The sequence below is a fragment of the Bordetella genomosp. 7 genome, from assembly GCF_002261415.1.
Classification (GTDB): Bacteria; Pseudomonadota; Gammaproteobacteria; order Burkholderiales; family Burkholderiaceae_B; genus Bordetella_A.
On record NZ_NEVI01000014.1, the window covers coordinates 393,298 to 477,471 of the forward strand.

87 protein-coding genes and 1 tRNA gene (1 of these 88 only partly in view) are annotated in these 84,174 nt (G+C 64.3%); 33 read left to right on the forward strand and 55 right to left on the reverse strand.

Translation table 11 applies throughout. The features are described 5' to 3' along the window. From ehuA to CAL18_RS08820, 7 genes are all read right to left on the reverse strand, one after another. Positions 1-135: the 5' portion of an ectoine/hydroxyectoine ABC transporter ATP-binding protein EhuA gene (ehuA, locus tag CAL18_RS08790; RefSeq protein WP_026641179.1), read on the reverse strand. The gene continues 636 nt to the left of window position 1, outside the view; the window shows 135 of its 771 coding nt (coding positions 1-135); its start codon is at positions 133-135; its stop codon lies off the left edge, out of view. Beyond that, positions 132-803, reverse strand: coding sequence for an ectoine/hydroxyectoine ABC transporter permease subunit EhuD (ehuD, locus tag CAL18_RS08795; protein ID WP_026641180.1), 672 nt, complete (start codon positions 801-803; stop codon positions 132-134). Before ehuD ends, ehuA begins: the two co-directional genes overlap by 4 nt. Next, complete coding sequence (gene ehuC, locus CAL18_RS08800) at positions 800-1,453, reverse strand: ectoine/hydroxyectoine ABC transporter permease subunit EhuC (RefSeq protein ID WP_026641181.1); 654 nt, start codon at positions 1,451-1,453, stop codon at positions 800-802. Before ehuC ends, ehuD begins: the two co-directional genes overlap by 4 nt. A 3-nt stretch (positions 1,454-1,456) precedes the next feature. Continuing rightward, positions 1,457-2,383, reverse strand: a complete 927-nt coding sequence (gene ehuB, locus CAL18_RS08805; RefSeq protein ID WP_026641182.1) for an ectoine/hydroxyectoine ABC transporter substrate-binding protein EhuB — start codon at positions 2,381-2,383, stop codon at positions 1,457-1,459. A 189-nt stretch (positions 2,384-2,572) separates the two neighbouring features. Further along, positions 2,573-3,733: an ABC transporter substrate-binding protein gene (locus tag CAL18_RS08810; RefSeq protein WP_026641183.1), complete on the reverse strand. Its 1,161-nt coding sequence runs from the start codon at positions 3,731-3,733 to the stop codon at positions 2,573-2,575. Positions 3,734-3,786: 53 nt separating this feature from the next. After that, a complete protein-coding gene (locus tag CAL18_RS08815) occupies positions 3,787-4,749 on the reverse strand; it encodes an ornithine cyclodeaminase family protein (RefSeq protein ID WP_026641184.1) in 963 nt (320 codons plus the stop codon). 128 nt (positions 4,750-4,877) lie between these two features. After that, positions 4,878-5,063, reverse strand: coding sequence for a hypothetical protein (locus tag CAL18_RS08820; RefSeq protein WP_141217754.1), 186 nt, complete (start codon positions 5,061-5,063; stop codon positions 4,878-4,880). A 320-nt stretch (positions 5,064-5,383) separates the two neighbouring features. Here CAL18_RS08820 and CAL18_RS08825 point away from each other — a divergent pair, with 320 nt between their 5' ends. Beyond that, entirely contained in the window at positions 5,384-6,415 is a 1,032-nt protein-coding gene (locus CAL18_RS08825; RefSeq protein ID WP_094796711.1) for an NADP-dependent oxidoreductase, read from the forward strand. A gap of 30 nt (positions 6,416-6,445) precedes the next feature. Here the strand turns inward: CAL18_RS08825 and ptsP are convergent, their stop codons facing one another. From ptsP to thrS, 6 genes are all read right to left on the reverse strand, one after another. Continuing rightward, a complete protein-coding gene (gene ptsP / locus CAL18_RS08830; RefSeq protein WP_038852681.1) occupies positions 6,446-8,155 on the reverse strand; it encodes a phosphoenolpyruvate--protein phosphotransferase in 1,710 nt (569 codons plus the stop codon). A 43-nt stretch (positions 8,156-8,198) separates the two neighbouring features. Beyond that, a complete protein-coding gene (locus tag CAL18_RS08835; RefSeq protein ID WP_026641187.1) occupies positions 8,199-8,468 on the reverse strand; it encodes an HPr family phosphocarrier protein in 270 nt (89 codons plus the stop codon). Between the two features lie 106 nt (positions 8,469-8,574). Then, a complete protein-coding gene (locus CAL18_RS08840; protein ID WP_026641188.1) occupies positions 8,575-8,976 on the reverse strand; it encodes a PTS sugar transporter subunit IIA in 402 nt (133 codons plus the stop codon). A 9-nt stretch (positions 8,977-8,985) separates the two neighbouring features. Further along, positions 8,986-9,942, reverse strand: a complete 957-nt coding sequence (gene gshB / locus CAL18_RS08845) for a glutathione synthase (RefSeq protein WP_026641189.1) — start codon at positions 9,940-9,942, stop codon at positions 8,986-8,988. Between the two features lie 135 nt (positions 9,943-10,077). Continuing rightward, the gene (gene infC / locus CAL18_RS08850; RefSeq protein ID WP_231494617.1) at positions 10,078-10,647 is read right to left on the reverse strand and encodes a translation initiation factor IF-3; all 570 of its coding nucleotides are present in this window, start codon (positions 10,645-10,647) and stop codon (positions 10,078-10,080) included. After that, complete coding sequence (thrS, locus tag CAL18_RS08855) at positions 10,647-12,596, reverse strand: threonine--tRNA ligase (RefSeq protein WP_094796712.1); 1,950 nt, start codon at positions 12,594-12,596, stop codon at positions 10,647-10,649. Before thrS ends, infC begins: the two co-directional genes overlap by 1 nt. Before the next feature lie 426 nt (positions 12,597-13,022). Here thrS and CAL18_RS08860 point away from each other — a divergent pair, with 426 nt between their 5' ends. Continuing rightward, on the forward strand, positions 13,023-13,754 hold the full coding sequence (locus CAL18_RS08860) for a response regulator transcription factor (protein WP_249276285.1): 732 nt from the start codon (positions 13,023-13,025) through the stop codon (positions 13,752-13,754). Between the two features lie 4 nt (positions 13,755-13,758). Further along, the gene (locus CAL18_RS08865; protein ID WP_094796714.1) at positions 13,759-14,091 is read left to right on the forward strand and encodes a hypothetical protein; all 333 of its coding nucleotides are present in this window, start codon (positions 13,759-13,761) and stop codon (positions 14,089-14,091) included. Positions 14,092-14,154: 63 nt separating this feature from the next. Here the strand turns inward: CAL18_RS08865 and CAL18_RS08870 are convergent, their stop codons facing one another. From CAL18_RS08870 to CAL18_RS08945, 16 genes are all read right to left on the reverse strand, one after another. Beyond that, positions 14,155-14,358, reverse strand: coding sequence for a cold-shock protein (locus tag CAL18_RS08870; RefSeq protein ID WP_026641194.1), 204 nt, complete (start codon positions 14,356-14,358; stop codon positions 14,155-14,157). Positions 14,359-14,654: 296 nt separating this feature from the next. Next, a tRNA-Val gene (locus tag CAL18_RS08875) sits at positions 14,655-14,731 on the reverse strand. A 27-nt stretch (positions 14,732-14,758) separates the two neighbouring features. Further along, the gene (locus CAL18_RS08880) at positions 14,759-15,421 is read right to left on the reverse strand and encodes a phosphoribosylanthranilate isomerase (RefSeq protein WP_249276286.1); all 663 of its coding nucleotides are present in this window, start codon (positions 15,419-15,421) and stop codon (positions 14,759-14,761) included. A 10-nt stretch (positions 15,422-15,431) separates the two neighbouring features. After that, positions 15,432-17,099: a TRAP transporter large permease gene (locus CAL18_RS08885; protein ID WP_094817700.1), complete on the reverse strand. Its 1,668-nt coding sequence runs from the start codon at positions 17,097-17,099 to the stop codon at positions 15,432-15,434. Between the two features lie 2 nt (positions 17,100-17,101). Beyond that, on the reverse strand, positions 17,102-17,722 hold the full coding sequence (locus tag CAL18_RS08890; RefSeq protein ID WP_026641197.1) for a TRAP transporter small permease subunit: 621 nt from the start codon (positions 17,720-17,722) through the stop codon (positions 17,102-17,104). Positions 17,723-17,929: 207 nt separating this feature from the next. Then, the gene (locus CAL18_RS08895) at positions 17,930-19,024 is read right to left on the reverse strand and encodes a TRAP transporter substrate-binding protein (RefSeq protein WP_026641198.1); all 1,095 of its coding nucleotides are present in this window, start codon (positions 19,022-19,024) and stop codon (positions 17,930-17,932) included. 144 nt (positions 19,025-19,168) lie between these two features. Next, entirely contained in the window at positions 19,169-19,975 is an 807-nt protein-coding gene (gene truA, locus CAL18_RS08900; RefSeq protein WP_026641199.1) for a tRNA pseudouridine(38-40) synthase TruA, read from the reverse strand. A gap of 4 nt (positions 19,976-19,979) precedes the next feature. Next, positions 19,980-21,824 (reverse strand): type IV pilus assembly protein FimV, encoded by a 1,845-nt coding sequence (locus CAL18_RS08905; protein ID WP_094817701.1) that lies wholly within the window; start codon positions 21,822-21,824, stop codon positions 19,980-19,982. 175 nt (positions 21,825-21,999) lie between these two features. Next, positions 22,000-23,130, reverse strand: coding sequence for an aspartate-semialdehyde dehydrogenase (gene asd / locus CAL18_RS08910; RefSeq protein WP_094817722.1), 1,131 nt, complete (start codon positions 23,128-23,130; stop codon positions 22,000-22,002). 202 nt (positions 23,131-23,332) lie between these two features. Next, positions 23,333-24,409 (reverse strand): 3-isopropylmalate dehydrogenase, encoded by a 1,077-nt coding sequence (leuB, locus tag CAL18_RS08915; protein WP_026641201.1) that lies wholly within the window; start codon positions 24,407-24,409, stop codon positions 23,333-23,335. An 81-nt stretch (positions 24,410-24,490) separates the two neighbouring features. Then, entirely contained in the window at positions 24,491-25,141 is a 651-nt protein-coding gene (gene leuD, locus CAL18_RS08920; protein WP_026641202.1) for a 3-isopropylmalate dehydratase small subunit, read from the reverse strand. A 12-nt stretch (positions 25,142-25,153) separates the two neighbouring features. Further along, positions 25,154-26,557 carry a 3-isopropylmalate dehydratase large subunit gene (gene leuC, locus CAL18_RS08925; protein ID WP_026641203.1) on the reverse strand — a complete coding sequence of 468 codons (1,404 nt, stop codon included), beginning with the start codon at positions 26,555-26,557 and terminating at the stop codon, positions 25,154-25,156. A gap of 129 nt (positions 26,558-26,686) precedes the next feature. Further along, positions 26,687-27,529 (reverse strand): M48 family metallopeptidase, encoded by an 843-nt coding sequence (locus CAL18_RS08930; RefSeq protein ID WP_419670217.1) that lies wholly within the window; start codon positions 27,527-27,529, stop codon positions 26,687-26,689. A gap of 25 nt (positions 27,530-27,554) precedes the next feature. Then, positions 27,555-28,613, reverse strand: a complete 1,059-nt coding sequence (gene aroC, locus CAL18_RS08935; protein WP_026641205.1) for a chorismate synthase — start codon at positions 28,611-28,613, stop codon at positions 27,555-27,557. A gap of 88 nt (positions 28,614-28,701) precedes the next feature. Next, entirely contained in the window at positions 28,702-30,198 is a 1,497-nt protein-coding gene (locus CAL18_RS08940; protein WP_094796720.1) for a protein adenylyltransferase SelO, read from the reverse strand. After that, positions 30,195-30,578, reverse strand: coding sequence for a DUF2069 domain-containing protein (locus CAL18_RS08945; protein WP_026641207.1), 384 nt, complete (start codon positions 30,576-30,578; stop codon positions 30,195-30,197). The genes CAL18_RS08940 and CAL18_RS08945 overlap by 4 nt, the downstream gene beginning before the upstream one ends. 17 nt (positions 30,579-30,595) lie before the next feature. On the opposite strand from CAL18_RS08945, the gene CAL18_RS08950 reads away from it, so the two are divergent. Then, positions 30,596-31,957, forward strand: coding sequence for a YihY family inner membrane protein (locus CAL18_RS08950; protein WP_026641208.1), 1,362 nt, complete (start codon positions 30,596-30,598; stop codon positions 31,955-31,957). Beyond that, positions 31,941-32,411, forward strand: coding sequence for a CBS domain-containing protein (locus CAL18_RS08955; protein WP_026641260.1), 471 nt, complete (start codon positions 31,941-31,943; stop codon positions 32,409-32,411). The genes CAL18_RS08950 and CAL18_RS08955 overlap by 17 nt, the downstream gene beginning before the upstream one ends. A gap of 26 nt (positions 32,412-32,437) precedes the next feature. On the opposite strand, the gene dusA is transcribed toward CAL18_RS08955, so the two are convergent. Next, entirely contained in the window at positions 32,438-33,454 is a 1,017-nt protein-coding gene (gene dusA, locus CAL18_RS08960; RefSeq protein WP_081745774.1) for a tRNA dihydrouridine(20/20a) synthase DusA, read from the reverse strand. A gap of 161 nt (positions 33,455-33,615) precedes the next feature. Between dusA and CAL18_RS08965 the strand changes: the two genes are divergently transcribed. Both CAL18_RS08965 and CAL18_RS08970 read left to right on the forward strand, forming a co-directional pair. Further along, entirely contained in the window at positions 33,616-34,584 is a 969-nt protein-coding gene (locus CAL18_RS08965) for a homoserine kinase (RefSeq protein WP_026641210.1), read from the forward strand. A 55-nt stretch (positions 34,585-34,639) separates the two neighbouring features. Next, positions 34,640-35,452 carry a BPSS1780 family membrane protein gene (locus tag CAL18_RS08970; RefSeq protein WP_094817702.1) on the forward strand — a complete coding sequence of 271 codons (813 nt, stop codon included), beginning with the start codon at positions 34,640-34,642 and terminating at the stop codon, positions 35,450-35,452. A 9-nt stretch (positions 35,453-35,461) separates the two neighbouring features. Here the strand turns inward: CAL18_RS08970 and CAL18_RS08975 are convergent, their stop codons facing one another. The 11 genes from CAL18_RS08975 to CAL18_RS09025 all read right to left on the reverse strand — a co-directional run bounded on the left by CAL18_RS08975 (position 35,462) and on the right by CAL18_RS09025 (position 44,408). Next, positions 35,462-36,835: a replicative DNA helicase gene (locus CAL18_RS08975; RefSeq protein WP_026641212.1), complete on the reverse strand. Its 1,374-nt coding sequence runs from the start codon at positions 36,833-36,835 to the stop codon at positions 35,462-35,464. Positions 36,836-36,842: 7 nt separating this feature from the next. Continuing rightward, the gene (locus CAL18_RS08980; RefSeq protein ID WP_038852683.1) at positions 36,843-37,676 is read right to left on the reverse strand and encodes a hypothetical protein; all 834 of its coding nucleotides are present in this window, start codon (positions 37,674-37,676) and stop codon (positions 36,843-36,845) included. Between the two features lie 91 nt (positions 37,677-37,767). Beyond that, on the reverse strand, positions 37,768-38,223 hold the full coding sequence (gene rplI / locus CAL18_RS08985; RefSeq protein WP_094796723.1) for a 50S ribosomal protein L9: 456 nt from the start codon (positions 38,221-38,223) through the stop codon (positions 37,768-37,770). 16 nt (positions 38,224-38,239) lie between these two features. Beyond that, a complete protein-coding gene (gene rpsR / locus CAL18_RS08990; RefSeq protein ID WP_012249960.1) occupies positions 38,240-38,512 on the reverse strand; it encodes a 30S ribosomal protein S18 in 273 nt (90 codons plus the stop codon). A 75-nt stretch (positions 38,513-38,587) separates the two neighbouring features. Next, positions 38,588-38,911 carry a primosomal replication protein N gene (gene priB / locus CAL18_RS08995; protein ID WP_026641215.1) on the reverse strand — a complete coding sequence of 108 codons (324 nt, stop codon included), beginning with the start codon at positions 38,909-38,911 and terminating at the stop codon, positions 38,588-38,590. Positions 38,912-38,947: 36 nt separating this feature from the next. Continuing rightward, the gene (rpsF, locus tag CAL18_RS09000) at positions 38,948-39,325 is read right to left on the reverse strand and encodes a 30S ribosomal protein S6 (RefSeq protein ID WP_026641216.1); all 378 of its coding nucleotides are present in this window, start codon (positions 39,323-39,325) and stop codon (positions 38,948-38,950) included. A gap of 172 nt (positions 39,326-39,497) precedes the next feature. Beyond that, the gene (gene folE2, locus CAL18_RS09005) at positions 39,498-40,295 is read right to left on the reverse strand and encodes a GTP cyclohydrolase FolE2 (protein WP_026641217.1); all 798 of its coding nucleotides are present in this window, start codon (positions 40,293-40,295) and stop codon (positions 39,498-39,500) included. A 122-nt stretch (positions 40,296-40,417) separates the two neighbouring features. After that, entirely contained in the window at positions 40,418-42,304 is a 1,887-nt protein-coding gene (gene dxs / locus CAL18_RS09010; RefSeq protein ID WP_026641218.1) for a 1-deoxy-D-xylulose-5-phosphate synthase, read from the reverse strand. A gap of 8 nt (positions 42,305-42,312) precedes the next feature. Then, on the reverse strand, positions 42,313-43,224 hold the full coding sequence (locus CAL18_RS09015; RefSeq protein ID WP_094796724.1) for a polyprenyl synthetase family protein: 912 nt from the start codon (positions 43,222-43,224) through the stop codon (positions 42,313-42,315). A 4-nt stretch (positions 43,225-43,228) separates the two neighbouring features. Continuing rightward, positions 43,229-43,495 carry an exodeoxyribonuclease VII small subunit gene (locus tag CAL18_RS09020; protein WP_026641220.1) on the reverse strand — a complete coding sequence of 89 codons (267 nt, stop codon included), beginning with the start codon at positions 43,493-43,495 and terminating at the stop codon, positions 43,229-43,231. A gap of 82 nt (positions 43,496-43,577) precedes the next feature. After that, positions 43,578-44,408 (reverse strand): IclR family transcriptional regulator, encoded by an 831-nt coding sequence (locus CAL18_RS09025; RefSeq protein WP_094796725.1) that lies wholly within the window; start codon positions 44,406-44,408, stop codon positions 43,578-43,580. A gap of 108 nt (positions 44,409-44,516) precedes the next feature. Between CAL18_RS09025 and CAL18_RS09030 the strand changes: the two genes are divergently transcribed. The 3 genes from CAL18_RS09030 (at position 44,517) to CAL18_RS09040 (ending at position 47,916) form a co-directional block, all read left to right on the forward strand. After that, a complete protein-coding gene (locus tag CAL18_RS09030) occupies positions 44,517-45,482 on the forward strand; it encodes a Bug family tripartite tricarboxylate transporter substrate binding protein (RefSeq protein WP_026641222.1) in 966 nt (321 codons plus the stop codon). A gap of 149 nt (positions 45,483-45,631) precedes the next feature. After that, a complete protein-coding gene (locus tag CAL18_RS09035; protein WP_094817703.1) occupies positions 45,632-46,636 on the forward strand; it encodes an acyltransferase in 1,005 nt (334 codons plus the stop codon). A 125-nt stretch (positions 46,637-46,761) separates the two neighbouring features. Beyond that, complete coding sequence (locus CAL18_RS09040; RefSeq protein ID WP_026641224.1) at positions 46,762-47,916, forward strand: aromatic ring-hydroxylating oxygenase subunit alpha; 1,155 nt, start codon at positions 46,762-46,764, stop codon at positions 47,914-47,916. 92 nt (positions 47,917-48,008) lie between these two features. Here the strand turns inward: CAL18_RS09040 and CAL18_RS09045 are convergent, their stop codons facing one another. Both CAL18_RS09045 and CAL18_RS09050 read right to left on the reverse strand, forming a co-directional pair. Beyond that, the gene (locus tag CAL18_RS09045) at positions 48,009-48,860 is read right to left on the reverse strand and encodes a sulfurtransferase (protein WP_026641225.1); all 852 of its coding nucleotides are present in this window, start codon (positions 48,858-48,860) and stop codon (positions 48,009-48,011) included. 20 nt (positions 48,861-48,880) lie between these two features. Next, the gene (locus tag CAL18_RS09050; RefSeq protein WP_026641226.1) at positions 48,881-49,735 is read right to left on the reverse strand and encodes a DMT family transporter; all 855 of its coding nucleotides are present in this window, start codon (positions 49,733-49,735) and stop codon (positions 48,881-48,883) included. Between the two features lie 145 nt (positions 49,736-49,880). On the opposite strand from CAL18_RS09050, the gene htpX reads away from it, so the two are divergent. Beyond that, the gene (htpX, locus tag CAL18_RS09055) at positions 49,881-50,762 is read left to right on the forward strand and encodes a protease HtpX (protein WP_026641227.1); all 882 of its coding nucleotides are present in this window, start codon (positions 49,881-49,883) and stop codon (positions 50,760-50,762) included. Positions 50,763-50,855: 93 nt separating this feature from the next. On the opposite strand, the gene CAL18_RS09060 is transcribed toward htpX, so the two are convergent. Both CAL18_RS09060 and CAL18_RS09065 read right to left on the reverse strand, forming a co-directional pair. After that, positions 50,856-51,845: a quinone oxidoreductase family protein gene (locus CAL18_RS09060; RefSeq protein ID WP_026641228.1), complete on the reverse strand. Its 990-nt coding sequence runs from the start codon at positions 51,843-51,845 to the stop codon at positions 50,856-50,858. 65 nt (positions 51,846-51,910) lie between these two features. Next, positions 51,911-52,855, reverse strand: coding sequence for a DMT family transporter (locus CAL18_RS09065; RefSeq protein ID WP_094796727.1), 945 nt, complete (start codon positions 52,853-52,855; stop codon positions 51,911-51,913). Positions 52,856-52,915: 60 nt separating this feature from the next. On the opposite strand from CAL18_RS09065, the gene CAL18_RS09070 reads away from it, so the two are divergent. Beyond that, a complete protein-coding gene (locus CAL18_RS09070; protein ID WP_026641230.1) occupies positions 52,916-53,773 on the forward strand; it encodes a DMT family transporter in 858 nt (285 codons plus the stop codon). A gap of 91 nt (positions 53,774-53,864) precedes the next feature. On the opposite strand, the gene CAL18_RS09075 is transcribed toward CAL18_RS09070, so the two are convergent. Next, entirely contained in the window at positions 53,865-54,935 is a 1,071-nt protein-coding gene (locus CAL18_RS09075) for a tartrate dehydrogenase (RefSeq protein WP_026641231.1), read from the reverse strand. Between the two features lie 74 nt (positions 54,936-55,009). Further along, positions 55,010-56,560 carry a PLP-dependent aminotransferase family protein gene (locus CAL18_RS09080; RefSeq protein ID WP_026641232.1) on the reverse strand — a complete coding sequence of 517 codons (1,551 nt, stop codon included), beginning with the start codon at positions 56,558-56,560 and terminating at the stop codon, positions 55,010-55,012. Positions 56,561-56,839: 279 nt separating this feature from the next. Between CAL18_RS09080 and CAL18_RS09085 the strand changes: the two genes are divergently transcribed. The 8 genes from CAL18_RS09085 (at position 56,840) to CAL18_RS09120 (ending at position 65,587) form a co-directional block, all read left to right on the forward strand. Continuing rightward, entirely contained in the window at positions 56,840-58,420 is a 1,581-nt protein-coding gene (locus tag CAL18_RS09085; protein ID WP_026641233.1) for an ABC transporter substrate-binding protein, read from the forward strand. A gap of 105 nt (positions 58,421-58,525) precedes the next feature. Then, positions 58,526-59,530, forward strand: a complete 1,005-nt coding sequence (locus tag CAL18_RS09090; protein ID WP_038852663.1) for an ABC transporter permease — start codon at positions 58,526-58,528, stop codon at positions 59,528-59,530. After that, entirely contained in the window at positions 59,527-60,366 is an 840-nt protein-coding gene (locus tag CAL18_RS09095) for an ABC transporter permease (protein ID WP_026641235.1), read from the forward strand. The genes CAL18_RS09090 and CAL18_RS09095 overlap by 4 nt, the downstream gene beginning before the upstream one ends. Before the next feature lie 8 nt (positions 60,367-60,374). Then, positions 60,375-62,018 (forward strand): ABC transporter ATP-binding protein, encoded by a 1,644-nt coding sequence (locus CAL18_RS09100; RefSeq protein ID WP_026641236.1) that lies wholly within the window; start codon positions 60,375-60,377, stop codon positions 62,016-62,018. Then, complete coding sequence (gene gabT / locus CAL18_RS09105) at positions 62,015-63,280, forward strand: 4-aminobutyrate--2-oxoglutarate transaminase (RefSeq protein WP_026641237.1); 1,266 nt, start codon at positions 62,015-62,017, stop codon at positions 63,278-63,280. Before CAL18_RS09100 ends, gabT begins: the two co-directional genes overlap by 4 nt. 24 nt (positions 63,281-63,304) lie before the next feature. Next, complete coding sequence (locus tag CAL18_RS09110) at positions 63,305-63,595, forward strand: cupin domain-containing protein (protein ID WP_026641238.1); 291 nt, start codon at positions 63,305-63,307, stop codon at positions 63,593-63,595. 8 nt (positions 63,596-63,603) lie between these two features. Continuing rightward, positions 63,604-64,671, forward strand: a complete 1,068-nt coding sequence (locus tag CAL18_RS09115) for a histone deacetylase family protein (RefSeq protein WP_026641239.1) — start codon at positions 63,604-63,606, stop codon at positions 64,669-64,671. A gap of 34 nt (positions 64,672-64,705) precedes the next feature. Continuing rightward, positions 64,706-65,587, forward strand: coding sequence for a DMT family transporter (locus CAL18_RS09120; protein WP_051423902.1), 882 nt, complete (start codon positions 64,706-64,708; stop codon positions 65,585-65,587). Between the two features lie 45 nt (positions 65,588-65,632). Here the strand turns inward: CAL18_RS09120 and hemN are convergent, their stop codons facing one another. Beyond that, positions 65,633-67,015 (reverse strand): oxygen-independent coproporphyrinogen III oxidase, encoded by a 1,383-nt coding sequence (hemN, locus tag CAL18_RS09125; RefSeq protein ID WP_026641241.1) that lies wholly within the window; start codon positions 67,013-67,015, stop codon positions 65,633-65,635. Positions 67,016-67,189: 174 nt separating this feature from the next. Between hemN and CAL18_RS09130 the strand changes: the two genes are divergently transcribed. The 4 genes from CAL18_RS09130 (at position 67,190) to CAL18_RS09145 (ending at position 71,426) form a co-directional block, all read left to right on the forward strand. Further along, complete coding sequence (locus tag CAL18_RS09130) at positions 67,190-69,181, forward strand: ribonucleoside triphosphate reductase (protein WP_094817704.1); 1,992 nt, start codon at positions 67,190-67,192, stop codon at positions 69,179-69,181. A 64-nt stretch (positions 69,182-69,245) separates the two neighbouring features. Continuing rightward, positions 69,246-69,428, forward strand: a complete 183-nt coding sequence (nrdD, locus tag CAL18_RS09135) for an anaerobic ribonucleoside-triphosphate reductase (protein ID WP_026641243.1) — start codon at positions 69,246-69,248, stop codon at positions 69,426-69,428. Continuing rightward, positions 69,391-70,152 (forward strand): anaerobic ribonucleoside-triphosphate reductase activating protein, encoded by a 762-nt coding sequence (locus CAL18_RS09140; RefSeq protein ID WP_094817705.1) that lies wholly within the window; start codon positions 69,391-69,393, stop codon positions 70,150-70,152. Before nrdD ends, CAL18_RS09140 begins: the two co-directional genes overlap by 38 nt. A gap of 80 nt (positions 70,153-70,232) precedes the next feature. Continuing rightward, complete coding sequence (locus CAL18_RS09145) at positions 70,233-71,426, forward strand: NAD(P)H-dependent flavin oxidoreductase (RefSeq protein WP_094796735.1); 1,194 nt, start codon at positions 70,233-70,235, stop codon at positions 71,424-71,426. Between the two features lie 65 nt (positions 71,427-71,491). Here CAL18_RS09145 and CAL18_RS09150 read toward each other — a convergent pair whose 3' ends face one another. The 5 genes from CAL18_RS09150 to CAL18_RS09170 all read right to left on the reverse strand — a co-directional run bounded on the left by CAL18_RS09150 (position 71,492) and on the right by CAL18_RS09170 (position 75,223). Then, entirely contained in the window at positions 71,492-71,884 is a 393-nt protein-coding gene (locus CAL18_RS09150) for a putative zinc-binding protein (protein ID WP_081745775.1), read from the reverse strand. Positions 71,885-71,887: 3 nt separating this feature from the next. After that, positions 71,888-72,301 (reverse strand): ubiquinone anaerobic biosynthesis accessory factor UbiT, encoded by a 414-nt coding sequence (gene ubiT / locus CAL18_RS09155; RefSeq protein ID WP_094817706.1) that lies wholly within the window; start codon positions 72,299-72,301, stop codon positions 71,888-71,890. Then, positions 72,298-73,182: a U32 family peptidase gene (locus tag CAL18_RS09160; RefSeq protein WP_094796770.1), complete on the reverse strand. Its 885-nt coding sequence runs from the start codon at positions 73,180-73,182 to the stop codon at positions 72,298-72,300. The genes ubiT and CAL18_RS09160 overlap by 4 nt, the downstream gene beginning before the upstream one ends. 5 nt (positions 73,183-73,187) lie before the next feature. Beyond that, entirely contained in the window at positions 73,188-74,204 is a 1,017-nt protein-coding gene (gene ubiU / locus CAL18_RS09165) for a ubiquinone anaerobic biosynthesis protein UbiU (RefSeq protein WP_026641248.1), read from the reverse strand. Between the two features lie 86 nt (positions 74,205-74,290). Continuing rightward, positions 74,291-75,223, reverse strand: coding sequence for a 2-hydroxyacid dehydrogenase (locus CAL18_RS09170; RefSeq protein ID WP_026641249.1), 933 nt, complete (start codon positions 75,221-75,223; stop codon positions 74,291-74,293). A 135-nt stretch (positions 75,224-75,358) separates the two neighbouring features. Here CAL18_RS09170 and CAL18_RS09175 point away from each other — a divergent pair, with 135 nt between their 5' ends. Beyond that, positions 75,359-76,726 (forward strand): aspartate aminotransferase family protein, encoded by a 1,368-nt coding sequence (locus CAL18_RS09175; protein WP_094796737.1) that lies wholly within the window; start codon positions 75,359-75,361, stop codon positions 76,724-76,726. 13 nt (positions 76,727-76,739) lie between these two features. Here the strand turns inward: CAL18_RS09175 and CAL18_RS09180 are convergent, their stop codons facing one another. Then, complete coding sequence (locus tag CAL18_RS09180) at positions 76,740-78,257, reverse strand: helicase HerA-like C-terminal domain-containing protein (protein WP_094796738.1); 1,518 nt, start codon at positions 78,255-78,257, stop codon at positions 76,740-76,742. A gap of 141 nt (positions 78,258-78,398) precedes the next feature. Here CAL18_RS09180 and CAL18_RS09185 point away from each other — a divergent pair, with 141 nt between their 5' ends. The 7 genes from CAL18_RS09185 to CAL18_RS09215 all read left to right on the forward strand — a co-directional run bounded on the left by CAL18_RS09185 (position 78,399) and on the right by CAL18_RS09215 (position 83,594). Then, positions 78,399-79,130 (forward strand): YebC/PmpR family DNA-binding transcriptional regulator, encoded by a 732-nt coding sequence (locus CAL18_RS09185; protein ID WP_026641252.1) that lies wholly within the window; start codon positions 78,399-78,401, stop codon positions 79,128-79,130. 88 nt (positions 79,131-79,218) lie between these two features. Beyond that, positions 79,219-80,526 (forward strand): phosphoribosylamine--glycine ligase, encoded by a 1,308-nt coding sequence (gene purD / locus CAL18_RS09190; RefSeq protein ID WP_026641253.1) that lies wholly within the window; start codon positions 79,219-79,221, stop codon positions 80,524-80,526. A 13-nt stretch (positions 80,527-80,539) separates the two neighbouring features. After that, positions 80,540-81,451: an oxygen-dependent coproporphyrinogen oxidase gene (gene hemF, locus CAL18_RS09195; protein ID WP_026641254.1), complete on the forward strand. Its 912-nt coding sequence runs from the start codon at positions 80,540-80,542 to the stop codon at positions 81,449-81,451. Next, positions 81,448-82,035, forward strand: coding sequence for a nicotinate (nicotinamide) nucleotide adenylyltransferase (gene nadD, locus CAL18_RS09200; RefSeq protein ID WP_026641255.1), 588 nt, complete (start codon positions 81,448-81,450; stop codon positions 82,033-82,035). The genes hemF and nadD overlap by 4 nt, the downstream gene beginning before the upstream one ends. Positions 82,036-82,085: 50 nt before the next feature. Beyond that, positions 82,086-82,484, forward strand: coding sequence for a ribosome silencing factor (gene rsfS, locus CAL18_RS09205; protein ID WP_026641256.1), 399 nt, complete (start codon positions 82,086-82,088; stop codon positions 82,482-82,484). A 6-nt stretch (positions 82,485-82,490) separates the two neighbouring features. Next, on the forward strand, positions 82,491-82,961 hold the full coding sequence (gene rlmH, locus CAL18_RS09210) for a 23S rRNA (pseudouridine(1915)-N(3))-methyltransferase RlmH (RefSeq protein ID WP_026641257.1): 471 nt from the start codon (positions 82,491-82,493) through the stop codon (positions 82,959-82,961). A gap of 6 nt (positions 82,962-82,967) precedes the next feature. Then, a complete protein-coding gene (locus CAL18_RS09215; protein ID WP_094817707.1) occupies positions 82,968-83,594 on the forward strand; it encodes a Maf family protein in 627 nt (208 codons plus the stop codon). A 3-nt stretch (positions 83,595-83,597) separates the two neighbouring features. Here CAL18_RS09215 and CAL18_RS09220 read toward each other — a convergent pair whose 3' ends face one another. After that, entirely contained in the window at positions 83,598-84,092 is a 495-nt protein-coding gene (locus CAL18_RS09220) for a glycosyltransferase family 9 protein (RefSeq protein WP_283163498.1), read from the reverse strand. On the opposite strand from CAL18_RS09220, the gene CAL18_RS19585 reads away from it, so the two are divergent. Continuing rightward, on the forward strand, positions 84,092-84,174 hold an 83-nt coding region (locus CAL18_RS19585), incomplete at its 3' end, for a transposase (RefSeq protein WP_141214351.1). The genes CAL18_RS09220 and CAL18_RS19585 overlap by 1 nt on opposite strands.

Here is an 84,174-nt window from a genome sequence, read left to right on the forward strand (position 1 = left end):
CGTCGACTTTCCAGAGCCCGACGGACCGATGACCGATACCGTCTGGCCCGCCGGAATTTCCAGGTTGATGCCGCGCAGCACCTCCAGCTCGCCATAGCGTTTACACAGATTTTTCAGGCTGATGCTCGCGCTCATCGAGAACCTCCAAATTTTTTCAACCACGCCTCCAGGCGGCGCACGCCCCAGGCGGCGCCCAGGCTTAGCACCAGGAACAGTGCCCCGACCAGGGTCAGCGGCTCGGTATAGCGGAATGTGGCCGATCCGATGATCTTGCTCTGCTGCAGCAGCTCTACCACCGTAATGGCCGACAGCAGCGGCGTGTCTTTGAACATGGCCACCAGGTAATTGCCCAGCGCCGGCACCACAGGCGGAATAGCCTGGGGCAGGACGACGCCCACTGCCGTACGCCAGGGCGACATGTTCAATGCCGTAGCCGCCTCGAGCTGCCCACGAGGCACTGATTCCAAACCGGCGCGGTAGACCTCGGCGCAGTACGCGGCATAGTGCACGCCCAGCGCCAGAATGCCGGTGGCCAGCGGCGACATCCGAAACCCGCTTTGCGGCAGTACATAGAACAGGAAATACATCTGTACCAGCAGCGGCGTGCTGCGCACGAACTCGATCAACAGCGCCGTCGGCGCCGAGATCACGCGCAAGCGCGACCGGCGCAGCAAGGCCAGCACCAGTCCCAGCACGATGGCCAGCAACATCCCCAGCGCCGTGGCCTGCACGGTGATCACCAAAGCCGAGCCCAATGCGGGCAGTATTTCCCAGGCAAAAGTCCAATCAAAAATGGGCTTCATCGGACGCGGAACCTCCGCTCGAGCAGGCGTATGCCGGCAGTAATCACCAACGCCACGGCAAAATACAGCAGCAGCAGGAGCAGGAAGACTTCAGTCGTGCGCAGGGTCTCGGCCCTGAGCATCTGCCCTCGGAATGTCAGGTCGGTAATGGTGATCAGCGACACCAGCGCGGTGTTCTTCAACAGCTCGATCAGCAGATTGCCGGCGGGCGGCAACATGGCCGGAAAGGCCTGCGGCAGCACAATGCGCCGCATACTCTGCGCCGACGTCATGTTCAGCGCCACCGCCGCTTCACGTTGCCCCGGCGCCACCGCCTGGATGGCGCCACGCACCACCTCGGCGCCGTACGCGCCTGCATTGGCGGCCAGCACCACAATGCCCACTGTGACCGCGGGCAGCTTCATGCCGAACAAGGGCAGCACGTAGTAGAACCAGAACAATTGCACCAGCGCCGATGTGCCGCGGAATACTTCAACGTAGGTCGTGGCCGGCCAGCGGATCCAGCGATGCGGCGACAGGCGTGCAAGGCCCGCCAGCAGCGCGATCGGAACGGCCAGCGCAGCCGCTCCGATCGTGATGCGCAGCGTCATCGCCAGCCCATCGAGCAAGGGGGGCAGCAGCCCCGCCATGCCTTCTAGCGTAATAGCCATGCGTTACTGGCCGTTGGCCGCACACAGCTTTTCAGCCGTCACGTCGCCGGGCAGTTCGTTCTTGCCAAACCCGAAGGGCTCCACCAGCTTCGCATGCTCTTCGGAACCGATGAACTTGGCCAGCTCGGCGTTGAACGCGTCGACGAATTCCTGGTCGGCCGGGCGGAAAACGAATGCGCCATAGCCGCGCACGCTTTCGCCGTCGATCACCGGGTCGGTAAACGGCTCGGCCTTTTCCAGGTCGCCGGTGGCCGACTTCTTCATCAGGTCGTTAATGGTCAGCGCGGTGGCGCCATAGGCATCGGCCCGGCCGGCCTGCACGCCGGACAACGCGCTCACGACATCGGGAAACACCACTACCCGGTCGGTCGGAATGTCCAGCTTGCGCGCATACTCGCTCTGGATCGCACCCACGACCACGCCCAGGCGCACGTCGTCCTGCTTGGCGATGTCTTCGTAGCTGTGCAGATTCTTGGGGTTGCCTTTCTGCACCAGGAACGCTTCGCCCACCCCGTAGGTGGGGTTGGAAAAAGTCGCCTGCTGGCAACGTTCGGGCGTGATGTACATGCCCGCCGCAATAATGTCGAAGCGATTGGCCTGCAGGCCGGGGATCAGCGAGCCGAACTCTGTCAGCACGCCTTCTACTTCGTTGATGCCCATGCGCTTGAGCACCACGCGCGCGATCTCGACGGCCTCGCCAGTCAGGCGGTTTTCGGCGCTGTCCATATAGGCATAAGGCGCCTCGTTGGCGTACCCGATACGGACCTTGCCCGCCTCTTTTGCGGCCTGCAGCGTGCTTTGGGTCGCCGGCGGCGGCTCATTGGACGCAGCCTTGGCGGGTTCTTCGTCTGCCGAATCCGAGCATGCCGCCAACAACCCCAGACTGACTGCCAATACGGCCCATTTCATTTTGTCCAGAATAAGTGACATGCGCAGCTCCCATTGAAGATAGTTATATACAAAACCAATTCACGCGAAATAGTACGTCAATCAATCATTTCAACACAAACCATATGGCGACAAAAAAGCAGGCGCGCGGCCTGCTTGAAGGGCAAAGTTTTCACGATTCGCCCGTTGCAGCACGCCTGAAGCGGCGTCTGCCCCGGCGAATCAGGGTCGTTACCGAGCGTAGGAAAACTTTCCGTCTCGTATCACACCCATGACCCGGGCGCGCTCGTCAAAGCCCTGATGATCGGTTTTGGAGATGTTGAGCACCCCGTTGGGCACGACCAGATCCTGCGTACTTTCGAGCGCATCGCGCAGCGCGGCGCGAAATTCCGGCGTACCCGGCTTGGCGCCCGTCTTGAGCGCGCGCCCTACCGCCGAATCGAGCAGTATCCAGGCGCCATACGCGTCGCCGGCGAACTGGGTAAGGGTATTGGCCCCATACTGGGCCTCGTACTTGTCCGCGAATTCCACGGCCACTTTCTTGACCGGATTGTCATCGGGCAGTTCGCGCGCCACGACGCCCGGCCCCGTGGGGAACAGCGTGCCTTCGACATCCTTGCCGCCTACCTGCAGGAATTCGAGCGTGCCGATGCCGTGCGTCTGGTAAATGGGCCCTTTGTAGCCACGTTGCACCAGGGTCTTTTGAGGCAAGGCCGCAGGCGTGCCAGACCCGGCGATCAATATCGCCTCCGGCTGCGCCGCCATGGCCTTGAGCACCTGGCCCATCACGGATGCATCATTGCGCTGGAACCGCTCTTGCGCCACCAGCTTGATGTCGCTGCCGGCCGCCTTGGTGAATTCGCTGAGCCAGCTGTCGCCGTAAGAGTCCGCGAAACCGATGAAGGCCACGCTCTTGATTCCCTTGCGACGCATGTCATCCACCAGCGCCGTGGCCATCAGGGAATCGTTCTGCGGCATCTTGAACGCCCAGCGCCGCTTGGGGTCGCTCGGCGGCTCGACGATGACGGCCGACGCGGCCAGGGCCACCATGGGAGTGCCCGTCTCGGCAAGTACGTCCAGGGCGGCCAGTGCCGATGCGGTGATGTTGGGTCCGACGATCGCATCCACCTTGTCTTCGGAGGTGAGCTTGCGGATGTTCTTGACGGCGCGGCTGACATCGGTGCCGTCGTCCAGCACGATGTAGCGCGCCGGCTGGCCTGCCAGCGTCTGCGGCCACAGGCGCAGGGCATTGTTGGTCTGGATGCCGATGGCGGCGGCTGGCCCCGTGGTCGAGACGTCGATCCCGATCACGACTTCGGCGCGGGCCGACCAGGACAGCATCGGCAGGATAGTGGCGGCGGCGGCAGCCAACCGTAGTAACGAAGAGGACATGGCGGGTATCCGGCAGAAATGTTGAAAAAATCCGTCAGCAGGCGTGCAAGGCGCTATTTTGCCCCAGGCTCTGCGTTTGCGCGCCCTTGATGCGCTTCGTACACCATGGCGGCCAGCGTCAGGTCTTCCAGCGCGCTGCCCACCGCCTTGAACACGGTGATCTGGCGGTCATCGGCGCGGCCGGGAGCCTGCCCCGCAACCAGCTCGGTCAGCGTGCCGCGTATGGCGGCCGGCGTGAGCACGCCCGCGTCAAACGCCGCCAGCAGGTCGCCTGCCTTGGTCGGCGCCTCGTCGGTGTCTACATAGACTTCCGCCCCCGCGAAACACTGTGGATCCGTTTCCTTCATTTCGGGCTTGAAGCTGCCGATCAGGTCCAGGTGCGTGCCCGGGCGCAGCCACGCGCCACGCACCAGCGGCTCGGTCGACAGCGTCGAGCAACTGACAATGTCGGCCTGGCGCACCCCGTCTTCCAGTGATTCGATAGCGGCGGCGTCAAAACCCTGTTGCACCAGCGACTCGGCCAGCTTGCGTGCCCCTGCCGGGCGTATGTTCCAAACCAGCACCCGCTCGATGGGCCGTACGGCGCGCATCGCCTGCGCCACCAGCCCGGCAATGCGTCCCGACCCGACGATCAGCAATACCTTGGCATCCTGCCGCGCCAGGTACGAGGCGCCCAGTGCCGCCGCACCCGCCGTGCGATACACCGTCACGATATCGCCATCGACCTGTGCCAGGGGCACTCCGGTACGGGCGCTATAAAGCGTGTAGGTGGCATGCAGGCCGGGCAGGCCCTGCCGGGTGTTTTCGGGAAAGATATTGATGACCTTTACGCCGAAATAACCCTGCTCGTTCCACGCCGGCATGATCAGCGACGTGCCCTGCGAACCGCCCGACTCAATGGCGTGGACGTGGCGCGGCGGCACGCTGGCGCCCGCCTGGAAGGCGGTGCGCAGGGCCGAGATCACGGCGGGAAATTCCAATACGCTGCGGGTCTTTTCGGTGTCGATAACTTGCATGCAATCCTCCTGTAGGATCGCCATTATCGCTTGGGCCGGGCCCTGCGGGCAGGCCACGCCCGCGGGCGGCCGCCCAAAACAAAATGCCAGTCGGGCGACTGGCATTTGCCTGACGGGCAGCGCCCGTATCAGCGGTGCGGATCGTGATAGGCGGAAATGGTGGGATGCATCTGCCTGGCTTGATCCATGCCGTGCAGCACTTCGCCCACCGCTTCCAGAAAGCCGGTTACACGGTGCTGCATGCGGCGCCAGAAGCCTGGCATCCCGCCTGCCGGTTGGCCCGGCGTCGTGGCCCTGCGAGTGGAATCTTCCATGACCTGCTCCTTGAGAGAATGAAAGGGCACCACCTGGACCATCTTAGTCCTGCTTTTGCTGCTTCACAACATTTTTTGATGCATCAAAATTTTTGTTGTGTTTAAAGCACAAACTGGCTGCCATCAGCACCCACATGGCCTACGCGCTTTTTCATTCCACAATTTTATTGCGCACTGCACAATTCATCCATAAGCCGGCAAGACCCTGCCGGCAGCATGCCGAACTCCCTCCACCAGGCCAGACGCCCCTAGTATTTCGAAGCCGGCCCACAAAGCCGCCAACACAGTGTGTCTGCCCGAAAACCCCTCAGGGACCCGATATGCCGCAAAATGCATCCATCAACCGCCGCTTTGTCCTGGCCGCGCACCCCCGCGGCCTGCCCCAGACCACCGACTTCAGGCTGGAACACACCGAAGTTCCCGCGCCGCATCATGGGCAGGTGCTGCTGCGCACCCTTGCCCTGTCGCTGGATCCATATATGCGCAATTTGATGGACGAAGTGGGTCCGGCCTACGCGGCAGCCGTGCCGTTGGGCGAACCCATGGTGGGCGGCACTGTCAGCCGCGTGGTGGAGTCGCGCCATGCACAATTCCGGCCGGGCGACCTGGTGCTGGCCAACGCAGGCTGGCAGGACTACGCCCTGTCCGATGGAACGGATCTGCTGCCGCTTGCGGGCATGCCGCAACCCAGCTATGCGCTGGGCGCGCTGGGCATGCCCGCCTTTACGGCCTACGTGGGCCTGTTGGATATCGGCCAGCCACGGCCCGCAGAGACTGTGGTGGTGGCCGCCGCCACCGGCGCGGTGGGCGCCATGGTGGGCCAGATCGCCAAGCTCCAGGGCGCTCGCGTGGTGGGCATTGCGGGGGGCCGCGAAAAGTGCGGCTATGCAGTGCAGGAATTGGGCTACGACGCCTGCCTCGACCGCCACGACCCACGGCTGCCGGCTATGCTGGCCGCCGCCTGCCCCCAGGGCATTGATGTGTACTTCGAAAATGTGGGAGGAACCGTCTTCGATGCGGTGCTGCCACTGCTGAATATCGGGGCCCGTGTACCGATCTGCGGCGTGATCGCGCACTACAACGACGACGGGCCGCCCACAGGGCCCGACCGTCTGCCGGCCATGATGGCCGCCGCGCTGCAGAAGCGCATCCGCCTGCAGGGCTTCATCATCCTGGACCACTATGCCGATCGCTACGAGGCTTTCCGGCGCGACATGAGCGCGTGGATCGACGCTGGCCGCATCAAGGTGCGCGAACACCGCGTCAGCGGATTGGAGCAGGCGCCCGCCGCCTTCATCGACCTGCTTCAGGGACGCAACTTCGGCAAGGTGATCGTAGAGATCGCGCCATAAACCAGCGATCGGTCGGGCCGCGATCGGTCGTCAGGGCTGACCGAGCAGGTCCAGGTCGACCGGCAGGGCCCGGTTCAGGGCGGCCGCCACCTTGACCCGCAACTCGTTGCTGTGCGCGCGGCGGATTTCGCGCTTTACATCGAGCAGCTGCTGCGGGTGCATCGAAAACTCGGTAAGCCCCAGGCCCAGCAGCAGGCGCGTGAGGCGGGCATCGCCCGCCATCTCGCCGCACACGGCAACGGGCTTGCCCAGGCGGGCGCCGGCGTTGATGGTATTGGCCACCAGCCGCAACACCGCGGGATGCAGCGGATCGTAAAGGCTGGCCACGTCGTGGTCGCCACGATCGATGGCCAGCGTGTATTGAATCAGGTCGTTCGTGCCGATCGACAGGAAGTCCAGCGCCTGCGCGAACGGTTCAATGGCGATGGCCACCGCCGGCACCTCGACCATGGCGCCGACTTCCAGGCGTTCTGCATACGGCTGCCCGCGCGCGTCCAGCTCGCGCCGCGCGGCGTCGATCGCCGCCAGCGCGGCGGCGACTTCGTGCATGTGCGTCACCATCGGCAGCAACAGCCGCACGTTGCCGTGCGCCGAAGCCCGCAGGATGGCCCGCAACTGCGTGGCGAACATCTCGGGCCGGGCCAGGCAATAACGGATGGCGCGCTGCCCGAGCGCCGGGTTGGTAGCCACCGTGGCCTCGTCGTCAAGCGTCTTGTCGGCGCCGATGTCCAGCGTACGTATGGTGACGGGGCGCCCTCCCATGACGCGCGCCACCGCAGCGTAGGCCTGGTATTGCTCTTCTTCGTCGGGCAGCGACGGCCGGCCCATGAACAGGAACTCGCTGCGGAACAACCCGATGCCATGCGCCCCTGCCTGCACCGCGGCGGCCGCTTCATCGGGCAGTTCGATGTTGGCGTTGAGCACGATGGCGATGCCATCCAGGGTAACGGCGGGTTCGTCGCGCAACAGGGCGAGCTCGGCGCGCTCGGCGGCATAGGCAACCTGCCGGTCGCGGTATTCCTGCAACATGGGCGGCGCGGGATTGAGCAGCACTACGCCGGCGTCGCCGTCGATGACCACCGTGTCGCCATCGCGCGCCAGGTCGCGCACATTGCCCAGCCCCACTACGGCCGGCACGCCCATGCTGCGCGCAACGATAGCGGTATGCGAAGTCGGCCCGCCCAGGTCGGTAACGAACGCGGCAAAGCGGCCGCCCCGCAACCGCAGCATATCCGACGGAGATATATCGTGGGCCACCACCACCAGGGGATCGTTGCCATCGAGGTCGGCGCCATCGGGCAGCATGGCGCTGCTTCCGGACAGCACCTGCAACACGCGCTCGATAACCTGGCGGACATCCGCGCCGCGCTCGCGCAGGTACTCGTCTTCCATGGCGTCGAACTGCTCGCCCAGAATCTGCCCCTGCGTGGCGAGCGCCCATTCTGCGTTGTAGAGCCGCTGCGCGATGAGGTCGCAGGTTTGCTCGGCCAATAACGGGTCGGCCATCAGCAATCGGTGCACGTTCAGCATCGCGCCCAGCTCGCGCGGCGCATCGGCCGGCAGCGTATCGACAATTTGCGCCAGGTCATCCTGCGCCCGGGAAAGCGCCTGGGTCAGACGCGCGCATTCTGCCTCGACGTCTTCGGGTGCGATACGGTAATGGGCCACTTCGAGCGATGCTGCGCCCATCACCACAGCGCGGCCGATCGCATATCCGCGCGCCACGCCCTTGCCATGCAACGCCACCACGGCGCAATGCGCCGTGGCAGGATGAGAAGGCGTGCTATTCGTGCTCACCGAATTTGCTGTCGAACAGGTTCTGGATTTCGGATAGCGCCCGGTCGGCATCGGCGCCCGACGCTTCGAGCCTGACGGTGACACCCTTTCCGGCAGCCAGCATCATGACTCCCATGATGCTTTTTGCGTTGACACGCTTGGCGCCCCGGGAAATAAAAATTTCGCTGCCAAACTGGCTGGCAAGCTGGGTGAGCTTGGCTGCTGCGCGCGCATGCAGGCCCAGCTTGTTTGAAATGACGATGTCTGAAGTTGGCATAGAAATCAGATAAACAGAGCCTGGCGCTGGCGGCCGGCCCGGGGAAACGATGTGTCGCCGCCGCGCCTGCGCCGTGCATCGACATGATAGGGCAAAATCCGGCTGCTCAATCTACGCGCAGACACCCCTGCACCCCACCCGCGAGCGCTTTTTCGCGCGTTTCCGCAAGGCTGGCCTCGCGTGAGGTCAGCGCCCGCAGCAGCATCGACGTGTTCAACCCCGCCACCACACAGCACTGCGTACCGAGGGCTTGCGCCTCTTCGACGGCACGCTTGGCGATATTGGCGGGCGTGGCGCCGATAAGGTCGGTCAGCACCAGCACGCCGCCGCCGGTATCGGCCGCACGAATGTCCTGCAGCACCGCGGGCACGCGATCGTCCGGCATGTCGTCGGGCTGGATGTCGTGCACCGCCATCTGGCTGCCCACGGCGGCGCCCAGCACGTGTTCGGCGAACTCGCGCATGGCCACTCCCAGTGGCGCATGCACCACGATAACAAGGCCGGTCATGGAGTGCCTTTACGTCGCAGCGCGTTCCAGGGCCTGGGCGAAAGCACCGGCCACATCGAAACCTGTCTGCTCGGCAATTTCGACGAAACAGGTCGGGCTGGTGACATTGACTTCGGTGACGTAGTCGCCGATGACATCCAGGCCCACCACCAATAGCCCGCGCGCCGCCAGCCGCGGCGCCACCACGGCCGCGATCTCGCGATCGCGCTCGGTGAGCGGCTGCGCCACGCCTCGACCGCCGGCAGCCAGGTTGCCGCGCGTTTCGCCGGCCAGCGGAATGCGCGCCAGCGAATACGGCACGGCCTCGCCGCCTATCAGCAAAATACGCTTGTCGCCCTGGACGATTTCCGGAATATAGCGCTGCGCCATGATAGTGCGGGCGCCGTTGTCGGTAAGCGTCTCGAGGATGGCGTTCAGGTTCGGCTCGGTGGCCTGCAGGCGAAAAATGCCGGACCCGCCCATGCCATCCAGCGGCTTGACAATGACATCGCGATGAAGCGCATGAAACGCCTTGATGCGGCCCATATCTCGCGTGACCAGCGTGGGCGCGGCCAGGTCGGCGAATTCGGTGATGGCGAGCTTTTCGGGATGATTGCGGATCGCGGCTGCGTCGTTGAACACCTTGGCGCCCTGCGCCTGGGCGTATTCGAGCATATGCGTGGAGTAGACATACTCCATGTCGAAGGGGGGATCCTTGCGCATGATGATCGCGCCGAACTCCGACAGCGGCACGTCCCGGGCGGCGGCGGTTTCACGCCACCATGCATGGCCGTGCAGATCGGCGCCCTGCACCAGCTCGATGGGCGTGCTGCGGGCCTGCACCACCCCCGCGTCGATGAACAGGTCTTCCTGAAGGGCGAAGCTAAGTGTATGGCCGCGCGCCACCAGCGCGCGCATCATGGCAACCGAAGAGTCCTTGTATGCCTTCAGAAGCGGCAGCGGATCGATGATGAAGAGTACATGCATGGTAGGAACGTCCAGGCCTCACGCCGTGCCACGCCCGGCGTGTCAAAACGCCATCGTAACGTAATTGTCACCCCCGCGCCGTCCGCCTGCGCGCATGGCCGGAGACAGGATCACCGGCCATGCGGGGCGTGGCGTTCAGGAGGCCGAATCGGACTTGCCCGGAACGCTCTTTTTGCGAGGAGCCAGCACCATGACCATCTGGCGCCCTTCGAGCTTGGGCATGGCCTCGACCTGGGCCAGTTCGGTCAGGTCGTCGCGCACGCGCTCGAGCACGCGCATGCCCAGTTCCTGGTGAGCCATTTCCCGGCCACGGAAACGCAGCGTTACCTTGGCCTTGTCGCCTTCTTCCAGGAAACGGCGCAGATTGCGCAGCTTGACCTGATAGTCGCCTTCGTCGGTCGCGGGCCGGAACTTGACTTCCTTGACCTGGATGACCTTCTGCTTGGCGCGCGCTTCGGCTTGCCGCTTTTGTTCCTGGTACTTGAACTTGCCGTAGTCCATCAAACGGCAAACTGGCGGATCCGCGTTGGGCGCGATTTCGACCAGATCCACGTCGGCTTGCTCGGAAAGACGGAACGCATCGGCGATCTTGACGATACCGAGCTGTTCCCCGTCCAGACCTATCAGGCGCACCTCGGGGACGCGGATTTCACCGTTGATGCGATTGGCTTTTTCAGTGGCGATGTTGACGACTCCTAAAAGAATTAACTATCACTGCTTTGTTGTTGCACGACGCGGCGGGCGGCAACGTCTTCGGCCAGGCGGGCGGTAAAGGCCTCGAGCGGGATGACGCCCAGGTCCAGTCCGCCCAGCCCACGGACGGCAACGGTACCATTTTGCTTTTCCTTGTCGCCCACGACAAGGATGTACGGCACCTTTTGCAGGCTATGCTCGCGGATTTTACGAGTGATTTTTTCACCACGCAAATCGGACTGTACTCTAAAGCCTTGTTTTTTCAGGGTTTGTGTGATTTGCGCCGCATAATCGGCAGACGGCTCGGAAATACAGCAGACCACGGCCTGCACCGGCGCCAGCCAGGGCGGCATCGCGCCGGCGTAGTTTTCGATCAACATGCCGATGAAACGCTCGAGCGAACCCAGGATGGCCCGGTGCAACATGACCGGCGCCCGACGCTGATCCTCGGCGTCGACGTACTCGGCGCCCAGCCGCTGCGGCATGGAGAAATCCACCTGGATCGTGCCGCACTGCCAGTGCCGTCCGATCGCGTCCTTGAGCGTGTATTCGATCTTGGGGCCATAAAAGGCGCCCTCGCCCGGCGACACCTCGAATTCGCAACCGGTACGCCGCAGGCTTTCCATCAGGGCGGTTTCGGCCTTGTCCCAGATTTCGTCGCTGCCGATGCGCTTTTCGGGGCGCGTGGCCACCTTGTACAGCACTTCGTTGAACCCAAAGTCGCGATAGACCTTCTGCAGCAGTTCGGTGAAGGCCGCGCATTCGTCCTGCAACTGGTCTTCGGTACAGAAAATATGTCCGTCGTCCTGGGTGAAGCCGCGCACCCTCATCATGCCATGCAGGGAGCCCGAGGGCTCGTTGCGGTGGCATTGCCCGAATTCGCCGTAGCGCAGCGGCAGCTCGCGGTAGGAATGCAGGCCGGCGTTGAAGATCTGCACGTGGCCCGGGCAGTTCATGGGCTTGAGTCCGTACACGCGGTTCTCGGACTCGGTGGTGAACATGTTTTCGCGGTAGTTGTCCCAGTGGCCGGTTTTCTTCCACAGCGACAGGTCGAGGATCTGCGGCGCCTTGACTTCCTGGTAGCCATTGTCGCGATACACCGCGCGCATGTATTGTTCGACCTGCTGCCACAGCGTCCACCCCTTGGGGTGCCAGAAGATCAGCCCGGGGGCTTCGTCCTGGAAGTGGAAAAGGTCGAGTTCGCGGCCGATCTTGCGGTGATCGCGGCGCTCGGCTTCTTCGAGCATGTGCAGGTAGGCGTCCTGCTCTTCGCGGGTTGCCCAGGCCGTGCCGTAGATGCGCTGGAGCATCTCATTGTTGCTGTCGCCCCGCCAGTAGGCGCCCGCCACTTTCATCAGCTTGAAAACCTTGAGCTTGCCGGTGGACGGCACGTGCGGGCCGCGGCACAGATCGATGAAATTGCCTTCGCGGTACAGGCTGAGCGTTTCGTTCGCGGGGATCGAAGCGATGATCTCGGCCTTGTAGTCTTCGCCGATGCTCTTGAAGTACGCCACGGCATCGTCACGCGTCCATTCTTCGCGTGTCACGATTTCGTCCTTGCGCGCGAGTTCGGCCATTTTCTTTTCGATGGCCGCCAGGTCTTCCGGCGTGAACGGGCGCTTGTACGAGAAATCGTAATAGAAGCCGTTGTCGATAACGGGCCCTATGGTGACCTGCGCGTCGGGAAACAGTTCTTTTACGGCATAGGCCAGCAAGTGAGCGGTGGAATGGCGGATGAGCTCCAGCCCGTCAGGATCTTTGGCGGTGACGATGGCCAGTTGCGCGTCCTGCTCCAGCAGGTGGCTGGTGTCGACAAGCCGGGGGGCGTCGCCCGCCACGGTGATGCGCCCGCCCAGGGCTGCCTTGGCCAGTCCGGTGCCGATGGACTGCGCGACCTCGGCCACCGTGACCGGGCCGGGAAACTGACGCTGCGAACCATCTGGCAAAGTGATCTGTACCATCGAGAATTTCCTGGGGAAGAAACGAGAAACGCGGCTGTCCGCCGCGTTCCGTCTGGTGCTTGCTGGGACTGCCACTGCCTGACATGGGCAAACCCGACGCTGAAAAAACTAACGCGACATGGGGCGGAAGTTTCCGGTCGTAGTTCGTGTCGGGCGAGACGTCATGCCTGGCAGCCTGTAAAACCGGCACGCGAAGTGCGCGCCTGTAGTCAAAGATTGTAGCATCCCCGCCGCCGCTTTGCCCTTTCGGAACCCACGACGCTCGCCACGGTCGATATAAAAGCGGACGCCCTCCCCCTCGCGCCACACGCCCAGCTTGGACAAGTCTGATTTTGCGGGCACTTTCGCTTTGTCGCTCTACATACTGGGTACCCTCGACGCACTGCGTACCCAACTTCAGGGCGCCGCCCGCCAGTTCTTCACATCATGCCGCCCTTCCGGACCTCCGCCCCCACCCACCCGGCCTCCGTGCCCAGCACGGCTGGACGCCGCTACATGCTGCTTTCGGGCGCCGACGATCGCATACGGGTTGCCATCCTCGACGACCATCCCGTCATCACGCTGGGGGTGGCCGCCTACCTCAGGTCACAACCCGATTTCGACATCGTGCACACCGAGACTTCGTCGGAAGCCCTTCTGGACAAGCTGGCGCGCCAGCCGTGCGATATCGCCATCGTCGATTTCTACCTGCCTCGACAGGCCTGGGACGGCGTGGACTTCATACGCAGGCTCAGGCGCCACTACCCCAAGATGGCCATCATCACCTTTTCGGCCGGCGCGCCGGCCGAAACGGAATATGCCGCCTTTCGCGCGGGCGCCCACGGATACTTGCCCAAAACCGCATCCCTGCCCGTGCTGATTGACGTCTTGCGTGCCGCCTGTAACCAGCATGGCCGTGGTTTCATCACCTACCGAAATGGCGAACTGCTCACGACGGCTCCCGCGCACCCGGACACCCGCCTCACGGCGGCGGAAATCGAAGTGCTGCGCCAGATCGCGCAAGGGCTGTCCGTTACACAGATCGCCGCCCGCCTGCTGCGCAGCAAGAAAACCATCAGCACGCACAAGCGTCGCTCAATGAAAAAACTCGGGCTGGCCGACGACCTGGCCTTGGCGCTGTACCTGAAAGAAAAATTCGACCAGCAGGCAGGCCCTTGACACCATGGTGCATATCGACACGGTCTTGTCGCTGTACCCCGATGCGTCCATCAGGCGCCGGCTGCTCGAAGAAGCGCTTGCGCATCTTCATGACGATCTCGCCACGTTGCGGGTGGCCGTCACGGCGGGCGACTTCCGCCAAGCGCGGCAACAGGCTCACCGCGCGAAAGGTACGGTGAGCTTTCTCGGACATGTCCATGCCTTGCCGGCTTTCGACCGGCTTGCGGCCGCGCTCGATACGGAAAACGCCGGGGCCGTCGGCCCATCCTACGCACGCGTCGAAGCGCTATTGCTCGAGTTAGAAATCCGGCTGCGCCAACATCTGGCTGCGCTTTGAACGCGAATCGGATGCGCAAACAAAAAACCCTCGCGAACGAGGGTTTTTCGAGAGCGATGCCGATCAGAGAACGCGGATCTTGGTGGCCTGAGGCCCCTTGGCGCCCTGCGACTGAACATAGCTGACGCGCTGGTTTTCTTCCAACGACTTGTAGCCGTTACTTTCGATTTCCGAGAAATGGGCGAACAAATCTTTGCCGCCGTTCTCGGGCATGATGAAGCCAAAGCCCTTGTCTGCGTTAAACCATTTCACGATGCCGGTTTCCATAGTGCTTCCTTAAGTAAACAACACACGAGCAAATGCTCGAAAAGACGATCAAGGAAGGACTGTGGACAATGATGGCGCGTCAGACGCGCATGACCGCACTACGATCACAACACTTGAGAATCAGGCCCACTATGGGCGGCATGTGCAGTTAAGTCAACCACCGTTTCAAATGAGCCGCTCCAGGCAACAAACCAAGGGTGACAACCCCTTTATGCATCACCAGGGGCAGCCGCAATACACGGCAGGCAAACAGCAAAAAGCCGCAGCAGCAAATAGCTGCGCGGCTCAAGTAATTCTGGTAGGCGGTATTGGAATCGAACCAACGACCTCTACGATGTCAACGTAGCGCTCTAACCATCTGAGCTAACCGCCTGCAAAGAAGCGAGATTATATACACATACTATTCGCCGCGCAAGCGATCGTCGGCCCGCCGCACAGCCGCGCAGAGTTCGCGAATTTTGGCCGGCGATTTTTCGCCGGGCGCGGTTTCGACTCCGCTGCTGACATCGACCGCCCACGGCCGATTGACCGAAATGGCCTGCTCCACGTTGGCGGCATTCAGCCCGCCGGACAGGATCACCGGACGCGCCGCGGCGTCGGCCCGCACAGCGGCCAGCAAGCTGTGGTCGAAAGCCTGGCCGCTGCCGCCGTAACCGGCGCTGTAACTGTCGAACAGCCAGCCGGCCGCCCCGTCGAAGGCACGGCATGCATCGGCCAGCGTTTGTGGAGCATCCAGGCCTGGAGCGCCGGCGCGGAAGGCCCGCAGGTAGCGGGTTCCATACCGGGCACAGTCAGCGGCGGTTTCGTCGCCATGAAACTGCAACAGATCGGGCCCGACTTCATCCAGCACGGCGCGGATCTCGGCCTGGCTGGCGTTGACAAACAAGGCCACCACATCGACAAAGGCGGGAACCGTGCGGCGCAGCTGCGCCGCGCGCGCCGGCGACACATACCGCTTGCTTGGCGGGTAAAACACGAAGCCGATCGCGTCCGCCCCGGCCTGCACGGCCGAGGCGATGTCTGCTTCGCGGGTCAACCCGCAGATCTTGACGCGAGTACGCATGGATTGCTGCTTACTTGAACGCGGCTGCCGGATCGGCGGCTTCGTTGCCGTAGATACCGGTGCCATACGTGGTTTCGATTTCGATCTTCACCGTGTCGGGGTCGACGGTAGACATGCCGGATTTGTAATGCATGACCATGCCGGGGAAAATCATCACCGCCGCCACCATGATCAGCTGGATCACGATGAACGGCACAGAACCCCAGTATATCTGCCCCGTGGTCACCGGTTCGATCATCTGGCCGGTTACCTTGTCCTTGTAGCGATCCTTGGCGGCCACGGATCGCAGGTAGAACAAGGCAAAACCGAACGGCGGATGCATGAACGACGTCTGCATGTTCACGGCCAGGAGGATGCCGAACCAGATCAGGTCGATGCCCATCTTGTCGGCCACCGGCCCCAGCAGCGGCACGATGATGAACGCCAGCTCGAAGAAGTCCAGGAAGAAGGCCAGCACGAACGTCAGGACGCTGACGACGATCAGGAAGCCCCATTGGCCGCCCGGGACGCTGGTAAGCAGGTGCTCGACCCACAGGTCGCCGCTGACGCCGCGGAAGGTCAGGCCGAACACGGTCGAGCCAACCAGGATGAACACCACGAAGCACGACAGCTTGGTGGTGGTATCCATGGCCTGGCGCAACAGGTCCAGCGTCAGGCGGCGGCGGATCAAGGCCATGATGATGGCGCCCACGGCACCCATCGCTCCTCCTTCGGTGGGCGTGGCCACGCCGATGAAGATGGTGCCCAGCACCAGGAAGATAAGAAACAGCGGCGGGATCATCACGAAGGTGACGCGCTCGGCCAGGGCCGACAGCACGCGCAGCTTGAACACCCTGTTGATGATGGCGATCACAAAAGCAGTCAGGCCCCACAGCAGCAGGCTGAGCACCACCTTTTCGTCGACCGGAGCGTCGGCCTTTTCGAGCCATTGCGTCAACAGATACGCGGATACGGCCGAAATTCCCATCAATACCAGCAACGAGCGGCCGCCGCGCGAGCCGTTGGGCTCGCGGAACGCGCGTGCCTCTTCGGGCAGGGCCGGAGCCGCCGACGGCTTGATGATGGCTATCAGCACGACATACAGAATGTAGGAGCCGGCCAGCAGGAATCCCGGCACCATGGCGGCGCGATACATGTCGCCAATGGACCGGCCCAGCTGGTCGGCCAGGATGATCAGCACCAGCGAGGGCGGAATGATCTGCGACAAGGTGCCCGAGGCGGCAATGACGCCTGTGGCCAGCCGCCTGTCATAGCCGTAGCGCAGCATGATGGGCAATGAAATCAGGCCCATGGAGATCACCGAGGCCGACACCACGCCGGTGGTGGCGGCCAGCATGGCGCCCACCACCACCACCGCGATGGCCAGGCCGCCGCGCAACGGGCCGAATACCTGCCCGATGGTTTCCAGGAGGTCTTCGGCCATGCCCGATCGCTCGAGCACCAGGCCCATCAGGGTGAAGAACGGCACCGCGAGCAAGGTGTCGTTGGACACGATGCCGAACACCCGCTGCGGCAATGCCTGGAACAGCGAAGCGTTGAACAGGCCCAGCTCCATGCCGACCAGGCCATACAGGATGCCGTTGGCGGCCAGGGCAAACGCCACCGGAAAGCCCAGCAGCAGGAACAGCACCAGCGTGCCGAACATGATCGGCGCCAGATTTGCGATGAGAAACTCCATGATCAGCGGTCCCTGTTTTGTTGTTGCAGGGCCGCTTCGCGCGCCTGCGCTTCACGGGCGATTTCTTCGGCCAGCAGTTCCTCGGCTGACTTGCCTTCGGCACGGGCGAGCGGATCAGGCCCCTGGCCGCGCAGGTATGCCACGCACTTGATCAGGCGCGAGATGCCGGCCAGCACCAGCAGCGCAAACCCCACCGGTATCATCAACTTGACCGGCCAGCGCACCAGGCCGCCGGAGTTCGACGACTGCTCGTTCGAAATGTACGAATCCATGAACATGGGCCACGACAAATACATAATCAGGATGGCCATCGGCAGCAGGAAAAACAGTACGCCGAAGATTTCGATGTAGATCTGCGTCCGCCGGGACAGCCGCGACGACAGGATGTCGACGCGCACGTGTTCGTTCTTGAGCAGGGTGTAGCCAGCCGTCAGCAGGAACATGGCGCCAAACATGTACCACTGCAGTTCCAGCCAGGCGTTCGAGCTGGTCTCGAACACTTTGCGGACCACCGCGTTGCCGGCGCTGACCAGCACCACCAGCAGCGTGATCCATGTCACGGCTTGGCCAACCCGCAGATTCAGCGCGTCAATGGCGCGCGATATAGCGAGTAATGCTTTCATGATGGGAAAAATATCCGGAAAGGGAAAATACCTTGCGCCGGGTGCGGCGCAGGCGTGAGCATGCGTGGTCTACGGGGTGTCCGGGTTATGCCACGGGCATGCGGCGCCTTGGCGACGCCGGCTTGTGACAAGCGCTGCGGCAGGCGGAATCGGGCGATTTTACCCCCGGCCCGCCCCGCCGCCCCGAAACCCCAAGCCGCTGCCGACTTACTGGCCCCGGTTGATCGTGCCCATGAAGCCGTCGAAACTGCCCTCGGCCAGACGGAACCACGGGATTTCGTTATTGCGGAAGGCCACCATGTCGTCATAGACCTTCTTGAACATGGGGTCTTTCGCGGAGAACTCGTTGTACACCTTCACGGCCTCGGCATAGCAGGCATCCATGACGGCCTTGGGAAAAGCCTTGAGCTCGGCGCCCTGCGACACCAAGCGGCGCAAAGCGGCCGGGTTCTCAGCATCGTACTTGGCGATCATGTCGTTGGTGGCCGTGGCGGCCGCCTGCGCCAGCACCGACTGGTAATGCTTGGGCAGTTGGTTATACACGTCCTGGTTGACGTACAGCGACACCTGCAGCGTGCCTTCCCACCAACCCGGGAAGTAGTAGTGCTTGGCCACCTTGTGAAAGCCCAGCTTCTCATCATCGTACGGGCCGATCCATTCGGCGGCGTCGATGGTGCCCTTTTCGAGCGACGGGTAGATGTCGCCGCCGGCAATCTGCTGCGGCACGACGCCCAGGCGCGACAGGACGGCGCCGGCGAAAGCGCTGGCACGGAACTTCAGCCCCTTGAGGTCATCGACGGTCTTGATTTCGTTGCGGAACCAGCCGCCCATCTGCGTGCCGGTGTAACCGCAGGGGAAATTGACGATGTTGTACTTCTGGAAGAGCTCGCGCGTGAGCTTCAGGCCATTGCCGTGGCGCATCCACGCGTTCATCTGACGCGTGTTCAGGCCAAAAGGCACCGCACCGTCAAAGCACAGCGCGGGGTCTTTGCCGAAATAGTAGTACGAGGCAGTGTGCCCGCATTCGATCGTATTGTTCTGTACGGCATCCAGCACCTGCAGGGCGGGCACAATTTCGCCCGCCGGGAAAGCGCGGATGTTGAATTTGCCGTCCGTGGCCTCGGAGACATACTTCGCCAGGTTTTCGCCGCCCGAATAAATAGCGTCGGCGCTGCGCGGAAAGCTTGATGCCAGCCGCCAGTTCAGCGTGGGCGATTCTTGCGCCACCACCGGAGCGGCAAGCGCGGCGCCGCCAGCTGCGGCGCCCAATGTGGCCTTTTTGAGGAACGAACGACGATGCATTACAGAAGTCTCCTGGTTGGGATCAATATGCAAGCGCGTACCGTTCGTGTGAAACGGCCGCGAAACGGCGCCGGTATAGGGCGCCAATTTTTTCGCTCGCAATAATATAGCGATTCCAGGAAGTTGCCTGCCTGCTGATTACCCTTAAGAAAATGTAATTCGGGGCATCAATTGGCTGCTGCCGTCGGTGTCGTTCAAGCTGTATTCAGGCGGATATTCGATCGCGGTCAGGTATAGGCCGTCGGGCGCGAAAGTGGCCGCGCCGCAGCGCCGGTCGCGCGCGGCAAGCAAGGCCGACATCCACGCCACTGCCTGCCGCCCCTGCCCGACCTGCAACAGTGCGCCGAGCAGGTTGCGCACCATGTGATGCAGGAAAGCATTGGCGCGCAACCTGAACACAAGGAAAGGCCCGCACTCTTCGATAGCCAGCTCGTGCAGCGTGCGTACGGGATGACGCGCCTGGCACTGCGAGGATCGAAAGCTGGAAAAATCGTGCTCGCCCAGCAGAAGCGCCGCAGCCTGGCGCATGGCTTGCACATCCAGGGGCTGGAAGCACCAGCCCGCACGGCCGGCCCATAGCGGTGGGCGAACCCGTCCGCGCCACAGCAGATAGTGATAAGTTCTGGACCGCGCGGAGAACCGCGCATGGAATGTGTCGGACACGGGTTGCGCCCACAGCACCGAGATACTGGGCGGCAGGAAGGCGTTGACGCCCCGCACCCACGACTCGGCGCGCCGCTGCAAGCTTGTGTCCAGATGCACCACCTGCATGGCGGCGTGCACGCCCGTATCTGTGCGGCCCGCGCAAATCGTGGCCAAGCGGCCGTCTATGCCCGCGAACCGGCCCAGCGCCGCTTCAAGCGTGTCCTGCACAGTCTGCCTGTGCGGCTGGGTCTGCCAACCTTGCCAACCCGACCCGTCATAGGCCAGGCCCAGTGCAACGCGGGGCACGGACTCAGGCCCGTCCGCCAGGACGCGGCTCGTCGGTGGGGGGCTGGTCGAGGTCGAGGTTGATGCTATTGAGTTTGCGGTTCAGGGCTTCGGTGTCGAGCGCCTCACCGTAGGTGGCCTCGTCTTCATCGGCGCGGCGCGCGCCGGCGCGCCGCAGCACCCATGCCACGATCAGCACGATGATGGCCAGCGCCGCGGTCACCACGACAAGCAGATTGTTTGCCAACCAGCCGGGCATCGAATCCATGGCGGCTTCCTTTTCGTTGTTGCTGGCCGCATCCGCAGCGCTGCGGGCCGTAGATTGTGTACCCGGCGTGACGGCAGCGCCGTCGGCGCCCGCCACACCGGAAGTGCCTGCCGCACCGGGAGTGCCTGCTGCACCGGGAGCGCCTGCCGCACCGGGAGCGCCTGCTGCACCGGGAGCGCCTGCCGCACCGGGAGTGCCTGCCGCACCGGGTGCGCCTGCCGCACCGGGTGCGCCTGCTGCACCAGGAGTGCCTGCCGCACCAGGAGCGCCTGCTGCACCGGGAGTGCCTGCTGCACCAGGAGCGCCTGCTGCACCAGGAGTGCCTGCCGCACCGGGAGCGCCTGCTGCACCGGGAGCGCCTGCCGCACCGGGAGCGCCTGCCGCACCGGGAGCGCCTGCCGCACCGGGTGCGCCTGCTGCACCAGGAGTGCCTGCCGCACCGGGAGCGCCTGCCGCACCGGGAGCGCCTGCCGCACCGGGTGCGCCTGCTGCACCCGGGCCACCTGCTGTGCCGGCGCTGCCTGCCGCAGCCGAGGAGCCGGCATTGCCGGGTGCCTGGCCGGGCGTGCCCACGGCATTGCCGTCGGTATTGCTGCCCAGCGCCTGGTTCAGGGCATCGACGTTACCTTGCAACGTCTGCACGCGCTGCTCGGTATCCTGCATGGCGCGATCGGCCGAAACACGCGTATCCGCCTGCGCGTCGGGCGAGTCGGCAGCACTGACGCGCAGGCGGTCCTGCGGCGCCGAGGCTGTACTGGCCTGGCCCGCCCGCGCCTCGCTTACCTGCCCCGCTGCCGCGCTGCCACTGGCGGCAGCCGCCGCACTGCCGGCGGCGTCGGCCGCGGCGCGACCGCGATAGCGGTCGAAGGCTTCAAGGTGCTGGGCGTAGATGCGGCGCGCTTCGGCCGGGTCAATGGCGCGAACGGTCGCAGCGTCCGGGATGGACAGCGTTTCGCCTGCGCGCACCAGATTCATGTTGTTCTGAATAAACGCGTGTGGATTGGCACGCCACAAGGCAACCAGCATCTGGTACATGCTGGCGTCCGGCACCGCATTGCGGCGAGCAATGCGAAACAGATTGTCGCCGCGGCGTACCGATACTGAACCCGCGGCCGCCCGCTCGGCGGTCGCCGCCCCTACACGTGGCGACTGTACGCCGGGCGCGGCGCCGCGCTGCGGCACCAGAATGGTGACCTGTATTTGTCGCTGGCCCAGGCTGGACTGCAAGTCGAGCAGCAGATCGACCGCGGACGTTGCCAGCGGCTGCGATGATGTGATGCTGATGTTCCGGGCGGCTTGGCGTTGCACGTCACGAATGGTGACCTGCATGGTGTCCAGCGGCACGGGCGGTTGCAGCCCGGCCCGACGCCAGGCGTCCGCATCGGCCACCCTGACTTGCAGCGAGGCCGCCTCTTCGGGAGTCAGGCCGTCCAAGGGAATTACCACTTGCAAAGGTGCTCCCGGAGCCGACACCACCCGGGAATGCCCGACAGTGGCCGCCTGCGTCATGGGGACAACTGATGCACCCAGCGCCAAGGCCACGGCCCAGTTCAGGGCTTTGAGACGGCAAGTGTGGGAAACGCGGCGCGAACGCGAGGTCATGGTGTGGAATCCTGCAGAACGAATCGTTTTACCGGCCTATGCTGGGCGAAAGTGTAATGGATGGACTCTGATTCACAAATCGCATCCCGCTCTTGCGTAAGGATAAAAGGCAAAGGCACCCGCAGGTGCCTTTGCCAGGCCCGAAAGGCCATGAGTGCAACCGCAAGCCGGTGAATCAGGCTTCGGCCAGCGCAATGCGCAACATGCGCCGCAACGGCTCGGCGGCGCCCCACAAGAGCTGGTCGCCCACCGTGAAAGCGCCCAGGTACTGGGGCCCCATCGACAGCTTGCGCAGGCGCCCGACCGGAATATCCAGGGTGCCCGTCACGGCCACCGGCGTCAGCGCACGCATGGTGTCTTCTTTGGTGTTGGGCACGACCTTGGCCCATTGGGTACCCTGCGCGATAAGCGCTTCGATCTCGTCGAGCGGGATGTCGCGCTTGAGCTTGATGGTCAGCGCCTGGCTGTGGCAGCGCATGGCGCCGATGCGCACGCAGAATCCGTCGATAGGCGTGGCTGGCGTGCCAAAGCTCTGCCCGCGACCGAGAATCTTGTTGGTTTCAGCTTCGGCCTTCCATTCTTCGCGCGACATACCGTCGCCCAGGTCCTTGTCGATCCAGGGGATGAGGTTGCCGCCCAGGGGCACGCCAAAGTTTTCTTGCGGCAGCGCCGGGTCTTGTTGCGCCTGGAGCACGGCACGATCGATTTCCAGGATCGCCGAGGCCGGATCGTCGAGCAGAGGCTTGACCGCCTGGTTGAGCAGCCCGAACTGGGTGAGAAGTTCGCGCATGTGCTGCGCGCCGCCGCCGGAAGCCGCCTGGTAGGTCATGGATGTCATCCATTCGACCAGGTCGTTATTGAAGAGCCCTGCCAGGCCCATGAGCATGCAGCTGACCGTGCAGTTGCCCCCGACGAAATTGCGTACGCCGCGCTTGAGCGCCGCGTCGATAACCGGCCGGTTGACCGGGTCGAGGACGATGATGGCGTCGTCTTTCATGCGCAGCGTGCTGGCCGCGTCGATCCAGATGCCCGTCCAGCCCGCCGCGCGCAGCTTGGGGAATACCTCGGTGGTGTAGTCGCCGCCCTGCGCCGTGACGATGATGGGCAGTTTCTTCAGAGCATCGATGTCGTAGGCGTCTTGCAGCGGGCCGGCGCCATCGGCCCAGGCGGGCGCAGCGCCACCGGCGTTGCTGGTGGAAAAGAAAACGGGGTCGATCAGGGCGAAGTCGTTTTCGTCACGCATGCGTTGCATGAGAACGGAACCGACCATGCCGCGCCAGCCGACCAGGCCTACTGCTTGCGTCATGTTCAATGCTCTTGGAAAAATGGATAAAAAAGCCGGTTATCCCGACAATTTATCAGAATGCCGGGCAGAAATGTTGCACTGCAGGGCAAAAGGGGCCTGCGGGAGCCCCCGCCCCTGCCGTCCGAAAGCGGCTGCCGTGCAGCCGGCGCGAGCCCTGCGTCCCGGGCGGAACCGCAACGCAGGGATGCTCGCTGGCGCTGCGTCAGCGCAACGCCTTGAGCACGGCGTCGCCCATTTGCGACGTAGACACCTTGGTGGTGCCCGGCTCGTGGATGTCTGCCGTGCGCAGGCCATCGGCCAGCACGGTGCGCACGGCCGCTTCGACGCGATCGGCCTGCGAAGCCAGGTTCAGCGAGTAGCGCAGCAACATGGCCGCGGACAATATCGTGGCAAGCGGATTGGCAATGCCCTGCCCCGCGATGTCTGGCGCGGACCCGTGGCTGGGCTCGTACAGGCCCTGGCCCGACGCGTTCAGCGAAGCCGATGGCAGCATGCCGATCGATCCGGTAAGCATGGCCGCTTCGTCGGACAGGATGTCGCCGAACAGGTTGCCCGTAACGATGACGTCGAACTGGCGCGGGTTGCGAACCAGTTGCATGGCGGCGTTGTCGACATACATGTGCGACAGTTCGACATCGGGATAATCGCGCGCCACCTCGATGACGATGTCGCGCCAGAATTGCGAAGTCTCCAGCACATTGGCTTTGTCGACGCTGCACAGTTTTTTGCCGCGCTTGCGCGCCGACTCGAAGCCGATGCGGGCGATGCGCCGAACCTCTGTATCGGCGTAGCGCATCGTGTCGAAGCCTTCCCGCTCGCCCGCAAAAGGGCCGTCCGCCGCGGCGCGCACGCCGCGCGGCGTACCGAAATAGATGTCGCCGGTGAGTTCGCGGATGATCAGGATGTCCAGCCCGGCAACAATTTCGGGCTTCAGCGACGAAGCGCTGGCCAGTTCGGGATACAGAATGGCCGGGCGCAGGTTGGCAAACAGCCCCAGCGCCTTGCGCAGGCCCAGGATGGCCTGCTCGGGACGATGCTCGCGCGGCAGGCTGTCGTATTTCCAGTCGCCAACCGCGCCAAACAGCACGGCGTGCGAGTTGCGGGCCAGATCCAGCGTGGCCTGCGGCAGCGGATGACCCGCCTGGTCGTAGGCCGCGCCGCCCACCGGCGCCTGTTGTATTTCGAGCGGCAAGCCGAGCGCGCCCAGCACACGTACGGCCTGCTCCACTATTTCGGGGCCGATGCCGTCGCCGGGCAACACTGCGATGTTGTGCGTCATGAAAAGAACCTATCGATAAATAAAGAATCAGTGCAGGGCAGCAGGCGCCCCGCGCCGCTCATGCGCGGCGCGGGTACGCGCTCAGCCCAGCGGCCGGCTTTCGAGCCAGGGATGGCGCGCCAGGCGCTCGGCCTCGAAGGCGCGGATCTTGTCGGAATGGCGCAGCGTCAGCCCGATGTCGTCAAAGCCGTTCAACAGGCAATACTTGCGAAACGGCTCGATATCGAAATGCATGGCGCGGCCTTCAGGCGTGACCACGACCTGCTGGTCGAGATCGATACGCAATTTGTAGCCCGAGAACGCCCTGACTTCGTCGAACAGGCGCGCCACTTCGAGCTCGGACAACACAATGGGCAAGAGCCCGTTCTTGAAGCTGTTGTTGAAGAAAATGTCGGCGTACGACGGCGCGATGATGGCGCGAAAGCCGTACTGCGTCAGCGCCCAGGGCGCATGCTCGCGGCTGGATCCGCAGCCGAAATTCTTGCGGGCCAGCAGCACCGACGCCCCTTGGTAGCGCGGCTGGTTCAGCACGAAATCGGGGTTGAGCGGGCGCTTGCTGTTGTCCATGCCGGGCTCGCCGTGATCCAGATAGCGCAGCTCGTCGAACAAGTTGGGGCCGAAGCCGGTGCGCTTGATCGATTTCAGGAACTGTTTCGGAATGATGAGGTCGGTGTCGACGTTCTCGCGGTCGAGCGGCGCGACCAGGCCTTCGTGAGTGGTAAATGCTTGCATGAGAGTCGCTCTTTAGCGGAAGTTGCGTACGTCGACAAAATGGCCCGCCACCGCGGCGGCGGCGGCCATGGCCGGGCTGACCAGATGCGTGCGCCCGCCTTGCCCCTGACGCCCTTCGAAATTGCGGTTCGACGTCGAGGCGCAGCGTTCGCCGGGTTCGAGGCGGTCGGCGTTCATGGCCAGGCACATGGAACAGCCGGGTTCACGCCATTCGAAGCCGGCTTCGATGAAGATCTTGTCCAGCCCTTCGCGTTCGGCCTGCTGCTTGACCAGGCCAGAACCGGGCACGACCATCGCCTGGCGCACGTTGGCGGCCACGCGCTTGCCGCGCGCCACGGCGGCCGCGGCGCGCAGGTCTTCGATGCGCGAATTGGTGCACGAGCCGATGAACACGCGGTCGATGCGGATATCCGTCAGCGGCGTGTTGGGCTTGAGCCCCATGTATTGCAGCGCGCGCTCCATACCGTTGCGGCGCACGTCGTCTTTCTCGCGATCGGGATCGGGCACGCGCGCATCCACGGGCAACACCATTTCAGGCGATGTGCCCCACGAGACCTGCGGCTTGATGTCCTGGGCGTTGATTTCGACGACGCGGTCAAAGCTGGCGCCCGGGTCGGTGTGCAAGGTGCGCCAGTACGCGACGGCCTGGTCCCACAGCGCGCCGGTGGGGGCGAACGGACGGCCACGGAAATACTCGATGGTCTTGTCGTCCACTGCCACCATGCCCGAGCGCGCGCCCGCCTCGATCGCCATATTGCAGACGGTCATGCGGCCCTCGACCGACAGGCCCCGGATAGTGCTGCCGGCAAATTCGATGGCGTGGCCCGTGCCGCCCGCCGTGCCGATGACGCCGATGATGTGCAGCACCACGTCTTTGGCCGTACAGCCGAAGGGCAGCTCGCCTTCGACCTTGATGAGCATGCTCTTGGCCTTTTTCATCAGCAAGGTCTGCGTGGCCAGCACGTGCTCGACCTCGGAAGTGCCGATGCCGAAAGCCAGCGCGCCCAGCGCTCCGTGCGTGCTGGTGTGCGAATCGCCACAGACGACGGTCATGCCGGGCAGCGTGGCGCCCTGCTCGGGCCCGATGACGTGCACGATGCCCTGGCGCAGGTCGGCCATGCGGAATTCGGTGATGCCGTATTTATCGCAGTTGGCATCCAGCGTATCGACCTGCAGGCGCGACACCGGGTCGTCGATGCCGCGTGCGCGGTTCAGCGTGGGAACGTTGTGATCGGCCACCGCCAGGTTGGCACTGACGCGCCAGGGCTTGCGTCCGGCCATGCTCAGGCCTTCGAAGGCCTGCGGACTGGTGACTTCGTGCAGCAGATGGCGATCGATGTACAGCAAACAGGTGCCGTCGGATTCCTGGTGGACGACGTGGGCGTCCCAGAGTTTGTCGTAGAGAGTTTGGGCCATGAGTAGACTCGAGCAAGATCCGGACGAGCCGGACGGGGACATCGAAAATCGATGCCCTCGATTATGCCCATGCTCTCAACCTAGTACAACGGCAGCTGTTATCCTAGTATTGGTAGCACCACCCTGCTGCTACCTGGCTTTGCCGCCCGCCTGCTCATACAGCGGCATCACACGTTGCGCCGCTGCTTGCAGTTCGGAAATGCGTGTGGCGGCCGACGGGTGCGTGGACAGGAATTCCGGCGGCGCGCTGCCGCCGTCGGCCGCGCCCATCTTCTGCCACAGCGTCACCGCCGCACGGGGGTCGTAGCCCGCACGGGCGGCCAGTTCCAAGCCCATCAGGTCGGCCTCGGTTTCGTGCGTACGACTGTTGGGCAGCGTGAACATCACGTCGGTAAGCTTGCTGCCCAGGTCGGCGGACACGCCCGTTGCGATGGACAGGACCGAAAGGCCCAGGTTGGTAACCATCTGCTGTGATACGCGTTCGCGCGCATGCTCGCGCAGCGCATGGGCGATTTCGTGGCCCAGCACCGCGGCCAGTTCGGCGTCGCTGGGTTTGATCTGGTTGAGCAGACCGGTGTACACGGCAATCTTGCCGCCCGGCATGCACCAGGCATTGACTTCATTGACCGACAGGACGTGCACTTCCCATTGCCAGTTTGCAGCGTCGGGGCGGAAGGTGCCTACCTGGGCGATGAGCCGCTTGGAAATTTCGCGCACGCGGGCAACCTGCCGGGCGTCGCGATCCAGCGCCCCCTGTGCGCGAGCCTTCTGGATGATCTCGGCATACTGCTGCCCTGCTTCCTGGGTCAGGGCCTGTTCGGGCACCATGCTGGACATGTACTGGGTACGCTCGATGCCGATGGCGCCCGATTGCGTGGTATTGACACTGGCGCACCCTGCAAGGGCGATGCCGCCGGCCACTGCCGCCGCACGCAGCGGCCTGCGCAAAACTGTTCGAATTCCCGCGTTCATGCACACCTCCGGAACGTTTTTCGGCTCAGCCGCACTGCCCCCGATGACGCAGTGCGTGGTCGATAAGGACGAGCGCCAGCATGGCCTCGGCAATAGGCGTGGCGCGTATGCCCACGCACGGGTCGTGGCGGCCCAGCGTCTGCACCATGATGGGCTCGCCGGCCCGATTGACCGAGCGCCGCTCGACCCGGATGCTGGACGTGGGCTTGATGGCCAGCGACACCGTAATGGGCTGGCCGGTGCTGATGCCGCCCAGCACCCCGCCCGCATTGTTTCCCACAAAACCATCAGGCGTGATCTCGTCGCCGTGCTCGGAGCCGCGCTGCGCAACGCAATCGAACCCCGCACCGATGGACACGCCCTTGACGGCGTTCAGCCCCATCATGACATGCGCGATGTCGGCGTCCAGGCGGTCGTACAGGGGCTCGCCCCAGCCCGCAGGCAGGTTTTCGGCGATGACTTCGATGCGCGCACCCACTGAATCGCCGTCGCGGCGCAGCTGGTCCATGTAGGCTTCGAGCTCGGGCACGATGGCGGCATTGGGCGCATAGAACGGATTGGCCGGCACGTCATCCCAGGACACAAAGGGAATCGGAATGGGCCCCAGCTGGCTCATATAGCCCCGTATCCGCACCCCGTACTGTTGCGCGAGCCATTTCCGGGCGATGGCGCCGGCAGCCACCGTGGGCGCCGTAAGACGGGCCGATGACCGACCGCCTCCGCGCGGATCGCGCAGGCCGTACTTGTGTGTATAGGTGAAATCGGCGTGTCCGGGGCGGAAGGTATCGGCGATGTTCGAATAGTCTTTGCTGCGCGCGTCGGTATTGCGGATAAGCAGCGCAATAGGCGTACCGGTGGTCACCCCTTCGTAGACTCCCGAAAGGATCTCGACCTGGTCGGGTTCCTGGCGCTGCGTCACGTGTCGCGATGTGCCGGGCCGGCGACGGTCGAGCTCGGCCTGGATGTCAGCCGCTTCCAGGGGCATGCCCGGCGGGCAGCCATCGACAATGCAGCCGATGGCGGGCCCGTGCGATTCGCCAAAATTGGTGACGCAGAACAGAGTACCTAGGGTGTTGCCGGACATAAACGGTTCAGAAAGGCGTTGGAAGCAGATGCGATTATGACACTGACCGGCGCGGCGCCCGCTACCAAACGTAGCGTGCGCGTGCCGCTCAGGAAGAACAGCTGACTTCGATGCCGCCGGCCCAGTCGGGCGGCAGCCCTGCGTAGGCCTCGTATCCGGGGCGTTCGACGCAGGGGTCGCGCAACAGGCGCAGCAAAGTGTCGATCTCGCCGGCGTCACCGGCCTTGGCGGCGCGGATCGCCTGCTCGGCCAGGTGATTGCGAAGCACATAAAGCGGGTTTACGGCATCCATGCCGCGCGCGCGCTGCTCGGCGTCGGCCGGGCCGGCATCCTGCGCATGGCGCGCCGCCAGCCGTTCGTACCAGGCCAGGGCAGCGGCGCGATCGATGAACAGGTCCTGGAACCCCTGTGGCCGCCCGCGTACCGCGTCGGCCAGCCGGCGGAACGTCAAGGTGAAGTCGGCGCGCTGCTCGTGCATCAGGCGCAGCAGGTCGTCAAGCAGCGGCTCGTCGTCCGCGCGCCAGGCGTTCAGGCCGAGCTTGGCCGCCATGCGCTGGTGGAACGCCCGCGTGAAAGCGGCTTCATAACCGTCCAGCACACCGCGCAGCGCGTCCGCGTCCGGAACCAGCGCATGCAGGCTTCCCCCCAGCCGATACAGGTTCCACAACCCTACCGACGGCTGGCGGTTCCATGCGTAGCGCCCTTCGCTGTCGGAGTGGTTGCAGATATGGTCGAGCCGGAACGTATCCATGAAGCCGTAAGGGCCGTAGTCGAGCGTCAGGCCCAGTATCGACATATTGTCGGTATTCATGACACCGTGGCAGAACCCCACGGCCTGCCAGTCGGCCATCAACAGGGCGGTGCGGCGCACGACCTCTTCGAACATGCGCAGCACGGGGCCCGTGGCGCTGGCGTCGCCGCCCGCTGGCGTTTCACGGCATTGCGGATAGAACTTGTCGATGACGTAGTCGGCCAGGATGCGCAGCTCTTCGGGCTGGCGCCGGGACGACCAATGCTCGAACGACCCGAAGCGCACAAAGCTGGGCGACATGCGCAGCACGATGGCGGCCGTCTCGACGGTTTCGCGCATGACCGGGTCTGCAGAAACCACGATGGCAAGGGCCCGCGTGGTGGGAATGCCCAGCCCGTGCATGGCCTCGCTGGCCAGGTACTCGCGCACCGACGAACGCAGCACCGCCCGTCCATCGCCCATGCGCGAGTACGGCGTCATGCCCGCCCCCTTGAGCTGCAATTCCCAGTTGCCATGCGGGCCGGCGACCTCGCCAAGCAAGTGAGCACGCCCGTCGCCGAGCTGGCCGGCCCACACGCCGAACTGGTGACCGCTGTACACCGCTGCCAGGGTATCGCCGCCGGGCAACGCCTGCGCCCCCGCGCACACCCGCAGGAACTCATCGGACTGCAGCGCCTGGCTCGACAGCCCTATCAGCCTGGCCGCCTCTTCGTTGGCGTGCAACAGGCGGGGGTCCGTCAGGGGTTGCGGTTGCAGGCGGGTATAGAACGCCGGCGGCAGGGCCGCATAGCTGTTCTGCAGGCGCAGTTCGCCCAGGGTATGGACAAGGCTCATGATGTACCTGCCGTGCGCCGCGCCCGTGCCGCCCGCTTGGCCGGACGCACGTACAAAATGGCTGCGATGAAAAACACCAGCGACAATGCGACTTCGACGCCCGCAAGCGCCATCGACAGCGGCGCCGGGTCGGACATCACGCGCACTGTGCCTTCCATCAGGTACAACAGCACCAGCATCGAGGCCCACTGGAAGGTATACACGTCGCCTCGCAGGACGCCTCGCAGCGGAAACGCCAGCGGCAGCGCTTTGAGCAACAGCCAGGAACCGCCGGGACGGATGGGCGCGAGGACGGTTTCCCAGGCCACGCACAAGGCAATCAGGGCCAGCAGCGCCGCCGCCGCGACGCGTCGCAGATGGGGGTTGAGTTCAGAGTTCATACTGCTATTATCGCCTGATGAGCCACTCTGCCGAGCCCGCCCCCGCTCAGCCGGCGGCGGCCGCTGTCTCCCGTCGGCGCGCCACCTGGGTGGCGCGCACCGGCAGGGTGTTTCGTTTCGCCGCGCAGCGCGCCGACGAAGAAAAGCTCCTGCAGGTGGCCTCCAGCCTTACATTCACCACCGTGCTGGGTATCGTCCCCATGCTGGCCGTGGTGTTGTCGTTGTTCACCGCCTTCCCCGTATTCCAGGATTTCCGCCTCGCCCTGGAGGATTTCCTGGCAAACAGTCTGATGCCGCCGGCGGTATCAGACAACATCATGGATTACCTCAACCAGTTCGCCTTCCAGGCCTCGCGCCTGACGGCGATAGGCGGCGCATTCCTGGTGGTCACATCGCTGCTGCTGATCATGACCATCGACAAGTCATTCAACGATATCTGGCACGTGACGCGCCAACGCCCCCTGCCCCAGCGCGCGCTGGTGTATTGGGCGGTCATTACGCTGGGGCCGGTCGTGGCGGGGGCCAGCCTTTGGGCCACGTCGTTCCTGGCTCGCGAATCGATGGGCCTGGTGGGCGACGTTCCGGAACTGCTCAGCCTGGCCATTTCCTTTGCCCCGCTGATGCTGACCGGCCTGGGCTTCGCGGCGCTTTTCGTGGTGGTGCCCAATCGCCACGTGTATTGGCGCGACGCGCTGGTCGGCGGATTCAGTGCGGCCATCGTCCTGGAGTTGACCAAGGCGGCGTTCGCCTATTACCTGACGCGCTTTCCCACGTACACGGTCATCTATGGCGCCTTCGCCACGCTGCCCATTTTCCTGCTGTGGATTTACCTGTCGTGGCTGGCCGTGCTGTTCGGGGCCACGGTGGCTGCCAGCGGGCCGCTGATAAGGCTGGGCCGCTGGGAAATAAACCGGGCGCCCGGCGCACCCTATATCGACGCGCTGGCGGTGCTGCGCTCGCTGCAGGCCGCGCAGGGCATGCGCCCCCCCGGCCGCAGTGCCGCAAGCCTGGCCAAGCGGCTGCACCTGCACCATGATGAACTCAACGATGTGCTGGACAAGCTCGAAACCGTGGGCCTGGCCGCCCGCACGACGGAACAACGCTGGGTATTGGCGTGCGATCCGCGCGAAACTACGCTAGAAGTCGTGGTGGACAATTTTCTGCTCGACAGGCGCCAGCCGCGCCTGCGCGACGAACCCGGAATCCTGCGTGCGGCCGCAGCCATATTGGGCAGCCAGCCCTCGCCCACGCTGGAAGAACTGACCGGCGTGGCGCACAATACCACCGAAGCATTTGCGGCCGTGGTGCCGCTCGAGACGAAAATAAGCAGCAAGAGGGGGCCGCGGGCCCCGGGAGATCATCATGTTGAAAGTCAGTGAAATTCTGCGCGTCAAGGGCGACACGCTTTATACCGCCAAACCCGACACACCCGTGGCGACCGCCGTCCAGACCATGAGCGAGCAGGATATCGGCTCGCTGGTCATCATGGAATCCGGCATGCTGGTCGGCATGCTGACCTTCCGCGAAATCATCCGCCACCTGCACGATCACGACGGCCAACTCGGGCAGACCACCATACGCGCCATCATGGACGACGCGCCCGTCAGCGTATCGCCCAATACCAGCGCCGACGAAGTGCAGCGCCTGATGCTCGAAAAACACGCGCGCTATATCCCGGTAATGGATGGCCCCACGCTCCTGGGCGTGATTTCGTTCTACGACATGGCGCAGGCCATCGTGGCCGCGCAACAGTTCGAGAACAATATGCTCAAGGCCTATATCCGCGACTGGCCCATGGACAGCTCGCCCGCCAACAGCAGCAGCAAGCCCTGAAGATACAGGGGCCAGAGCCCGCCCGGTCAGGGGGCGGCGCTCAGCGCGCCTGCGGGCGCGCGCTCCAGCGGTGCGCCCTGCAGGGCACGCCAGGCCTCGAAGATCAGCGTCGGGTCATTGGCCGACAGGCGGGCGGGGTCCGACAACATCCGGCGCCAGCGCCGCGCGCCAGACTGGCCGTTCACCAGCCCCAGCAAAGGGCGCACGATGATTCGTAGCGGCACCCCGCGCGCGATCTCGCGCGCCGCATAGCGCACCATCTCGTCGACTACCTGCGCATCAGTGGGCAGCCGCACCGATGGCCACAATTGCATCGATACCTCGGACAATACCCGGGGCGTATGCCACGCGGCCCTTCCCAGCATCACGCCATCGAAGTCATCCAGCGCCTGAACCGACTGCGCCGCGTCGGCCAGCCCGCCATTGACCACGAAGACGCAGTCGGGAAAGTCGGATTTCAGTTGCCTGGCGGTGTGATAGCGCAACGGCGGAATTTCGCGGTTGTCTTTGGGCGAGAGCCCCTTGAGCACGGCGTTGCGGGCGTGCACGATGAACACGCGGCAACCCGCCTGGTGGATGGTCCCCACGAAATCGCGCACAAAATTGTATGAATCGTCGTAATCGAGGCCCAGCCGGTGTTTGATGGTGACAGGCACATCCACCGCATCCTGCATGGCCTTGAAGCAATCGGCCACCAGCAGCGGCTCGGCCATCAGGCAGGCGCCGAATGCGCCGCGTTGCACACGCTCGGAAGGGCAACCGCAGTTCAGGTTGATCTCGTCATAGCCCCACTGGCGGCCCAGGCGGGCGGCATGGGCCAGGGCGTCGGGCTCGCTGCCGCCCAGCTGCAACGCTACCGGATGCTCGGCCGCATCGAAGTCCAGATGACGATCGACATTGCCGTGCAACAGCGCGCCGGTGGTGATCATCTCGGTGTAAAGACGCGCGCGCGGCGCCAGCAGCCGGTGGAAATAGCGACAGTGGCGATCGGTTACGTCGATCATGGGAGCGACACAAAGGCGCCAGTCGGAAGCGTTAAGCATTGCGTTATTACGATGAATAATCGGTTATTTTACGGCGCGCCGCACCGGCTCCGCCGCCACGGCCCGCAAGGCCCGCGCGCCCCGTAGACTAAAATTGCGGCGCACCCCCGTGCGGCGCCGCCTGCGGCGCACGCCGGCCGTCTCACTCTAACCGCTGACCCATGGCCGTATTCACCCCCGTTTCTGACGCCGATGCCCGCGCCCTGCTCACCCGATTCGAACTGGGCGAACTCGTATCGCTGCGCGGCATTACCGCCGGCATCGAGAACACCAATTACTTTCTGGCCACGACCCGCGGCGAATATGTACTGACGCTGTTCGAGGTGCTGACCCAGGAACAACTGCCGTTTTATATCGAGTTGATGCATCACCTGGCCTCGCGTGGCGTGCCGGTACCGCAGCCCCAGACCCTGCTTGACGGCAGCCGCCTGACGACCCTGCACGGCAAGCCCTGCGCCATCGTGACGCGCCTGCCCGGCGGCTACGAACCGGCGCCCGGGCCCACGCACTGCGCGCTGGCCGGCGCGACACTGGCCCGCGCGCACCTGGCGGCGCGCGATTTTCCCTTGCAGCAGCCCAACCTGCGCGGCCTGGCGTGGTGGCGCGAAACCGCGCCCAAAGTCATGCCGTTTCTGGACGCCGGCCAGGCCCGGTTGCTTGCGCTCGAACTGGAACTGCAACAAACCGCCGCCGCCACGCCCGCCTGGCAGGCTCTGCCCGCGGGCCCGGCGCACTGCGATCTGTTCCGCGACAACGTGCTGTTCGCGGGCACGTTCGAAACCCCGCAAATGGGCGGCATCATCGACTTTTACTTCGCCGGCTGCGACACCTGGCTGTTCGACGTTGCTGTCAGCGTGAATGACTGGTGCATCGAGCGCGATAGCGGCAAGTTCGTGCCCGAACTCGTGCATGCCTGGCTGCAGGCTTATGCCGCGGTACGACCGTTCACCGACGACGAACGCCAGGCGTGGCCCACCATGTTGCGCGGGGCCGCGCTACGCTTCTGGATATCGCGCCTGTACGACTTCTTCCTGCCGCGGCCCGCCCAGACACTCAAGCCCCACGATCCGCGTCATTTTGAAAGAGTGTTGCAAGCACGCCACCAGCCAGGGCTGCCCGCCTTGCCCTAAGCGCCACCGCCCGCATAATTGAGTGTAAAGACCCCTTTAAGGCCCGACTTTTCCTATGCAAGCAGCATGTTTACCCGCATCGTATGGTTGGCAATGGGTGCGTGATGGCCTGCGGCTCTTCAAGAAGCAGCCCCTCGCAGTGTTCACCTGGGCGCTGGCAATCAGCCTGCTGGTGCTGTTTGCAACCTTCACGCCCCCCATCGGGCCGCTGATCTTCGTGGCGCTGATGCCGGTGATCACGCTGATGACGCTCGCGGCATGCAAGCACATCGACGCGGGCCGCATCATGCTGCCTTCGATGTGGCCGCAACCGCTGATGCGGCCGGGCGCCCTGAAAAAGATGCTCATCCTGGGCGTGCTGTACGCGGGGCTGTGCATTGGGGCGGGCCTGGTATCGTTCATGCCGTTCGCTTCGGCCCTGACCGAAGGCATGCGGGTGGCGTCCATCGAGCAGGATCTCACGCCGTTCATCAGCGCCATGCGCGTGCCTCTGGTGCTGTTCGGCTTCCTTTACGTCATCATCGCGGCGTTGTTCTGGCACGCCCCGGTGCTGGTGGCCTGGCACGGCTTGCGTATCGGCCAGGCCCTGTTCTTTTCGGGCGTTGCATGCTGGCGCAATAAATGGCCGTTCCTCGTATACGGCGTGGCGTGGATCCTGGTATTTCTGTTCATCGATCTGTGCGCCGGCCTGCTCGTGGCCGTCGGCTTGCCGCCTTCGCTGGCCGGCTCACTGCAGGTTCCATTGAACATCGCCGCGGGCGGCGTACTGTACTGCAGCTTCTATCCCGCCTATACGTCCGTGTTCGGCATCGAAGACACCCATGCACGGCTTGACCATGGCGATGGCCAGCCGCAGTCCGAACCCTGACGCCCGGCTTCAGTATTGTGGCGCTGCCGTGAAGTTCAGGAAGCGGGTACTGGAACCCTGGAACGTCAGCCGCACGGTGCCGATGGGACCGTTACGCTGCTTACCCACGATGATTTCCGCCGTGCCCTTGTCGGGCGAATCGGGGTTATAGACTTCGTCTCGGTAAATGAACAGGATCAAGTCGGCATCCTGTTCAATGGCGCCCGACTCGCGCAAATCGCTCATCACAGGACGCTTGTTGGGACGCTGCTCCAGGCTTCGGTTCAGCTGCGACAGGGCAATCAGCGGGCAGTTGAGCTCTTTGGCCAAGCCCTTCAGCGAGCGGCTGATTTCCGAGATTTCCGTCGCGCGGTTCTCGCCGCCGCCATTGCCCGCCATCAGTTGCAGGTAGTCGATGATAATGAGGCCAAGCTGGCCGCACTGACGGGCTAGCCGGCGCGCCCGCGCGCGCACTTCCATGGCGCTCAATGCGGGCGTTTCGTCGATGTACACCTGCGCATCCTGCATCAGTTGCACAGCATGCGTGACGCGGGGCCAGTCGTCGGCCACCAGTTTGCCGGTACGCATGCGGTGCTGGTCGAGCATGCCCACCGAGCCCAGCATACGCATTGCCAGCTGCACCGCGCCCATTTCCATGGAAAACACGGCAACCGGCAACCCCTGTTCGATGGCCACGTGCTCGCCGATGTTCATCGAGAACGAGGTCTTGCCCATGGAAGGCCGCCCGGCCACGATGACCAGGTCTCCGGGCTGCAGCCCGGAAGTCATTTTGTCGAGATCGGTGAACCCGGTGGGCACGCCGGTCACGTCGGAATCGCCCTCGCGATGATAGAGCTCGTCAATGCGCTCGACCACCTGGGTCAGCAGCGGCTGGATTTCCTGGAACCCGGCGGAACCCTTTTCGCCTTCCTGGGCGATCTTGAATACCTTGGACTCGGCTTCATCGAGCAACTGCCGCGCTTCCTTGCCTTGCGGATTGAGCGCGGCAGCGGAGATCTCGTCGGCGATCGACACGAGCTTGCGCAGCATCGCACGCTCGCGCACGATTTCCGCATAGCGCCGGATATTCGCGGCCGAAGGCGTGTTGTGCGCCAGGGCGTTCAGGTACGCCAGCCCGCCAGTGTCTTCCGCCTTGCCGGCGCTGACCAGCGATTCGTTCACGGTGATCACGTCTGCCGGCCGCGCCAGCCCTATCAGCCGCGCAATATGCTGCCAGATCAGACGATGGTCATGGCGATAGAAGTCGGACTCGTCGAGTACGTCGGCAATCCGGTCCCAGGCGGCGTTGTCCAGCAGCAGCCCTCCCAGCACCGACTGCTCGGCCTCGATGGAATGGGGAGGCACGCGCAAGTAATCTAGCTGGGAGTCGGCGGGAGTATTCATCTGTGGGCTAATAAAGAGTACGCAGGGTGTCGGCCACCCGGAAAAAACCTTGGACGTCGCGCCCCGGCAGGCGCCCCGCCACCGGGCGCAGCACGGCGGCGGCACCGCCTACGACACGGGCCAGCCGTTGCAGGCGGGCCCGGACCGCGGGAGCGGGATGGGTGACGAAATAGACATCCACCAACAGTTTACCCAGTGCGGGCAAATTGTCATCGTCGAGCTTGCGCAGCGCGAGCAGCGACGATACCAACTGGAACAGATCGTAGGCCTGCGCCAGGGGCAGCGACAGCGCGCCGCCGATGTTCTCTTCGAAGTCAATACGCCACAGCTGGCCGTCGCGCAGGGTAATGTTGCGCACCTGGGCGCCGCCATGGCAGTGCCCGGCCGCATGGAACTGCGCCAGATCTATCGCAAGCCTGCGCACCCAGTGCTCGCGCTGCCCGGGATCGCCATGCCGCAGCACGCCGGCCAGGTCGGCCCCCACATGCTCCAGCACCAGCAAGCCCGGCGCTTCCCGCCACACGTGCGGCACGCGGCAACCGGCCTGCGCCAGCGCGCGCAGGCGTTGCGCCTCGTAAGGCAGGCCATTGCGCAACAACACACTGGGGCGGGGAAACTCGCCCAGGAACAGCTTGCAGCCCACCGCCAGGAACAATGCGCGCACGTATCTCAGGGCATAGCTGATACCACGGGCCAGACCTGCCCGGCGGCGCTTGATCACGCAGGCCGTGCCATCGATGACGACCTCGCGCACGGAAGGCTCGCGGGCGCTGTCGACGCTGTCGAGCCAGGCCTGCAGGCCGGCTGGGGCTTGACTGTGCGGGGGTGGCGGCTGGCTCACGAAACCTTCCTGCAAAAAGCTGGCGTGAATGGGGCCCTCAAGCAAAAAAGCCGGCGCGGCCGCCGGCTTTTTGCAGGTACTGACAAGACGCTTAGGCGAGGTCGCCTTCGACCAGGACGTTCACATCGACAGTGACATCGGGGTGCAGCGCAACCTGGATGGGGAACTCGCCCACGGCCTTCAGGGGGCCATTGGGCAGGCGCACCTGGCCCTTTTCCACGGCGTCAAAGCCGGCAGCCCGCAGGCCTTCGGCCACGTCGGCGTTGGTAACCGAACCGAACAGACGGCCATCGACGCCGGCCTTTTGCACGACCTTGAGCTGGAAGCCGGCCAGGCGGGCGCCCAGGGCTTCGGCAGCGGCGAGTTTCTCGGCCTGGATTTTTTCCAGTTCGGCGCGGCGGGCTTCGAATTCCTTCAGGGCGGCGTCGGTAGCGCGACGAGCCTTCTTCTGGGGAATCAGGAAGTTGCGTGCGTAACCATCACGCACCCGGACGACTTCGCCCAGGTTGCCCAGGTTGACGACTTTTTCGAGCAGGATGACTTGCATTTCAGTGCCCCCGGGATCAGTTGTGGTTGTCGGTGTAAGGCAACAGAGCCAGGAAGCGCGCGCGCTTGATGGCGGTGTCCAGCTGACGCTGGTAGTGTGCCTTGGTGCCGGTCAGGCGGGCCGGGATGATCTTGCCGTTTTCCTGGACGAAATCGCGCAGGGTGTCCAGATCTTTGTAGTCGATCTCTTCGACGCCGGCGGCGGTGAAGCGGCAGAACTTGCGACGCTTGAACAGCGGGTTCTGCTGCGTGAATTTGCGTTTTTCTTTGCGTTTTCCGAAGAAAGCCATGATGTGCCTCTTAGTCTAGTCGGGCCGCGTCGTTGTGTCGCGGGCCCGGAATCTGTTTCTGGTTCCGGTATGCCGTCATCCCACCAGTGGATCGTGCCCTGCGCTGCCGCCGGTTTTACGGGCCCGCTGCAAGTGCAGCTTGACCTTTACCGAATCTTTGCGGGCAGCGGCCAGAAAGCCCTGCACCTGAAGTTCGGCCCCCAAGGGGATGCCGGTCAGCAATTGCGCCAGATCACCCAGGGCCACGGCGGTAATCGTGAGTTCGACGCGGCGCGGATGCCCCGCTTCGACGACTTCCGATTCGTGGGCCAGCAGCATTTCCAGCACTGGCACGCCGGCAGGAGTATGGCGCAAAGGCTCGCATTCAAGAACGCGGGCGCTCAGTTCCAGGGTATTCATCCGGCCGGAGCGTGGTGGTAAAGCAGCGGCGCGGGGTTACTGGGCCTGGGCCGGCGCCGACGATTCGGCGCTTGCCTTGCGGGCCTCTTCGCGCTCGACCGACTTCATCATGATCGAGGGAGCGGTCTGGGCCTTCTTGGTCTTGATGACCAGGTGGCGCAGCACGGCGTCGTTGTAGCGGAACGAATGCTCGAGCTCGTCGAGCGTGGCCTGGCCGCACTCGATGTTCATGCAGACGTAATGGGCCTTGACCAGCTTCTGGATGGGATAGGCCAATTGACGGCGACCCCAGTCTTCCAGGCGGTGCACCGTACCGCCCTGGCCGGTAACGAGCGACTGGTAGCGCTCGACCATGGCGGGCACCTGCTCGCTTTGGTCCGGATGGACAATGAACACTACTTCGTAGTGACGCATAGGTAAAACTCCTTGTGGATGTCCTGCGGGTGCAGGGCCGCGCAAAGCGCCGCCACCGGCCCGCAAGGGGCAGCCCGCCACCCTGAAATGGGGTGATCGAGCAAGAAAGCCTTTAATTATCGCCTGTTACGGCCAGACATGCAAGTAGGCGGCCCAGGCGCCGCGTGCTGCGTCAGCCCTCGACGACGGCGTAGGCCGAGTGATTGTGAATGGACTCGAAGTTTTCGGCCTCGACGCGATAGCGCGCCACGCCCGGGTGGGCGGCCAGCCGGGCAGCCACGTCACGCACCAGGTCTTCGACGAACTTCGGATTGTCGTAGGCACGCTCGGTGACGAACTTCTCGTCGGGCCGCTTGAGCAGCCCCCAGAGTTCACACGAGCCCTCGTCTTCAACCAGGCGAATAATGCGATCCATTGCAACGTCACCATTCAGGATGGCCGACACGGTGACATGCGAGCGCTGGTTATGCGCGCCGTATTCGGAGATGGCCTTGGAGCACGGGCACAGACTGGTGACCGGCACTTGCACCACCAGTTCGAATTCGACCTGGTCGCCCGCGGCGCGGGCAATCCATTGCACTTCGTAGTCGAGCAGGCTCTGCACTCCGGACACCGGAGCCGACTTGTTGACGAAATACGGAAACGCCGCGGTGATGTCGCCGCGCTCTGCATGCAGCAGCGGCAGCATCTCGCGCGCCATGTCGGCGAACAATGCCGGCGTCATGGGCACGCTGCGGAATTTCTCGAGCAGCGCCACGAACCGCGACATGTGGGTGCCCTTCTCTTCGGCCGGCAAGGCCACCGTAAGCGTCCAGGTCGCCACCGTAGGCTGGGCAGCGCCATCGGGCCCCGCCACGAGCATGGGGTGCCGCACGCCACGGATGCCGACGCGCTGAATGGGTATATGTCGCGTGTCAGCCGAACTTTGGACGTCGGGCATGACCAGGACGGGATCGATCGGAGAATTCATAAAGTTACCTGTCAGGGCGGAACGGACGAAGTGCTATGCCCTGAAATATGTTAGCGGAGCCATTATTACCGAAAAGAACTGCGCAGGGTGTGGAAAACCCTCCTACTAGTAGGTTGGCAACTCTATGGCCCCGTTTTCTGTACCTCGTCGCGGCCGGCATTTCCGAACCGATCGCGGATCGATCGCTCGATACCTGCCGCATCCAGGCCTACACCGGCCAGCAGCGCGGCCTGATCTCCGTGATCGATGAACCGATCCGGCAGGCCCAACTGCAACATCGGCACGCTGACGCCTTCCTGGTTGAGCACTTCGGCGACCGCGCTGCCTGCGCCGCCCATGATGGCGGCCTCTTCGATGGTGACCAGGGCGCGATGGCTGGCGGCCAGTTCAAGGATAAGTTCGCGGTCGATGGGCTTGACGAAACGCATGTCGGCCACCGTGGCACCCAGCGCCTCGGCCGCAGCCAGCGCGGGCTGCAACAACGTGCCGAAGGCCAGGATGGCGATGTCGCCGCCCTGCCGGCGCACCACGCCCTTGCCCAGCGGCACGGTGTCCAGGCTGGCCGATACCTCGGCGCCACAGCCGGCGCCGCGCGGATAGCGCACCGACGCGGGACCCGGATACTCGTAGCAGGTCGACAGCAACAGGCGGGCTTCGTTTTCGTCCGACGGCGTAGCCACCACCATGTTGGGCACGCACCGCAGATAGGCGATGTCATAGTTGCCCGCATGGGTGGCGCCATCGGCGCCCACCAGGCCGGCGCGGTCCAGCGCAAAGGTCACGTCCAGGTTCTGCAGCGCCACATCATGGATGAGCTGGTCGTAGCCGCGTTGCAGGAAGGTCGAATAAATCGCCACCACGGGCTTCTGGCCTTCGCAGGCCAGCCCGCCCGCGAAGGTGACGGCGTGCTGCTCGGCAATGCCCACATCGAAATAGCGGCGCGGGTATCGTTGTTCGAATTCCACCATGCCGCTGCCTTCGCGCATCGCTGGCGTGATGCCCACCAGGCGCGCATCGCGTTCGGCCATGTCGCACAGCCATTGCCCGAACACCTGCGTGAATGTCTTGCGGGCCGGCGCCTTGCCCTGCTCGATGCCGACGGCCGGATCGAATTTGCCGGGGCCGTGGTACAGCACCGGATCGTTTTCGGCCAGCTTGTAGCCCTGCCCCTTGCGGGTGACCACGTGCAGGAATTGAAGGCCCTGCAAGGCCTTCAGGTTTTGCAGCGTGGGGATCAGGGCATCGAGATCATGGCCATCGATGGGGCCCACATAATTGAAGCCGAACTCCTCGAACAGCGTGGCGGGCGTGACCATGCCCTTGGCGTGTTCTTCGAAGCGGCGCGCCAGTTCGAGCACCGGCGGCACATGCTGCAGCACGGCACGACCCACATTCTTGGCCGCGGCGTAGAACCTGCCGGACATCAGGCGCGCAAAATAGCGGTTCAATGCGCCCACTGGCGGCGAGATCGACATGTCGTTGTCGTTGAGCACCACCAGCAGGTTGATGTCGGGCGTGACCCCGGCGTTGTTCATGGCCTCGAAAGCCATGCCCGCAGACATGGCTCCGTCGCCGATCACCGCAATGTGGTTGCGCTGCACGCCCATGTTGCGCGACGCGACCGCCATGCCCAGCGCGGCCGAGATCGAGGTGGACGAATGGGCCGTGCCGAACGCGTCGTACTCGGATTCGCTGCGCTTGGGAAAGCCCGATATGCCGCCGGCCTGGCGCAGCCTGGCCATGCCGGCGCGCCGCCCCGTCAGGATCTTGTGCGGATACGACTGATGCCCGACGTCCCAGATGATGCGGTCGTGCGGGGTGTCGAAAACGCGATGCAGGGCAATGGTGAGTTCCACCGTGCCCAGGTTGGACGACAAGTGGCCGCCGGTCTTGGAGACCGACTCAAGCACAAAGCCGCGCAGCTCGTCGGCCAGGGCCTTGAGCTCGCGACGGTCTAGCTGGCGCACGTCGGCCGGCGATTGGATGCGGTCCAGAAATTCTGTCGTCATGCTCGTTATCAGCGGTCTCTGAGTACGATGTAATCGGCCAGGCGGGCCAGCATGGAGCCGGCCTCGCCCAGCGGAACCAGGGCAGTGTGCGCAGACACGCGCAGCTCTTCGGCCAACGCGCGGGCGTCATCGAGCCCCAGCAAGGATACGTAGGTTGGCTTGTTGCCGGCGGCATCCTTGCCCGGCGTCTTGCCCAGGCTGGCGCTGTCGGCGGTAACGTCGAGGATGTCGTCGACCACCTGGAACGCCAGGCCGATGGCCTGCGCGTAGTTGTCGAGGGCCAGCCGGGTGTTGGAACTTGCGCCCGCCACGATGCCGCCCAGCGCCACGCTGCAGGCCAGCATCGCGCCGGTTTTCATGCTGTGCATGGTCTGCAGTTCGTCGCGCGACAACGCACGCCCCACGCTGTGCAAGTCGATGGCCTGCCCGCCCGCCATGCCCTGGCTGCCCGCAGCCCGGGCCAGCGCCTGCGTGGCCTGGACGATCAGCGCCGGCGCAATGGGCATGTCCGCCAGAAGCTCGAAGGCAAGCGGTTGCAGCGCGTCGCCGGCAAGCATTGCGGTTGCCTCGTCGAACTGCACGTGCGTGGTCGGGCGGCCCCGCCGCAGCGTGTCGTCGTCCATGCAGGGCAAGTCGTCGTGGACGAGCGAATAGGCGTGTATCAATTCGACGGCTGCCGCGGCGCGGTCCAGCGAGGCTTCGATGGCTATCGCGCTGCCGTTGACGGGGCAGGCATGCCCGGCGGCATAGACCAGGGCCGCGCGGACACGCTTGCCGCCACCCAGCACGGCGTAGCGCATGGCTTCATGCAGGCGCGAGGGCAGCGCGTCGGCGGGCGGCAGGCATTCGTCCAGCACCGCTTCGATGTGCTGCGCGCGTTCGTGCAGCCAGTCGGCGAATGCAACGTGTTTTTGCTTCATGCGCTTATTCGTCGTCTAGCGCGCGCGGATCCAGTGGCCGCAACAGGCCGTCTTCCAGCACCTTGACCTGCTGCTCGGCCTGCGCAAGACGTTCTTGGCAGACGCGAGTCAATTCGACGCCGCGCCGATAGGCCGCCAGCGACTGTTCAAGGGGCAACGATCCATTTTCCATGGCCGCCACCAGCGATTCGAGCTCGGCCAGGGCGGTTTCGAAGTCCTGGGGCAAAGGGCGGTCGTCTTGCTGAGGATCAGTGTGCGGAGAATTGGCCAAACAGGGCTCCGTGCGCGGGGATAAATAGATTAATCCCCGAATTGTACGATGCTGGGCCCAGCGGCCTGCCGCAGGCGGCCGCTCAGGGGCGATGCCCGGACAATTGCCGCGCCACGTCTCGCAGCGCAGGGGCTACGCGTTCGCGCAGGGCATCGGCCGGGAGCAACGATGACGGGCCGCCGCAGCTTACGACAAACACCCCCTCCCCCGTTACGGACGGAAACGGAACCGCGGCCGCATTGATATCGGCGCGCCAGCCGCCAATCGCAAAGCAGCAGCCGGTAGCGGCCAGGTCGGCTGCCGCCTGACGCACAACCGCCGCATCGGGCGCGGCCTGGCCCAGGCGGCCAAGCAATTCGTCCCTTTGCGAACCGGGCAGCGCTGCGAGATAGGCGCGGCCCATGGCACTGTTGAAACTGGCGCGATACCCCACCGGCAGGCGCAGATACAGCTCGGACGACCCGTGTATCGCCTCGATATACACCATGGCGTCGCCGTCGAAGGCGCCCAAGGCAACCGCCGCTCCGGTGGCTTTCGCCAGCTGCAGCATGGAATCCCTGGCCAGCTCCCGCACCTCCAGCCCCGCCAGCACCCCGAAGCCCAGGGCCAGCACGCCATAGCCGGGCGAATATTTGCCGCTGTCGGCGTGGTATCGCAAATATCCCAGTTCGGTCAGTGTGTAGGTAATGCGGCTGATCGTGGGCTTGGGCAGCCCGGTCAACCCGGCAATGTCCTGGTTGCCCAGCCTGGCCGCTGCGGGACCGAAGCAACGCAACACGTCCAGGCCACGCGCCAGCGCCTCGATGAACTCGGGCGCTCCGCGCCCCGGGCTGTCGCCGCGACGACGTCGCGCCGGTCCGCTCAGGGATGTGCCGGCTGTGCCGGCGGCAGATCGATCGAAAGGGGCTTGCATAGGAATCCGTTCGTTTTTATAGTTTGTTTCGGTCAACAAAATTAAATTTCGATCCACGAAATTTACAAGAAGTCGACTTTCACGTCCATGACAGCTTCAGGGGAAAACATGTTTAAACGCCTCACCACTATTGCCGCTGCACTCGTTTTGTCGGTATCTGCCGCAACGGCCAGCGCCGCTTATCCCGAGCGGCCCATTACCATCGTTTCGCCGTTTCCCGCCGGCGGCGCCACCGATGTGCTGACCCGCATCCTGGCCGACCGCATGAGCAAGGCGCTGGCGCAGAGCATCATCGTCGAGAACAAGGCAGGCGCGGGCACGACCATCGGCGCCGCCTACGTCGGCCGCGCGGCGCCCGACGGATACACACTGCTCATGGCCACCAACTCCACTCTAGTGACCAACCGCTTCCTGTATAAGTCCCTGCCTTACGACCCCGACAGCTTCGCGCCGATCGGCATGGTGGGCATCGGCCCGCTGGTCTTGCTGGCCAATGACAAGCATGGCTTCAAGAGCACGGCAGATGTTGTCGCTCATGCCAAGCAGCGGCCCGGCAGCCTGACTTTCGCCACCTTCGGCCCAGGCACGTCGTCGCACCTGGCCGGTGAACTGTTCAAGCAAGAAGCCGGCATCGACCTGCTGCACGTGCCTTTCAAGGGGGCTACCCAGGCCCTGCCGGCTGTCATCAACGGTGACGTTGACCTGTTCTTCGACATGGTGGCTACCGGCATGCCCCAAGTGGACGCGGGCAAGCTGAAGGTGTACGGCATCACGAGCAAGTCGCGGCTGGCCACCCTGCCCGATCTTCCGACGATGTCGGAACAAGGCTATCCCGCGTTCGACCTGACCGCCTGGTTCAGTTTCGTGGCGCCGCACGGCACGCCGCCAGACGTGCTGGAAACGCTGCAAAAGGCGCTGGTGACCACTTTGCAAGACCCGCAAGTGCGCCAGAAAATGTTGAACATGGGCATCGAGCCGCGTTCCGGCACGGCAAGCGAGCTCACCCGGCAAATCTCCAGCGAGCAGCCCGTGATCGAAAAGCTGGTGCAACAGGCCGGGCTCGAACGCCAGTAAATTTCTTCATTTGCAACCAAATGCCCCCGCGGCCGGTGCGGGGGCGCGGTCCGATTGCGTTTGCACGCCCGGGCTAACGGTTCGAAACACGAGGGCCTGCGCGCGCAGCTAAGCTGGGTTTTCCCTGACTCCGGACCAGCCGCCCGCAGATGCCCACGCCGCATGACACCGACCGCCTCGACGCTGCGCGCTGGATTGCCGCGTTCGCGGTAGTGATGCTGCACAGCGCAGCGCAGCCGGTATCCGATGCCGGGGCCTTCGGCAGCACGGATTGGCTGGCAGCCAACCTGTACGACTCGGCCGTGCGCTGGTGTGTGCCGGTGTTCGTCATGGTCAGCGGCGCACTGCTGCTGGACAGCAGCCGCCCACAGGACGCGCGCGGCTTCTATCAGAAGCGCGCCATGCGCATCTGCGCCCCCCTCGTATTCTGGACACTGTTCTATCTGTGTTGGCGCACCCTGCTCGACTGGTGGGACGACGGCCGCATCGACGTGTCGTTCTGGCCTCGCAAGATCGCCGAAGGCGCTCCCTATTACCACCTCTGGTACCTGTATATGATCGTGGGGTTGTATCTGTTCGCGCCGGCGGTGCGCGCCTTATACCAGCGCAGCCAACCCGCGGCGCGCCGCCTGTGGGTATCGGCCGTCCTGGGCATTGCCATCCTGGATGCCCTGTATCGCCAGGCGGCGGGCGTGGGCCCGGGCTTCTTCCTGACTTGGTTCCTGCCCTACCTGGGATACTTTCTGGCCGGCCGCATGATCTACGAGGGCGAACTGCGCGTGCCCCAGCCCGCACTGATGCTGGCGCTGAGCGTGTTCGCCACGGCATGGGGCGTGTATACCCTGTCGGAAAGCGGGCAACTGAACCTGTATTTCTACGATTACTTCAGCATCACGGTGCCGTTCATGTCGCTGGCCGCGTTCCAGCTTATCCTCGACACGCCGCGGCTGCCCACGCTTTCTGCTCTGGCCCCTCTTACCTTCGGGGTGTACCTGATCCATCCGCTGTTCCTGGACCTGGCCGACCTCGCCGGCACGCCGCACGCGACAGGCGCCGCCTGGAATGTGCCGCTGCTGGCGGTGGCGGTGTTCACGCTTTCGGCGGCCAGCAGCTGGCTGCTGCGCCGCCACCCCATGACCCGGCGCCTGGTCTAGCCAAATGCCGTCCCGGGAAATAAGGGATAGGGTACAATTCACGGTTTGATCGGCCAGCCCGATTTTTCTTCGCGCCAGAACGGAAACTCTGCCGTCCTGGCTTTTTTATCCGAGCGGAGGGAATCATGACCGACATTGGTCGGATGGCGCATGTCGTGCCGGCTCGCACCCAGCTCCCCGTCAGCGCATACTTTGACGAAGCCCGCTTCCAGCGCGAGCAAGAACTCATATTCAAGCAATCCTCGTTGTACGTCGGTCACCAAAAGCTGGTTCCCGAAATCGGCGACTGGCGCACTCTGCCGCACGAAGACGGCGGACGTGTGCTGGTGCGCAATGCCCAGGGCGTCGAACTGATGTCGAACGTCTGCCGCCACCGCCAGGCCGTGATGCTGGGCGGACACGCAGGCAATGTCACCAGTCATACCGCCGGGCATGGCAACCTCAAGGAAACCGGGGGCAACATCGTTTGCCCCCTGCACCGCTGGACGTACAACAACCGTGGCGAGCTCCTGGGGGCCCCGCAGTTCGAATCGACTCCCTGCATGAACCTGCAGCGCTTCCGCCTGCGCGATTGCCACGGGCTGTTGTTCGAAGGCCCGCGCGACCCCGCAGCCGACCTGGCCCCGCTTTTTGCGCGCCCCGAGTTCGACTTCGGCGACTATGTGCTCGATCACGTTGAAGTGCACCAGTGCAACTACAACTGGAAGACCTTCATCGAGGTCTATCTCGAGGACTACCACGTCGGCCCCTTCCATCCGGGCCTGGGTCGCTTCGTCACCTGCGACGACCTGAGCTGGGAATTCTCCGACTGGTACAGCCTGCAGCGCGTGGGCGTGCACAAGGCGCTGGCGCAGCCCGGTTCCGACGTCTACAGGCAATGGCACGATCGACTGCTCGATTACCGGGCTGGCGACGCGCCGGATTTCGGCGCGGTATGGGTAACGTACTTCCCCACCCACATGATCGAGCTGTATCCGCACGTGCTGGTGCTGTCGACTCTCTATCCGAAGAGCCCGCAAGAAACCGTCAACGTGGTGGAGTTCTATTACCCCGAGGAAATCGTGGCATTCGAGCGCGAATTCGTCCAAGCGCAGCGTGCGGCCTATATGGAAACCGCCATCGAGGACGACGAGATCGCCGAACGCATGGACGCCGGCCGCAAGGCGTTGATGCTGCGCGGCGTCAACGAGTCCGGGCCCTACCAGTCGCCCATGGAAGACGGCATGCAGCATTTCCATGAATGGTATCGGCGCGTCATGCAGGAGCCCCACCAGGACTGACTCTGGTCACGCCCGACCGAAACGGCCGCCGCGGCGGCCGTTTTTTTATGCGCGCGCCCACGCCGCAGCGCGCCGCCCTGCCCGCTGGCGTGCTATGCGCCGCGCGCCACCGGTCGTGCCGGATCGCTGCACCACTCGCTCCAAGAGCCCGGATACAGGCGCGAGCCCGACAGGCCGGCGATTTCCATGGCGAGCAGGTTGTGGCACGCAGTAATGCCAGAGCCACACTGATGCACGACTGCGCGCGGATCGCGATCTCCCAGCAGCTTCGCAAATTCGGCCCGCAACTGCTCGGGCTGCTTGAAGCGGCCATCTGCCTGCAGGTTTTCGCCATTGGGCCGATTGAGCGCGCCGGGGATATGCCCGGCAACCGGATCCATGGGCTCGACTTCGCCCCGGTAGCGGTTGGCCGCCCGCGCATCAAGCACCGTGAAGGCCGGTTGCGCCAGATTGGCGAGCACCGCCTGGGCATCTACGGTTTCGACCAATGGCGCAGGCAGGGGCGCCGCCGCCGCCGGCGTACCGGGGGCCGCAGGTTCGGTGCTGATGGGCAGGCCGGCAGCGACCCATGCCTGCCAGCCGCCGTCCAGCACCGCCACGCGCTCATGGCCAAGCCAGCGCAGCATCCACCACAGGTGCGCAGCGAACATGCCCGCGCTGGCGTCATACGCCACCACGAGTGTATCGGGCTGCACGCCGTGCGCGCGCATCAGCGCGGCCAGATCATCACGGGACGGCAGCGGATGGCGGCCGTTGGTGCCGGTGCGGGGCGCGGACAGTTCGGTTTCGTGGTCGAGGTAGCGGGCGCCCGGAATGTGGCCCTGCTCGAAGGCAAGGCGGCCCGCGGCATGGTCGGCCAGATCGTGGCGCACATCGAATACGCGCAGGCCGCCCGACTGCAGGCGTTCGGCCAGGGCGGCGGCGGATATCAGCGTGTGGGTCATGCAAGCTCCTACGGAAATGCTCAAGTTTCGGGCGGCATGCGCATGGTGCGCCATACCGACAGCAGGCCGGCCGCGATGATCAGGCCCATGCCGGCCCAGGCCAGGGCATCGGGATGGTCCCCCCAGAAGCCCATGCCCAGGAGCGCGGCGAATATGATCGTGGAGTACTGCAACGCCGCCGTCAACAGGGCCGAGCCGACGCCGAAGGCGCGCGTCATGGCCAGCTGGCCGAACAGCCCCGCCATGCCGACGCCGATCAGCGCGGCATAGCCCAGCAGGTCGGCGTGGCCCCAGCCTTCGATGAGCAAGCCCACGGTGCTGCTCAGGCATACGCCCAGCGAAAAGAACAGCACTGTGCGCCATTCGGGCTCGCCTATGCGGCCCAGTTGGCGGATCTGCATCATGGCCACCGCCGACATGGCGCCGGCAGTCAGGCCCAGGGCCGCAGCCAGCCATTCGTCGGGGTTGATGCTGGGGCGCAGCACGGCGATTACCCCCAGAAAGCCCAGGGCGACGGCCGCAATGCGCACCGGGTCGCGTTGCGCCCCGCCCCACCCCAGCATCCAGCAGGCGATAAACAGCGGCGCGGTGTAGTTCAGGCTGGTGGCCGTGGCCAGGGGCAGGTGCGATATGGCGAAAAACCCCAGCCACATGGACGTGACGCCCGACAGGTTGCGCCACAGGTGCAACCGCCAGCTGGTCGGCACAATGGACTGGCGCGCCGCGCGGGCCCATATCAGCAGCAGCACAACCGACGGGAAGCCGCGAAACAGTACGATCTGGGGAAGCGAAGCGCCGTGCTCTGTGGCAAGCTTCACAAACGACCCCATCATGGCGAACATGGCGGACGCCACCAACATCCAAAGAGCCTGCATCGAGGGGCCAGGTAACGAAAGAAGAACTGAAATAGGGGAAAGCGATACTATACTCCCGCTCCGGAACGCCTGCGGGCGCGAGGGAACCGCTGTGCCCCGCGCCGGTCAAAAAAGGCGCCATTGCTCGCAAAGGACCCCGAAAAGCATGAAACGCGTTTTCCTGTTCGTCATTACCAACCTGGCCGTACTGGTCGTGCTGTCGGCCACCCTGCGCATCCTGGGTGTCGACCGCTACATCACCGCGCAGGGCATCGATATCCAGGCGCTGCTGATCCTGTCGGCCGTCATCGGCTTTACCGGCGCGATCATTTCGTTGCTGCTCAGCAAGCCCATGGCAAAATGGTCCACCGGCGCGCGCGTCATCGACCCGGCCGCGCCGCAAGGCCATCGCGAGGCCTGGCTGGTCGATACCGTGCACCAGCTGGCCGACCGCGCCGGCATCGGCCGCCCCGAAGTGGCCATCTACGACGGCCCTCCCAATGCGTTTGCCACGGGCGCATTCAAGAACGACTCGCTGGTCGCCGTATCCACCGGGCTGCTCGACAGCATGACCGAAGAAGAAGTGGCCGCGGTGCTGGGCCACGAGGTCGCGCACATCGCCAATGGCGACATGGTCACGCTGACGCTGATCCAGGGCGTGGTCAACACGTTCGTGGTGTTCCTGGCGCGGCTGGTCGGCTACTTTATCGACCGCACGGTGTTCCGCAACGAGCGCGGCGTGGGCGCGGGGTACTTCATCACCGTGGTGGTCTGTGAAATCATCTTCGGCATGCTGGCCTCCATCATCGTGGCGTGGTTCTCGCGGCAGCGCGAATACCGTGCCGACGCCGGCTCGGCCCAGCTGATGGGCTCGCGCGAACCCATGATTCGGGCGTTGGCGCGCCTGGGCGGCCTGGAAGCGGGAGAACTGCCCAAATCGTTCGAGGCCTCGGGTATCGCCGGCAAGGGCGGGCTGGCCGCGATCTTTGCCTCGCACCCGCCCATTCCCTCGCGCATCGCCGCCTTGCAGCAAATGCGCGTGGCGTAAGCACACCGGCACGGCCGATACCAATAAGTACGGGCATGCAGCGCGCTGCATGCCCGTATTCATTTCCCGGGCGGGCTGGCCGCCCCGGCCACTTCAATCCACCGTCAGGATCGTGGCGCCGGTCGTCTTGCGCGCAGCCAGCGCAGTCTGGGCTTCGCCTGCCTGCGCCAGGCTGTAGCGCTGGTCGATACGCACCTTGATCTTTTTCTTCTGCACCAGGCCGAACATCTCGGCCGCGGCCGCGTTCAGTTTTTCGGGCGTGTTCACATGCAGCCCCAGCGACGGGCGCGTGACATAAAGGCAGCCCTTCTGGTTCAGGGTGGCCAGATTGACGCCAGTCACGGACCCGGAAGCGTTGCCGAAGCTCACCATCAAGCCGCGCGGCTCGATGCAGTCCAGGGAAACTTCCCAGGTGTCCTTGCCCACCCCGTCGTACACCACGGGCACCTTCTTGCCCCCTGTCAGTTCAAGCACGCGCTCGACCACGTTTTCACGCGAGTAGTCGATGGTTTGCCACGCTCCGTGGGCGCGGGCAATTTCGGCCTTTTCGGGGCTGGAGACGGTACCGATCAACTTCACGCCCAGGGCCTTGGCCCATTGGCAGGCGATCAGGCCCACGCCGCCCGCGGCTGCGTGGAACAGAATCGTTTCGCCCCCCTGCAGCCGGTAGGTCTGGCGGAACAGGTACTGCACGGTCAGCCCCTTGAGCATCAGCGCGGCGGCGTCTTCGAAGCTGACCCCCTTGGGCAGCTTGACAACCTGTGCGGCAGGCACGTTGCGCGCCTGGGCATACGCGCCTATCGGGCTCTGGCCGTAAGCGACCCGGTCGCCCTTCTTCAGGCTGGTTACGTCGGCCCCCACGGCTTCTACCACCCCCGCCGCCTCGAAACCCAACCCATGCGGCAGGGCATGCGGATACAAACCGGTGCGATAGTAAATATCGATGAAATTGAGGCCGACGGCATGCTGCCGGATGGTGACTTCATTTGACGCTGGTGGAGGAACCTCGACGTCGACAAGCTTCAGGACTTCAGGACCGCCATGTTGTTCGATGCGGATAGCTTTGACGAGATTGCTGGCCATGCGGCCTCCTTATGTGTTGAACCTCAAGACAACCATGCTTGACGCAGGTGCGGCCCGTGCCCGGCTCAGCCTTTGCCGGCGCCGCGCCCCATCAGCACAAAAACTCCAAACAGAACCAGGGCGGTGCCGGCGAGCTGCCACACGGTAATGGGCTCGTCGAGCAGCCACGCCGCCAGGAACAGCACCGACACCGGCCCCACCATGCCCAGCAGCGACGCCGTGGGCGCGCCGACCAGGGCCACCGCCCACATCAGCATGAACACAGGCAGCACGGTGTTGAGCGTGGCATGAATCAGGGAATAGCCATACACCCCCGCCGGCTGAACCAGCGTGGCGGGCGGATGAACCAGGAAGAACTGCAGGATGCAGGCCAGGCACGACACCAGCATGGCGTACGCCACCAGGCGTGTCGCCCCTACCCGCTTGACCAGCTCACCCGTGCAGATCAGGTACACAGCATAGCTGAGCGCCGATCCGAAAATAAAGAAAGCCCCAAGCGCCACGTGGGAACCGGCGCCGTGCCTCAGGTCCTGGGCGAATACCAGCACCACGCCCAGATACGACGCCAGCATGGCCACCCATTGCCGCGACGATACCGGGCGCTTCAGCCACCAGGCCGAAAGCAGCACCACCAGCGTAGGCGACAGAAACAGGATAAGCCGCTCGAGGCTCGCGGTTACATAGCGCAGCCCGAGGAAATCCAGAAAGCTGGACAGGTAATACCCGAGCAGGCCCAGCAGGCAAAGCTGGGCACGTTCACGCCGCGTCAGCACCGGCAGTTCGCCCCTTGCCGCCCGACGCGATTCGCGCCAGGCCACGGCAGCAAAAAAGGGCATCGCGAAGAGCATGCGGAACGCGATCAGGGTGACGGCATCGATGTTGTACCGGTACGTGAGCTTGACCACAATCGCCTTGGCCGCGAACAGCACGGCGCCCAGCGTGGCCAGGATGAAACCCAATATACGGGGCGAGACGACGGTCGTGGGCCAATACCTGGCGGGGCGATTCATGCGATGATTTTATATTTTCCGCCGCCCGTCCGGGGCGCGGCACGCCGCCTTCCTGCTTCCATGACACGCCAACGCGCCCTTGTTTACATCCATTTTGCCGCCGTGCTCTTCGGGCTTACCGGCGTGTTCGGCGAATTGATCCAGGCCAGCGCCGCGGTAATCACCCTGGGCCGCGCCGCCTTCGCGGTGGCGGCCCTGGCCGGCTTTGCGCGCATGCAGCGCCGCCCGTTGTTCGGCGCCCTGACGCCAGCGCAGCTGTTCATGCTGATCGTCGCCGGCGGCCTGCTGGCCGCGCACTGGGTCACGTTCTTCATTTCGGTAAAAACCGGCGGCATCGCCATCGCCACGCTGGGCTTCGCCAGCTTCCCGGCTTTCATCACCTTGTTCGAGGCGCTGCTGTTTCGCGAGCGCGTGCGCATGGCAGAATGGCTGCTGCTGGCGCTGGTCACCTCCGGCCTGGTACTGGTGACGCCTTCGTTCGACTTCGCCGATCAAGGCACCGTCGGGCTGGCATGGGGACTTCTGTCGGGCCTGTCGTTCGCGCTGCTAGCGCTGACCAACCGGCGCTCCACGGTGGGGCTCGACCCCATGCAAGTGGCCTGCGGGCAAAATATCGTAGTGGTGCTGGCAATGCTGCCCTTCGCGGCCAGTCAGTTGCCCATGCTGCCCGCGCTCGACTGGCTATGGCTTGCCCTGCTGGGCATCTTCTGCACGGGGCTGTCCCATTTCTTTTTCGTGTCCAGCCTTACCCGCCTGAATGCGCGAAGCGCCGGCTTGGTAATAGCGCTGGAGCCCGTCTATGCCATCGCCTTCGCGTGGATGCTGTTTGCGCAGCAGCCCACACTGCGCATGGCGGCCGGGGCTGCCCTTATCGTGGCGGCCATCGTGTGGTCGGGGCTGCGCAAGGCGCCGCACTGATCTGTTTGCGGCGCCCCGCGCCTCGCCGGCCGCACCTCGCCGGCCGCACCTGGCCGGCCGCACCTGGCCGGCCGCACCTAGCCGGCCGCACCTAGCCGGCTGCCACCACCTCGGCGATGGCCTTGCCTACGTCGGCCGTAGACGCGGTGCCCTTCATGTCGCGGGTGCGCGGGCCCTCGGCCAACACGGTTTCGATGGCCGCCACGACGGCCTGCGAGGCCTGCGGGTAGCCCAGGAAATCGAGCATCAGCGCACCGCTCCAGATCTGGCCGATAGGATTGGCAATCCCCTTGCCATAGATGTCGGGCGCCGAACCGTGCACCGGCTCGAACAGCGACGGGAACTTGCGCTCGGGGTTCAGGTTGGCCGAAGGCGCGATGCCGATGGTGCCGGTGCAGGCCGGGCCAAGGTCGGAAAGAATATCGCCAAACAGGTTCGACGCCACCACCACGTCGAACCAGTCGGGATGCTGCACAAAGTGGGCGCACAGAATGTCGATGTGGTATTTGTCCCAGCGCACATCCGGATACTGGCCGGCCACGTCCGCCACGCGCTCGTCCCACCACGGCATCGAAATCGAAATACCGTTTGACTTGGTGGCGGCGGTCAGGTGCTTGCCGCGTTTTTGCGCCAGTTCAAACGCGAACTTCAGCACCCGGTCGGCGCCCACCCGGGTGAACACGCTTTCCTGGATGACGACCTCGCGCTCGGTGCCCGCAAACAGCTTTCCGCCGCTGTTGGAATATTCGCCCTCGGTATTCTCGCGCACGATGAAAAAGTCGATGTCGCCGGGCTTGCGGTCGGCCAGCGGGGATGGCACACCGGGCATCAGGCGCACGGGGCGCAGGTTGATGTACTGGTCGAAATCGCGCCGGAAGCGAAACAGCGACCCCCACAGCGCCTCGTGGTCGGGCACCGTGTCCGGCCAGCCGATGGCACCGAAGAAGATGGCTTCATGGCCGCCGATCTGCGCGGCCCAGTCGTCGGGCATCATCTTGCCGTGCTTGGCGTAGTAATCGCAGCTCCAGTCGAAGTGGTCCCACTGAAAATTGATGCCGAAGCGCCGCGCCGCGGCGTCCAGCACGCGCAAGCCTTCGGGCACCACTTCCTTGCCGATGCCATCGCCGGGAATGACTGCGATCTTGTGTTGGTTTCCTGCCACCGATGTTCTCCAGTAAAGGTCAGCCCTGCCCGGCCCTGCCGGCAAGGACGTAGGGAATATGTATCACGCCTTCATCACGCGCCGCTCCATGCCTCGGCGTTCAGTTTATCGCTGTACACCGGCCGCCGCTGCGAGCGCTGCACGTGTTCAAGCGCCGGTGTGATCACCTGTACCAGCCGGTCGAACGACGGCCGGATTTCCTCGTCAGGCACGCACGCATACCCCAGCAGCACGCCCGGCCGGGCGTCGCGTTCGCTGGCATAGTAACGGGACAGCGGTCGCGCGTGCAGGCCCAGCGTACGCGCCGCAATGGAAATCCCCAGGTCGTCGGTGCCATCGGGCAAATGCATCACCAGGTGCAGGCCGGCTTCATGCGTCGATATCGGCCAGTCGGCTCCGAAGCGCGCCGTGATGGCTTCACGCAGCAGCGCCTGCCGCGCCGCGTAACGCTGCTTCATGCGGCGGATATGGCTCGCATAGTGGCCGCCTTCGATAAAATCGGCCAACACCGCCTGGTCCATCAGCCGCCCTTCCCGGTACAGCTCCGACAATCCCGTCGCCATGTGACTGGCCAGGGGCTTGGGCAAAAGCATGTACCCCAGCCGGAACCCGGGAAACAGGGTTTTCGAGAACGTACCCAGGTACAGGACCCGATCGTGCTGGTCCAGCCCCTGCAATGAGGCAATCGGCCGGCCGTCGAAGCGGAATTCGCTGTCGTAGTCGTCTTCTATGATCCACGCGCCGCGCGTATGGGCATATTCGAGCAGCATGCGGCGGCGGGCCAGGCTCATCACCATGCCCAACGGATACTGGTGCGATGGCGTCACGAAAATAAACCGCGGTGGATCGCGCATCTGCTCGGCGCTGGGCGCCATGCCTTCGTCGTCGACATCAACCGGCACGGGCGTGATGCCGCATGCCATCAACGTCGAGCGCGCGCCCCAGTAGCCCGGGTTTTCCATCCAGGCGGTGTTTCCGTAGTCGCCCAGCAGACGGGCCAGCAGGCTCAGCGACTGATGAATGCCACTGGTCAGGACGATCTGGTCGGCTTCGCACTTTACCGACCGCGACAGCCGCAGGTGCTCGGCCAGCGCACGGCGCAGTGGCAGGTATCCCGCCCCGTGTGCATAGGTCAGGAGTTCGGGCGTCGACTGGCGCCAGCGCCGCCCTTGCAGCCGGGCCCACACCGCGCGCGGGAACAGCGCCACGTCGGGCACGCCTGGCACGAACGCCCCCCATTGCCGGTCCGAGGCAGAGGCTTCGTGCACCAGCTGCGAGCCGCGCCGCGACAGCGCAAAATGCGGGGCCGGCGCGGCCCCGGCCGGCCGCTCGGCTTCGGGTGGCTGCGGCACCACGGGCACAGTATCCGAAACAAAGGTGCCACTTCCGAATACCGACACAAGGTACCCCTCGGCGGTCAGCTGGTCGTACGCATGCAGCACCGTATTACGGGATAACCCTGTGTCGACAGCCAGCGCCCGCGTGGCCGGCAGCTTCGTGCCCGCGGGCACATCGCCATTCAGGATCAATCCACGCAGAATGTCGTAGATTTGCCTGGACAAGGGCACCGTTGCGCGACGCTCCAATCGCTGTAGCAAGCACTCGGACAGAATCAGTTCTTTCAAAGTGGCACCAGAAACTAAAAACGATTTGGACCTATTGAGAGTACCAAATATTCGATACGCTGCTTCAGCGCAAGCAGAAAATGTCCAAAAAATGCCAAGGGGAAAACCATGCAACCGGACTTACCGTCACTTGCCACTGTTGTGCCCAGGCCGGCCCCGTGCCGCGCCACGCTGTACCTGTTCCACCCGTAGCACCTGAGTCGCGGGAAGGCATGGTTGCCAGAGCACAGGAGCCCTGCGCTGCCCTCCCGTATTTCTTACTATGCCCGGAGGTCCACAGTGAAACTAACAACACGCCTCAAATTGTCCTTGGGCGCGCTCGCCCTGATCGCCGCCGTACCCACGGCCCTGGTACAAGCACAGGCACAGACGCGCGGCGGCACGTTGCGCATGATCGTGCAGCCCGAACCACCCATCCTGGTGCCGGCGCTGAACCAGCAGGCGCCCACGCAGTTTGTGGCAGGCAAAATGTATGAAAGCCTGCTGACGTACTCGTTCGACCTCAAGCCGCAACCTGGCCTGGCCAAGTCGTGGGAAGTCGCGCCCGATGGGCTGTCCTATACCTTCAAGCTCGAAGAAGGCGTCAAGTGGCACGACGGCAAGCCCTTTACCGCGGACGACGTCGTCTTTTCGCTGAGCGAGCTGCTGCCCAAGACGCACGCCCGGGCCCGCGTGATTCTGGGCCGATACCTGGACAAGGTAGAAAAGATCGACGACCACACGGTCAAGATCAGCCTGAAGACGCCCTTTCCCGCCTTCATGCTGATGTTCGAACCAGGGTTCGCTCCGATGATGCCCAAGCACATCTACGAGGGTACCGACTACATGAAGAATCCGGCCAACCAGAAACCGGTAGGCACTGGCCCGTTCATGTTCGACGACTGGAAGCGCGGCGAATACATCAAGCTGGTGCGCAACCCCAACTACTGGAAGGAAGGCCAGCCGTACCTCGATGAGCTGGTGTTCAACATTATTCCCGATTCGGCCTCGCGCGCGGTCGCCTTCGAACGCGGCACCGTCGACGCGCTGCGTGGCGGCGACGTCGACAACGTGGACGTCAAGCGCCTGCGTTCCCTGCCCAATGTCGAATACACCACGCAGGGCTGGGAAATGTTCTCACCGCAGGCCTACCTGATGTTCAACATGCGCACGCCGCCGCTGGACAACGTCAAGGTGCGGCAGGCCGTCATGGCGGCGCTCAACCGCAAGCTGATCGTCAACAACATCTTCTTCGGATTGGGGCAAGTGGCCACCAGCCCGTTTGTCACCACCGAGATGTTCTACGACAAGAACATGCCGCCCATCGACTTCGACATGAAGAAGGCGCGCGCGCTGATCAAGGAATCCGGCATCGACCCCGGCGCGTACAACCTGCGCTTCCTGGGCTTTCCGTACGGACCCACCTGGGACCGGCTGGGCGAGTACATCAAGCAGTCAATGGAACAGCTGGGCTTCAAGATCACGATGGAAGCCACCGATGCAGGCGGCTGGGCCAGCCGTACCGGCAACTGGGACTTCGACTTGACGCTGAACTACACCTACCAGTACGGCGACCCGGCACTGGGCGTGCAGCGCCTGTACGCCGCGGCCAACATGGTCAAGGGCTCGCCCTTTGCCAACGTGCAGGGCTACAACAACCCCGAGGCCGACAAGCTCTGGACCGCCGCCGCCTCGGAAGTCGATCCCGCCAAACGGCAAGAGCTGTATTCCAAGATCCAGACCATCCTGGTCAACGACGTTGCCAATGGATTCCTGGTTGATATGGAATTCCCCACGCTGTACCGCAGCAACGTCAAGAACCTGGTCCAGACCGCCATCGGGCTGAACGAAACGTTCGCCGACGTCTATATCCAGAAGTAAAAGCAGGCGCGCCTGGCGCGCCCGGTCCGCCGCGGGTTTCCGCCCCGGCGGACCGCCGCAACCCGCGGTCCGCCGGCCCGCGGTGTTCCGACGGAGATGCTTTGCATGAAATTCCTGTCCTTTTTCATATCGCGCCTGGGCAAGGCCCTCACGGTCGTGCTGGGCGTGGTCATCCTGAACTTCTTCATGATACGGCTGGCCCCGGGCGATCCGGCGGCCGTGCTGGCCGGCCAGGCGGGCGCGGGCGATCCGGCCTACCTCGCCGCCCTGCGCGCCGAATTCGGCCTGGACAAGCCGCTGCTGACGCAACTGGGCCTGTACTTGAAGGGAGTGCTGCAGCTCGACCTCGGCTACTCCTATCGCAATCACGTGCCGGTGCTGGATCTGATACTCGAGCGCCTGCCGGCCACCTTCCTGCTGATGTTCTGCGCTTTCGTGTTTTCGATTGTGTTCGGCGTGCTGCTGGGGGTCATCGCTGCCAAAGCGCGCTACAACAACAAGCGCCGCTGGATAGACAGCAGCGTCATGACGGGTGCGCTGCTGCTTTACGCAACGCCGCTGTTCTGGCTGTCACTGATGGGTATCCTGCTGTTCTCGGTATTGCTGGGCTGGCTGCCGGCGTTCGGCATGGAAACCGTGGGTGCGGGCTACACCGGTTGGGCGCGAGTGCAGGACATCTCCCTGCACCTTATCCTGCCCACCGTCACGCTGGGTTGCTTCTTCATGGCCGTCTACGTGCGGCTGACGCGGGCCTCGATGCTGGAAGTTATCGGCATGGACTTCGTCAAGACCGCCCGCGCAAAAGGGGTGAGCCCCAATCGCGTCATTCGCACCCATGTGCTGCGCAATGCCCTGCTTCCGGTGGTGACGTTCGCCGGCATCCAGCTGGGCCAGATGGCAGGGGGCGCCGTGCTCACCGAAACTGTGTTTGCCTGGCCCGGCATCGGCCGGCTGATGTTCGACGCACTGCTGCAACGCGACTATCAGTTGCTGCTGGGCATTTTCCTGGTGACATCCGTCATGGTGGTGGCCTTCAACCTGCTTACCGACATGCTCTACCGCCTGATCGATCCGCGTATCTCGGCCGATTCACAGGGGGCCGCAGCATGAAGCCATTCCTGAAGCGCTATATGCGCAACTATGGCGCGGTGGGCGGCCTGGCTGTCATGCTGCTGGTCGTGGCGATTGCGCTGGCCGCGCCGCTGCTCTATCCCGAATCGCCCTGGATGATGGTGGCCGAGCCGCTCATCAAGCCGTTCACCGACCCGGCCTATCCGTTCGGCACCGACATGCTGGGGCGCGACATCACGGCGGGCCTGGTATGGGGAGCCCGGGTTTCTTTGCTGGTGGGGCTGCTGTCCACAGGCGTGGCGCTGGCGTTCGGCATTGTCATCGGCGCGATCGCCGGCTACTGCGGCGGCCGCATCGACGACGCGCTGATGCGGTTCACCGAATTCTTCCAGACCATTCCGCAGCTGGCCATGGCCGTGGTGCTGGTCGCGGTGCTGAGCCCGTCTGTGTATTCGATCATGGGGGCCATCGCACTCGTGTCGTGGCCTCCGGCGGCGCGCCTGGTGCGCTCCGAGTTCATGACGCTCAAGCAGCGCGAGTTTGTGCAGGCTGCCATCGTCATAGGCCAGACGCCTTCGCGCATCGTCTGCACCCAGATCCTGCCCAACGCCATGTCGCCCATCATCGTGTCGGCGTCGTTCATGGTGGCCACGGCGATTCTTACCGAATCGGCGTTGTCGTTCCTGGGGCTGGGCGACCGCAACCTGATGAGCTGGGGCTTCATGATCGGCGCGGCCCGCACGATGATACGCGAAGCCTGGTGGATGAGCGTGTGGCCGGGGGTGGCCATTCTGCTCACCGTGCTGGCCATCAACCTGATCGGCGAAGGCTTGAACGACGCCCTCAATCCCCAGCTGCGCAAGCGCGGCGAATAGGAGGCCGCATGAGCGACAAGACACCGCTGCTGTCAGTGCGCAACCTGACCATTCCCCTGCCCTCCGGTGGGGATCGCCGCTACGCCGTACATAACGTTTCCTACGACGTGCACGAAGGCGAGATCCTGTGCATCGTGGGCGAATCGGGCTCGGGCAAGTCGATGAGCGCGAACGCCATCATGGGCCTGCTGCCCGATTACCTGACCCCGCAAAGCGGACAGATCCTGCTGCGCGGATCCGACCTGCTTGCCCAGGACGAAGCCACGCTGCAGGCCATGCGCGGCAAAGACATGGCCATGATCTTCCAGGAGCCGCTGTCGGCGCTGAATCCGCTGATGACGGTCGGCGAACAGATCGCAGAAGTCATGCGCGTGCATCAGGCCTATCCTGGCGACGCGCGTCGACAGCGCGTGCTCGAGCTGCTGGAATTCGTCGGCCTGCCCGACCCCGCCACGCTCTACCACGTTTATCCGTTCCGGCTGTCCGGCGGCCAGCGCCAACGCGTCATGATTGCCATGGCCCTGGCGCTGGAACCCGCGCTGCTCATTGCCGACGAGCCCACCACCGCGCTGGATGTCACCACGCAGGCGCAGATCCTGGACCTGATTGCGCGCATCCAGAAAGAAAAGGGCATGGGCGTGATGTTCGTCACCCATGACTTCGGCGTCGTTGCCGAAATTGCGCATCGCGTCGCAGTCATGGAAAGCGGCGAACTGGTCGAACAAGGGCCGGCCGACCAGATTCTCAACTCGCCCAGGCACCCTTACACCCAGCGCCTGATCAGCGCAGTGCCACGCCGCCGCGCCCATGCGCAAGAATCGCGCGACACCGATAAGCCGGTGCTCGAAGTGCGCAACCTCTACAAGACCTACGTCACCGGCCGGGGCTGGCTGGGGCGCAAGCGCACCGTGCGCGCAGTCGACGGCGTCAGCTTCGCTGTCCGGCGCGGCCAGACACTGGGCATCGTGGGCGAGTCCGGATCGGGCAAGTCCACGATAGGAAAATGCCTGCTCAAGCTGGTCGGCATCGATGGCGGCGAGATGATCTTCAACGGGCGCGACATCGCGGGGCTGACCGAAAGCCAGTTCCGTCCGTTGCGCAAAGAGATCCAGATGATCTTTCAGGATCCGTTCGCATCGCTCAATCCGCGGCACACGGTCGGCCGCATCATCAGCGACGGCCCTGTCGCCAGCGGGCAGCCGCGCGCGCAGGCCGAAGCCCGCGCGCGCGAACTGCTCGAGCTCGTGGGCCTGGACGCTTCCGCATTCGACCGCTATCCCAACCAGTTCTCCGGCGGGCAGCGTCAACGCATAGGCATCGCCCGCGCGCTGGCGCTCGAGCCGAAAATCCTGGTTGCCGACGAATCCGTGTCGGCGCTGGATGTCTCGGTGCAGGCCCAGGTGTTGCAGTTGCTGCACGGGCTGCAGCAGCGCCTGCAGATCGCCCTGATCTTCATCACTCATGATCTGCGCGTGGCGGCGCAGGTCTGCGACGAAGTGCTGGTCATGCACCAGGGCAAGGTCGTCGAGTACGGCAGCCCGAGCCAGATCTTCGACCAGCCCCGCCATGCCTATACCCAGAAACTGATAGCCGCCATTCCGGGCCAGCACTGGAACCCGCCGGGCGGTCCGCAACTGGAACCCGCGCTATGACCAATGCCGACCTGACGCGCCGAAAAGATGCCGCCACGCCCCGGGGCGTGGGCGTCATGTGCAACTTCTATGCAGACCGCGCCGACAATGCCGAGCTCTGGGACATCGAAGGCCGGCGCTATATCGACTTTGCCAGCGGCATCGCGGTGCTCAATACGGGCCACCGCCACCCGGACGTCGTGCAGGCCATCGAGGCCCAGGTCAGGCGCTTCACGCATACCGCCTACCAGATCGTGCCGTATGGCAGCTACATCGAACTGGCCGAGCAGCTCAACCGGTTGGTCCCGGGCGACTTTCCCAAGAAAACCGCGCTTTTCACCACCGGCGCGGAGGCGGTCGAAAATGCCGTCAAGATCGCCCGCTGCGCAACCGGCCGCCCTGCACTGATCGCGTTCAGTGCAGCCTTCCACGGACGCACCCTGATGGGCATGGCGCTCACCGGCAAGGTCATCCCCTACAAGGCCGGCTTCGGCCCCTTTCCGGCCGATGTCTATCACGCCCCGTATCCCAATCCGATGCATGGCGTTTCCGTCGCCGACGCGCTTGCCGGGCTGCAGGCGCTGTTCGACAGCGATGTCGACCCGCGGCGGGTTGCAGCCATCGTCATCGAGCCCGTGCAGGGCGAAGGCGGGTTCAACATCTGCCCGCCAGAGTTCATGCGCGCGTTGCGGGCGCTGTGCAACCAGCATGGCATTCTGCTCATTGCAGACGAAGTGCAGACCGGCTTCGGGCGTACCGGCAAAATGTTCGCCATGGAGCACTACGGCGTGGCCGCCGATCTTACCGCCATCGCCAAGGGGCTTGCCGGCGGCATGCCCCTGTCAGCCGTATGCGGGCGCGCCGAGGTCATGGACGCACCACCGCCGGGCGGACTGGGCGGGACATACGCCGGCAACCCGCTGTCGGTCGCGGCGGCGCTCGAAGTGGTGCGGGTGATGCAGACAGACCAGCTGCCCGCCCGCGGCGCCGCCCATGGCGAACGGCTGCGCCGCCATCTCGAAGCGCTGCGCCCCCGCGTGCCGGAACTGGCGGACGTACGGGCGCTGGGCGCCATGGTGGCCGCCGAGTTCCGCCATCCCGCCGACGGCACTCCCCTGCCCGACTACACCCGGCAACTACAGGCGCGGGCGCTCGAAAAGAACCTGCTCTTGCTCAGCTGCGGCGTGCACGGCAATGTCATCCGCTTCCTGTTTCCGCTGACCATCCCCGATAAAACCATGAGCGAAGCGATGGACATCCTTGCGCAAGTCATGCCCGCCTGATGCGGCCATCAACAGGAGACAACCATGAAGCGCCCTGAAGCGGCACCCACGGTGCAGATCGACAACGAACATGTACGGGTTACCGAGTGGCGGTTCCCGCCCGGCGGCGAAACCGGCTGGCATCGCCATGGCCTGGCCTATGTCATCGTTCCCCAGAGCACCGGTGCGCTGCTGCTCGAAACACCCGATGGCGAGGTCACCAGCGAACTGCGCACCGGCATTTCGTACTTCCGGCCCGCCGGCGTGGAACATAACGTCATCAACCCGAACGAGACCGAATTTGTCTTCGTGGAAATCGAACTCAAGCAAGCCTAGGAGTCGTTATGAAGGCTTTTTTCTGCGAAGAACAGCTGCTGCACGAACCGCGCCAGTTCATGCGGCTGGGGCGGCTGTGCGCGCCGACTGACACTCCGGCCCGCGCCCGGGCCTTGCAAGCGGCGCTGGCGGCCCGCGGCGTGTCCCTGGAACAGCCGCCGGACTACGGGCGCGCACCGTTGCATGGCGTGCATAGCCCCGACTACCTGGACTTTCTCGAGCACGCTTACACGCGCTGGCTCGCCCTGAAAGCGCAAGGCATGGACCCGGGCGTCGAGGTGCTGCCAAACCTCGCGCCTTACCACAGCGGCCACCCCGAGCAGGCCGAGCGCGGGCCCTGCCCGTCCAGCTCCATCGTGGCGCAGGCGGGATACTACCTGGGCGACCTGTCCTGCCCGGTCGGCCCACACACCTGGCGTTCCGCGCTGCGATCGACACACAGCGCCGTGGCGGCTGCCGATCAGGTGGCCCGGCACCAGGGCATTGCCTACGCGCTGTGCCGGCCGTCAGGACACCACGCCCATCGCGACCGGGCTAGCGGCTTCTGCTACCTGAACAGCGGCGCCGTCGCCGCGCAACGCTTGCTGCAGACCTATGGCAAGATCGCCATCCTGGATGTAGACGCGCACCACGGCGACGGCACGCAGCAAATCTTCTACCAACGTCCCGAAGTCATGACCCTGTCGCTGCACGCCGACCCGGCCGGGTACTATCCCTTCTATACGGGACACGTCCACGAACGCGGCTATGGCAGCGGCCACGGCTACAACCTGAACTTCCCCCTTCCCCACGGCACAGACACAGAGGCGTTCCTGGCCGCCCTCGACAATGCCCTGGTGGCTTTGCGTGACTATCGCCCCCGCGCCCTGGTGCTATCGTTGGGTTTCGACACCTACATCGACGACCCCATCAGCGTGCTGGCTCTGGATATCGACGCATACCGCCACATCGGCGAACGGATCAACGGGCTAGGCCTGCCCACCGTAATCGTGCAGGAAGGGGGCTACCTGGTCGAAGCCATCGGTCCGGCGCTGGACGCATTCCTCCAGGGCATGGCGCAAACCGTACCCGACTGACTCCGTATCCGCCCCTACCCGGCCCATTCCAACCATGTCGGCTCCTACACCCCGTTCGGGGATCGCGTTATACCTCGCGGCACTGGTCACCTTCGCCAGCTTCGACGCCGCCATGAAGCATCTGCTGAACTTCTATCCGGCGCCCTTTCTCAACGTAATGCGTTATCTCTCGGTGACCACCATCGGGGTGGGCCTGCTTATACGCCATGGCTGGCCGCGCTGGGAGAGTACCGCCGACAAAGGCCTGTTGCTGGCTCGCGGACTGGCATTGGGCAGCGTGGGCACCTGCTTCATGACAGCCCTGATCTGGATGCCCCTGTCCGAGGCCACAGCCATTTATTTCACCTCGCCGCTCATAGTGGTGGCGCTGTCGCCATGGCTGCTGGGCGAACGCGTGGGCCTGCGGCAGTGGGCGGCCGTGGCTTTGGGCTGCACGGGCATGCTGCTGATCGTGCGTCCGGGAGGCGATCTTCCGTGGCTGGGTTCGTCGTTGATGGCCATTGCGGCGGTCAGCTACGCCATTTTCCAGGTATTGACTCGCCGACTGTCGGGGCGCGTGCCGAGCCACATTCAGTATGCATCCACGGCGGTGATCTGCCTGATTGTCACGGCCCTGCCGGCACCGTTCTTCTTGCCCCAGCCCTGGCCGGACGCTGCCGACTGGGCCTTCATCATATTCATGGGCGTCGTCAATGGCGTGGGCCAGATCTTGCTGATTGCGGCGTTCAACCGGGTGCCCGCCTCGACCCTGGCGCCGTTCAACTATTGCCACCTGCTGATGGCGGTGGCGTTCAGCACTTTCTTGTTCAACCGCCCGCCGGACCTGCTGGCAATGGCAGGCATGACACTGATCGTGGTGGCCGGCATGTCGTTGCTGACACGCTCGCCCGGCAGCGGGCCGGCCCCGACGCGATAGTGCCGCAACGCGGCACTCGCGACAGACCAAGCCGCGCTGCAGGCGTCATACGATGCGCGAGTATTGTGCCTGCGTGCTGCGCTCGCGCAGGTACCGGTCGAATGTCATGGCTACCGCACGCACGAAATACCACCCCATGTCGGTAACCCGCAATGCGCCCGGCTCATTGCGCACCAGCCCCATGTCTACTAGGCGCTGCAAGGCCTGGAGCTCGGCGGCAAAGTAGGTGTCGAACGCGATGTCGTGAACCTGCTCGATGGCGCCGAACTCGACGCCGCCCTGGCACATGATCGCCATGATCACGTCGCGGCGCAGCAGGTCGTCGTGGCTCATTTCCAGGCCGCGCTCCACGGCGAAAGTACCCTGCTCGATGCGCGCATAGTAGTCATCCAGTGATTTTGCGTTCTGGCTGTAGGTGCCACCCACCTTGCCGATGGCCGACACGCCCAGCGCAACCAGGTCGCAGTCCGGCTGCGTGCTGTAGCCCTGGAAATTGCGGTGCAGCAGGCCGGCGCGCTTGGCCCGGGCCAGCGTGTCGTCGTGCAGGGCGAAGTGGTCCATGCCGATGTAGTCATAGCCCGCGTCCAGAAAGCGCGAGATGGCGCTGCCCAGGAGTTCGATCCGGGTTTCACCGGTAGGCAGTTCGGCCGGCACGATGCGGCGCTGGGGCTTGAAGCGTTCGGGCAGGTGCGCGTACCCGTAAAGCGCGATGCGATCCGGCCGCAGCGCACAGACCTGTTCCAGCGTATGCGCGAACGATTCGGCGGTCTGCAGCGGCAGGCCGTAGATCAGGTCCATGTTGATCGATGCGTAGCCCAGGCGCCGGGCGCTGTGCACCAGATCGCGCACGCATTCATAAGGCTGAATGCGATGCACGGCCCGCTGCACGGCCGGGTCGAAATCCTGTACGCCCAGGCTCAGGCGGTTAAAGCCCAGGCTGGCCAGGTGCTCCAGCCGCTCGGGCGTGGCCGTACGCGGATCGACCTCGATGGAAAGCTCGGCGTCGGGCAGCAGGCGGAAATGATCGCGTATGCCGCCCATCAGGCCGCTGAGTTCTTCGTCGGACAGGAACGTTGGCGTGCCGCCCCCGAAATGCAATTGCGACACCGGCCGGCCCCGTCCGAATATTTGCGAATGCAGGGCCATCTCGGACTGCAGCGCATCCAGATAACGGGCCGCCCGCTCGTGATGCCGGGTGATGACCTTGTTACAGGCGCAGTAGTAGCACAACGACTCGCAGAAAGGGATATGCACGTACAGCGAAAGCGGCGCGTCGGCGCGCGCGCTCAGCTCCGCCAGCGCCTGGCTGTACTCCGGAGGCCCGAACCCGCCATGGTAGCGGTCGGCAGTGGGATAGGAGGTGTAACGCGGGCCGTTTTTATCGAGACGGGCCAGAACGTCGCGCGAGAACGTGGGAGACGAAGGCATGCTGCGATTATGCAAACTGAGGCCGCGCAGCAACTTGATTCAACGCAAATAAACCGCAAACGAGCGATTCGCTTGCGCCACATCAAGCCCGGGGCTATTGGCCACGACTTTGACTTTCGGACCACAGGATGTGGTAGTAGGCTACCCGCAACCCTACTACATGAAGTGCTCGCAATGACGCCACAACATATCCTCAAACGCGATGGCCGCGTGGTTCCCTTCGACGGCGCAAACATCGTCCGCGCCATCGCCGCCGCCGGTCGCGCCACCGGCGAAGTCCAGCCTTCCGAGGCCGACATCCTGGGCACGCGCGTGGCGGCACGGCTGTCCAGCCACCCCTGCCCGGGCATAGAAACCATCCAGAACATCGTCGAAGAAGTACTGGTCGAGGCGGGGCACTGGAAAACGGCCCGCGCCTACATCGTGTACCGCGAACGTCACGCGCGGCTGCGCACATTGCGGCACACGCTGGTCGACGTCGAAAGCTCCATGGAAGAATATCTCGACCAGCGCGACTGGCGTGTCAACGCCAACGCCAACCAGGGATACAGCCTCGGCGGGCTGATCCTGAACGTGGCGGGCAAGGTCACCGCCAACTACTGGCTGTCGCATGTGTACGACCCGGCCGCCGGACAGGCCCACCGCGACGGCGACATCCATATCCACGACCTCGACATGCTCAGCGGCTACTGCGCCGGCTGGTCATTGCGGCAATTGCTTACCGAGGGCTTCAACGGCGTGCCGGGCAAGGTCGAGGCCACGCCGCCCCGCCATATGTCGGCAGCCATCGGGCAGATCGTCAACTTCCTGGGAACCCTGCAGAACGAATGGGCGGGCGCCCAGGCATTCAGCTCCTTCGACACCTACATGGCGCCTTTCGTACGCCGCGACAATATGTCGTATGCCGAAGTCAAGCAGGCCATGCAGGAACTCATCTACAACCTCAATGTGCCCAGCCGCTGGGGAACGCAGACGCCGTTCACCAACCTGACGTTCGACCTCACCTGCCCTGTCGACCTGCGCGAGCAGATTCCCTATATCGGCGGCGCCGAGATGCCTTTCAGCTACGGCGAGCTGCAGGCCGAAATGGACATGATCAACCGCGCCTACATCGAAGTCATGATGGCCGGCGACGCCAAGGGCCGGGTGTTCACTTTCCCGATTCCTACCTACAACATCACGGCCGACTTCGATTGGGACCACCCCAATACCGAACTGCTGTTCGACATGACAGCCAAGTACGGCCTGCCGTACTTCCAGAACTTCCTCAACTCCGACCTCGAGCCCCACATGGTGCGCTCCATGTGCTGCCGGCTCCAGCTCGACCTGCGCGAACTCCTGAAGCGCGGCAATGGGCTGTTCGGGTCGGCGGAGCAAACCGGCTCCGTGGGCGTCGTTACCATTAACTGCGCACGCCTGGGCTACCTGCATGCCGGCGACGAACCAGCGCTTCTGCGGCGCCTGGACACACTGCTCGACCTCAGCCGCGATGTCCTGGAAGTCAAGCGCAAGGTGGTTCAACGCTATATCGACCAAGGGCTGTATCCGTACACCCGGCGCTACCTGGGCACGCTGCGCAACCATTTCAGTACGCTGGGGGTCAATGGCATCAATGAAATGGTGCGCAATTTCAGCAGCGACACCGATGACATCACCACCCCACGCGGCCACGCGCTGGCGGTTCGCCTGCTCGACCATATCCGGGCCCGCATCACCGAATTCCAGGAATCCACCGGGCACCTCTACAACCTTGAAGCCACGCCTGCCGAAGGCACCACGTACCGCTTCGCACGCGAGGACCGCAAGCGCTGGCCGGACATCCTGCAGGCCGGCACCGACGCGCAGCCTTACTACACGAACTCCAGCCAACTTCCCGTGGGGCACACCGACGATCCCTTCCTGGCGCTGGCCATGCAGGAAGCGCTGCAAAGCAAGTACACCGGCGGCACTGTGCTGCACCTTTACATGAACGAAGCCGTGTCGTCCGCAAACGCCTGCCGCGCCCTGGTACGGCGCGCCCTCGAGAACTTCCGCCTGCCCTACATCACCGTGACGCCCACGTTCTCCATCTGCCCCAATCATGGCTACCTGTCGGGCCGGCACGAGTTCTGCCCGAAATGCGACGCCGAACTGCTATCGCGGACCCAGACATGCAGTCATGACTAGACGCTTCGGCGCCTGGTATTGCCCGCCCGGTCAGCCGGGCCTGTTTTCTCCCACAGGAGCTTCCATGCAAACCTTGAATTCCCCCACCGTCGGCAACGGCCCCGCACCGATCAGCGACGACCAGCGCGTACGCTGCGAAATCTGGACGCGCGTCATGGGTTATCACCGGCCGGTTACCTCATTCAATATCGGCAAGCAAGGCGAGTTCAATGAGCGACAGTTCTTCTGCGAACAACGTGCCGCCTGATCCAGCCTGCCAACCGGTCTCGTGGATCGCGGCGCCGCCCGCGGCTGCCACGGTACCCCGGGGCGAGCCGTGCATCGGCGGCCTCGTCCCGTTCTCAAGTGTCGACTGGCCCGGGGCACTTGCCTGCGTGGTGTTCATCGCCGGCTGCCCCTGGCGCTGCGGGTACTGCCATAACCCGCACCTGCAGACACGCGCCGGCCATTACAACTGGCATGCCGTGCTCGAGTTCCTGCAAGCCCGCCGCGGGCTTCTCGATGCCGTCGTATTCTCGGGAGGAGAACCGCTCAGTGAGCCGCAGCTTGCACAAATGATACGCAGCGTCCGGGCGCTCGGCTTCCGGGTGGCGTTGCACACGGCTGGCATCTACCCTTCACGTCTGCAGGCTTTGCTTCCGCGCCTTGACTGGATAGGGTTCGACGTCAAGAGCAATGCCCAGGGCTATGACGCACTTACAGGTCGGCCGGGTACATCGGCCACAACCGAGGCCTGCCTGGACGCATTGCTGGCCAGCGGTGTCGCGTTCGAATGCCGAACCACCTGGAGCCCGCGCTGGCTGCCCGAACCCGAACTGCTTGCCCTTGCCGACCACCTCGCGCACCGCGGCGTATCTCATTACGCAGTGCAAAACTATCGCCGTTCCCCCGACGCGGCGCCCGACGCCGTGCTCAGCGATAACGCCCAGTCCGAGCTGGCCGCGCTGTTCCCGCATTTTGCCTATCGCTAGGCAGATTGATTCCGCGCAATACGTAACGGCATCTGATCGCCTACCGTTTTGCCATTGCCCAAACTAGGGATTCTGTATCCATGTGGTTTAAAACACTGTCTCTCGCCGGACGCGAGTTGTTGCCCATTGTCCAAGGCGGCATGGGCGTAGGAATATCGGCGCACCGCCTGGCCGGCGCCGTCGCAAGCGAAAACGCCGTAGGCACCATCGCCAGCGTCGACCTTCGCCATCACCATCCAGACCTGCTTGAGCAAACCATCAAGTGCCGCGACCGCGCCGCCATCGACCAAGCCAACTGCGTGGCGCTCGACCGCGAAATCCGCGCTGCCCGCGAGCGCTCCGGCGGGCGGGGGCTCATCGCCGTCAACGTCATGAAAGCGGTACGTGACCATGCCGCCCTGGTAAAACAGGCTTGCGAAAGCGGCGCGGACGCCATTGTCATGGGCGCGGGCCTGCCTATCGACCTGCCCGACATGACAGCCGACCACCAGAAAATCGCGCTCATCCCCATTCTGTCCGAAGCGCGCGGCGTGGGCATCGTGCTGAAAAAATGGCTTAAAAAGGGCCGCCTGGCCCCCGCCGTGGTCATCGAGCATCCTGGCCATGCGGGCGGACATCTGGGCGCAACCAAGCTTTCCGACCTGCACGACGAGCGATTCAGCTTCGGCCGCGTACTGGCGGAATGCCGCGCGCTGTTCGACGAGCTGGGGCTGAATCGCGACGCTCCCAAGCTCATCGTGGCCGGCGGGGTGGGCTCGCACGACAAGGTCAAATACTGGCTGAACAACGGCGCCGACGCCGTCCAGGTGGGCACGGCCTTTGCCGTTACCACCGAAGGCGACGCCCACCCCAACTTCAAGCAGGTGCTCATCGATGCCGACCCTGCCAGGCTCAAAGAATTCATCAGCGTGGCCGGCCTGCCGGCCCGTGCGGTCGCGACCCCCTGGCTGACACGCTACCTGCGCCAGGAACAACGCCTGCAGCAAAATGCCCGTCCCGACCCGCGGCGGTGCACGCAACGCATGGACTGCCTGACCCAATGCGGCCTGCGTGATGGTCTGGCCCGCTTCGGGCAGTTCTGCATCGACCTGAAGCTGGCCGCCGCCATGCGCGGAGAAGTCGACAAAGGGCTGTTCTTCCGCGGCGCCTCGAAGCTGCCATTCGGAGAAGCCATACGGTCGGTGCGCGAGCTAATCAACTACCTGCTGCACGGCGACATGCCGGATGCGATGCCACACGCCGCCCCGCAACGTGACGCCGCCGTACTCACCTGATCATTGCCTTGAAGGCGGGGGGCTCGCGCCAGCCCCGCCGATCTTATCCCGGCGCAGCGCTATTTCTATTTGCTCGGGCCGCCAGCCCCGGCCAATTGCTGGGCTGCCTCGCTAGCCAGATTCCAGGCGGCTGCCCGCTCGGCGTCGGTGCAGTTGCTGTGATATCGCTTGGTCGCGCCATGCTCGCTCAGTACCAGATGGCATGAAGCCTGCACGCCGGCACTGGCCAGACAAGCCCGCACGCAAGCCAGTACGCATCCGTCCAGGGCCAAGATGGGCCGGCCGCTGCGAGCGCGCTTTACGAGCATGGGAACCCCACCGCCCACGCCGCTGATGCAAGACATTTCAGCCAGGCCTGCGTGGTCCAACCGAACCGCCAGATCGTTGGCCAACTGTGCCACGCTAGAGCACCCGGAGCACGAGTACACCAGCGGCAGATCGGATCGCCCGGACTTCATCGTTCAGACCTGGCCCGAGTGACGCAACCAGGCCGGGCGCTCGGTCGCATCCAGCCAGTTTTTCACGATCAAGCCCAGTTCGGTGTCGCCCTCTACGCGCAACCGTCGTTGAAAGAACAGCGTATCGGCGTCGCACGTACCGCGCATCATCGCGATGAAATCGCCCAGACTGGCGCTCAGTTCAAGATCGGCCTCGCGCTTCCATAGCGGCCTGAAACGTCCCTGGCGGCAGGTGAAGCAACTGCGCAGGCCCAGATCATCGATTTTGATGGCAAAGCGCTTGCCCTCAATTTCGGTCGGCGGCTGCAGCCACTTCATCAGGCGGGCAATTTCTAGGCCCGCGGCAAAATGCGCCGATACCAACGGAGCCGGCACCACGCGATCCATGCGTGCCATGATGGCGGTAAAACGTGTCATGAGAGAGACTCCACGTAATCGATACCGGGCCGGCCATGCCAGTATCCATTGCATCGATTGATGCCGGCTGGCGGCCGGACTTCGCCGGGCGCCTGGCCCTGCCGGATATCATCCAGTGCGCGAACCGCCGCCAGCGTGTTCTGCGAGTGCGGGCTCACCCTCAGTACGTCTACCCCCATGCCCACAAGCTCGCCGGCCCGGTCGATAAGGTCAAGGCAGGCCGCCGACTGGGTCTGAATCCCGTTGATGGCAAGAAAGGGTTGGCCTTCGCGCGTATTCACGGGCAAGCCATCGGGATATTCGATGCAGCGGAATTCGCACGCGTCCTTCTTCAGACGGAAGTGCCGCGCGGTAAAGCAGCGTGCCGAGAATGCCAGAGGCAATCTGCCCCACACCATCAGCTCGACTTGTATGCCGCGCGGACGTTCCTGCAACAGGCGCTGCATGTCATCGCGACCCATCTCGACGGGCGCCACCATGCGTATGGCGCCTTGCGCGGCCAGCCAGGCCAGCGTATCGCCGTGATACACATTCAGATGCGGTCCGGCCACAAAATGCCGTCCGTTCACATGACGCAAGGCGCCCACCTCGCCGACCTCGATCAGGAAGTCATCATGTTCGCACCAGCGCCGAAGCGCGTTTGCATCGGCGCTGGTCTCGATAAGCGTCTGGGTCGACAGGACGACGCTCTTGCCGGCATCACGCAAGGCACATGCAAGCTCCAGCCAGTCGGCCGCGCGTAGTTCGTGGCGTCTGCTGCACACCGTTTCGCCCAGATAGATGATATCCACCGGGCTGTCGAGCATGGTGGCGTAAAAATCCAATACAGTGCGGCGGGGCCAGTAATAGAGCAGCGGCCCCAGGGAAATCTGGTATGGCATGAGCATTATTTCCAGGGGCGGTCGAAGGCGCCCTGTGTAACTTGAGACCCTTCGGCGTGGCTAGCCAACGTGGACAGCCATTCGGGCTTGACGGAATATCGAGCCACGTCGGCGTGCACGGCGTCCAGCGCAGCGCGCAACGTCGCAACCACTTGCTGCACGTAGGCGGGGCTGCGCTGCCGGCCCTCGATCTTGATAGCCGCCACCCCCATGTTGTAGATGGCCGGCAGCAGCCCCAGCGCGTTGAGACTGGCTGGCTCTTCGATTGCGTAATCGGCCTGGCCTTCAACCTCGAAGCGCCCCTTGCACAGTGTCGGGTAGGCTGCGTGTTCGCCTTGCGCGTAGCGGTCGATCAGGATGCCATTAAGGCGGGCGTCCAGGCCGCTTTCGGTTTCGTACCAGCGCACGGCATGCGCGGGCGAGCACACGCCCTTGTTGTTGGGAGAATCGCCCGTGGCGTATGACGAAAGCAGGCAACGGCCTTCGGCCATGACGCACAGGCTGCCGAATCCGAAGACCTCGATTTCCACCGAGGTCTGCGCGCATATCTTGCCTATTTCGGCCATCGTGAGCACGCGCGGCAACACCACGCGGCTGATGCCGAACTGCTCGCGCATCAGTTCTATGGCGTCGACATGAGTAGCCGAGCCTTGCACGGACATATGCAGGCGCAGGTCGGGATAGCGATCGCGTGTGTACGCCATGAGGCCTGGGTCGGCCATGATGACGGCGTCGGCCTGCAAGGCGTGCGCCGCATCGACCGCGGCCCGCCATTCGTGGGCGCGCCCCGCCTGCGGGAAGGTATTGATGGCGAAAAGCACCTTCTGCCCCATGGAATGGGCCAGGTCGATGCCTGCGCGAACGTCGGTTTCGGTGAAGTTCAGGCCGGCGAAGTTGCGTGCGTTGGTGGCGTTCTTCAGCCCCAGGTAAACCGCATTTGCGCCAGCTTTGAGCGCCGCTTTCAAGGCAGCCAGGCTGCCTGCGGGCGCGACCAGTTCTAGATTGGAGGTACGCGTTTGCATGCGGCAGTGTAGGAGTCAGTCCTACACTGCCGCATTGTCAGAGATCAAACGTGCCGGCCCGCGAACCGACGCCCGCGCGCTTGCACTTAATACCCCCGGTCGCGCGCCACCACGCCGGTAAGCGGCTCGCCGCGCATGAAGCGCCCGATCTTGTCGGCGACCTGCGCAATAGTTTCGCGCCGGAGGCTGAGCGCGGCCACATGCGGGGTGATGGTCACGCGTGGGTGGCTCCAGAACGGATGATCCGAAGGCAACGGTTCCTGGCGGAATACATCCAGCGTGGCGCCCTGCATCCGGCCGTTTTCCAGCAGGGCCAGCAAGTCTTCTTCGACCAGGTGCTCGCCGCGGCCCATGTTGATAAGGCAGGCGTTGGGCTGCAATTGCTCCAGCGTGTCGCGACGCAGGATATTGCGCGTGTCGTCGGTCAGGGGCAACGTATTGATCAGTACGCGGGTTCGAGCCAGGAAAGCCGGCAATTGCGCCGTGCCGGCAAAACCCTGTACCCCCGGCGGAACGGCGCCACTGCGCGACCAGCCCGCAACGGGATAATCCAGTGACGCAAGGGTCTGGGCCACGCGAGTGCCCATGACGCCGGTGCCCAGCACGCCTATGGGCCATTGAGCGCGGTCGAGTTCGGGCAAGGGATTCCATAGACCCTGGCCTTGCTGGCGGACATAGTCGTCAAACTGCCGGCTGGCCCTTACCACGGCCCAAACGGCGTATTCGGCCATTTGTACCGCCATTCCGGCGTCTTCGAGCCTGACAATGGGCAGATCGGCCGGCAAAGTGGGCAGTTTGAACAAGGCGTCGACCCCTGCTCCCAGATTGAATACTGCCCGCAGCTTGCGCTCGCGCTCGAACAACGCCGCCGGAGGGCCCCAGACGACGGCAATTTCGGCATCCTGCGCCGGCAGGTCCGGCTGCCACATCACGACCCGGGAGCCCGGCAATGCTGCTTCCAGCGGGTCTATCCAATCGGCGGGCGAGATTTCATGGGTAGAAGCGAAGACAATTTTCATGGTCGCGGGAGACGTCAGAGTGAAAGAACCGGCAGCGCCGCAGTTCGGCCGGCGCCCCGCATGTATCTGATGATGATATAACAAGCGCATTGGCGGCCGGCGCATCGCCGGGCCCCTTCTCCAGGCCTGACAACCATGACAACACTGAACGACACTCAGTTGCGCGACGTGCGCTTCCAATTGCATCCGTATACCAATGCCGTCGTGCATCAACGCACCGGGCCGGTCGTGATCGACCGGGGTGAAGGCATTTATGTATATGACGACCAGGGCCGCCAGTATCTGGAAGCCATGGCCGGGCTATGGAGCGTGGCGGTGGGCTTCGGCGAGCAGCGGCTGGTCGACGCCGCGACCCGCCAGATGCAGAAATTGCCGTACTACCATACCTTCACCCACAAATCGCATACGCCCGCCATCGAGCTCGCCGAGCGCCTGATCGGTTACACCGATGGACGCATGGCCAAGGCTTTCTTCACCAACTCCGGGTCCGAAGCCAACGACACCGTGATCAAGCTGGTGTGGTATTACAACAATGCCCTGGGCCGCCCCGACAAGAAGAAGATCATCGCGCGCCAGCGCGGCTATCACGGCGTCACCGTGGCATCCGCGAGCCTGACGGGGCTTGCGGGCAACCATAACGGTTTTGACCTTCCATTGCCCCGCATGCTGCATACCGACTGCCCGCACCATTATCGCAATGCGCTGCCTGGCGAATCGGAAGAAGACTACGCCACCCGGCTCGCGGCGCAGCTGGAAGCCCTGATCACGCGCGAAGGTCCGGACACGATCGCTGCCTTCATCGGCGAGCCCGTGATGGGCGCCGGCGGCGTCATCGTTCCTCCGCGTACCTATTGGCCGAAGATCCAGGCCGTGTGCCGCAAGTACGACATCCTGGTGGTGGCCGACGAGGTCATCACCGGCTTCGGCCGCCTGGGGCAGCGGTTCGGGTCCGATGTGCTGGGAATCGAGCCGGACATCATGGTGCTGTCCAAGCAGATCACATCGTCATATCAGCCGCTGGGCGCGGTGCTGCTCAATGCGAAGGTCGCAGACGCCGTGACGTCGCATAGCGGGCGGCTGGGTACATTCGGCCATGGTTACACCGCCAGCGGCCACCCGGTGGCCACCGCCGTGGCGCTCGAAAACCTGAACATCATCGACGAGCGGGGGCTTATCGAGCATGCCGCCGAAGTGGGAGAACTCATGCAGCAGGAGTTGCGCGCGTTGGCCGGCCACCCGCTGGTGGGCGAAGTGCGCGGCCTGGGCCTGATCGCGGGCGTCGAACTGGTGGCCGACAAGGCCAGCCGGCGCCCATTCGACCCGCTGGGCAAGGCCGGCGCTTATGCCTACGAACGGGCCCATGCGCACGGCCTGATCGTGCGCGGCATCCAGGACACCGTGGCATTCTGCCCGCCGCTGATCATCCAGGCCACGCAGGTGCGCGACATGGTGCAACGCTTTGTGGCCACCTTGGACGACACCAGCGCGTTTGTGGGCGCCTGATCGGCGCCCGCGCCTAGCGCCGCCGCGAGCCAAGCAGCGAACCGAGCATGCCCCGTACCAACTGGCGCGCCAGGGTGCGGGCGGTGCTCTTGACCACGGACTGCACGACGCCATCGCGGCGGCCTCCACGCGGCCCCGTGGACCCGAACAACACATCGCTAAGGCCATCCATCAGACCGCCCGACTCTTGCCGAGCCTGCGCGTCAGGAACCTTGGCGGAAGCGCCATCACCGGCCGTCGCAGGCGCCTCGGCCGCAGCCCTTGTTGTCAGTACCTCATAGGCCGATTCACGATCGATGGTCTGCGCATACTTCGCCGCCATGGTCGGATCCTGCCGCAACGCCTGGCGCTCTGCGTCGGTGGCAGGGCCGATACGGCTTCCCGGCGGCATGACCCATGCGCGTTCGGTAGGCGCGGGCCTGCCCTTTTCGTCGAGCAGTGACACCAATGCTTCGCCCACCCCGAGTTCGGTGATGGCGGCCTCGATGTCCAGGCCCGGATTCGGGCGCATGGTCTGTGCGGCCGTCTTCACCGCTTTCTGGTCACGGGGGGTAAACGCGCGCAGCGCATGCTGGATCCGGTTGCCCAGTTGACCGAGCACCGCGTCAGGAATATCCAGAGGGTTCTGGGTGACAAAATACACACCCACGCCCTTGGAGCGCACCAGCCGCACTACCTGTTCGATCTTGTCCAGCAGGGCCTTGGGCGCATCGTCGAACAGCAGATGCGCCTCATCGAAAAAGAACACCAGTTTGGGCTGCTCGCGATCGCCGACTTCGGGAAGCTTTTCGTACAGGTCGGCCAGAAGCCACAACAAGAAGACGCCGTACAGGCGCGGCGACTGCATCAGCTTGTCAGCGGCCAGTATGCTGACAATGCCCCGCCCTTGCGCATCGGTGCGCATCAGGTCGTGTACATCGAGCATGGGTTCGCCGAAAAACCGGTCCGCGCCCTGGGATTCCAGCCTGAGCAGGCTGCGCTGGATCGCGCCCACCGATGCCGAGGACACGTTGCCGTACTGCGTTTTCAGTTCGGCGGCACGGTCGGCGACGTTCTGCAGCATGGCGCGCAGGTCTTTCAAGTCAAGCAGCAGCTGGCCCTCGTCATCAGCCACGCGGAACACCAGTGTCAAGACGCCTTCCTGGGTGTCGTTGAGCTCGAGCATGCGGGCAAGCAGCAGCGGCCCCATGTCGGAAACGGTAGCGCGAACCGGCACGCCCTGTTCGCCAAATACATCCCACAGCACCGCCGGGCTGGCCCCCCATACGGGTTCGGGCACCCCTATCGTTTTCAGGCGTTCCTGCAGCTTGGGCGATGATGCGCCCGCCTGGGATATCCCGGTAAGGTCGCCCTTGATGTCGGCCATGAATACCGGGGTGCCTATGCGGGAAAAGGCTTCGGCCAGCACCTGTAACGTAACCGTCTTGCCTGTCCCGGTGGCGCCGGTGATGCAGCCGTGGCGGTTGGCCAGCGCCGGCAGCAGGGTAAGCTTGGCCTGGGCGTTCTGTGCAACGACAATGGGATCTGGCATGGCTCGCTCTCCGGGGCGCAAAAATAGTGGCACAAGTGTATTGCGTGCGGCGCATGTTGTGTGCGGCCCCTCGTTGCCCGGCCCGAGTACCCGCAAGCACGGTAAAATGCCTGTTTTGCGTACATCACCTTCTGGAACATTATGGCGGGACACAGTAAGTGGGCCAACATCCAGCACCGCAAGGGGCGCCAGGACGCCAAGCGGGGCAAGCTCTGGACCAAGATCATCCGTGAGATCACCGTCGCGGCGCGGGCAGGCGGCTCCGACCCCGACAGCAATCCGCGGCTGCGCGTGGCCTGGGACAAGGCCACCGACGCCAATATGCCCAAAGACAACATCCAGCGGGCCATCCAGCGCGGGATCGGCGGCGCCGATGGCGCCAATTATGAAGAAGTCCGCTACGAAGGCTATGGCGTAGGCGGTGCGGCGGTCATCGTCGACTGCATGACCGACAATCGCACCCGCACGGTGGCCGAAGTCCGGCACGCCTTTTCCAAGAATGGCGGCAACCTCGGACAGGAAGGCTCGGTAGCCTTCATGTTCAAGCATTGCGGCCAGTTCGTATTCGCGCCGGGCACGGCCGAAGACGCCGTCATGGAAGCCGCCCTCGAAGCGGGCGCCGAGGATATCGCCACCGACGATGAAGGCGTCATCGAGGTCATCTGTGCGCCCGCCGACTATGCGGCGGTACGCAAAGCTTTCGAGACGGCCGGACTCAAGGCCGAGGTCGAAGGCATCGTCATGAAGCCCTTGAACGAAACCGAGCTCACCGGCGACGACGCGGCCAAGATGCAAAAGCTGCTCGACGCCCTGGAAAGCCTGGACGACGTCCAGGAGGTCTATACCAACGTCGTGTTCGACGAAGCACAATAAACCCGCACCGCGGCGAACCCGCCGCGACGGTCCCGCCAGGCGTGCCGTGCCGCGACGCCATGGCTACTTTATGAAGCATCAACCACACATGAAACTCCTGGTAATCGGCTCCGGCGGCCGCGAACATGCCCTGGCCTGGCGCCTGGCCCGCTCCCCTCGCGTTCACAAGGTATATGTGGCGCCGGGCAACGGCGGAACCGAACATGGCGACCTGCTGCAGAACGTGGCGCTTACCGGCCCGGAAGAACTCGCCGATTTCGTCCAGCGCGAAGGCGTTTCGCTTACCGTGGTGGGCCCCGAAGCTCCTCTGGCGGCTGGCGTTGTCGATGTGTTTCGCGCCCGCGGGCTGAAGATATTCGGGCCTACCAAGGCAGCCGCCCAGCTCGAAGCGTCCAAAGACTATGCCAAGGCTTTCATGGTGCGTCACGGCATCCCCACGGCCCGCTATGAAACTTTCACGGATCCGGCCCTGGCGCACGCTTACATCGACCAACAGGGCGCGCCCATCGTCATCAAGGCCGACGGTCTGGCCGCCGGCAAGGGCGTCGTGGTGGCGGCCGACCTCGAAGAGGCCCACGCGGCTGTCGACGCCATGCTCGGCGACGGCAGCCTGGGCCAGGCCGGCGCGCGCGTCGTCATCGAAGAATGCCTGGTGGGCGAAGAAGCCAGCTTCATCGTCATGGTCGACGGGCGTAACGTACTGGCGCTGGCCACCAGCCAGGACCACAAACGTCTGCGCGATGGCGATGCCGGCCCCAACACGGGCGGCATGGGCGCGTACTCGCCCGCGCCCATCATCACACCCGAACTGCACCATCGCATCATGCGGGAGATCATCCTGCCCACCGTACAGGGCATGGCTCGCGACGGTATTCCTTATACGGGTTTCCTGTACGCCGGACTGATGATCGCGCCCGGCGACGATCCAGACCGTTCCATCAAGACACTCGAGTTCAACTGCCGCATGGGCGATCCGGAAACGCAGCCCATCATGATGCGGGTCAAGAGCGATCTGCTCGACGCGCTGGAGCACGCCGTCGACGGCACACTGGACCAGGCCGACATCATCTGGGATCGCCGTACGGCGCTCGGTGTGGTACTTGCGGCGCACAACTATCCCGGCACTCCGCGAACCGGTGACGTCATTGCCCCCCTGCCCGCCGAAACCGAGGACTGCGTGGTTTTCCATGCCGGCACGCGCGCCGAAGGCGATCAACTGCTTACTTCAGGCGGCCGCGTGCTGTGCGTCACGGCCCTGGGCGACTCGGTGCGCATGGCGCGCGAGCGCGCATATGCCATGGTCGACTCCGTACAGTTCGCCGGACGCCAGTACCGCGCCGACATAGGCTGGCGCGCCCTGCGTCCCTCGCAGCAGAAATCCAAGCCGCAAGCCTGAGGCCTTTTCTGCCATGAACGCCGTTCCCATTTCCGACGTCCGCGCCTACCTCACCGGCCTGCAGGCACGCATCGTCCAGGCCCTGGAAGACGCCGGCCAAGAAACGTTTCGTACCGACTCATGGCAGCGGCCCGAAGGCGGAGGCGGCGTATCGCGCCTGATCGAGGGCGGCCAATTGTTCGAGCGGGCCGGCGTACTGTTCAGCCATGTGCACGGCAGCCAACTGCCTCCGTCGGCAAGCGCACACCGGCCCGAGCTTGCGGGCCGGTCGTGGCAGGCCATGGGCGTGTCGCTGGTATTGCATCCGCGCAACCCCTACGTGCCCATTACGCACATGAATGTGCGCATGTTCCTGGCGGCGGCGCGTGCGGGCCACGATGAGGCGGACGTATTCTGGTTCGGCGGCGGCCTCGATCTCACGCCGTGCTACCCCTTCGAAGAAGATGCCCGCCATTTTCACCAGGTTTGCCAGGCCGCGCTCGCGCCGCACGGCGCCGATTACTACCCCCGTTACAAGCGCTGGTGCGATGAATACTTCTACCTGAAGCATCGACAGGAAATGCGGGGCATAGGCGGCATCTTTTTCGATGACCTGAACGAACCCGGCTTTGACGCCTCGTTCGCGCTGCTGCGTTCGGTGGGCGACGCTTTCCTGCCCGCCTATCTGCCTGTCGTCCAGCGCCGCCGCGACATGCCCTATGCCGACCCGCAGCGCCAATTCCAGGCATACCGTCGCGGCCGCTATGTCGAGTTCAACCTGGTATTCGACCGCGGCACCCATTTTGGCCTGCAATCCGGCGGCCGCACCGAATCCATTCTTTTGTCGATGCCGCCCTGCGCGCACTGGCGTTACGACTGGAAGCCCGAATCCGGCACGCCCGAAGCGGCATTGGCCGATTTCCTCCAACCCCGGGACTGGGTGTGAAGCGCGTCGGCCTGCTCGGCGGCAGCTTCGACCCGGTGCACCAGGCGCACCTGGCGCTGGCCCGCGCGGCACTGAGCGAGCTTGAGCTGGACCAGGTCCAGTTCATCCCGGCCGGCAATCCCTGGCAGCGTGCGCCACTGCGTGCGGCGGGCTCCCATCGACGGCGCATGATCGAACTGGCCATCGCCGGCGATCCCCGGCTTGCCGTGAATCCAATCGAGCTGGAACGGGACGGCCCCACCTACACCATCGATACCCTGAAGGCGCTGCCCCAGGACGCCAAGTACGTATGGTTGCTCGGCGCCGACCAATTGGCCAATTTCTGCACATGGCGGCAGTGGAAGGAGATCGTCCGGTACGTAGACCTGGCCGTGGCCAGCCGTCCGGGCACATCGCTTGCCGCACCGGCCGAACTGCAGGCCTGGCTGCACGATCTGGGCAGGCCACTTCTGCAACTGCCGTTTACTCCCTTGGCCATATCGGCATCCGACATCCGCCGGCGCCTGGCCGGCGGCGACTCTACGGCGGGGCTGCTTCCCCCCGCGGTTGCCGACTACATCGCCGACCAGGGCCTGTACCAGTAGCCGCCCTCCTCGGCCCATTCCGCATGTGCGGAAAGGTTATATTTGCGAACATGGATATTCAGAAACTTCAGCGCGCCGTCATCGATGCCCTCGAGGATGTCAAAGCACAGGACATCAAGGTCTTCAACACGACGCATCTCACCAGCCTGTTCGATCGGGTCGTGATCGCCAGCGCCACCTCCAATCGGCAAACCCGCGCCCTGGCCTCCAGTGTGGCCGACCGTGGCCGGGCCCTGCGACTGTCGGGCATTACGGTCGAAGGCGAAGATACGGGCGAATGGGTGGTCGTGGACCTGGGCGACATCGTGGTCCACATCATGCAGCCTGCCATCCGCCAGTATTACAACCTGGAAGAAATCTGGGGTGACAAACCCGTGCGCGTCAAACTCTTGCCCGGCTCGGGCGGCGCGCCCGCGGCGGGCACTTGGGTCAGCGACACCGAATCCTGACCCCGCGTGAAGCTCATTATCATCGCCGTTGGCAATCGCATGCCCGCCTGGGTAGAAACCGCGTGGGACGACTATGCCAAGCGCCTACCCCCGGATTGCGCGCTGGAACTGCGTGAAATCCGGCCCGAGCCACGCACCACCGGCAAGACGCCGGCGCAAATGATGGCCGCCGAAGCGCGCCGCATCGAAACGGCCATACCAGGCGCGGCGTTACGGGTGGCGCTGGATGAGCGCGGACGGGACCTGACCACGATGGCGCTATCGCGCCAACTGGAACAGTGGCGCGCCGGCGGTCGCGATGTCGTATTCCTGGTAGGCGGCCCAGATGGCCTGGACGAAAACCTGAAACGCGGCTGCGACCTCCAGATCCGCCTGTCGTCGCTCACATTACCGCACCCCATGGTGCGCGTGGTGCTTGGCGAACAGCTCTATCGCGCCTGGGCAATATTGACCAACCATCCCTACCACCGTGCCTGAAACGTGATGGTACAAGCCACCAGCCCCGCCCTGGCGCTTCCCCGTATTTACCTGGCATCCGCCAGCCCGCGCCGCCACGAATTGCTTACCCAGATAGGTCTTGCACACACGGTGCTGAAAGTCCCGGCTCCCCCAGGAGAGGACGAGCCGCAGCACCCGGGTGAGCCTGCCGAGATCTACGTGCAGCGCACCGCCCGCGACAAGGCGCAACGCGCTGAACAATGGATCGTCGCACAGGATCTGCCGGCCTTGCCGGTACTCGCGGCAGACACCACCGTGGTGTTGCGTGGCGAAGTCCTGGGCAAACCCGCCAACCGGGAACATGCCATACAGATGCTGAGCCGCCTGTCCGGCAGCACGCATCACGTGCATACAGCACTCGCGCTTTGTCACCAGGGCAAGCTCTACGAAGCCGTATCCGTGTCGGAAGTTCGCATGCGGCAGTTGGATGACCCGGAAATCGCCCGTTATTGCGACAGCGGCGAACCTTATGGAAAGGCAGGCGCGTACGGCATACAAGGCCTCGCCGGCACATTCATCGAGCACCTGTCGGGCAGCTATACGGGCGTAATGGGGCTGCCCGTGCACGAAACAGCACTATTGCTGCGCCACGTCGGCATCCGGGTGCCCTGATCCTCAGGCGCCCGCCATTACTTCGAAGCACGCCTGCGCCACCTTGTGCGGATCGACTTTCTGTATATCGGACGATCCGTCCGATGGGCAGACATGCCTGGAATATGGACGGTCCCAGAACCACTCCGGATTGGCGTCGTTGAATACTCCCACATAGGGCACGCAGACACCCTGGCCGATATGGGAAGGCCCACAATCGTTCGCCACCACCAGGCGCGCGCGCAGCATAAGCGCCGTCAACTCCGGAAACGAGCACCCCGACACCAGCTCGAAATCGGGCCGATTCAGCGCCTGCAGAGCCGCCCGTTCAGCGGATTCAGCCGGGCCCAAAACAAACGCAAAACGGGTATGGGGCCCAAGGCGCGCTTTCAACAGATCCACCAAGGCCACGAAATTCCGGATTCCCCACCGCTTGAAATTGCCGTCGCCGCCACCCGTGACCTGCTCCCCGTGGTTAGTACGAAATCGATGTAGAGTCCGTTCACAAAGGAACGGCAATGAAGAAACGATTTACGGAAGAACAGATCATCGGGGTGCTGAAGGAGGCCGAGGCAGGGGCCAAGGTGGCCGAACTGTGCCG

What these genes read in the sequence shown, in the direction of transcription:
- CAL18_RS08905 (WP_094817701.1), bottom strand. Translation starts at nt 21,824, where the DNA reads ATGACCTCGCGTTCGCGCCGCGTTTCCCACACTTGCCGTCTCAAAGCC.
- rpsR (WP_012249960.1), bottom strand. Translation starts at nt 38,512, where the DNA reads ATGGCTTTCTTCGGAAAACGCAAAGAAAAACGCAAATTCACGCAGCAG.
- CAL18_RS08815 (WP_026641184.1), bottom strand. Translation starts at nt 4,749, where the DNA reads ATGCAAGTTATCGACACCGAAAAGACCCGCAGCGTATTGGAATTTCCC.
- CAL18_RS09170 (WP_026641249.1), bottom strand. Translation starts at nt 75,223, where the DNA reads ATGAAAATTGTCTTCGCTTCTACCCATGAAATCTCGCCCGCCGATTGG.
- CAL18_RS08955 (WP_026641260.1), top strand. Translation starts at nt 31,941, where the DNA reads ATGTTGAAAGTCAGTGAAATTCTGCGCGTCAAGGGCGACACGCTTTAT.
- CAL18_RS09130 (WP_094817704.1), top strand. Translation starts at nt 67,190, where the DNA reads ATGACGCCACAACATATCCTCAAACGCGATGGCCGCGTGGTTCCCTTC.
- CAL18_RS08870 (WP_026641194.1), bottom strand. Translation starts at nt 14,358, where the DNA reads ATGGAAACCGGCATCGTGAAATGGTTTAACGCAGACAAGGGCTTTGGC.
- thrS (WP_094796712.1), bottom strand. Translation starts at nt 12,596, where the DNA reads ATGGTACAGATCACTTTGCCAGATGGTTCGCAGCGTCAGTTTCCCGGC.
- gabT (WP_026641237.1), top strand. Translation starts at nt 62,015, where the DNA reads ATGACCAATGCCGACCTGACGCGCCGAAAAGATGCCGCCACGCCCCGG.
- rplI (WP_094796723.1), bottom strand. Translation starts at nt 38,223, where the DNA reads ATGCAAGTCATCCTGCTCGAAAAAGTCGTCAACCTGGGCAACCTGGGC.
- hemF (WP_026641254.1), top strand. Translation starts at nt 80,540, where the DNA reads ATGAACGCCGTTCCCATTTCCGACGTCCGCGCCTACCTCACCGGCCTG.
- CAL18_RS09175 (WP_094796737.1), top strand. Translation starts at nt 75,359, where the DNA reads ATGACAACACTGAACGACACTCAGTTGCGCGACGTGCGCTTCCAATTG.
- dusA (WP_081745774.1), bottom strand. Translation starts at nt 33,454, where the DNA reads ATGCTTAACGCTTCCGACTGGCGCCTTTGTGTCGCTCCCATGATCGAC.
- CAL18_RS08820 (WP_141217754.1), bottom strand. Translation starts at nt 5,063, where the DNA reads ATGGAAGATTCCACTCGCAGGGCCACGACGCCGGGCCAACCGGCAGGC.
- CAL18_RS09030 (WP_026641222.1), top strand. Translation starts at nt 44,517, where the DNA reads ATGTTTAAACGCCTCACCACTATTGCCGCTGCACTCGTTTTGTCGGTA.
- CAL18_RS08945 (WP_026641207.1), bottom strand. Translation starts at nt 30,578, where the DNA reads ATGAACTCTGAACTCAACCCCCATCTGCGACGCGTCGCGGCGGCGGCG.
- leuC (WP_026641203.1), bottom strand. Translation starts at nt 26,557, where the DNA reads ATGGCCCAAACTCTCTACGACAAACTCTGGGACGCCCACGTCGTCCAC.
- CAL18_RS09070 (WP_026641230.1), top strand. Translation starts at nt 52,916, where the DNA reads ATGACACGCCAACGCGCCCTTGTTTACATCCATTTTGCCGCCGTGCTC.
- nrdD (WP_026641243.1), top strand. Translation starts at nt 69,246, where the DNA reads ATGCAAACCTTGAATTCCCCCACCGTCGGCAACGGCCCCGCACCGATC.
- CAL18_RS09115 (WP_026641239.1), top strand. Translation starts at nt 63,604, where the DNA reads ATGAAGGCTTTTTTCTGCGAAGAACAGCTGCTGCACGAACCGCGCCAG.
- htpX (WP_026641227.1), top strand. Translation starts at nt 49,881, where the DNA reads ATGAAACGCGTTTTCCTGTTCGTCATTACCAACCTGGCCGTACTGGTC.
- leuB (WP_026641201.1), bottom strand. Translation starts at nt 24,409, where the DNA reads ATGACGCACAACATCGCAGTGTTGCCCGGCGACGGCATCGGCCCCGAA.
- CAL18_RS09060 (WP_026641228.1), bottom strand. Translation starts at nt 51,845, where the DNA reads ATGGCCAGCAATCTCGTCAAAGCTATCCGCATCGAACAACATGGCGGT.
- folE2 (WP_026641217.1), bottom strand. Translation starts at nt 40,295, where the DNA reads ATGAATTCTCCGATCGATCCCGTCCTGGTCATGCCCGACGTCCAAAGT.
- CAL18_RS08840 (WP_026641188.1), bottom strand. Translation starts at nt 8,976, where the DNA reads ATGACCGGCCTTGTTATCGTGGTGCATGCGCCACTGGGAGTGGCCATG.
- CAL18_RS09140 (WP_094817705.1), top strand. Translation starts at nt 69,391, where the DNA reads ATGAGCGACAGTTCTTCTGCGAACAACGTGCCGCCTGATCCAGCCTGC.
- CAL18_RS09040 (WP_026641224.1), top strand. Translation starts at nt 46,762, where the DNA reads ATGACCGACATTGGTCGGATGGCGCATGTCGTGCCGGCTCGCACCCAG.
- CAL18_RS08860 (WP_249276285.1), top strand. Translation starts at nt 13,023, where the DNA reads ATGCCGCCCTTCCGGACCTCCGCCCCCACCCACCCGGCCTCCGTGCCC.
- ubiT (WP_094817706.1), bottom strand. Translation starts at nt 72,301, where the DNA reads ATGACACGTTTTACCGCCATCATGGCACGCATGGATCGCGTGGTGCCG.
- CAL18_RS09035 (WP_094817703.1), top strand. Translation starts at nt 45,632, where the DNA reads ATGCCCACGCCGCATGACACCGACCGCCTCGACGCTGCGCGCTGGATT.
- ehuD (WP_026641180.1), bottom strand. Translation starts at nt 803, where the DNA reads ATGAAGCCCATTTTTGATTGGACTTTTGCCTGGGAAATACTGCCCGCA.
- CAL18_RS09050 (WP_026641226.1), bottom strand. Translation starts at nt 49,735, where the DNA reads ATGCAGGCTCTTTGGATGTTGGTGGCGTCCGCCATGTTCGCCATGATG.
- CAL18_RS08970 (WP_094817702.1), top strand. Translation starts at nt 34,640, where the DNA reads ATGCAAGCAGCATGTTTACCCGCATCGTATGGTTGGCAATGGGTGCGT.
- CAL18_RS08940 (WP_094796720.1), bottom strand. Translation starts at nt 30,198, where the DNA reads ATGAGCCTTGTCCATACCCTGGGCGAACTGCGCCTGCAGAACAGCTAT.
- CAL18_RS09120 (WP_051423902.1), top strand. Translation starts at nt 64,706, where the DNA reads ATGTCGGCTCCTACACCCCGTTCGGGGATCGCGTTATACCTCGCGGCA.
- ehuB (WP_026641182.1), bottom strand. Translation starts at nt 2,383, where the DNA reads ATGTCACTTATTCTGGACAAAATGAAATGGGCCGTATTGGCAGTCAGT.
- CAL18_RS08810 (WP_026641183.1), bottom strand. Translation starts at nt 3,733, where the DNA reads ATGTCCTCTTCGTTACTACGGTTGGCTGCCGCCGCCGCCACTATCCTG.
- ehuC (WP_026641181.1), bottom strand. Translation starts at nt 1,453, where the DNA reads ATGGCTATTACGCTAGAAGGCATGGCGGGGCTGCTGCCCCCCTTGCTC.
- CAL18_RS09160 (WP_094796770.1), bottom strand. Translation starts at nt 73,182, where the DNA reads ATGCCATACCAGATTTCCCTGGGGCCGCTGCTCTATTACTGGCCCCGC.
- CAL18_RS08835 (WP_026641187.1), bottom strand. Translation starts at nt 8,468, where the DNA reads ATGCCAACTTCAGACATCGTCATTTCAAACAAGCTGGGCCTGCATGCG.
- aroC (WP_026641205.1), bottom strand. Translation starts at nt 28,613, where the DNA reads ATGTCCGGCAACACCCTAGGTACTCTGTTCTGCGTCACCAATTTTGGC.
- CAL18_RS09110 (WP_026641238.1), top strand. Translation starts at nt 63,305, where the DNA reads ATGAAGCGCCCTGAAGCGGCACCCACGGTGCAGATCGACAACGAACAT.
- CAL18_RS08965 (WP_026641210.1), top strand. Translation starts at nt 33,616, where the DNA reads ATGGCCGTATTCACCCCCGTTTCTGACGCCGATGCCCGCGCCCTGCTC.
- CAL18_RS08825 (WP_094796711.1), top strand. Translation starts at nt 5,384, where the DNA reads ATGCCGCAAAATGCATCCATCAACCGCCGCTTTGTCCTGGCCGCGCAC.
- CAL18_RS08975 (WP_026641212.1), bottom strand. Translation starts at nt 36,835, where the DNA reads ATGAATACTCCCGCCGACTCCCAGCTAGATTACTTGCGCGTGCCTCCC.
- CAL18_RS08880 (WP_249276286.1), bottom strand. Translation starts at nt 15,421, where the DNA reads ATGCGTACTCGCGTCAAGATCTGCGGGTTGACCCGCGAAGCAGACATC.
- rsfS (WP_026641256.1), top strand. Translation starts at nt 82,086, where the DNA reads ATGGATATTCAGAAACTTCAGCGCGCCGTCATCGATGCCCTCGAGGAT.
- hemN (WP_026641241.1), bottom strand. Translation starts at nt 67,015, where the DNA reads ATGCCTTCGTCTCCCACGTTCTCGCGCGACGTTCTGGCCCGTCTCGAT.
- CAL18_RS08885 (WP_094817700.1), bottom strand. Translation starts at nt 17,099, where the DNA reads ATGGAGTTTCTCATCGCAAATCTGGCGCCGATCATGTTCGGCACGCTG.
- CAL18_RS08930 (WP_419670217.1), bottom strand. Translation starts at nt 27,529, where the DNA reads ATGAACGCGGGAATTCGAACAGTTTTGCGCAGGCCGCTGCGTGCGGCG.
- CAL18_RS09150 (WP_081745775.1), bottom strand. Translation starts at nt 71,884, where the DNA reads ATGAAGTCCGGGCGATCCGATCTGCCGCTGGTGTACTCGTGCTCCGGG.
- gshB (WP_026641189.1), bottom strand. Translation starts at nt 9,942, where the DNA reads ATGCATGTACTCTTCATCATCGATCCGCTGCCGCTTCTGAAGGCATAC.
- CAL18_RS09215 (WP_094817707.1), top strand. Translation starts at nt 82,968, where the DNA reads ATGGTACAAGCCACCAGCCCCGCCCTGGCGCTTCCCCGTATTTACCTG.
- CAL18_RS09045 (WP_026641225.1), bottom strand. Translation starts at nt 48,860, where the DNA reads ATGACCCACACGCTGATATCCGCCGCCGCCCTGGCCGAACGCCTGCAG.
- CAL18_RS08865 (WP_094796714.1), top strand. Translation starts at nt 13,759, where the DNA reads ATGGTGCATATCGACACGGTCTTGTCGCTGTACCCCGATGCGTCCATC.
- CAL18_RS09100 (WP_026641236.1), top strand. Translation starts at nt 60,375, where the DNA reads ATGAGCGACAAGACACCGCTGCTGTCAGTGCGCAACCTGACCATTCCC.
- asd (WP_094817722.1), bottom strand. Translation starts at nt 23,130, where the DNA reads ATGACGCAAGCAGTAGGCCTGGTCGGCTGGCGCGGCATGGTCGGTTCC.
- CAL18_RS09145 (WP_094796735.1), top strand. Translation starts at nt 70,233, where the DNA reads ATGTGGTTTAAAACACTGTCTCTCGCCGGACGCGAGTTGTTGCCCATT.
- CAL18_RS09180 (WP_094796738.1), bottom strand. Translation starts at nt 78,257, where the DNA reads ATGCCAGATCCCATTGTCGTTGCACAGAACGCCCAGGCCAAGCTTACC.
- priB (WP_026641215.1), bottom strand. Translation starts at nt 38,911, where the DNA reads ATGAATACCCTGGAACTGAGCGCCCGCGTTCTTGAATGCGAGCCTTTG.
- CAL18_RS09025 (WP_094796725.1), bottom strand. Translation starts at nt 44,408, where the DNA reads ATGCAAGCCCCTTTCGATCGATCTGCCGCCGGCACAGCCGGCACATCC.
- rpsF (WP_026641216.1), bottom strand. Translation starts at nt 39,325, where the DNA reads ATGCGTCACTACGAAGTAGTGTTCATTGTCCATCCGGACCAAAGCGAG.
- purD (WP_026641253.1), top strand. Translation starts at nt 79,219, where the DNA reads ATGAAACTCCTGGTAATCGGCTCCGGCGGCCGCGAACATGCCCTGGCC.
- CAL18_RS08890 (WP_026641197.1), bottom strand. Translation starts at nt 17,722, where the DNA reads ATGAAAGCATTACTCGCTATATCGCGCGCCATTGACGCGCTGAATCTG.
- dxs (WP_026641218.1), bottom strand. Translation starts at nt 42,304, where the DNA reads ATGACGACAGAATTTCTGGACCGCATCCAATCGCCGGCCGACGTGCGC.
- CAL18_RS09095 (WP_026641235.1), top strand. Translation starts at nt 59,527, where the DNA reads ATGAAGCCATTCCTGAAGCGCTATATGCGCAACTATGGCGCGGTGGGC.
- ubiU (WP_026641248.1), bottom strand. Translation starts at nt 74,204, where the DNA reads ATGCAAACGCGTACCTCCAATCTAGAACTGGTCGCGCCCGCAGGCAGC.
- CAL18_RS09015 (WP_094796724.1), bottom strand. Translation starts at nt 43,224, where the DNA reads ATGAAGCAAAAACACGTTGCATTCGCCGACTGGCTGCACGAACGCGCG.
- CAL18_RS09185 (WP_026641252.1), top strand. Translation starts at nt 78,399, where the DNA reads ATGGCGGGACACAGTAAGTGGGCCAACATCCAGCACCGCAAGGGGCGC.
- CAL18_RS09090 (WP_038852663.1), top strand. Translation starts at nt 58,526, where the DNA reads ATGAAATTCCTGTCCTTTTTCATATCGCGCCTGGGCAAGGCCCTCACG.
- leuD (WP_026641202.1), bottom strand. Translation starts at nt 25,141, where the DNA reads ATGCAAGCATTTACCACTCACGAAGGCCTGGTCGCGCCGCTCGACCGC.
- CAL18_RS08950 (WP_026641208.1), top strand. Translation starts at nt 30,596, where the DNA reads ATGAGCCACTCTGCCGAGCCCGCCCCCGCTCAGCCGGCGGCGGCCGCT.
- CAL18_RS08895 (WP_026641198.1), bottom strand. Translation starts at nt 19,024, where the DNA reads ATGCATCGTCGTTCGTTCCTCAAAAAGGCCACATTGGGCGCCGCAGCT.
- CAL18_RS09065 (WP_094796727.1), bottom strand. Translation starts at nt 52,855, where the DNA reads ATGAATCGCCCCGCCAGGTATTGGCCCACGACCGTCGTCTCGCCCCGT.